Source organism: Pseudoxanthomonas sp. Soil82 (genome assembly GCF_040446535.1).
Taxonomy (GTDB): Bacteria; Pseudomonadota; Gammaproteobacteria; order Xanthomonadales; family Xanthomonadaceae; genus Pseudoxanthomonas; species Pseudoxanthomonas kaohsiungensis.
In genome coordinates, this window is the sequence record NZ_JBEAAK010000002.1 from 558,318 (window position 1) to 673,337 (window position 115,020).

The 115,020-nt window shown below is 70.9% G+C and carries 94 protein-coding genes, 4 pseudogenes and 1 riboswitch (2 of these 99 running past the window's edge); of the genes and pseudogenes, 42 read left to right on the top strand and 56 right to left on the bottom strand.

Translation table 11 applies throughout. From position 1 onward, the window contains the following. The 8 genes from ABKA19_RS08070 to ABKA19_RS08105 form a co-directional block, all read left to right on the top strand. Positions 1–105 carry the final stretch of an SPFH domain-containing protein gene (locus ABKA19_RS08070; RefSeq protein WP_162377801.1) on the top strand. Its footprint begins 771 nt before the window's first position, so only the last 105 of its 876 coding nucleotides appear in the window; its start codon lies beyond the left edge, outside the window; it ends in the stop codon at positions 103–105. Between the two features lie 11 nt (positions 106–116). Beyond that, entirely contained in the window at positions 117–392 is a 276-nt protein-coding gene (locus ABKA19_RS08075) for a hypothetical protein (RefSeq protein ID WP_353688466.1), read from the top strand. Positions 393–395: 3 nt separating this feature from the next. Continuing rightward, positions 396–575, top strand: a complete 180-nt coding sequence (locus ABKA19_RS08080; protein WP_162377803.1) for a type II toxin-antitoxin system antitoxin — start codon at positions 396–398, stop codon at positions 573–575. Positions 576–577: 2 nt separating this feature from the next. After that, the gene (locus ABKA19_RS08085; RefSeq protein ID WP_374319420.1) at positions 578–751 is read left to right on the top strand and encodes a DUF4177 domain-containing protein; all 174 of its coding nucleotides are present in this window, start codon (positions 578–580) and stop codon (positions 749–751) included. A 13-nt stretch (positions 752–764) separates the two neighbouring features. Next, entirely contained in the window at positions 765–887 is a 123-nt protein-coding gene (locus ABKA19_RS08090) for a hypothetical protein (protein ID WP_274381869.1), read from the top strand. Positions 888–1,003: 116 nt separating this feature from the next. Beyond that, positions 1,004–1,564 (top strand): PH domain-containing protein, encoded by a 561-nt coding sequence (locus ABKA19_RS08095; RefSeq protein ID WP_353688467.1) that lies wholly within the window; start codon positions 1,004–1,006, stop codon positions 1,562–1,564. A gap of 12 nt (positions 1,565–1,576) precedes the next feature. Next, positions 1,577–2,392 (top strand): M15 family metallopeptidase, encoded by an 816-nt coding sequence (locus ABKA19_RS08100; RefSeq protein ID WP_353688468.1) that lies wholly within the window; start codon positions 1,577–1,579, stop codon positions 2,390–2,392. A 127-nt stretch (positions 2,393–2,519) separates the two neighbouring features. Next, positions 2,520–3,062 (top strand): cytochrome b, encoded by a 543-nt coding sequence (locus ABKA19_RS08105; protein WP_353688469.1) that lies wholly within the window; start codon positions 2,520–2,522, stop codon positions 3,060–3,062. Positions 3,063–3,064: 2 nt separating this feature from the next. On the opposite strand, the gene ABKA19_RS08110 is transcribed toward ABKA19_RS08105, so the two are convergent. From ABKA19_RS08110 to ABKA19_RS08135, 6 genes and pseudogenes are all read right to left on the bottom strand, one after another. Then, positions 3,065–3,739, bottom strand: a complete 675-nt coding sequence (locus ABKA19_RS08110; protein ID WP_353688470.1) for a DNA-3-methyladenine glycosylase family protein — start codon at positions 3,737–3,739, stop codon at positions 3,065–3,067. 1 nt (position 3,740) lies between these two features. Next, positions 3,741–4,109 carry a DUF423 domain-containing protein gene (locus ABKA19_RS08115; protein WP_353688471.1) on the bottom strand — a complete coding sequence of 123 codons (369 nt, stop codon included), beginning with the start codon at positions 4,107–4,109 and terminating at the stop codon, positions 3,741–3,743. A 116-nt stretch (positions 4,110–4,225) separates the two neighbouring features. Continuing rightward, a complete protein-coding gene (locus ABKA19_RS08120; RefSeq protein WP_353688472.1) occupies positions 4,226–5,386 on the bottom strand; it encodes a polyketide cyclase in 1,161 nt (386 codons plus the stop codon). Between the two features lie 327 nt (positions 5,387–5,713). Then, positions 5,714–5,782 (bottom strand): annotated as a pseudogene (locus ABKA19_RS08125) (DNA-binding response regulator); the annotation flags it as partial. Between the two features lie 83 nt (positions 5,783–5,865). Next, positions 5,866–6,507, bottom strand: coding sequence for a response regulator (locus ABKA19_RS08130; protein ID WP_162377811.1), 642 nt, complete (start codon positions 6,505–6,507; stop codon positions 5,866–5,868). Then, on the bottom strand, positions 6,504–7,700 hold the full coding sequence (locus ABKA19_RS08135; protein ID WP_162377812.1) for a sensor histidine kinase: 1,197 nt from the start codon (positions 7,698–7,700) through the stop codon (positions 6,504–6,506). Before ABKA19_RS08135 ends, ABKA19_RS08130 begins: the two co-directional genes overlap by 4 nt. A 139-nt stretch (positions 7,701–7,839) precedes the next feature. Between ABKA19_RS08135 and ABKA19_RS08140 the strand changes: the two genes are divergently transcribed. From ABKA19_RS08140 to ABKA19_RS08160, 5 genes are all read left to right on the top strand, one after another. Next, positions 7,840–8,436 (top strand): GNAT family N-acetyltransferase, encoded by a 597-nt coding sequence (locus ABKA19_RS08140; RefSeq protein WP_162377813.1) that lies wholly within the window; start codon positions 7,840–7,842, stop codon positions 8,434–8,436. Next, on the top strand, positions 8,420–9,214 hold the full coding sequence (gene minC / locus ABKA19_RS08145; protein WP_502945740.1) for a septum site-determining protein MinC: 795 nt from the start codon (positions 8,420–8,422) through the stop codon (positions 9,212–9,214). Before ABKA19_RS08140 ends, minC begins: the two co-directional genes overlap by 17 nt. Before the next feature lie 69 nt (positions 9,215–9,283). Then, positions 9,284–10,093 carry a septum site-determining protein MinD gene (gene minD / locus ABKA19_RS08150; RefSeq protein WP_353688473.1) on the top strand — a complete coding sequence of 270 codons (810 nt, stop codon included), beginning with the start codon at positions 9,284–9,286 and terminating at the stop codon, positions 10,091–10,093. A gap of 2 nt (positions 10,094–10,095) precedes the next feature. Further along, a complete protein-coding gene (gene minE, locus ABKA19_RS08155) occupies positions 10,096–10,350 on the top strand; it encodes a cell division topological specificity factor MinE (protein WP_162377815.1) in 255 nt (84 codons plus the stop codon). An 85-nt stretch (positions 10,351–10,435) separates the two neighbouring features. Continuing rightward, positions 10,436–10,909 carry a hypothetical protein gene (locus ABKA19_RS08160; protein WP_353688474.1) on the top strand — a complete coding sequence of 158 codons (474 nt, stop codon included), beginning with the start codon at positions 10,436–10,438 and terminating at the stop codon, positions 10,907–10,909. A 203-nt stretch (positions 10,910–11,112) separates the two neighbouring features. Here the strand turns inward: ABKA19_RS08160 and ABKA19_RS08165 are convergent, their stop codons facing one another. Both ABKA19_RS08165 and ABKA19_RS08170 read right to left on the bottom strand, forming a co-directional pair. After that, positions 11,113–12,411 carry a sensor histidine kinase gene (locus ABKA19_RS08165; protein WP_353688475.1) on the bottom strand — a complete coding sequence of 433 codons (1,299 nt, stop codon included), beginning with the start codon at positions 12,409–12,411 and terminating at the stop codon, positions 11,113–11,115. Next, positions 12,404–13,093, bottom strand: coding sequence for a response regulator transcription factor (locus ABKA19_RS08170; protein WP_353688620.1), 690 nt, complete (start codon positions 13,091–13,093; stop codon positions 12,404–12,406). The genes ABKA19_RS08165 and ABKA19_RS08170 overlap by 8 nt, the downstream gene beginning before the upstream one ends. A 208-nt stretch (positions 13,094–13,301) precedes the next feature. Between ABKA19_RS08170 and ABKA19_RS08175 the strand changes: the two genes are divergently transcribed. The 3 genes from ABKA19_RS08175 to ABKA19_RS08185 all read left to right on the top strand — a co-directional run bounded on the left by ABKA19_RS08175 (position 13,302) and on the right by ABKA19_RS08185 (position 17,811). Further along, entirely contained in the window at positions 13,302–14,039 is a 738-nt protein-coding gene (locus tag ABKA19_RS08175; protein WP_353688476.1) for a phosphatase PAP2 family protein, read from the top strand. Then, positions 14,036–15,691, top strand: a complete 1,656-nt coding sequence (locus tag ABKA19_RS08180) for a phosphoethanolamine transferase (protein ID WP_353688477.1) — start codon at positions 14,036–14,038, stop codon at positions 15,689–15,691. Before ABKA19_RS08175 ends, ABKA19_RS08180 begins: the two co-directional genes overlap by 4 nt. A 101-nt stretch (positions 15,692–15,792) precedes the next feature. After that, a complete protein-coding gene (locus ABKA19_RS08185) occupies positions 15,793–17,811 on the top strand; it encodes a M2 family metallopeptidase (protein ID WP_353688478.1) in 2,019 nt (672 codons plus the stop codon). Positions 17,812–17,814: 3 nt separating this feature from the next. Here the strand turns inward: ABKA19_RS08185 and ABKA19_RS08190 are convergent, their stop codons facing one another. From ABKA19_RS08190 to ABKA19_RS08200, 3 genes are all read right to left on the bottom strand, one after another. Next, the gene (locus ABKA19_RS08190) at positions 17,815–17,967 is read right to left on the bottom strand and encodes a hypothetical protein (RefSeq protein WP_353688479.1); all 153 of its coding nucleotides are present in this window, start codon (positions 17,965–17,967) and stop codon (positions 17,815–17,817) included. Positions 17,968–18,108: 141 nt separating this feature from the next. Further along, positions 18,109–18,516 (bottom strand): hypothetical protein, encoded by a 408-nt coding sequence (locus tag ABKA19_RS08195; protein ID WP_353688480.1) that lies wholly within the window; start codon positions 18,514–18,516, stop codon positions 18,109–18,111. A 23-nt stretch (positions 18,517–18,539) separates the two neighbouring features. Then, positions 18,540–19,754 (bottom strand): multidrug effflux MFS transporter, encoded by a 1,215-nt coding sequence (locus ABKA19_RS08200; RefSeq protein WP_353688621.1) that lies wholly within the window; start codon positions 19,752–19,754, stop codon positions 18,540–18,542. Between the two features lie 304 nt (positions 19,755–20,058). Beyond that, positions 20,059–20,144: riboswitch (glycine riboswitch) on the top strand. A 166-nt stretch (positions 20,145–20,310) separates the two neighbouring features. Between ABKA19_RS08200 and gcvP the strand changes: the two genes are divergently transcribed. From gcvP to ABKA19_RS08220, 4 genes are all read left to right on the top strand, one after another. Beyond that, positions 20,311–23,193: an aminomethyl-transferring glycine dehydrogenase gene (gcvP, locus tag ABKA19_RS08205; protein WP_353688481.1), complete on the top strand. Its 2,883-nt coding sequence runs from the start codon at positions 20,311–20,313 to the stop codon at positions 23,191–23,193. A 767-nt stretch (positions 23,194–23,960) separates the two neighbouring features. Beyond that, on the top strand, positions 23,961–24,923 hold the full coding sequence (locus ABKA19_RS08210; protein WP_353688482.1) for an aminotransferase class IV: 963 nt from the start codon (positions 23,961–23,963) through the stop codon (positions 24,921–24,923). Continuing rightward, positions 24,920–25,666, top strand: coding sequence for a sulfotransferase-like domain-containing protein (locus ABKA19_RS08215; RefSeq protein ID WP_353688483.1), 747 nt, complete (start codon positions 24,920–24,922; stop codon positions 25,664–25,666). The genes ABKA19_RS08210 and ABKA19_RS08215 overlap by 4 nt, the downstream gene beginning before the upstream one ends. Positions 25,667–25,813: 147 nt before the next feature. Beyond that, positions 25,814–27,964, top strand: coding sequence for a catalase (locus tag ABKA19_RS08220; protein WP_353688484.1), 2,151 nt, complete (start codon positions 25,814–25,816; stop codon positions 27,962–27,964). A 45-nt stretch (positions 27,965–28,009) separates the two neighbouring features. On the opposite strand, the gene ABKA19_RS08225 is transcribed toward ABKA19_RS08220, so the two are convergent. The 7 genes and pseudogenes from ABKA19_RS08225 to lexA form a co-directional block, all read right to left on the bottom strand. After that, positions 28,010–29,371 (bottom strand): amino acid permease, encoded by a 1,362-nt coding sequence (locus ABKA19_RS08225; RefSeq protein ID WP_353688485.1) that lies wholly within the window; start codon positions 29,369–29,371, stop codon positions 28,010–28,012. A gap of 100 nt (positions 29,372–29,471) precedes the next feature. After that, the gene (locus ABKA19_RS08230) at positions 29,472–30,071 is read right to left on the bottom strand and encodes a GIY-YIG nuclease family protein (RefSeq protein WP_353688486.1); all 600 of its coding nucleotides are present in this window, start codon (positions 30,069–30,071) and stop codon (positions 29,472–29,474) included. 233 nt (positions 30,072–30,304) lie between these two features. Continuing rightward, positions 30,305–30,865 (bottom strand): annotated as a pseudogene (locus ABKA19_RS08235) (alpha-ketoglutarate-dependent dioxygenase AlkB family protein); the annotation flags it as partial. A 130-nt stretch (positions 30,866–30,995) separates the two neighbouring features. Then, entirely contained in the window at positions 30,996–34,427 is a 3,432-nt protein-coding gene (locus ABKA19_RS08240; RefSeq protein ID WP_353688487.1) for an error-prone DNA polymerase, read from the bottom strand. Continuing rightward, positions 34,424–35,884 carry a Y-family DNA polymerase gene (locus tag ABKA19_RS08245; RefSeq protein ID WP_353688488.1) on the bottom strand — a complete coding sequence of 487 codons (1,461 nt, stop codon included), beginning with the start codon at positions 35,882–35,884 and terminating at the stop codon, positions 34,424–34,426. Before ABKA19_RS08245 ends, ABKA19_RS08240 begins: the two co-directional genes overlap by 4 nt. 9 nt (positions 35,885–35,893) lie before the next feature. Then, positions 35,894–36,523 carry a translesion DNA synthesis-associated protein ImuA gene (gene imuA, locus ABKA19_RS08250; RefSeq protein WP_353688489.1) on the bottom strand — a complete coding sequence of 210 codons (630 nt, stop codon included), beginning with the start codon at positions 36,521–36,523 and terminating at the stop codon, positions 35,894–35,896. Between the two features lies 1 nt (position 36,524). Beyond that, a complete protein-coding gene (gene lexA, locus ABKA19_RS08255) occupies positions 36,525–37,181 on the bottom strand; it encodes a transcriptional repressor LexA (RefSeq protein ID WP_353688490.1) in 657 nt (218 codons plus the stop codon). 393 nt (positions 37,182–37,574) lie between these two features. Here lexA and ABKA19_RS08260 point away from each other — a divergent pair, with 393 nt between their 5' ends. From ABKA19_RS08260 to ABKA19_RS08275, 4 genes are all read left to right on the top strand, one after another. After that, positions 37,575–38,795, top strand: a complete 1,221-nt coding sequence (locus ABKA19_RS08260) for a helix-turn-helix domain-containing protein (protein ID WP_162378475.1) — start codon at positions 37,575–37,577, stop codon at positions 38,793–38,795. A 48-nt stretch (positions 38,796–38,843) separates the two neighbouring features. Beyond that, entirely contained in the window at positions 38,844–39,518 is a 675-nt protein-coding gene (locus ABKA19_RS08265) for an NHL repeat-containing protein (protein WP_353688491.1), read from the top strand. A gap of 98 nt (positions 39,519–39,616) precedes the next feature. Next, positions 39,617–40,390, top strand: a complete 774-nt coding sequence (locus ABKA19_RS08270) for a DUF899 domain-containing protein (protein WP_353688492.1) — start codon at positions 39,617–39,619, stop codon at positions 40,388–40,390. Positions 40,391–40,591: 201 nt separating this feature from the next. Beyond that, positions 40,592–41,227 (top strand): hypothetical protein, encoded by a 636-nt coding sequence (locus ABKA19_RS08275; RefSeq protein ID WP_353688493.1) that lies wholly within the window; start codon positions 40,592–40,594, stop codon positions 41,225–41,227. Between the two features lie 469 nt (positions 41,228–41,696). Here the strand turns inward: ABKA19_RS08275 and ABKA19_RS08280 are convergent. From ABKA19_RS08280 to ABKA19_RS08310, 7 genes and pseudogenes are all read right to left on the bottom strand, one after another. Then, a pseudogene (locus ABKA19_RS08280) lies at positions 41,697–42,065 on the bottom strand (transposase); the annotation flags it as partial. A 163-nt stretch (positions 42,066–42,228) separates the two neighbouring features. Beyond that, positions 42,229–43,668, bottom strand: a complete 1,440-nt coding sequence (locus tag ABKA19_RS08285; protein WP_353688622.1) for a glycoside hydrolase family 30 protein — start codon at positions 43,666–43,668, stop codon at positions 42,229–42,231. A gap of 264 nt (positions 43,669–43,932) precedes the next feature. Then, positions 43,933–46,209: a patatin-like phospholipase family protein gene (locus ABKA19_RS08290; protein WP_353688494.1), complete on the bottom strand. Its 2,277-nt coding sequence runs from the start codon at positions 46,207–46,209 to the stop codon at positions 43,933–43,935. Between the two features lie 510 nt (positions 46,210–46,719). Beyond that, positions 46,720–47,247 carry a DUF4199 domain-containing protein gene (locus ABKA19_RS08295; protein ID WP_353688495.1) on the bottom strand — a complete coding sequence of 176 codons (528 nt, stop codon included), beginning with the start codon at positions 47,245–47,247 and terminating at the stop codon, positions 46,720–46,722. A 301-nt stretch (positions 47,248–47,548) separates the two neighbouring features. Next, positions 47,549–47,995 (bottom strand): helix-turn-helix transcriptional regulator, encoded by a 447-nt coding sequence (locus ABKA19_RS08300; protein ID WP_353688496.1) that lies wholly within the window; start codon positions 47,993–47,995, stop codon positions 47,549–47,551. A 92-nt stretch (positions 47,996–48,087) separates the two neighbouring features. Next, the gene (locus ABKA19_RS08305) at positions 48,088–48,363 is read right to left on the bottom strand and encodes a hypothetical protein (protein WP_353688497.1); all 276 of its coding nucleotides are present in this window, start codon (positions 48,361–48,363) and stop codon (positions 48,088–48,090) included. Beyond that, positions 48,342–57,074 (bottom strand): glycoside hydrolase family 94 protein, encoded by an 8,733-nt coding sequence (locus ABKA19_RS08310; RefSeq protein ID WP_502945741.1) that lies wholly within the window; start codon positions 57,072–57,074, stop codon positions 48,342–48,344. The genes ABKA19_RS08305 and ABKA19_RS08310 overlap by 22 nt, the downstream gene beginning before the upstream one ends. A gap of 300 nt (positions 57,075–57,374) precedes the next feature. Between ABKA19_RS08310 and ABKA19_RS08315 the strand changes: the two genes are divergently transcribed. Further along, positions 57,375–57,584 (top strand): cold-shock protein, encoded by a 210-nt coding sequence (locus ABKA19_RS08315; protein ID WP_353688498.1) that lies wholly within the window; start codon positions 57,375–57,377, stop codon positions 57,582–57,584. Between the two features lie 135 nt (positions 57,585–57,719). Here the strand turns inward: ABKA19_RS08315 and ABKA19_RS08320 are convergent, their stop codons facing one another. The 3 genes from ABKA19_RS08320 to ABKA19_RS08330 form a co-directional block, all read right to left on the bottom strand. Continuing rightward, complete coding sequence (locus tag ABKA19_RS08320) at positions 57,720–58,040, bottom strand: YkgJ family cysteine cluster protein (RefSeq protein WP_353688499.1); 321 nt, start codon at positions 58,038–58,040, stop codon at positions 57,720–57,722. A gap of 257 nt (positions 58,041–58,297) precedes the next feature. Beyond that, positions 58,298–59,422, bottom strand: coding sequence for a Na+/H+ antiporter NhaA (nhaA, locus tag ABKA19_RS08325; protein ID WP_353688500.1), 1,125 nt, complete (start codon positions 59,420–59,422; stop codon positions 58,298–58,300). Further along, complete coding sequence (locus ABKA19_RS08330) at positions 59,364–59,708, bottom strand: Na+/H+ antiporter NhaA (protein ID WP_353688501.1); 345 nt, start codon at positions 59,706–59,708, stop codon at positions 59,364–59,366. The genes nhaA and ABKA19_RS08330 overlap by 59 nt, the downstream gene beginning before the upstream one ends. Positions 59,709–59,924: 216 nt before the next feature. Between ABKA19_RS08330 and ABKA19_RS08335 the strand changes: the two genes are divergently transcribed. Next, complete coding sequence (locus ABKA19_RS08335; RefSeq protein ID WP_353688502.1) at positions 59,925–62,738, top strand: PAS domain-containing protein; 2,814 nt, start codon at positions 59,925–59,927, stop codon at positions 62,736–62,738. Between the two features lie 133 nt (positions 62,739–62,871). Here the strand turns inward: ABKA19_RS08335 and ABKA19_RS08340 are convergent, their stop codons facing one another. The 3 genes from ABKA19_RS08340 to ABKA19_RS08350 all read right to left on the bottom strand — a co-directional run bounded on the left by ABKA19_RS08340 (position 62,872) and on the right by ABKA19_RS08350 (position 63,884). After that, entirely contained in the window at positions 62,872–63,126 is a 255-nt protein-coding gene (locus ABKA19_RS08340; protein WP_353688503.1) for a hypothetical protein, read from the bottom strand. 175 nt (positions 63,127–63,301) lie between these two features. Then, positions 63,302–63,628, bottom strand: a complete 327-nt coding sequence (locus ABKA19_RS08345; RefSeq protein WP_353688504.1) for a hypothetical protein — start codon at positions 63,626–63,628, stop codon at positions 63,302–63,304. A gap of 22 nt (positions 63,629–63,650) precedes the next feature. Next, positions 63,651–63,884: a hypothetical protein gene (locus tag ABKA19_RS08350; protein ID WP_353688505.1), complete on the bottom strand. Its 234-nt coding sequence runs from the start codon at positions 63,882–63,884 to the stop codon at positions 63,651–63,653. A 286-nt stretch (positions 63,885–64,170) separates the two neighbouring features. Between ABKA19_RS08350 and ABKA19_RS08355 the strand changes: the two genes are divergently transcribed. The 4 genes from ABKA19_RS08355 to ABKA19_RS08370 all read left to right on the top strand — a co-directional run bounded on the left by ABKA19_RS08355 (position 64,171) and on the right by ABKA19_RS08370 (position 65,762). After that, the gene (locus tag ABKA19_RS08355; protein WP_353688506.1) at positions 64,171–64,773 is read left to right on the top strand and encodes a hypothetical protein; all 603 of its coding nucleotides are present in this window, start codon (positions 64,171–64,173) and stop codon (positions 64,771–64,773) included. Continuing rightward, positions 64,770–64,958: a hypothetical protein gene (locus tag ABKA19_RS08360; RefSeq protein ID WP_353688507.1), complete on the top strand. Its 189-nt coding sequence runs from the start codon at positions 64,770–64,772 to the stop codon at positions 64,956–64,958. Before ABKA19_RS08355 ends, ABKA19_RS08360 begins: the two co-directional genes overlap by 4 nt. A gap of 143 nt (positions 64,959–65,101) precedes the next feature. Next, entirely contained in the window at positions 65,102–65,323 is a 222-nt protein-coding gene (locus ABKA19_RS08365; RefSeq protein WP_162378488.1) for an AbrB/MazE/SpoVT family DNA-binding domain-containing protein, read from the top strand. 10 nt (positions 65,324–65,333) lie between these two features. Then, positions 65,334–65,762, top strand: a complete 429-nt coding sequence (locus tag ABKA19_RS08370; protein WP_353688508.1) for a type II toxin-antitoxin system death-on-curing family toxin — start codon at positions 65,334–65,336, stop codon at positions 65,760–65,762. A gap of 47 nt (positions 65,763–65,809) precedes the next feature. On the opposite strand, the gene ABKA19_RS08375 is transcribed toward ABKA19_RS08370, so the two are convergent. The 4 genes and pseudogenes from ABKA19_RS08375 to ABKA19_RS08390 all read right to left on the bottom strand — a co-directional run bounded on the left by ABKA19_RS08375 (position 65,810) and on the right by ABKA19_RS08390 (position 67,500). Beyond that, a complete protein-coding gene (locus tag ABKA19_RS08375; RefSeq protein WP_353688509.1) occupies positions 65,810–66,139 on the bottom strand; it encodes a thioredoxin family protein in 330 nt (109 codons plus the stop codon). Positions 66,140–66,219: 80 nt separating this feature from the next. Beyond that, positions 66,220–66,471, bottom strand: a pseudogene (locus ABKA19_RS08380) (type II toxin-antitoxin system RelE/ParE family toxin); the annotation flags it as partial. A 42-nt stretch (positions 66,472–66,513) separates the two neighbouring features. Further along, positions 66,514–66,798 (bottom strand): ribbon-helix-helix protein, CopG family, encoded by a 285-nt coding sequence (locus ABKA19_RS08385; RefSeq protein ID WP_353688510.1) that lies wholly within the window; start codon positions 66,796–66,798, stop codon positions 66,514–66,516. Positions 66,799–67,023: 225 nt separating this feature from the next. Further along, positions 67,024–67,500, bottom strand: a complete 477-nt coding sequence (locus tag ABKA19_RS08390; protein WP_353688511.1) for a hypothetical protein — start codon at positions 67,498–67,500, stop codon at positions 67,024–67,026. 824 nt (positions 67,501–68,324) lie between these two features. Here ABKA19_RS08390 and ABKA19_RS08395 point away from each other — a divergent pair. Further along, a complete protein-coding gene (locus ABKA19_RS08395; RefSeq protein ID WP_353688512.1) occupies positions 68,325–68,708 on the top strand; it encodes a nucleotide pyrophosphohydrolase in 384 nt (127 codons plus the stop codon). Between the two features lie 71 nt (positions 68,709–68,779). On the opposite strand, the gene ABKA19_RS08400 is transcribed toward ABKA19_RS08395, so the two are convergent. The 6 genes from ABKA19_RS08400 to ABKA19_RS08425 form a co-directional block, all read right to left on the bottom strand. After that, the gene (locus ABKA19_RS08400; protein ID WP_353688513.1) at positions 68,780–69,517 is read right to left on the bottom strand and encodes a DUF429 domain-containing protein; all 738 of its coding nucleotides are present in this window, start codon (positions 69,515–69,517) and stop codon (positions 68,780–68,782) included. 76 nt (positions 69,518–69,593) lie between these two features. Further along, complete coding sequence (locus ABKA19_RS08405) at positions 69,594–72,965, bottom strand: type ISP restriction/modification enzyme (protein ID WP_353688514.1); 3,372 nt, start codon at positions 72,963–72,965, stop codon at positions 69,594–69,596. A gap of 9 nt (positions 72,966–72,974) precedes the next feature. After that, on the bottom strand, positions 72,975–76,127 hold the full coding sequence (locus ABKA19_RS08410; protein ID WP_353688515.1) for a helicase-related protein: 3,153 nt from the start codon (positions 76,125–76,127) through the stop codon (positions 72,975–72,977). A 227-nt stretch (positions 76,128–76,354) separates the two neighbouring features. After that, the gene (locus ABKA19_RS08415) at positions 76,355–77,647 is read right to left on the bottom strand and encodes an adenylosuccinate synthase (protein WP_353688516.1); all 1,293 of its coding nucleotides are present in this window, start codon (positions 77,645–77,647) and stop codon (positions 76,355–76,357) included. A 656-nt stretch (positions 77,648–78,303) separates the two neighbouring features. Continuing rightward, entirely contained in the window at positions 78,304–80,079 is a 1,776-nt protein-coding gene (locus tag ABKA19_RS08420) for an amidohydrolase (RefSeq protein ID WP_353688517.1), read from the bottom strand. Between the two features lie 629 nt (positions 80,080–80,708). After that, positions 80,709–81,143 (bottom strand): OsmC family protein, encoded by a 435-nt coding sequence (locus tag ABKA19_RS08425; protein ID WP_162376630.1) that lies wholly within the window; start codon positions 81,141–81,143, stop codon positions 80,709–80,711. 446 nt (positions 81,144–81,589) lie between these two features. On the opposite strand from ABKA19_RS08425, the gene fusA reads away from it, so the two are divergent. Continuing rightward, positions 81,590–83,650 carry an elongation factor G gene (gene fusA, locus ABKA19_RS08430; protein ID WP_353688518.1) on the top strand — a complete coding sequence of 687 codons (2,061 nt, stop codon included), beginning with the start codon at positions 81,590–81,592 and terminating at the stop codon, positions 83,648–83,650. Positions 83,651–84,307: 657 nt separating this feature from the next. Here the strand turns inward: fusA and ABKA19_RS08435 are convergent. The 8 genes from ABKA19_RS08435 to ABKA19_RS08470 all read right to left on the bottom strand — a co-directional run bounded on the left by ABKA19_RS08435 (position 84,308) and on the right by ABKA19_RS08470 (position 92,533). Continuing rightward, positions 84,308–85,207: a DMT family transporter gene (locus tag ABKA19_RS08435; protein WP_353688519.1), complete on the bottom strand. Its 900-nt coding sequence runs from the start codon at positions 85,205–85,207 to the stop codon at positions 84,308–84,310. A 236-nt stretch (positions 85,208–85,443) separates the two neighbouring features. After that, complete coding sequence (gene hutG / locus ABKA19_RS08440) at positions 85,444–86,220, bottom strand: N-formylglutamate deformylase (protein WP_353688520.1); 777 nt, start codon at positions 86,218–86,220, stop codon at positions 85,444–85,446. A 108-nt stretch (positions 86,221–86,328) separates the two neighbouring features. Beyond that, positions 86,329–87,741 (bottom strand): glutathione-disulfide reductase, encoded by a 1,413-nt coding sequence (gene gorA, locus ABKA19_RS08445; protein ID WP_353688521.1) that lies wholly within the window; start codon positions 87,739–87,741, stop codon positions 86,329–86,331. Between the two features lie 52 nt (positions 87,742–87,793). Then, complete coding sequence (locus ABKA19_RS08450) at positions 87,794–89,062, bottom strand: NAD(P)/FAD-dependent oxidoreductase (protein WP_353688522.1); 1,269 nt, start codon at positions 89,060–89,062, stop codon at positions 87,794–87,796. A gap of 150 nt (positions 89,063–89,212) precedes the next feature. Then, on the bottom strand, positions 89,213–89,614 hold the full coding sequence (locus tag ABKA19_RS08455; protein WP_353688523.1) for a hypothetical protein: 402 nt from the start codon (positions 89,612–89,614) through the stop codon (positions 89,213–89,215). Between the two features lie 79 nt (positions 89,615–89,693). Then, positions 89,694–90,158 carry a YidH family protein gene (locus ABKA19_RS08460; RefSeq protein ID WP_353688524.1) on the bottom strand — a complete coding sequence of 155 codons (465 nt, stop codon included), beginning with the start codon at positions 90,156–90,158 and terminating at the stop codon, positions 89,694–89,696. 95 nt (positions 90,159–90,253) lie between these two features. Then, positions 90,254–91,009, bottom strand: coding sequence for a transporter (locus tag ABKA19_RS08465; RefSeq protein ID WP_353688525.1), 756 nt, complete (start codon positions 91,007–91,009; stop codon positions 90,254–90,256). Between the two features lie 270 nt (positions 91,010–91,279). Continuing rightward, positions 91,280–92,533, bottom strand: coding sequence for a DUF418 domain-containing protein (locus tag ABKA19_RS08470; protein WP_353688526.1), 1,254 nt, complete (start codon positions 92,531–92,533; stop codon positions 91,280–91,282). 223 nt (positions 92,534–92,756) lie between these two features. On the opposite strand from ABKA19_RS08470, the gene dnaE reads away from it, so the two are divergent. From dnaE to ABKA19_RS08500, 6 genes are all read left to right on the top strand, one after another. Next, a complete protein-coding gene (gene dnaE, locus ABKA19_RS08475) occupies positions 92,757–96,329 on the top strand; it encodes a DNA polymerase III subunit alpha (RefSeq protein WP_353688527.1) in 3,573 nt (1,190 codons plus the stop codon). 766 nt (positions 96,330–97,095) lie between these two features. Next, the gene (locus ABKA19_RS08480) at positions 97,096–98,055 is read left to right on the top strand and encodes an acetyl-CoA carboxylase carboxyltransferase subunit alpha (RefSeq protein ID WP_353688528.1); all 960 of its coding nucleotides are present in this window, start codon (positions 97,096–97,098) and stop codon (positions 98,053–98,055) included. Positions 98,056–98,136: 81 nt separating this feature from the next. Then, positions 98,137–98,316, top strand: a complete 180-nt coding sequence (locus ABKA19_RS08485) for a hypothetical protein (RefSeq protein ID WP_162376620.1) — start codon at positions 98,137–98,139, stop codon at positions 98,314–98,316. 52 nt (positions 98,317–98,368) lie between these two features. Further along, entirely contained in the window at positions 98,369–99,694 is a 1,326-nt protein-coding gene (gene tilS / locus ABKA19_RS08490) for a tRNA lysidine(34) synthetase TilS (protein WP_353688529.1), read from the top strand. A gap of 48 nt (positions 99,695–99,742) precedes the next feature. Continuing rightward, positions 99,743–100,000: an exodeoxyribonuclease VII small subunit gene (locus ABKA19_RS08495; RefSeq protein WP_353688530.1), complete on the top strand. Its 258-nt coding sequence runs from the start codon at positions 99,743–99,745 to the stop codon at positions 99,998–100,000. After that, on the top strand, positions 99,990–100,865 hold the full coding sequence (locus ABKA19_RS08500; protein ID WP_353688531.1) for a polyprenyl synthetase family protein: 876 nt from the start codon (positions 99,990–99,992) through the stop codon (positions 100,863–100,865). Before ABKA19_RS08495 ends, ABKA19_RS08500 begins: the two co-directional genes overlap by 11 nt. A gap of 99 nt (positions 100,866–100,964) precedes the next feature. Here ABKA19_RS08500 and ABKA19_RS08505 read toward each other — a convergent pair whose 3' ends face one another. After that, the gene (locus ABKA19_RS08505) at positions 100,965–101,375 is read right to left on the bottom strand and encodes a DUF4870 domain-containing protein (protein ID WP_353688532.1); all 411 of its coding nucleotides are present in this window, start codon (positions 101,373–101,375) and stop codon (positions 100,965–100,967) included. A gap of 81 nt (positions 101,376–101,456) precedes the next feature. Beyond that, complete coding sequence (pmbA, locus tag ABKA19_RS08510; protein ID WP_353688533.1) at positions 101,457–102,812, bottom strand: metalloprotease PmbA; 1,356 nt, start codon at positions 102,810–102,812, stop codon at positions 101,457–101,459. 531 nt (positions 102,813–103,343) lie between these two features. Between pmbA and yjgA the strand changes: the two genes are divergently transcribed. Continuing rightward, positions 103,344–103,934, top strand: a complete 591-nt coding sequence (gene yjgA / locus ABKA19_RS08515) for a ribosome biogenesis factor YjgA (protein WP_353688534.1) — start codon at positions 103,344–103,346, stop codon at positions 103,932–103,934. Positions 103,935–104,005: 71 nt separating this feature from the next. On the opposite strand, the gene tldD is transcribed toward yjgA, so the two are convergent. Further along, complete coding sequence (tldD, locus tag ABKA19_RS08520; protein ID WP_353688535.1) at positions 104,006–105,451, bottom strand: metalloprotease TldD; 1,446 nt, start codon at positions 105,449–105,451, stop codon at positions 104,006–104,008. 139 nt (positions 105,452–105,590) lie between these two features. Here tldD and ABKA19_RS08525 point away from each other — a divergent pair, with 139 nt between their 5' ends. After that, entirely contained in the window at positions 105,591–106,343 is a 753-nt protein-coding gene (locus ABKA19_RS08525) for a DUF6065 family protein (RefSeq protein WP_353688536.1), read from the top strand. Between the two features lie 142 nt (positions 106,344–106,485). Here the strand turns inward: ABKA19_RS08525 and ABKA19_RS08530 are convergent, their stop codons facing one another. The 3 genes from ABKA19_RS08530 to ABKA19_RS08540 form a co-directional block, all read right to left on the bottom strand. Further along, on the bottom strand, positions 106,486–110,415 hold the full coding sequence (locus ABKA19_RS08530; protein WP_353688537.1) for a YhdP family protein: 3,930 nt from the start codon (positions 110,413–110,415) through the stop codon (positions 106,486–106,488). Between the two features lie 117 nt (positions 110,416–110,532). Then, positions 110,533–112,020 carry a ribonuclease G gene (gene rng, locus ABKA19_RS08535; protein WP_353688538.1) on the bottom strand — a complete coding sequence of 496 codons (1,488 nt, stop codon included), beginning with the start codon at positions 112,018–112,020 and terminating at the stop codon, positions 110,533–110,535. Between the two features lie 8 nt (positions 112,021–112,028). Further along, positions 112,029–112,634: a Maf family protein gene (locus tag ABKA19_RS08540; protein ID WP_353688539.1), complete on the bottom strand. Its 606-nt coding sequence runs from the start codon at positions 112,632–112,634 to the stop codon at positions 112,029–112,031. 155 nt (positions 112,635–112,789) lie between these two features. Here ABKA19_RS08540 and ABKA19_RS08545 point away from each other — a divergent pair, with 155 nt between their 5' ends. Further along, positions 112,790–113,506 (top strand): SIMPL domain-containing protein, encoded by a 717-nt coding sequence (locus ABKA19_RS08545; RefSeq protein WP_502945743.1) that lies wholly within the window; start codon positions 112,790–112,792, stop codon positions 113,504–113,506. Positions 113,507–113,779: 273 nt separating this feature from the next. Next, a complete protein-coding gene (locus ABKA19_RS08550) occupies positions 113,780–114,436 on the top strand; it encodes an energy transducer TonB (RefSeq protein WP_353688540.1) in 657 nt (218 codons plus the stop codon). Between the two features lie 128 nt (positions 114,437–114,564). Here ABKA19_RS08550 and rlmH read toward each other — a convergent pair whose 3' ends face one another. Next, on the bottom strand, positions 114,565–115,020 hold the 3' portion of the coding sequence (gene rlmH / locus ABKA19_RS08555; protein ID WP_162376606.1) for a 23S rRNA (pseudouridine(1915)-N(3))-methyltransferase RlmH. 15 nt of this gene lie beyond the right edge of the window; 456 of the gene's 471 nt are visible here — the last part of the coding sequence; the start codon falls outside the window, past its right edge; it ends in the stop codon at positions 114,565–114,567.

A 115,020-nucleotide genomic window follows, 5' to 3' on the forward strand; every position in this document is an offset into this window, starting at 1 on the left:
CAGCTGGACGAGGAGCGCAAGGCGCAGATGGTCAGCAACCTGCTGGTGGTGCTGTGCGGGGACCGTGGCATGCAGCCGGTCCTGAACGCCGGCTCGCTGTACTGAGGCGGCCTGCCGTGGACGCGCTGGTGCCGCTGATCGTCGCCGTGACCGGGTTGCCCGCGCTGGGCATCGCCGCCTGGCATGCCCGCGCGGACGACGCGCACGGTCGCGGCACCGCCTTGCGCTGGGCGCTGATCGCCCTGTCCATCCTCGCCGGCGCGGTCGGCCTGTACTTCGCCACCGGCCGACAGGCCGCGCAGGTCGCGGTGGTGGTGGCGATGGTGGTGGCGGTCAACGCGCTGGCGGTGTCGATGGTGCTGCACCTGCGCCGCGGCGGCACGAGGCGCTAGGCGATGGCGGAGAAGAAGGCCTATCCGCTGCGAATCAACGCCGAGGTGCTGGCGGCGGCGCAGCGCTGGGCCGACGACGAGCTGCGCAGCCTCAACGCGCAGATCGAGTACGTGTTGCGCGACGCGCTGCGCAAGGCAGGCCGGCTGCCGAAGCCGGGCGGCAACGGTGAAACGGAGGAGTGAGCATGCGCTGGCAGTACCAGGTGATCGAGGTCAAGCCCAGCCTGATGGGCGCGTTCAAGCAGGAAGTACTGCAGGAAGCCCTGGTGCGCCAGGGACAGCTGGGCTGGGAACTGGTCCAGATCGTATCGCCCGGCCCGATGATGGCGCTGCTGGCGGTGTTCAAGCGCGAAGCCTGACGGAGAAACGCACATGCTGCACATCGTCCACCTGATCGAGCGCCGGTTCGGTCCGCGCGCACGGCCCTTGCTCATCGCCCTCGTGGCCGCATCGGCCTGCACCCTGCTCGCCGGCCTCGCGCTGGCGCTGCGCTGACTTTCGCGTGGCGTACCTTCCCCGGCGATGACGGCCCCGCTGCTTCCCTCCATCCGTTCCTCGATTGCGCCGGGAGTCCCGCAATGAGTCCAGTCGCCGAACCTCGGTTCCAACTCGTGCCCCCGGGCCCCCGCGCACGCGCCTGGCTGTTCACGCTCTGCCTGCTGCTGCCGCTGGTGCTCACCGCCGCCACGCTGGCAATTCCAGTACTGACCGGCAGCGCGACCAGCCTGGTCGGCGGCAGCGTGCCCCTGACCGTGGCGCTGGTCCTCGGCGGACTGGTCCTGCTGTGCGGCGCGCTGTGGTGGGTGCTGGCGCGCTCCATGCAGCGGCAAGCCCTGCGTGTCTCCGCCGACGCGCTGGAGGTCCGTTCGTCCTTCTACCGCTGCACCACGCCGCTGGCGGAACTGAAGCTGGACCAGGCGCGGGTGGTGGACCTGGACGAACGCACCGAGCTGAAACCCACGCTCAAGACCAACGGCTTCTCGATCCCCGGTTTCCACAGCGGCTGGTTCCTGCTGCGCAACCGCCGCCGCAGTTTCGTCGCCATCACCGATGGCCGGCGCAAGCTGTGGCTGCCGGGCAGCGGCAGGCACGACCTGCTGATCGAACCGGCCGACCCGGCCGCGCTGCTGGCACGGCTGCGCGAACTGGCGATGCACTCCGGACGCGGCTAACCTGCCGCCACGATGCGCACGCCCCTCGCCCCGCTCCAGGCCCGCCTGCTCAATACCGCCGCGATCGAGCTGTGGCCGGCCGGGCTGCTGCGCGCGCGCGGCAACGCCGACGCGCGCGCGCTGTCCCGCGCCCGCCAGGTGCTGCGACGCAAGCGCGATGGCCGCTACCTGGCCGCGGTGCTGGACGAAGGCCTCTGGCCGCTGGTGCCGCGGCTGGCCCGCGAACCGGGCATCGACGCGGCCCTCGACCTGCTCGACGCCCCGGGCCCGGCCCGCGGCCCGGCGCATCCCCCCCGGGACATGCCGCTGCACGGCCTGGAAGACCGGCTGGCGGCGCTGGGCATCGATGGCGCGTACGCGCGCCGCACCGGACTGGCGCTGGTCGCCGAGCCGGAGTGGCTGCTGCTGGCCGGCTTCGACCGCTACCGCCGCCCGCTGTGGCTGGCCCCGGCCGCGGCGCGCGCCTGGCAGGCGATGCGGCGCGACGCTGCCGCGGGCGGAATCGCGCTGGAGGCCATCTCCGGCTACCGCAGCCACGACTACCAGCTCGGCATCTTCGAGCGGAAACGCGCCCGCGGACTGGAAGTGGCGGAGATCCTGCAGGTCAACGCCGCGCCGGGCTACAGCGAGCACCATGGCGGCGAAGCGCTCGACATCGGCACGCCGGGCGAACCGCCGGCCGAGGAATCGTTCGAGACCACCCCGGCGTTCGCCTGGCTGTCGCAACACGCGGCCAGGCACGGGTTCTCGCTCAGCTACCCGCGCGACAACCCGCACGGCATCGTCTACGAACCCTGGCATTGGCGGTTCCGCGGCCGCGATCGCTGAGTCGGCAAGACGGTCGCCCGTCGCGGCCGCGTCCGCACGGGGATGGCCGCCGGCTCCCTTGACCACGATCAAGGCCCACCGCCGGACCGCGGCCGATACTCGGCAGAGGCGACTCTTGGACACGACCATGCCCCCGATTCCAGCTGCCCGCTTTCCTCGCCGCCTGGTCGTCCTGCACTGGCTCACCGTGCTGCTGCTGGCCGCGGTCTACGCCACGATGGAGCTGCGCGGCCTGTTCCCGCGCGGAAGCGCTTCGCGCGAAGCGATCAAGACGGCGCACTACTTCCTCGGCCTGTCGGTCTTCGCCCTGACGTGGGTGCGCCTGGGCCTGCGCCTGGCCGGCAGGCCCCCGCCGATCACGCCACGCCCGCCTGCGTGGCAGTCGTTCCTGTCCGCGGCCGTCGCGCTCGCGCTGTACGGCCTGCTGCTGGCGATGCCGGTCATCGGCTACCTGCTGCTCAACGCCGAAGGCCACGCGCCGTCGATCGCCGGCCTGCAGCTGCCGCTGCTGGTTGCCGAGAACCATGCCCTGGCCGAACGCCTGGAAGGCTGGCACGAGGGCATCGCAGTCGCCGGCTACTGGCTGGTCGGACTGCACGCCCTGGCGGCGCTCTACCACCACCACGTGCGCCACGACGACACCCTGCTGCGGATGTCGCTTCGCCGCTGAGGTCAGTCCTGCGAGCGGTTGACCGGCGCCTTCGCCTCCGCGGCGAAGTCAGCGATCCGCCACAGATACAGGCTGGCATAGGTCCGGTACGGCCCCCACTTCTCGCCGCGCGCGGCCAGCTCCTTCGGCGTCGGCATCGCCTCCAGCCGGTCGACCCTCTGCGCGCCCTTGCGGACGCCCAGGTCGTCCACCGGCAGCACGTCCGGCCGTCCGAGGCGGAACATCAGCATCATCTCCACCGTCCAGCGGCCGATGCCCCGCACCGGCACCAGCGCGGCGACGATCTCGTCCTGGTGCATGGTGGCCATGCGGCGCAGGTCGGGAATCTCCCCCCTCGATTCGCGCGCGGCCAGGTCGCGCAGCGCGAGGGTCTTGTTGCCCGACACCCCGCAGGCACGCAGTGCGGCATCGTCGATGCGACCGAGCGTATCGTGGTGCAGCCGGCTGCTTCCGATCGCCGCTTCGACCCGGCCGACGATGGTTGACGCCGCCTTGCCGGACAGTTGCTGGAACAGGATCGCGCGGGCCAGGGCATCGACCGGGTCGAAGGGCTTGCGCCAGCGCGGTTCGGCCGGCAACGGGCCGAGCCGCTTCATCCATGCGCCGAGCCGGCGGTCGCGACGGGAGAGGTGGTCGTAGGCGGCCTCCACGTCGAAGCCTCGGGCGTGGCGCGGCATGTCAGCGCCTCGCCACGCCGACCGCGTACAGGAGCCAGCTGGCCATCAACACGGTGCCGCCCAACGGCGCCAACCGGGTCGGCCAGCCCAGCAGCGCGGCGAAGGTGAGACTGCCGGCGAACAGCAACGTACCGGCCAGAAGGCCTGCCAGCGCGAGCAGCGGCACGCGCCGCGCGGCGGCCGGCGCCAGCGCGGCCAGCGCGATGCCATGGCCGAACGCATACAGGCTCGCGAGCTGCAGGTTGCCGCGCGCATGCGCGTCGGCGACGCCATGGGCGGCATAGGCCGACAGGCCGACCGCCAGCGCCGCCAGCACCGCACCGGCGGCGGCCAGCCACGCCCCTGTTCGTCCACCGTCCCGCCACGCCATCGGCTTTCCTCCACGGCGCAACTGCGCCGCTGGCGCGAGCCTAAACGAAAAAGCGCCGCTTGCGCGGCGCTCGTTCGCGGGATCCGGTAGCCGCGCCGGCCAGGGCCGGCGACCGGTTACTTGATCGCCCAGTAGATGTCGTACGTGCCTTCGGCGGTGAACGACTTGTCGACGCCCCCCTTCCAGATTTCGTACGGACGGTCGGTGACCTCGTAGCCGTGGGTCACGGCCCAGGCACGCAGCGAGCTGCGCGCGGCATCCAGCTCGGCCATGTAGCCGGTGTAGGAGGCGAACGCGGCGCGACGCGGCTCGGTGCGGATGTACTCGACCGGGGCACCCGCCGGCACCGTGACCTTCAGCGGCTCGCCTTCGGCGGCCAGCTGCACGGCCACGTCCTCGGCCGGGGTGTCGGTCTCCGGGTCCTTCGGCTCGCCGGCCAGCGGGGCCTGCGGGGCCTCGGCGACCTTGCGGCGGACCGGCACGGCCACGTCGAACGCGTACTTCTCAGCGCCGAAGTCGGTGGTGATGATCCGCACCGGACCGGCGGCCTCCAAGCCCGGGTTCGCTTCCAGGGTGCGCTTGATCCACTCCTGGTTGTTCTTGATCGACTGCTTGATCGCCTCGTTGTTGCGGTCGATGTTGCCGGCGTTGACCACCAGCAGGTCCAGCGCGGGCACGTCGACGATCTTCAGGCCGGTCAGCGGCACGCCCTCGGCGCGGTAGTCGAAGTTCGGCACCGAGGCGAGCATGTTGGACATGCGGCCCAGGCCGAGCTTGATGTCGTCGCCGACGTGGCGGCTGACGTACAGGCCGGCATAGCGGCCCAGCAGGTTCCAGCCGTAGTCGACGTCATAGGTCTGGGTGATCTTGACGTTGCGGTTGTTCTTGCCGGTCGGCTCCAGCAGGAACTGCACGGTCTTGTCGTCGCCGCGCGCCGGGTCCTCGACCTTGATCACGACCTTCTCGTTCGGGACGCTGTCGACGATCTCCCAGCTGCCCTTGCCGATGCGGCCCTCGTTGGACACGTAGTCCAGGCGCGCGCCGACGCCGGCTTCGGGGCCGGTGACGTTCAGCTGCATCTGCGGGTCGCGCAGGACCAGCGGGTTCCAGTCCTTGAAGCGGCGCAGGTTGTTCACCGTGTCGTACACGATGGTCATCTTGCGGTTGGTTTCGACGCTCTCGGAAATATGGCGGTGCGAAGGCAGGACAAGGCCGATCACCAGGGCCAGAACAGCCACGATGCCCAAGGCGATCAGGAACTCGTAAATGCGGGTCATGCAGGAGTCTCCGGGGCCGAATCCACGGCAAATTGACAAGGCGAGCCGCGAATCCTAACAGGCTTCGCCGCCCGCGCGCAGCCGGCCAGGTGACCCGGCCACGACGTGAACGAAATTCTTACACCGGGCGTGGCCCGATGTCCCCATGGGACAGGCTGCGTAGGCACCGGGTTCCCGCGCTTGCCGGCCAGGCGCTGAACGGCCTCGGGCCCCGGGATACGCTCGCGTACGCGCGGCGATCGACGGGACATCCCGGCCGCTGCCCGGGAGCCGCCGCGTGCGCCCGCGATCGCCCGCCGCGCTGCGGTGGGCCGGGCATCCTGCCACTCAGACCAGCTGCAGCTCGAAGGCCTTGAGGACGGCGCGGGTGCGGTCGCGCACGCCGAGCTTGCTCAGGGTGAGCGGGCGCCGTTTGCGAGCCGCCGGCTCGCGCGCCCGCGAACGCCCGCCGCGCTGCGGTGGGCCGGGCATCCTGGCCTTCAGACCAGCTGCAGCTCGAAGGCCTTGAGTACCGCGCGGGTGCGGTCGCGCACGCCCAGCTTGGACAGGATGTTGGACACGTGGTTCTTGATCGTGCCCTCGGCCACGCCCAGCGAGTTGGCGATCTCCTTGTTGGAGAAGCCGCTGGCCATCAGCCTCAGGATCTCGGTCTCGCGGTCGGTCAGCGGGTCCGGGCGGTCTAGGCTGACGAAGTCGTTGCGCATGTGCTCCAGCCCCGACAGCAGGCGCTGGGTCACGGCCGGCTGCACCAGCGATCCGCCCTCGGCCACGGTCCGGATCGCCCCGACCAGCTGCTCCAGCGACACGTCCTTGAGCAGGTAGCCCTTGGCCCCGGCCTTGAGCCCGGCCAGCACCAGCTGGTCGTCGTCGAAGGTGGTGAGGATGATCGTCGGCGGCAGCTGCTCCTGGCGCGACAGCACCTGCAGCGCCTCCAGGCCCGACATCGCCGGCATGCGCATGTCCATCAGGACCACGTCCGGCTTGACCTGGGGGATCATCTCGACCGCCTGGCGGCCGTCGCCGGCCTCGGCGACCACCTCGATGCCGCCATCGAGCGCCAGCAGTGAACGGATGCCCTGGCGGACCAGGGTCTGGTCGTCGACCAGGCAGACTCGGATCATGGAAGCGCTCCTTCGATGGCCGGGTGGGCCGGGGTGGAGACGGGAATGGAAAGGCGCAGGCGGAAACCTTCGCCGCGCCGGGTCTGGATGTCGAGGGTACCGCCGCACTGCTGGACCCGTTCGCGCATGCCGCGCAGGCCGTTGCCCGGAACCAGCCCGTCGGCGCCCTGGCCATCGTCGACGGCCTCCAGCACCACCGCGCCCGACTCGCGCCGCACCCGGATCCGCAGGTGGCGCGCGCCGGCGTGGCGGACGGCATTGGTGATGATCTCCTGGGTACAGCGCAGCATCACGTGGGCGCGCTCGGGGTCGTCGATGGCCAGCGGCGACTCCACTTCCAGGGTGATGTCCAGGGACGGCACGTGGTCGGCCAGCGGCCGCAGGGCGGCGGCCAGGTCGATGCCGCCGCTGGAATCGCGCAGCTGGCTGACCGCCTCGCGCACGTCGGTCAGCAGCAGCCGGGCCAGGGTGTTGGCCTGGCGCACGTGTTCCTGGGCCCGGCCCTGGGTCATGTGGCTGGCCACTTCCAGGTTCAGGCTCAGCGCGGTCAGGTGGTGGCCGAGCAGGTCGTGCAGCTCGCGCGAGATCCGGGTGCGCTCGTTGACCCGCGCGCTTTCGGCCAGCAGCGCGCGGGTGGCGCGCAGTTCGGCATTGAGCCGGCGCTGCTCGTCGCGGGCCTGGGCCTGCTGCCGCGCGACCAGGCTGGTCACGTAGATGAACATCGAGAAGCCGGCGTAGAGCAGCGACTGCATCAACGCCTCGAACAGCGGCATCCGGAACACGGTGTAATAGATCGGCAGCACCGCCAGCTGGCTCAGCAGCAGCAGGACCACGCCCGACCCGGCCGGCAGCAGCCACGGGATCACCCCGGCGGCCACCATCAGCAGGATGCTGCCCAGGCCGGACCCGTTGAAGTAGCTCACCGCCAGCGCGAACACGGTCAGCACCAGCAGCAGCAGCCGGTCCATCCAGCTGCCCGCGGCATGGCCCAGCCCGCGCGTCAGCCACCAGTAGCAGGCGCCGAAGCCCAGGTAGCAGGCGAACAGCCAGATCGCACGCGCGCCCAGGCTGGCCAGTTCCTCGCCCCCGTCGGCGGGCACGTACTGCGAGTACACCAGCGGCACGCCCACCATCGCCCAGGTGAACAGGCCGGCGTAGCGCAGCAGGCGGGTATGGCTGAGGCGTCCGAACATGACCGCATCTTACGGGCCCGCCCGCCCGGCCGCGGCGGACGGAAGTCATGCCTGCTCGCGGGGGCTTCCCCCCCGTGCGATAATCCCGCCCGGCCGCGCCGCCGGCCGGTTTTGTCCTACTGGAGTCGGCTTTACCCCCATGTCCATCGTCATCCGCGACGTGCGCGAACACGAGCTGGATTCGGTCCTGGCGCTCAACAACAATGCCGGCTCGGCGATCCTGCCGCTGGACGCGGCCCGGTTGCGCGCGTTCTACGAGCAGGCCGAGTACTTCCGCGTCGCCGAGCGCGACGGCAACCTGGCCGGCTTCCTGGTCGGCTTCGGCAGCGGCAGCGACCACGACAGCAGCAACTTCGCCTGGTTCAAGGCCCGCTACCCGCACTTCTTCTACATCGACCGGATCGTGGTCGCCAGCCGGCGCCGCGGCGGCGGTGTCGGCCGTGCGTTCTACGCCGACGTGCAGAGCTACGCCGAGCTGCGCTACCCGCAGCTGTGCTGCGAGGTGTTCCTCGACCACGGCGCCGACCCGGCGCTGCTGTTCCATGGCAGCTTCGGCTTCCACGAGGCCGGGCAGAACGTGATGCCCGACGTGGACGTGCGCGCCAGCATGATGACCAAGACCCTGTGCAGCTATCCGTGGGTGCACGAGACCTACGGCGACGCCCTGCCCGACCTGCCCTGGGTCGGCCGTCCCCGCCAGCGCCAGCCGCGCGACAGCCGTGCGACGGGTACCTGACGTGGCGGTGGCGGCGAACGACTACGAACAGGCGGGCGAACTGAAGATCGGCCAGGTCGGCATCGCCAACCTGCGCATCCGCACCCTCGACGTCGACCAGCTCGTGCGCGAGATGCGCGAGCGCGTGCAGCGCGCGCCCAAGCTGTTTGGCCGTGCCGCGGTGATCGTCGACTTCGGCGGCCTGGCCCGCACCCCGGACGAGGCCACCGCCCGTGCCCTGATCGACGGGCTGCGCGAGGCCGGCGTGCTGCCGGTGGCACTGGCCTACGGCACCCGCGACAACGACGCCCTGGCCGAACAGCTCGGGCTGCCGGTGCTGGCCAAGTTCCGCGCCCAGTACGAACATGCCGATGCGGCGCCGGCGCCGGCGCCGGCACCACGCGCCGCGCCGGAACCGGCCGCCGCCCCGCGCGCCGCCGCCCGTACCGCACCGGCGGAAAAGCCGCGCGCCCCCGGCCGCATCCAGAAGACCCCGGTGCGCTCGGGGCAGCAGCTGTACGCCGAAGGCTGCGACCTGACCGTGCTGTCCACCGTCGGCGCCGGCGCCGAAGTCATTTCCGACGGCTCGATCCACATCTACGGCACCCTGCGTGGCCGCGCCCTGGCCGGCGCCCAGGGCAATGCCGAGGCGCGGATCTTCTGCCGAGACTTCCACGCCGAGCTGGTGGCCATTGCCGGCCACTACAAGGTGCTGGACGATATCCCCGAGAAGCTGCGCGGCAAGGCCGTGCAGATCTGGCTGGAAAACGACCAGCTCAAGCTGGCCGCGCTCGAATGACCCCCGGCGCGCCGGCGGCAACGCCGCCTGGCGCGCCCACCCCCCGCACGCAGCACCAGGAGACATCCATTGGCTGAAATCATCGTAGTCACTTCCGGCAAGGGCGGCGTCGGCAAGACCACCTCCAGCGCGAGCATCGCCATCGGCCTGGCCAAGCGCGGCCACAAGACCGCGGTGATCGATTTCGACGTCGGCCTGCGCAACCTGGACCTGATCATGGGCTGCGAGCGCCGCGTGGTGTACGACTTCGTCAACGTCGTCCACGGCGAGGCCACGCTCAAGCAGGCCCTGATCAAGGACAAGCGCTTCGACAACCTCTACGTGCTGGCCGCCTCGCAGACCCGCGACAAGGACGCGCTGACCAAGGAAGGCGTGGAGAAGGTGCTCAAGGACCTGGCGGCCGACGGCTTCGACTACATCGTCTGCGACTCGCCGGCCGGCATCGAGAAGGGCGCGTTCCTGGCCATGTACTTCGCCGACAAGGCGGTGGTGGTGGTCAACCCGGAAGTGTCCTCGGTGCGCGACTCCGACCGCATCATCGGCCTGCTCGACTCCAAGACCCGCCGGGCCGAGGGCGGCGAGACCGTGCCCTCGCACCTGCTGCTCACCCGCTACAGCCCCGCGCGCGTGGCCACCGGCGAGATGCTCAGCATCACCGACGTGGAGGAAGTGCTCGGACTGAAGGCGGTCGGCGTGATCCCCGAATCGTCGGACGTGCTCAATGCCTCCAACAAGGGCGAGCCGGTGATCCTGGAAGGGGAGTCGGAGGCCGGCCAGGCCTACGACGACGCGGTGGCGCGCCTGCTCGGCGAAGACCGGCCGATGCGATTCACCACCCTGGAGAAGAAAGGCTTCTTCAGCAAGCTGTTCGGAGGTTGAGCATGGGACTGTTCGATTTCCTGAAGGCCAAGAAAGACACCGCAGCCACGGCCAAGAACCGGCTGCAGATCATCATCGCCCAGGAGCGCAGCAGCCGCGGCGCCCCGGACTACCTGCCGCTGCTGCGTCGCGAGCTGCTCGAGGTGATCAAGAAGTACGTCAACGTCGACGTCGACGCGGTCAAGGTCGACGTGATCAAGGACGGCGACCACGACGTGCTCGACATCTCGGTGGCCCTGCCGGAAGGCAACGGCTGACGGCCGGCCGGGGCCGCGCGCCCCGGCGACCCACCCTGTAGCGCCGCCAGCCACGCGACCGGCGCGCGCGAGCGCAACCCGGACGATGGACGCCCCCGCCCCCCCGATCCTGTGCCTGCGCGACATCGCCCTGGGCGATGCCGCCTCGCTGCTGTCGCGCCACGGGCTGACCCTCGAACCGGTCGCCGACGGCGACCCGATCCCGGGCAGCTACTGGGGCGAACCGGAGGCCGGGATCATCGGCACCACGGTCTTCGCCCGCGGCGACACGCCGGTGCATTCGATGCTGCACGAGGCCTGCCACCTGATCGTGCTGCCGCCCGAGCGCCGGGCCGCGGTGCATACCGACGCCACCGACTCGGTCGCCGAAGAGGACGCCACCTGCTACCTGCAGATCGTGCTGGCCGATTCGTTGCCGGGCGTGGGCCGGGCGCGGCTGATGGCGGACATGGATGCGTGGGGGTACACCTATCGGCTGGGGTCGACGCAGGCGTGGTTCGAGCAGGATGCCGACGATGCGCGGCAGTGGCTGGTCGAACGCGGCCTGCTTCCGGCCTGAGCGCAGGACAGCGGCAATGCCGCAGCGCGTGGCGACGCGCCGACCCGTGCCAGCGCCCTGGCGGCATGGCGGCGCGGTTCGAGCAGGACGCCGACGATGCGCGGCAGTGGCTGGTCGAACGCGGCCTGCTTCCGGCCTGAGCGCGGCCCGGTCGGCCGCCCCGGCCGCCGACGCGCCGGGCGCTGCGGCGCGCACGTCGTCATTCACGCAAGGCGCGAGCGCCCCAGGTCCAGGCTCACGCGGGTCCCCTGCGGCTGGCGCGCGGTGAACACCAGGCGCCAGCCCAGGTGCTCGCACAGGCGCGCGATCAGTTCCAGGCCGATTCCCTCGGAACGGTCGTCGCCCGTGCCGCGGGCCAGGCGCGCGTGGATCGCGCTGATCTCCTCGGGCGACATGCCGTGGCCGGGATCGTCGATCGTGGCCACCCCCGCAGCCGACAGGCCGACGCGGACGACCCCGCTGTCGCTGCTCTCGATCGCGTTGCGCAGCAGGTTGCCGATCGCCGCGCGGACCACGCCCGGCGGCGCCATCACCGTGCATGGCGCCAGCGGTTCGAACTCCACTGCCAGCTGCTTGTCGCCCAGCAGGTGCGCATGGTCTTCGACCACCTGCCGGATCACCGCGTCCAGTTCGACCGGCTCGGACAACGCCGCCAGCCGCGCCGGTTCGCGCGCGAGCACCAGCAGCAGCTGGATCAGCTGCTCCACGTCCTGCGCGGTACGCAGGACCCGCTGCATCTGCGCGCGTGCCTGCGCGGGTAGCGCGGGGTTGCCCAGCGCCAGCTCGGTGGCCCCGCCGATCACCGCCAGCGGCGTGCGCAGCTCGTGGCTGGCGGTGGTGATGAACACCCGTTCGCGCTCCACGAAGCGGGCATTGCGCTCGAGGTAGTCGTTGAGTGCCTGGGCGATCACGTACAGCTCGGAACTGCCGCCACGCGCGACCTCGATCCGCTGCCCCGGCGCGCCGGGACGCAGGTGGGCGATGTCCTCGGCCAACACCGAGAGCGGCCGCACCAGCCGGCCCACGCCGAGCCAGGCCGCCAGTCCGGTGACCACGATCAGGACGATGCCGCCCAACAGCGCCAGGCGCTCGGCGAACGACTCCATCTCGTGGAAGTCCTCGATGTCCAGCACCAGCGCCAGCCGTCCGTACCGCCCACTCCGTCGCACCATGACCGCGCTCAGGCGGCCGTCCACGTGGACGTTGTCGTGCAGGCCGTCAGCCAGCCCGCGCAGCTCCCCGGGCAGGTCGGTGGTCGAATCCAGGCGATACAGCCGCAAGGTGTCCGAGTCCTGCCAGCGGTAGCCCGGGTCGCGCGCGGCATGCTCCTCGATCGCCGCGAGTTCCGAGCCCAGCAGCGAGCGCCACGCCGCGTGCTCGGCGTGCTCGTGGACCTGGATGCCCACGGCGAACACCAGCACCGAGACCACCGCGGTGAACGCGAGCAGCCACAGGACCATGCGCCGGCGCAGCGATGCCGGCCTGCGCGGGCGCTCAGCCATCGCCCGGCGCCTGCCTGGCGAGCCGGTAGCCGACCCGCGGCAGTGTGTGGATGAGCTTGTGCGGGAACGGCCCGTCGACCACGCGGCGCAGTTCGTAGATATGCGAGCGCAGCAGGTCGCCCTCCGGCGGAGCATCGCCCCAGAGCGCGAACTCCAGCTCGCCCCGGCTGAGCGCGCCGGGACTGGCGCGCATCAGCGCCTCCAGCAGTTTGCGGCAGGCCGGGTACAGGTGCAGCGGGCGGCCGTCGCGCCGTACCTCGAGCGTGGCCAGGTCCAGCACCAGTCCGTCCACTTCCAGGACCTTCTTCTGCTGCCGTCCGCGCACGCGCAGCAGCAGCGATTCCAGCCGGATCTCCAGCTCGGGCAGCGCGAACGGCTTGGTCAGGTAGTCGTCGGCGCCGGCACGGAACCCGGCGATCTTGTCCGGCAACTCGTCGCGGGCGGTGAGCATGATCGCCGGCGTCTCCAGATGGTGCTGCTCGCGCAGGCGGCGCAGCATCTCCGGGCCATCCATCCGCGGCAGCATCCAGTCGACCACCAGCGCGTCATAGGCGTGGCTGGTCGCCAGGTGCAGGCCGGTCAAGCCGTCGGGCGCGGCGTCGAGCACATGGCCGCGCGCCTCGAAGTACTCGAACAGGTTGGCGACCAGTTGACGGTTGTCTTCGATGACCAGCAGCCGCATGGCCGGATCCGGGGGGCGACGGGCCATGGTAGTCCTCCGGCCGTCGGAATTCCGTCGGAGGCCGGCGGAAACTCCGGTCGCCGCGATCCACCCGCGATGAACGCCGCCTGCACCTTAACCCGGTGGCAACACCGCTCCGACCGCAGTCCGACACCGGCGCCACCAGCATGGCCGCGCCTTCCCTGCCTCGCGTGCCGCCTTGTCGTCCATGCCCGATCCGTTTCCTGCGCCGCGGCCGACGCTGCCCACCTGTTTCCTGGCCCGGCACCTGGCGTGGCCGTTGGCGGCGGCCGTGGTGGCGAGCGTGCTGCTGATGCGCGCCGGCGGCGACCGCTGGCTGGCCGACGCGCTGTTCGGGCTGGAGGGCGGCCACTGGGTTCTGCGCGAGCACTGGTTGACCAGCACGGTGATCCATCGCGGGGGCAAGTGGCTCAGCCTGCTCGCCGGGCTGGTGGTGCTCGCCCTGAATCTGGCCGCGCTGCGCCGCCCGCGATGGGCGCCCCTGCGCCGGCCCCTGCTCTACCTGCTGCTCGCCAGCGCGCTGGGCAGCGCCAGCGTCTCGCTGCTCAAGGCCGCGACCGACGTCGCCTGTCCCTGGGATCTGGCACGCTATGGCGGTGCGCGCGACGACGCCGGCGCGTCCGCGCTGGCCGCCGCCCGCGTGCCGCGCCTGGCGTGCTATCCGGCCGGCCACGCCAGCGCAGGCTACGCATGGGTCTCCCTGTACTTCGCCGCGCTGCTCTGGCGGCCGCGCTGGCGTTGGCGCGGGCTGGCCATCGGCCTGGCCGCCGGCGCGCTGTTCGGCGCCGGACAGCAACTGCGCGGCGCGCACTTCCTCTCCCATGACGTCGCCGCGCTCGCCATCTGCTGGGTGGTGTCGCTCGGCCTGTACTGCCTGTTCGTCCGCGTCCGGCCCGGCCGCCTGCCGCCGCAGGTGCAGGCATGAGCACCTGGCCGCTGCGACGCCCGGCCTGGCCGGCGCTGGCCAACCGCCTGCGGGCGCGTCCAACCCTGAGCACCGAGGCGCTCATCGGCTGGGCCGCGCTGTTCTTCACCCTCGCCTGCAACGGCCTCTTCTGGCGCAGCGCGCTGGCGGTGCACCCGGGCAGCCTGCGGCTGGCGTCGGCGCTGTTCCTGCTGCTGGCCGGCGTCCATGGCCTGCTGCTGGGCCTGCTGGTATGGCGCTGGAACGCGCGCATCGTGCTGGGCACGCTGCTGCTGGCCGCGCTTGCCGCCGCGCACTACATGGACCGCTACCACATCTATTTCGACGTGGACATGCTGCGCAACGTGCTGGCCACCGACCCGAAGGAAGCCGGCGAACTGCTGACGCTTTCACTGCTGTGGCCGCTGGCCCTGGCAGTGGTGCCGGGCTGGCTCCTGTGGCGGGTACGGCTGTTGCGACGGCGCCTGCCGCAGGCGTTGCGGCGGCGGGCACTGCTGCTGGCCACCGCCGTGGGCATGGTCGCCAGTGGCGTCCTGCTCGCCTCGCAGGACCTGACCCCGCTGCTGCGCGCGCACCGCGAGATCCGCTACCTGGCGACTCCAGCCAACCTCCTGGTCGGCCTGCCGCGCGCGTTGCGTCAGGCCGACCCGGGCCATCGTGCGCCCAGGTTGCCGCTGGGCACCGACGCCCGCGCCATCGTGCGCGGTCCTGGCAGCCGGCCGCGCTTGCTGGTGATCGTCGTGGGTGAAACGGTGCGAGCGGCGAACTGGGGCCTGGACGGTTACGCGCGTCAGACCACCCCGGAACTGGCCCGGATCGGCGTGGTCAACTTCCCCGACATGCGCTCGTGCGGCACCGCGACCGAAGTCTCGCTGCCCTGCATGTTCTCGCCCTGGGGCAGGCGCGACTACGACCAGGCACGCATCCGCGCCCACCAGTCGCTGCTGCACGTGCTCGAGCATGCCGGCATCGCCACCCTGTGGCGGGACAACCAGTCCGGTTGCAAGGGCGTGTGCGAGGCGCTGGAGATCGACCACCTGGACGATGCTGCCGATCCGGCGCTGTGCGCCAACGGCCGCTGCATGGACGAGATCCTGCTGGAGCGGCTGGCCGAGCGCGCGCGGGCCCGGCCCGGTGACCGGGTGCTGGTGCTGCATCCGCTCGGCAACCACGGCCCCAGCTACTTCCAGCGGTATCCGCCGGCGTTCCGCCGCTACCAGCCGACCTGCGACACCCCGGACCTGGGCGGCTGCAGCCGCCAGCAGATCGTGAACAGCTACGACAACGCGGTGCTCTACACCGACCATTTCCTCGCCCGCACCATCCAGGCGCTGGGCCGCATGGACGATTACGACACCGCCATGATCTACCTCTCCGACCACGGGGAATCGCTCGGCGAAAAAGGCCTTTACCTGCACGGCATGCCGTGGGCGATCGCGCCCGAACAGCAGGTCCGGGTGCCGATGGCCATGTGGTTTTCGGCCGGCTTCAGCGCCGCGCGCAAGCTCGACCTGGCCTGCCTGCGCGAACGGGCCGCCCAGCCGGCCGACCACGACAACCTGTTCTCCTCGGTCCTGGGCCTGATGCAGGTCCGCACCTCGCTCTACGAGCGGGACCTGGACCTGTTCGCCGGCTGCACCCCGCCGGCGTGAGCGGCGGCGGCCGGCCAGGAGCGCGCGGACGCGACCTACCCTTGCGACCGGGCCGTGCAGCCACTAGCCTGCCCGCACCGCAAGCCCACCGGGGACCCTACGTGAAACACCGCCACCTGCTGCTCCCGCTCGCCATCGCCGCGGGCGTGCTCTCGCTGTCCGCCTGCAAGAAGGAAGCCACCCCCGGGGATGCCGCCGCCCCCGCCGCCACCGCGCCGTCCGGCGAGACCGCCGACGAGTTCGTCGCCCGGGTCAACGCCGAGTACAAGGCGGCGTTCCCGGAGATGACCTCGGCGCAGTGGCTGTCGTCGACCTACATCAACGACGACAGCCAGCGCGTGGCGGCCAAGGCCAACGAGCGTGCACTGGCCCAGCTCAATGCCTGGATCGAGGAGGCCAAGAAGTTCGAAGGCCAGCCGATGAGCGAGGACAGCAAGCGCGCCCTGGCGCTGCTCAAGCTGATGACCGCGATGCCCGCGCCCAAGGACCCGGCCAAGCTGTCCGAGCTGGCGAGCATCGCCGCCAAGATGGAAGGCGACTACGGCGCCGGTACCTACTGCACCGGCGAAGGCGAGGCGAAGCAGTGCCGCCAGCTGGGCGAGCTCGAAGACGTGCTGCGCTCCAGCCGCGACTACGACGCCCAGCTCGATGCGTGGCAGGGCTGGCACAGCATCGCCAAGCCGATGCGCCAGGACTACGCGCGCTTCGTCGAGCTGGTCAACGAGGGCGCCAGGGAGATGGGCTATGCCAACACCGGGGCGATGTGGCGCAGCGGCTACGACATGCCGCCGGACCAGTTCGCGGCCGAGACCGACCGCCTCTGGGAGCAGGTGCGCCCGCTGTACGAGCAGCTGCACTGCTTCGCGCGCGACCGCCTGCAGCAGACCTACGGCGTGGAGAAGGGCCAGGTCGGCGGCGGCCTGATCCCGGCGCACCTGACCGGCAACATGTGGCAGCAGGACTGGGGCAACCTGTGGGACATGCTGCAGCCCTACCCCGGCGCCGGCAGCCTGGACATCACCGGCGCGCTGGAGAAGCAGTACCAGCAGGACCTGGGCGCGGCGCTGTACAAGCGCGGCCCGGGCGCCGACGCCAAGGCGCGCTTCGAGGCCGAACGCGAGGCGCAGCTGCAGGTCGCCAAGCAGATGACCGAGCGCGCGCAGGACTTCTACGTCTCGCTGGGCATGCCCAAGCTGCCGGAGAGCTACTGGCAGAAGACGCAGTTCATCAAGCCGCTGGACCGCGACGTGGTCTGCCACGCCAGCGCGTGGGACATGAACATGGAAGGCGACGTGCGCACCAAGATGTGCATCAAGCCCAACGAGGAAGACTTCACCACCATCTACCACGAGCTGGGCCACATCTATTACGACCTGGCCTACAACGTGCAGCCGCCGCTGTTCCAGAACGGCGCCAACGACGGCTTCCACGAGGCCATCGGCGATACCATCGTGCTGGCGATGACGCCGAAGTACCTGGAGTCGATCGGCCTGGTCGGTGCGCAGAGCCAGAGCCAGGAGGCGCTGATCAACGCGCAGATGCGCATGGCCCTGGCCAAGGTCTCGTTCCTGCCGTTCGGCCTGATGATCGACCGCTGGCGCTGGGGGGTATTCGACGGCTCGATCGCCCCGGAGCGCTACAACCAGGCCTGGTGGGAGCTGAAGGCCAAGTACCAGGGCGTGGCCCCGGCCAGCGCGCGCGGCGAGGAGTTCTTCGACCCGGGCGCCAAGTACCACGTGCCGGGCAATACCCCGTACACGCGCTACTTCCTCTCGCACGTGCTGCAGTTCCAGTTCTACAAGTCGCTGTGCGAAGCGTCCGGCCACACCGGCCCGCTGTACGAATGCAGCTTCTACGGCAACCCGGAGGCGGGCCGGAAATTCCAGGCGATGCTGGCGCGCGGCGCCAGCCAGCCGTGGCAGGCCACGCTGAAGGAGCTGACCGGCAGCGAGCAGATCGACGGCGGCGCGGTGCTGGAGTACTTCGCCCCGCTGCAGGAGTGGCTCAAGCAGCAGAACCAGGGCAAGCAGTGCGGCTGGCAGGCGACGGCGGCCGCACCGGCCGCGCCGCAGGCTCCCGCGGTCCCGCAAGCGCCGGAGGCGCCTGCCGGACAGGGCTGAGCGTCACTCCACCGATGCAACACGGGCGCCCTCGCGGCGCCCGTTCTTTTTTTGGCCGCGGGCCGCCTGTTCCACCGCAGCGCCCATCCACCGGCAATCCCGCATCGTCGGCAGGGCGGTGGCGTCGTGGCTCTCCAGCGGCGTCGGGTCGCCCATGAGGATGGGCTCCTACACGAGCTGGCCAGCCGCTCCTCATGCAGGAGCCGATTCATCGGCGACCCGACGCGGTCGACCTGGACAGCGATCCCATGGATCCAGCGGCGTCCGCCGACCAGGGGGGCGCCTACGCGAGCGCGGTCACTGCACTGTGCCCTGCGTCGCCGGCTGCGCCGCGGCCATCTCGTCCTCGAGCTGCTTCTCGTAGTCGGCCAGCGACTTGCCGTGGGCGGCCGCTTCCAGCTCGGCCTCGTCACGCAGGGCATCGGAATAGACCAGCTTGACCGGAACGCCCTTCTCGTCGTGCAGGCGCTGGGCGCGGCGGATCAGCATGAGCACCTGCGCGGCGCTGTCGCTGCTGCCGACGATGCGGCCGTCCATGCCCAGCACCCACACGCCGGACTGGCGGACGATCCCGGCCAGGAGGTTGTCGTCGCGGTCGCGCAACTCGGCGTGCGGCTCGATCGCCGGCGCATCGCCGCGGCGGTTGCGCTCGCGCTCGGCCTTGCGCCTGCGGGCGTCGCGACGGGCCTTGGACTGGATCGACATGCGGTACTCCGGAGGAAAAAAGATCAGAGCTGGTCGCCCGGCTCCAGTGTCGGCGATGAGGGCGGTGGCGGGAAGCGGCGCGACACGCGCGCCTCCCAGCGCCAGAACGCCCAGCCCAGGACGACGAAGGCGGCCATGCCCAGCGCCAGGTGCAGGCCGTGCTGGCTCAGCAGCGGCGACAGCGCGCCGGCCACGGCCGCATTGAGCACCAGCTGGGTGAACGCCTGCAGCGACGAGGCCGAGCCGCGCTGGCGCGGGTACATGTCCAGGATCGCCAGGGTCAGCACCGGGAACACCAGGGCCACGCCGAACGCGGCCAGGCTCATCGGCAGCACCGCCCAGGGCACCGACAGCGCCGGCGCCAGCGCGCTGTAGAGCACGTTCGCCAGCGCCGCCACGCCCATGCAGGCATAGCCAACCCCGACCTGGTACGGCGGCTGCCAGCGCCCGGCCACGCGTCCGGACAGGAACGCGCCCAGGGTCATGCCGCCGATGGTCGGGATGAACAGCCAGGCGAACTGCTGCTCGCCCAGGCCCAGCAGGTCCATCACGAACGCCGGTGCCGAGGCGATGTACAGGAACAGGCCGGCGAAGCCGAACGCGCCGGCCGCGGCCAGGCGCTGGAAGCGCGGGTTCAGGGCGATGGCCAGGTAATCGCGCGCCAGGCGGCCCGCCCGCAGCGGCATGCGCGAGGCCGGCGGATGGGTCTCCGGCAGCCACAGCGCGGTGCTGGCCAGCAGCAGCACCGAGAACGCGGCCAGGAACCAGAAGATCAGCGGCCAGCGCCCGGCGCCGAGCATCCAGCCACCGATGATCGGCGCGATCGCCGGGGCGATGCCGAAGATCATCGACACGTGGCTCATCAGCCGCTGCGCATCGCTGCCGTGCAGCACGTCGCGGATCACCGCCCGGCCCACGATCAGGCCCACGCCGGCCGACAGGCCCTGCAGCGCGCGGAACGCGAGCAGGATCCGCAGGTCGGGCGCCAGCGCGCAGCCGACCGAGGCGACGATGAACACCGACAGCCCGCCCAGGATCACCCGGCGCCGGCCGATCGCATCGGACAGCGGCCCATGGACGATGCTCATCAGCGCATAGGCGGCCAGGTAGACGCTGATGGTCTGCTGCATCGCCAGCTTGTCGGCGCCGAACTGCGCGGCCATCTGCGGGAAGGCCGGGAAGATGGTGTCGATCGAGAACGGGCCGAACATGGCCAGCCCGCCCAGCAGCAGGGCCAGGCGGCGGGTCGACGGGGCGCGGGGACCGTTCACCGGCGCGCTCCCGGCGCCCGGGCGGCCCGGTTCGCCTGACCCCGCGCCCGCGCCACCCCGGCCGGAACCCCGCCGTGCCCGGGTCGGGAGGCGGGTGCCTGATGGGGTGGAACGGCGGGTATGCGCATGGCGGCTCCTGGACCGGGCTGGCCCGCCGGCATGCCAGCCCCCCGCCGATCGCGAGGGTGCCGGAGACGGCGCTGAATGCGGGCCATGGTAAGCCATCGCCCGCGGCCGGCGTGGCACCGGCCGGCGTATAATCCCGCCCACACCGCGTGCGGTGGGAGAAGCGGGGCAACCCGCTGCCGAAGGCGCAAACGCCCGTAATCGCTCAGGCTCCCATACCACCGCGCCGAACACACACTCTGGAGAGACCGGCCGCCCGCCAGGGCCGCGCCGGCGCCGAAGGGGCACGAAGCCGCGACCTCGTCCGCGCAGCTTCCAAACTCTCAGGCAAAAGGACAGAGGGGCACCCCGTCGCGCGACCGCGCGGCGCCTTCCTGCCCCTGTCCGGACCGACTCCATGTCCCAGCACACCTCCTCCCTGCGCGGGCACAGCCTTCGCCAGCTCGAGCAGCACGACGCCTTCGTCGGCCGCCACATCGGCCCCAACGATGCCGAGATCGAAACCATGCTCGCCACCGTCGGCCACGCTTCGCTGGAGGCGCTGACCGATGCGATCGTGCCGGCCAGCATCAAGTCGCCCGCCCCGCTCGCGCTGCCCGACAGCCTCACCGAGGAGGAGGCGCTGGCCAAGATCCGCGCGCTGGCGCTGAAGAACCAGGTGTTCCGCAACTTCATCGGCCAGGGCTACCACGGCACCCACACGCCGAAGGTGATCCTGCGCAACATCCTCGAGAACCCGGCCTGGTACACCGCCTACACGCCGTACCAGGCGGAGATCTCGCAGGGCCGGATGGAAGCGCTGATCAACTTCCAGACCATGTGCGCCGACCTGACCGGCATGGAGATCGCCAACGCCTCGCTGCTGGACGAAGCCACCGCCGCGGCCGAGGCCATGACCCTGGCCAAGCGCTCGGCCAGGTCGAAGTCCGACACCTTCTTCGTCCACGACGCCGTGCACCCGCAGACCCTGGAAGTGCTGCGCACGCGCGCCGAGCCGCTGGGGATTGTCTTGCGCGTGGGCACGCCGCAGGAGGCGATGGAGGCCGAGTCCTTCGGCGTGCTGCTGCAGTACCCGGACACCTTCGGCCACGTCGGCGACCACAAGGCGCTGGCCGAGGCCGTGCATGCGCGCGGCGGCCTGGTCGCCGTGGCCACCGACCTGCTCGCGCTGACCCTGATCGCCGCACCCGGCGAATGGGGCGCGGACATCGTGGTCGGCAACAGCCAGCGCTTCGGCGTGCCGTTCGGCTTCGGCGGCCCGCACGCGGCGTTCATGGCCTGCCGCGACGCCTACAAGCGCTCCATGCCCGGGCGCCTGATCGGCGTATCGGTGGACGCGGCCGGCAATCCGGCCTACCGCCTGACCCTGCAGACCCGCGAGCAGCACATCCGCCGCGAGAAGGCCACCTCCAACATCTGCACCGCGCAGGTGCTGCTGGCGGTGATGGCCTCGATGTACGCGGTCTACCACGGCCCGGAGGGCCTGGTCCGCATCGCCCGCCGTACCCATCGCCTCGCCGCGATCCTGGCCGCGGCGCTGCGCGCGGCCGGCGTGAACGTGGGCGAGCGCTTCTTTGACACCCTGCACGTCAAGGACGTGGACGCCGGCGCGATCCTGGCCAGGGCGCGCCAGGCCGGCATCAACCTGCGCGAGATCGACAGCGAAGCGCTGGGCATCAGCCTGGACGAGACCACCACCCGCGCCGACATCGTCGCCCTGGGCGCGCTGTTCGGCGCGCAGGTCGACGTCGACGCGCTCGACGCCGCCACCGCAGACGCGTTGCCGGCGGACCTGGTCCGCACCAGCCCGTTCCTGACCCACCCGGTCTTCAACACCCACCACAGCGAGCACGAACTGCTGCGCTACATGCGCGCCCTGGCCGACAAGGACCTGGCGATGGACCGCACGATGATCCCGCTGGGCTCGTGCACGATGAAGCTCAACGCCACCGCCGAGATGATCCCGGTGACCTGGCCCGAATTCGGCGCGATCCACCCGCTGTCCCCGGCCGAGCAGGTCCAGGGCTACCGCCAGCTGATCGAGGAGCTCGAGGCGATGCTGGCCGAGTGCACCGGCTACGACGCGGTCAGCCTGCAGCCGAACTCCGGCGCGCAGGGCGAGTACGCCGGCCTGCTGGCGATCCGCGCCTACCACGCCTCGCGCGGCGAGGCGCACCGCGACATCTGCCTGATCCCCGAATCGGCGCACGGGACCAACCCGGCGTCGGCGCAGATGTGCGGCATGAAGGTCGTGGTCACCAAGTGCGATGCCAACGGCAACGTCGACGTGGAGGACATCCGCCGCGCCGCCGAGAAGCACTCGGCGAACCTGGCCGCGATCATGATGACCTACCCCTCCACCCACGGCGTGTTCGAGGAGGACGTGGTCGAGATCTGCCGGATCGTCCACGAACACGGCGGGCAGGTGTACACCGACGGCGCCAACATGAACGCCCTGGTCGGCGTGGCCAAGCCGGGCAAGTGGGGGTCGGACGTCTCCCACCTGAACCTGCACAAGACCTTCTGCATCCCGCACGGCGGCGGCGGCCCGGGCGTGGGCCCGTGCGCGGTGAAGGCGCACCTGGCGCCATTCCTGCCCAAGACGCTCGGCGGCCACGGTGAGGTCGGCATGGTCAGCGCCGCCAGCTTCGGCAGCGCCTCGATCCTGCCGATCAGCTGGATGTACGTGGCCATGATGGGCGCGGCCGGCCTGCGCAAGGCGACCCAGGTCGCGCTGCTCAACGCCAACTACATCTCCCGGAAGCTCGCGCCGCACTACAAGACCCTCTACACCGGCCGCAACGGCCTGGTCGCGCACGAGTGCATCCTCGACGTGCGTCCGCTGGAGAAGGCCACCGGCGTCACTGCCGAGGACGTGGCCAAGCGCCTGATCGACTTCGGCTTCCACGCGCCCACGCTGAGCTTCCCGGTGCCGGGCACGCTGATGGTCGAACCGACCGAGAGCGAGTCGCTGCACGAGCTCGACCGCTTCATCGACGCGATGATCCAGATCCGCGAGGAGATCCGCGCGATCGAGGACGGCCGCCTGGACCGCGAGGACAATCCGCTCAAGCATGCCCCGCACACCGCCGCGCAGGTGTCGGGCAGCGAGTGGACCCATTCCTACCCGCGCGAGCTGGCGGCGTTCCCGCTGACCACGCTGAAGCAGCAGAAGTACTGGCCGCCGGTGGCCCGCGTGGACAACGTCCACGGCGACAAGAACGTGTTCTGCGCCTGCATCCCGGTGGACGCGTACAAGGACGAAGCCGCCGAGGCCTGAGCCTGGCGGTTGTGTGGCAGGAGGAAAGCCCCGCAATGCGGGGCTTTCTTTTTGGGCGGCACACGCACGAACCGCGTCGCGTGTCCTTCGCGGGCGACTCCGTCGTTGCGATGGCTCGGCGATCGGAAGCGCAAGGTCGAATGCAACAGCGTGGCGGCGCCAGCTCCGGGCTGAGCCGCGGCAATGCGCATGTGTTGCGGTCGGCGCGGCGGCACATCCGTGTGCCGACGCGCCGACGCGGACATCCTTGTCCGCTGCCGCAACACATGCGCATTGCCACGTCTTCGGGCGGGTCGGGGTCGTGGCTCCGTTACGGCGTGCAGGAAACAGCCTCCGGCCCGTTTCCTCCACCGAAGCCGGCTCGCGACCTTCAAGCTGGCGGCTAGCTTTCCAAGCCCGGCCGTCGAAGCCAGCGCTTTCGCCCAAGCACCGCTGCGGCTTTCCGAAGAAGAAGATCGCGACGCCTCCGCTTCCTGGCTCAGCCGAAGCCGCGCCCGCAATCGCCCCCGAGGACGCCGTCCTGCCGGGGCATGGCGCAAGTGGCACAAGGATGTGCCACGGCCCCTCGTACGGACAGGACGTCCGCCCGAGGGGTAAGCCATGCCCCGGTAGGACGGCGGCCCCCGGACGAAGCCAGCGCTGTAGCTGTAGCTGTAGCTGTAGCTGTAGCTTTGACTCAAACGCCAGCAGCACGCTTACGCATGCCAGCGGAATGAAGGCACTGGTTTACCATCGGTCCGAGTCCCCCTCGACCGCAGGAACCGCGCATGACCCAGGGTACCCAGCATTCTGCCGACGACCCGCGCAACGCCGACATCCTGATCTCGATCAACGGCACGATGAAGCATCGCAGGGAAGCGATGGTGTCCGTGTTCGACAGCGGCTTCGTGCTGGGCGACGGCGTGTGGGAGGGATTCCGCGTGGTCGGCGGGCACCCGGTCTTCCTCGACGCGCACCTGGACCGCCTGTACGAAGGCGCCAAGGCGATCATGCTCGACATCGGCCTGGACCGGACCGCCCTGACCCGCGCCATCTACGACACGCTGGATGCCAACGGCATGCGCGGGGACGGCGTGCACGTGCGGCTGATGGTCACCCGTGGGGTGAAGAGCACGCCCTACCAGGACCCGCGCGTCACCGTCGGCCCGGCCACCATCGTCATCATCCCCGAGTACAAGGTCGCCTCCGTGGCCGGCAGCCGGCGCGGATTGTCGTTGTATACGGTGCACGTGCGCCGCGGCTTTCCCGACGTGCAGGATCCCAAGCTCAACTCGCACAGCAAGCTCAACTGCATCACCGCCTGCATCCAGGCCTACGGCGCCGGCGCCGACGAGGCGCTGATGCTGGACCCGCACGGCTTCGTCGCCACCTGCAATTCCACCCACTTCTTCATCGTCCGCAAGGGCGAGGTGTGGACCTCGACCGGCCAGTACTGCCTGGGCGGCATCACCCGCGCCAACGTGATCGCCCTGTGCCGGGACAACGGCATCCCGGTATTCGAGAAGTCCTTCAGCCTGACCGACGTCTACGGGGCCGACGAGGCGTTCGTCACCGGCACCTTCGCCGGCGTGGTACCGGTGCGCACGGTCGACCATCGCCGCATCGGCTGGGAAGCCGAGTCCGACGCCGGCGCCGGGCCGGACGCGCGCGGCCCCATGGTCAGGCGCCTGCAGGCGCTGTACCAGGAGCGGGTCGCTGCGGACGTGGCCGCACGCGGGCCGCGTGCATGAACACGACCGCGGCCCCGCTGCGGGTGGCCATGTGGTCCGGCCCGCGCAACATCTCCACCGCGATGATGCGCGCCTGGGAAAACCGCGGCGACTGCGCGGTCAGCGACGAACCGCTGTATGCGCACTACCTGGCCCACACCGGTCTGGACCACCCGGCGCGCGATGAAGTCATCGCCGACGGCGAAACCGACTGGCGCAAGGTGGTGGACGCCCTGCTCGGCCCGGCGCCCGGCGGCGCGCCGGTCTGGTACCAGAAGCACATGACCCACCACCTGCTGCCGCACATCGGGCGCGACTGGATCGGCGGCCTGCGCAACGTGCTCCTGATCCGGGACCCGCGCCAGGTCGTGGCGTCCTACGTGAAATCCCGCGCCACCGTCACCGCGACCGACATCGGCCTGCCGCAACAGGTGGCGTTGTACGAGGAGCTGGCCGCGCGCGGCCAGCCGCCCCCGGTGATCGATGCCGGCGATTTCCTGCGCGCGCCCGAGGCGCACCTGCGGGCGCTGTGCGACTGGCTGGGAATCGGGTTCACGCCGCGTATGCTGGCCTGGCCAGCGGGACCGCGCGACAGCGACGGGATCTGGGCACCGCACTGGTATGCGCAGGTGTGGCAGTCGACCGGCTTCGAGCTTCCTGCGGACCGGGCACTGGAACTTTCCGGAGCCGCCGCCGAGGTGGCCGCCCGATGCCGCGACGACTACGAGCGCCTGCACGCCCTGCGCCTGCGCGTGGACGCGTGACCTGGTGCGCCGCCGGCGCTCGCAGCTGCACCCGGGTTCGAGCCGGCGCCTGACGCGGGCTTCACTCCACCTTCGCACCGCCTGCGCGCGCAACAAACGAACCGGCGTCCACCATGGCCTGTCCTACGCCGAGAACCAGGACCGACCATGGCCAGCCCGAAGAAGCCCGCCCGCGCTCCCGCCGCCGCCAAGTCAGCCGCTAAGCCGCCGGGTACCCGGCCACACCCTGGTTCCGGCGTCGATGCCGCCGACGCGCCCCGCGGCAACGGCGACGAGCTGCACCAGCAGGCCGGCGGGTCGCGCCCGCAGCTGACCACCAACCAGGGGGTGGTGGTCGCCGACAACCAGAACTCGCTGACCGCCACGCCGCGCGGCCCCACCCTGCTGGAGGACTTCATCCTCCGCGAGAAGATCACCCACTTCGACCACGAGCGCATCCCGGAGCGGATAGTGCACGCCCGCGGCAGCGCCGCGCACGGCTACTTCGAGCTCGACAAATCGCTGGCCAGGTACACCCGCGCGAAGCTGTTCACCGAAGTGGGCAAGCGCACGCCCGTGTTCACCCGCTTCTCCACCGTGGCCGGCGGGGCCGGCTCGGTCGACACCCCGCGCGACGTGCGCGGCTTCGCGGTGAAGTTCTATACCGAGGAAGGCAACTTCGACCTGGTCGGCAACAACATCCCGGTGTTCTTCATCCAGGACGCGATGAAGTTCCCGGACGTGGTGCACGCGGTGAAGATGGAGCCCGATCGCGCCTTCCCGCAGGCCGCCAGCGCGCATGACACGTTCTGGGACTTCATCTCGCTGACCCCCGAATCGATGCACATGATCATGTGGGCGATGAGCGACCGCACGATCCCGCGGTCGCTGCGCACGATCGAGGGCTTCGGCATCCACAGCTTCCGGTTCCTCGACGAGAAGGGCCAGAGCACCTTCGTCAAGTTCCACTGGCGGCCCAGGCTGGGCCTGCAGTCGACGGTATGGGACGAAGCCATGAAACTGCAGGCGGCCGACAACGACTTCCACCGGCGCGACCTGTTCGAAAGCATCCAGGCCGGCGATTTCCCCGAATGGGAACTGGGCGTGCAGCTGTTCACCGAGGAGGAGGCCGACGCGTTTCCGTTCGACCACCTCGACCCGACCAAGATCGTGCCCGAGGCGCTGGTCCCGGTACAGATCATCGGCCGCATGGTGCTGGACCGCTGGCCGGACAACTTCTTCGCCGAGACCGAGCAGGTGGCCTACTGCCCGGCCAACATCGTGCCGGGCATCGATTTCAGCAACGATCCCTTGCTGCAGGGCCGGCTGTTCTCCTATCTGGACACCCAGCTGTCGCGCCTGGGCGGTCCGAACTTCCACCAGCTCCCGATCAACCAGCCCAGGTGCCCGTTCGCCAACCACCAGCGCGACGGCCACATGCAGATGCAGGTGCCCAAGGGCCGGGTCAACTACGAACCCAGCTCGCTGCAGGAAGACAGCCCCCGCGCCGACCTGCGCGCCGGCTTCCGCAGCCATGCGACCCGGCCCGACGACGGCGCCAAGGGCCGGGTGCGCCCGGAAAGCTTCGCCGACCACTACAGCCAGGCGCGCATGTTCTTCACCAGCCTGGAGGCGCCCGAGCAGGCGCACCTGGCCTCGGCGCTGGTGTTCGAGCTGTCCAAGGTGGAGACGGCCAAGGTGCGTGAGCGCATGGTCGGCCACCTGATCCACATCGATGCCGCGCTCGCGCAGCGGGTGGCCGATGGCCTGGGCATGGACGGCGTGCCGCCCGCGCCGCCGGCGGCGGTGCCGCCCGCGCAGATGCCGCCCGCACCCGAGGTACGCATCATCGGCCGCATGCGCGAGACCCTGGAAGGCCGCTGCGTCGGGATCCTGATCGACGATGGCAGCGATGCCGCCGCGCTGGCGGCATTGCGCAAGGCCGCCGAATCGGCCGGCGCCACGGTGAAGATCGTCGCGCCCAAGCTGGGCGGTGCCGTGCTCTCGAACGGCAAGAAGCAACCGGCCGATGGCCAGCTGGCCGGCACGCCGTCGGTGGTGTTCGACGCGGTGGCGGTGCTGCTCGGCGAGGCGGCCGGGAAGAAGCTGGCGAAGGAATCGGCCGCGGTCGATTTCGTCGCCTTCGCCTGGGCGCACCTGAAGGCGATCGCGCACGACGCCGGCGCCGCGCCCCTGCTCAAGGCGGGCAACGTGGGCAAGGATGCCGGCATCGTCGATGCCGCCGACACCAAGGGCTTCATCGCCGCGGCCAGGACCCGGCAATGGGCGCGCGAACCGAAGGTCCGCACGCTGGCGTGACGGCAGGACCCGCCGCTCGCGCCGCGGGCGCGGGCGGCCGCGCCGTTACCGGTGCCGGGCGACCGCGCTGGCCGTGGCGATGGCCAAAGTCAACGCCACCATCGACAGGAACTGCACCCGCGTCTGCGGCCCGGCCAGCAGCAACGCGAAAATCAGCGCCACGATCGCCAGCGCCAGCATAGTCAGCACCGGGAAACCCGACATGCGGAACGGCAGGCGGGTACCGGCACGGTCCGCGCGGCGGCGCAGCACCCATTGCGACAGCAGGGCGATGGTCCACACCAGCAGGCAGGTGGAGCCGACGATGTTGAGCAGGGTCGGCAACACCCGCTCCGGAAACAGCAGTTCCAGGCCGGCGGCGACGAAACCGAACAGCACGCTGGCCAGCACCGCCGTCACCGGCACCAGGCGCGCATCGCTGCGGCCGAACACCGCCGGCGCTTCGCCGCGCTGGCCCAGTGACTGGATCATGCGCGAGGCGCCGTAGAGGTTGGCGTTGAGCGCCGACAGCAGCGCGACCACCGCCACCAGGGTGATCGCGGCGGCCGCGCCGGGGATGTTGGCCGCCTGCAGGACCGCCGCGAACGGCGACTTCAGCGCCGGGCTGGTCCACGGCACCACCGCGACGATCACGCTCAGCGAGCCCAGGTAGAAGACGACGATCCGCCAGGCCACGGTGCGGATCGCACGGGCCACGCTGCGCTCCGGATCCTCGGTCTCGGCCGCGGCCACCGCCACGATCTCGGTACCTCCGAATGCGAACACGACCACCAGCAGGGCCGCGCCGATCCCGGCCAGGCCGGCGGGCGCGAAGCCGCCATGCGCGGTGAAGTTGGACAGGCCGGGCGAAGCCACGTCCGGCAACCAGCCCAGCAGCAGGGCGACGCCGACCAGGATGAAGGCGACGATCGCCGCGACCTTGATGATCGCGAACCAGAATTCGAACTCGCCGAAGTTGCGCACGCCCAGCAGGTTGACCACGGTGAACGCGGCCATGAACAGCAGCGCCAGCGCCGGCACCGACAACGAAGGCCAGAGGGTGGCGAGCAGGCCGGCCGCGCCCACCGCCTCGGCCGCGATCACGATCACCAGCTGCACCCACCACAGCCAGCCCACGGTCGCGCCGGCGGTCGGACCCAGCGCATCGGCCGCGTAGACCGAGAACGCGCCCCGGTTCGGCCGCGCCGCGGCCATCTCGCCCAGCGCGTGCATCACGATGATCACCAGCGCGCCGGCCACCAGGTAGGACAGCAGCACCGCAGGACCGGCCAGTTGCACGCCCACGCCCGAGCCGAGGAACAGGCCGGCGCCGATCGCGCTGCCCAGGCCCATCATGATCAGCTGGCGCGGCTTGAGTGTGTGCGCGTTGCGCGCGGCGACGGGGGCGGCGGAACGGTCGACGGACATCGCGGGGACTCGCGGAAGGACGGCACACGATACAGGCAGCGGCTCCGGTACGGCAGGCCCGGCGGGCGACCCGGCGCGGCCGGGACGCACGCCGCCGCCGTCACCCCCGGCAGGCGCGCTGGTGCCAGGCGAGCACCGCCGGCGGCAGGCGCGCCTCGAGCGGGATCTGCAGCGCCACGCAGGCATCGAGCACGTCGCGCACCCGCCGCTGTGCGCCCGTCTGGCCGGCCAGGCCGTCCAGCTCTTCCACCGGCAGCTGGGCCAGGGTCCATTCGTGCAGGCGGTCGGCACGCTCGACCAGCGCGGCGCGCAGCCAGCCCCGCAGTGAGTGCACCCGGTAACCGCGCTGGCCCAGCGCCGCCACGCGCGCGGCGAGCTCGGCTTCCGCGCCGCGGAACCATTCGGTGTGGCCGCCAGCGGCCGCTGCGATGGCCAGGGGCGCCGGCGCGTTGTGCTCGCCCAGGCCACCGCGCAGCTCCAGCTCCAGGTCGCGGGCGTCGCGCGTGGACTCGGCCTCGACCAGCCGGCCGCGCTCCAGGTCGAAGAACTCGAACCAGCGCCGGTGCAGCGCGCCGATGCGCGAGAGCGGATCGTTCGAGAAGCCGATCTTGCAGTGGTCTTCCCAGCGGCAGGGGAACACGTAGGCGAAGCAGCGCCCGTCGGTCGGCACCCGTCCGGCCGGCTCGCCTGCCCCTGCCATGCAGTCGCTGGCGCGACCCGCGGCGACAAGGCGCGACGCCCTCATCGCGCACCGGCCTTGCGCGGGAGCCGGCCCACGTGCCGTCCGGCATCCATGCCACCACGCGATGCGTCGGCGACATGCCGCGCGTTCTCCTCCGGCGCCGACACCCCGCCGCGCAGTCCCTGCGCCGGGGTGAAGGTGCGGCGCAGCCCGCCGCTGGCCGGCGGCGACGACGGACGCGGCGGCACGTCCGGGCGCGCCCGGAACACCACGCTCATCCGCGGCGGCACCGGCCGGGTGGTCTTGGGGATGCCGTGCTCGTGGGTGACCTGGCTGGCATGGCTCATCACCAGCAGGCTGCCCGGCTCCAGGTCGATTCCGAGCGCGCGGCCCCCGGCCTTGGCGCGGATGTTCATGCGGCGCGCGGCGCCCAGCGAGAGCAACGCGATCGGCTGCCCGGGCACCAGCATGTGCAGCTTGTCGTTGTGCATGGCGACGCTGTCGCGGCCGTCGCGGTACAGGTTCAGCCCGGCCGAGTTGTAGGCGCCGGGGACCACCGCCTGCACGCGCGCCAGCATCGCCGCCAGTGGCAGCCCGGGCGGCATCGCATCCAGCGGGTACCAGGCCTGCAGCCGCGGCACGTCGACCACGCGGTCGTACATCGGCCGCCGCTGGTGCTGCCAGTCGCAGCCCTCGCTCAACGCGTGGAACCACGCCGTGGCCTCGCCGTCGCCGAGGAACGCGGGCCAGTAGCGGATCCCGCCTTCGGCGTCCTCGACCAGCTGCAGCGGAGTGGCGGCGAACAGGTCCATGCTCATGCTCCCGGCACGCGTGTCGCCACGGCGGGGCCGCGCGGAGGCGCGGGCACGCGGCACCCGCGGATCGCGCATGCAGGGCGTGCCGCGCGCCAGTGCTGTCGCGTGGTGGTGACGGCGGCGGTGTTCAATGGAAGTCCCGCGAATCGACCGGCAGGCCGCCGAGCAGGCCGCTGAGGTCTTCCATGCGCCCGGCGACCAGGTGCTCGACGCCATCCACCCGCTCCCAGCGCCCGCGCACGGCCAGCAGCCGCGAGTGCAGCAGCGGCTTGCGCTGGCGGATGGCCAGGTGCGGCCAGACGATCACGTTGACCATGCCGTGCTCGTCCTCCAGCGTGACGAAGATCGTGCCCTTGGCCGTGGCCGGGCGCTGGCGCTGGGTCACCAGCCCGGCCACGTGCACGCCGCTGCCGTGCGGCCGCCCGCGCAGTTCGCGCGAACCGAGGATCCGCCGCTGCACCATCTGCTCGCGCAGCAGGGCCATCGGATGGGTGCGCAGGCTCAGTCCGGTGCTGCGGTAGTCGGCGGCCAGTTCCTCGCCCAGGCGCGGCGCCGGCAGTTCGATCCGCGCCTCGTCGGGACTGCCAGGCAGCAGCGGCCGCCGCTGCTCGATGCCGGCCACTTCCCAGCGCGCGGCGTTGCGGTGGCCGGCCAGCGCATCCAGCGCGCCCGCCTCGGCCAGCGCATCGCGTGCCTTCGCATCCAGGCCGGCGCGCAGGCACAGGTCGCGCACGTCGGCGAACGGCCGCTGCGCGCGCGCGGCCACGATCGCACCGGCCACCGCCTGCGACATCCCGGCGACCTGGCGCAGGCCCAGCCGCAGCGCCGGCTGGCCGCCATCGTCGTCCAGCCCGGCACGCATGCGTCCGCCCTCCAGCGTGTTGTCCCAGTGGCTGTGGACCACGTCCACCGGCCGCACCTCGATGGACGCACGCGCGCCGCGGCCGCGGCGCGCGTCCTGCACGATCTGGCTGGCCGAGTAGAAACCCATCGGCTGCGCGTTGAGCAGGGCGCAGGCGAACGCCGCCGGTTCGTGCCGCTTCAGCCAGCAGCTGACGTAGACCAGCTTGGCGAACGAGGCGGCGTGGCTCTGCGGGAATCCGTAGGAACCGAAGCCCTTGATCTGCTCGAAGATCTGGTCGATGAATTCGGTCGAGTAACCCTTGTCCTCCATCAGTTCGCGGATGCGGATCCGGTGCGGCTCCATGTCGCCACCGCGCTTCCAGGCCGCCATCGAGCGGCGCAGGCCGTCGGCCTGGTCGGCGTCGTAGCCGGCATGCATCACCAGCTCCATCACCTGCTCCTGGAACAGCGGGATGCCCAGGGTGTCGCCGAGGATCGCCTTCACGCCCTCGGAGGGATAGGTCACCGGCTCCTTGCCCATGCGCCTGCGCAGGTAGGGATGGACCATGCCGCCCTGGATCGGGCCGGGGCGCACGATCGCCACCTGCACCACGATGTCGTAGAACTTCGCCGGCCTCAGCCGCGGCAGCATGCTCATCTGCGCGCGCGACTCGATCTGGAACACGCCGACCGTGTCGGCGGCCTGCATCATCGCGTACGTCGGCACGTCGCCGCCCGGCACGGTGGCCATCTCCAGCTTCAGGCCGCGATGCCGCTCCACCAGGTCGAAGGCCTTGCGGATGCAGGTCAGCATGCCCAGCGCCAGGCAGTCGACCTTGAGCAGGCCCAGCGTTTCCAGGTCGTCCTTGTCCCACTGGATGATGCTGCGGTCGACCATCGCCGCGTTCTCCACCGGCACCAGCGCCGACAGCGGCGCATCGGAGATCACGAAGCCGCCGACGTGCTGCGACAGGTGCCGCGGCCGGCCTTCGACCATCCCCGCCAGCCCCAGCACCTTGCGCACCAGCGGGTTGCCGGGGTCGAAGCCGGATTCGCGCAGGCGCTGCTCCATCGGCGTCTCGCCGTTGCCCCAGCCGAAGCATTCGGCGAGCAGTCCGATCTGGTCCTGGGGCAGGCCGAAGGCCTTGGCCACGTCGCGCACCGCGCTCTTGCCGCGGTAGCTGATCACCGTGGCGGCCAGCGCCGCGCGCTGGCGCCCGTACTTGCCGTAGACGTACTGCATCACCTCTTCGCGGCGCTCGTGCTCGAAGTCCACGTCGATGTCGGGCGGCTCCTTGCGCGCGCGCGACAGGAAGCGGGCGATCAGCAGCCGGGTTTCGGCCGGGTTCACCGCGGTGATGCCCAGCGCGTAGCACACCGCCGAGTTGGCGGAGGAACCGCGGCCCTGGCAGAGGATTCCCTTCTCCCTGGCGAAGCGGACGATGTCGTGCACGGTGAGGAAGAACGCCTCGTACTCCAGCTCGGCGATCAGGGCCAGCTCTTCCTCGATCTGCGCGCGGACCTTGTCCGGCGCGCCACCGGGCCAGCGTTCGCGCATCCCCGCCTCGGTCAGCGCGCGCAGGTGACTGGCCGGCGTGTGGCCTTCGGGCACCAGTTCCTTCGGATACCGGTACTTCACCTCGCGCATGCTGAAGGTGCAGCGCTTCGCCAGCGCCGCGGCCGCTTCCAGCAGGTGGGCGGGATGGATGTTCGCCAGCGCGCGGCGCGTGCGCAGGTGGCGCTCGCCATTGCGGAACAGCAGCGCACCGGCTTCGGCCAGGGTGGTGTTGTGGCGGATCGCGGTCAGCGTGTCCTGCAGCACGCGCTCGCGGCGGTGGGCCATGTGCACGTCGCCGCTGGCCAGCGCCGGCATGTCCAGCTGCGCGGCCAGCGCCAGCAACTGCCGCAGGCGCGCGGCATCGTCCTGCTCGCGGTGCAGTTCCACCGCCAGGTGCGCGCGGCCACCGAACACCGACTGCAGCCAGCGGCCCTGCGCCGGGTCGGGCTGCGCCCCGGGGATCCACAGCGCGAACAGGCCGCACGGAGGCCGGCCGACGGTGCAGCCGGGCAAGCCCGGCTCTACGCCGGGTGCCTCCGCTCTCGTAGAGCGGGGCTTGCCCCGCTGTCCCGCGCCGCGTTCCTGCGACCCGTGCGGGCAGCCGGGCGAGCCCGGCTCTACGGCGCCATCCGCTTCCCGTAGAGCGGGGCTTGCCCCGCTGCCTTGCCTCCCCGCAGCGACCACCCGCTCCACGTCCGCGCGCGCCAGGCGGTAGCCCTTGCCGTCGACGTTGCGCCGGGCCACGGTGATCAGCTCGCACAGCCGGGTGTACCCGGCATGGTCCTCGACCAGCAGCACGCACTTCAGGCCATCGTCCAGGACGAACTCGCTGCCGACCACCAGCGGCACGCCGGTGGCCTCGGAGGCCTCCAGCGCGCGCACGATCCCGGCCAGCGAGCATTCGTCGGTGATCGCCAGCGCGCCGTAGCCACAGCGCCTGGCCCGCTCGAACAGCGAGGCCGCATCGCTGGCCCCGCGCAGGAACGAGAAGTCCGACAGGCAATGCAGTTCCGCATACGCCGGCAGGCCGTCGTCAGCGGCGGCCACGTCGTCGTTGGCCGCGCGCAGCCCGAGCCGCTGCGCCACTTCCCACGCGCGCGGCGGACGCCCGCCGGGGGTGTCGCGGTCCACGCCGTCGACGGCCTCGTCCCAGCTCATCCGAACCACCCGTGCAGCATCCAGCCGCCTTGCTCGCCCGGCGGCGCGAACGCCCAGGCGCGCTGGCCCTGCGCAGTCTCCAGCACGTAGTAGTCGCGGCGCGCGTCGGCATCGTCCCACCAGCCGCTTTCCAGCCGCTCCGGGCCGGACACGATGTGCACCGCGCCGCGCAGCGGCACCGGCTGCGGCAGCAGCCAGGCGGGCCGCGCCGGTCGCGCCGGCGCGGACGCGATCTTCGCCTCGTCGCCCTGCATCCGCCGCCAGGCGCGCTCCGGGCGCGGATCGCCGTCCGGCGCGACCCGGTACACCGCCTCGTCGCCCAGCCGCGCGCGCAGGCGCTCGCGCAGCTGCGGCCAGGGCAGCTGCTGCTGGTGGCGGGTGTCGAACAGGTCGCGGCTGGCCGGCACGAACGGCGGCAGCTGCCGCGCCAGCAGGCGCATGGCCACCACCGGCGCCGGGATCCGCACGCGCTCGAGCCGGCTGCGCGCCAGCTCGAACAGCATCGCCGGTTCGCGCTCGGCGGCGAGCAGGCCGACGTCGACGTCGGTATGCGCGTTGCCGCGGCTTGCCGTGCCCTGCCCCGTTGCCATCGACGGCGTCCGCTCATGCTCCAGCCGCAGCACGAAGCGCTGCACGCCGCCGTCGCGGATCGACAGGAAGGTGCACAGGTCGCCGATGAGGCGGCGCAGCGGGAACAGCAGCGCGGTGTGGCTCTCGACCTCGTAGCCCAGTTCGACCCGCGCCTCGAAGTGGTCGGGGGGCTGGTAGAGCTCGAGCGGGTCGTCGGCCTGGCCGTACAGCCGGTCTAGGTGCTCCAGCAGCGGCAGGCCGAAGCGGCGGCGCAGCGCATCGCGCGGCATGCCGCGCAGCATGCGCAGGTCGGCGATGCCCATGCGCTGCAGGCGCGTGCCCAGCCCGTCGGGCAGGCAGGCGCGGCGCACCGGCACCCGGTCCAGCTGGGTGGCCATGGTCGCCGCGTGCGGGATCGCCAACCCGTCGCGCAGCCCGGCGAACACCCGTGCCGCGCGCGGCGTCGGCGCCAGCGCGATGCGGTGGCGGAAGCCCAGCGCCTCGAGTTCCCCGCGCAGGCGCGCCTCGATCCGTGGCCACGGCCCGAGCAGGCCGAAGCTGCCGCGCACCTCCAGCAGCAGGCAACCGGGCCACTGCGCGCTGACCAGCGAGCTGTGCCGGTAGGCCCAGGCGGCCAGGAACCGCTGCACGCGTGCTTCGGCCGCTTCCTCGTGCTCGACCATGGCGAAGTCGCGCAGCAGCGCGTGCGCGGCGACCAGGCGCATGCCCGGCGCCAGGCCCGCGGCCGCGGCGGCGGCATTGACCGCGTGCAGGGTGCGCAGCTGCGCCGGCCCTTCGACCAGCGCCAGCGGCGCCTGCGGATCAGGCCTTCGGCGGAGGACGGCGTCGAGCGCCAGCTGCGGCAGCAGTACACAGGCCCAGAGCATGGCCCCGCCTCACGCCGCGCCCGGAAGGACGAAAGCCTGCGCAGGCGCAGGACCGCCGCGGCACTTGCGTACCTGCCACGCGCTCGCGCCCTGCGCATCGCGCGTACGCTCCAGGCGCAGCGCCGCCGGCGAGGCGTTGACCGCATGCCTGCGGTCGCGCAGGGCGAAGCCCAGGCAGGCGCCGCTGTCGGCGGCCACCTGCAGCCGCCGCAGCGCGGCCGCGTCGGCCTGCTGCGGCCAGCCCAGCACCGCGGCGCAGGCGCCGCTGCGCAGGCACTGTTCGAATGCCCACAGCGCATCGCGCGCACTGGCCTCGACGATCTCCAGCCAGGCCAGGTCCACGCCCGCGTCCTGCCAGGCTGGCGCATAGGGGATGTACGGCGGCGCGACCAGGGCGACGGTGCCGCCGGCGCGGGTCATCCGCGCCAGCGTCGGCAGCAGCAGCGACAGCTCGCCCACGCCATCGGCCGGCAGCAGCAGCTCGGTCAGCGCGCGCCGCGGCCAGCCGCCCTGCGGCAGCAGCGCGTCCAGCGCGGCGTGGCCGGTGGGCTCGCCATCGGCGGCGATCGCCGTACTGCGCCCGGCGTGCCACAGCGTGCGCGCGGCGAGCATCGACTCCAGGGCGACCGGCTGTCCCATCTCAACCCTTCCGTACCAGGCCGCAGTACACGCCCTCGATCGCGAAGTCCTGCCCGGGCCCGACCTCGATCGGCGCATGCGCCGGATTGCGCGGCAGCAGCCGGATCGTCCGCCGCGCGCGCTGCAGGCGCTTGATGGTCAGTTCGCCGTCGACCCGCGCGACCACGGTCTGCCCGTCGCGCGCTTCCGGCGTGCGGTGCACGCCGACCAGGTCGCCGTCGAGGATGCCGTCGTCGATCATCGAATCGCCCTGGACCCTGAGCAGGTAGTCGGGACGCGGCGAGAACAGGCGCCGGTCCAGCCACAGCTGGCTGTCCGGATCGACCAGGCCCGCCCCGGCCTGCATCCCGGACCCGGACACGCCCTCGGCGCTGATGGGATGGCCGGCCGCGACCCGGCCCAGCACCGGCAGCGGCAGCAGGTCGGCTGCCCCGCCCGGCAGGCGCAGGCCGCGCTTGCGCCCGGCCGCCTGCTCGATCAGGCCGTCGGCGACCAGCGCCTGCACGTGCTTCTGCGCCGCGTTGCGCGAGGCGAAGCCGAAGGCGCCGGCGATCTCGGCCAGGCTCGGCGCACGCCCGGCGGCCAGTTCGGCACGCAGGAAGGCCAGCACGGCGGCGCGCTGGGGCGGGAGGTTCGGCGGCGTGTCGGCGGGATCCATGGTGTACATTTGTACACCTTCCGGTCGCAGGAGGCGAGAGTCCACCGTCACGCCCGCCCATGGACAGACCGGTGCTTTCGTAGAGCGGGGCTTGCCCCGCTGCTTTGGCCCTGGATACGCCATCGGACAGGCGCAGCCGGGCAAGCCCGGCTCTACGGCGGCGCGTCCGGAGAACCTGCAATCCGGACCGGCACGACCTCACATAGAGCGGGGCTTGCCCCGCTGCTGCGCCATTGGATGCACCATCGGACAGGCGCAGCCGGGCGAGCGCGGCTCTACGGCGGCGGTGCAAAGGCGTGCAATCCGGCGCGGGCCGCGCACGCCGGCCGCTTCGATGCCGCATCCGCCGCGCCCGATCGCGCGGTAGGCTCCGCCCATGGATAGCCTGCGCCCATGGATTCGCTGATCGCCGCCTCCGCGCGCGCGCTCGCCGGCGGTGATGCGCTGGGCGTGCTCAAGCGCATCGCCTTGCGCGAGGACCCGCCGGCGCTGGCGCTGCGCGGGATCGCGATGGCCCAGCTCGGCGACCTGGCGCGCGCGCGCGAACTGCTGCAGCAGGCCAGTCGCGGCTTCGGCCCGCGCGAACCGCTGGCGCGCGCCCGCTGCAGCGTCGCCGAAGCCGAAGTCGCCCTGGCCCTGCGCGACCTCGACCAGCCACCGCGCACGCTGGCCGCCGCCATCGACACCCTCCAGGCCCACGGCGATTCCGCCAATGCCGCGCATGGACGGGTAATCGCGCTGCGCCGGTTGCTGCTGCTGGGCCGGCTGGGCGAAGCCCGCGCCGCGCTGGCCCAGCTGGACGGACAGGCCCTGCCCGCGCCGCTGGCCGCGATCGCCTGCCTGGCGGCGGCCGAACTGGCGCTGCGCGCGGTACGCACCGCACCGGCACGCGAAGCGCTGGCCCAGGCGCAGGCGGCGGCCACCCGTGCCGGCATTCCCGCCCTGCTTGCCGAGATCGAAACCACCCGGGCCACGCTGCAGCAGGTGGCCGCGCGGCAACCCACCGCCGGCGGCGAGCGCGCGCTGCGGCTGGCCGACGTCGAAGCGCTGTTCGCTTCCGGTGCGCTGGTCGTCGACGGCTGCCGGCTGCGCGTGCGCAGTGCCGATGCGTGGTTGCCGCTGGTCCGGCGCCCGGTACTGTTCGCGCTGGTGCGCGGCCTGGCCATGGCCTGGCCGCAGGCCGCACCGCGCGACGCGCTGGTCGCCGAGGCGTTCCGGTTGCGCCGCATCGACGAGACCCACCGCGCGCGCCTGCGCGTGGAGATCGGCCGGCTGCGCGCACTGCTGGCGCCGTGGGCGGCGATCGAGGCCAGCGGCGAGGGTTTCGTGCTGCTGCCGCACGACGGGCGCGCGGTGGCGATGCTGCTGCCGCCGGTGGACGACGAACATTCGCCGCTGCTGGCCCTGCTCGGCGATGGCGAGGCCTGGTCGACCACGGCGCTGGCCCTGGCGCTGGGCAGCAGCCAGCGCACCGTGCAGCGCGCGCTGTCCGCGCTGGAGTCCGCCGGGCGCGTGCGCGCGGTCGGCCGCACCCGCAACCGGCGCTGGGTGGCCGCGTCCGCGGGCGGTTTCGCGACGACATTGTTACTCCCCGCTTCGCTGCCCGCGGCGTAAGGTCCATCGCAACGCACCGCTACGGTGCCCCATGCGGAAGATGCCCCGATGAACGACTCCCACGACCCGCGCGACGTCGCCGCAGTGCCGGCCCAACCGGCCGAACTCGTGCGCGAGTACGGCCCGTTCGATGGCGACGTCGGCGGCGTCAGCTTCGACGGCCGGCGCGTGTGGGCCGCGATCGGCCCGCGCATGCTCGCCTTCGATCCGGCCAGCGGCGAGACCGAACGCGTGCTCGAACACGCGGCCGACGCCGGCACCGCCTTCGACGGCACCCATCTCTACCAGCTCGCCGAAGCGCGCATCGACAAGATCGATCCGGCCACCGGCGCGGTGGTGCATTCGATCCCCGCGCCCAGCCAGGGCCGCGACTCGGGCATGGCCTGGGCCGACGGCAGCCTGTGGGTCGGCGAGTACCGCGAGCGGCGCATCCACCAGGTCGATCCGCAAAGCGGCCGCATCCTGCGCAGCCTGGACTCCAACCGCTTCGTCACTGGCGTGACCTGGGTCGACCACCAGCTCTGGCATGGCGTCTGGGAAGGCGAGGAAAGCGAGCTGCGCCGGATCGACCCCGACGACGGCACCGTGCTCGAACGGCTGAGCCTGCCGGAAGGCATCTTCGTCAGCGGCCTGGAGTCCGATGGCGCCGACCTGTTCTATTGCGGCGGCGGTGGCAGCCGCAAGGTCCGCGCGCTACGCCGTCCGGCACGCGGCGGCGGCTGACCGCCCACCCGCCTTCCGCCCTTTCCGATGTTCCGCCTGCCGGCCCTGCGCCGGCACGGGCAGGCCATGCCCACTCCCTCCCCCACGAAGGACACGCCATGAACGCGATCGCCACCCCAACCCTCCCCGACGCTCCGCGCATCGCCAGCCGCGAGGCCTGGACCCGCCAGCGCCTGGAACTGCTCGAACGCGAGAAGGCGCTGTCGCGCCTGCAGGACCAGGTCGCGCGCGAACGCCGCGCTCTGCCGTGGGTGCGCGTGGATACCCGCTACGTGTTCGACACCCTCGACGGCTCGCGCACGCTGGCCGAGCTGTTCGGCGGACGCAGCCAGCTGCTGGTGCAGCACTTCATGCTCGGCCCCGGCTGGGAGGAAGGCTGCCGCAGCTGCTCGTTCATGGCCGACCACATCGACGGCATCGCCGTGCACCTGGCCCATCGCGACATCGCCCACGTGGCCGTCTCGCGCGCGCCGCTGGCGCAGATCGAGCGCTTCCGCCAGCGGATGGGCTGGCGCTTCCGCTGGGTGTCCTCGCACGGCACCGCCTTCAACCGCGATTTCGGCGTGGGCTTCGACCCGGACCAGCGCGTCGACGGCGAGGTCGTCTACAACTACGCCCGCCGGGCCATCGCGCGCGACGAGGCACCGGGCATCAGCCTGTTCGCGCGCGACGCCGCCGGCACCGTGTTCCACACCTACTCGACCTACGGCCGCGGCGTGGAAGCGATGATCGGCGCCTACCGTCTGATCGACCTGGCGCCGAAGGGCCGCGACGAGGACGGCCTGCCGTACAGCATGGCCTGGGTGCGCCACCACGACCGCTACGAGGACGCGACGGTGGCGCCCGCGTCCTGCTGCGGCGGCAACCGCTGACCGACGCCGCAGGCGCGTACCGCCTTGGCCGCTGCCACGACGACCGTCGCGCGCCATGGACATCGTTTGGGCTGTACTGTCGACGACGGGGCGATGCGATCGCCACGAACGCGCTCCGTCGCGGACTTTCCTGCGGGGAGCGAGGATGAGGATGGACATCCCGTTGCGCTTGTTGCATGAAGCCGGCACTGGAGGCCCGCCATGAGCACCTGGTGGCCCTGGCTGCTGGTCGCCGGCGCCGGTGCCCTGCATGGCCTGCATCCGGCTTCGGGCTGGCCGCTGGCCAGCGCCTGCGCCTGGCGGGGGCGCGATTGGCGCGTGGCGGCGCGGGCGATGGTCCCGCTCGCCGCCGGCCACGTCGCCGCGGTGGCGCTGTTCGCGGCGGCGGTGATGTTCGGCACCCGGTTTTCGCCGGCGCTGGTGACGGGCGGGATCGCAGCCGTGCTGCTGGCCATGGTGGCGCACTGGTTTTTCCGCCGTTCCATGCACCACTCAGTGCACCGCTCGATGCACCGTTCCGTGCCGCCACTCGCGCACTCTTTGTTGCGCCACGTCATGGAGTGGAATGTGCTGCCGCCCTGCGGCCGCATGCCGACGCTGGGCCTGGGCCTGGCCGCGTTCCTGCTCGCCCACCTGCACGGCGCGGGATGGCTGCTGCTGCCGGCGCTGCTGCCGCTGTGCGCCGCTGCTCCCGGCTCGCACCCCGCCCTGGGCATGGATCCCCGGGTAACCACCACGCTGGCGGTGGTGGCCGTGCATGCCACCGCCATGGTCGCCACCGCCGCGCCGCTGGCGATCGGCGCCGCCTTGCTCGCCCGGCGTCGCAGCAACGCGTAGAGCCGGGCTCGCCCGGCTGCGCCGTCACCGAGGACGCCCGAAGCCAAGGCAGCGGGGCGAGCCCCGCTCTACGAGGAGCATGTCGCCGCGGGCCGCGCGCACGCCAAGGTGGCCGGGCGCGCGTAGAGCCGGGCTCGCCCGGCTGCGCCGTCGCCGAGGACGCCCGAAGCCAAGGCAGCGGGGCGAGCCCCGCTCTACGAAGAGCGTGTCGCCGCGGGCCGCGCGCACGCCAAAGGTGGCCGGCGCACGTAGAGCCGGGCTCGCCCGGCTGCCGTGCCGAAGACGCCCGAAGCCAAGGCAGCGGGGCGAACCCCGTTCTACGTCGGGTAGCGGCACCAGGCGTATGGATAGGCGCCGGCCTGGGAAACGAGGCCACGCCGGATCGGGTTGCCGAGGATGTAATGCGCTGCGCCAGCAGGTCCTCGTGGTCGCGCATCCGGTGGTCGTAATAGCCGGCTTGCCAGACCGCACCATCCGTGCCGCGGAGCAGGTTGATCCGACGCGCGCTGCACGACTTCACCCGCCCCACCACCTGCGCCAGCGAAAATCCCTGCAGCTCGAACATCCAGTGGAGGTGGTCCGGCATCACCACCCAGGCCAATGACATGGCCATGCCCAGGCGCCCGGCCAGCCGGAGCTCATCGACGACCGCTTCGGCAGCGTCGGCATCGGCGAACGTCGCGCGCCGGCCCGCCGCGACCGCGGTGATCGCATACGTTGCGCCGTGGATGGCCTCGCGGCCGTGCTGCAGGCGGGGACTGGACATGCCGCCAGCATCACCCGTCCGCAGAAGTCCGCGAATCGGCCTACCTCCCGCCCACACGCCGGAAATTGCCATCCACCGAGCCGGGCTTGCCCGGCTGCCCTTGCAGGAAAAGCTCCCGGGGGCAGCGGGGCGAGCCCCGCTCTACGGCCCCATCGTCGCGGCACGCTCGTAGAGCCGGGCTTGCCCGGCTGCCCTTGCACCAAAGGCAGCGGCGCGACAGGCCGCCCGCGCGCGCTCAGTGCACCAGCGTCTGGATCGCGTGCGCCGGGATGGTGACCCGGGTCGAGGCGGTGCCGACGTAGTAGTTGTAGGCGATCTCCTTGCCGGTCGGATTCATCACCACCGTGGCCAGGGTGCCGTCCGGGTTGAGGAAGGCGGTCGCCAGCAGGTTGCTGCGGCTGCTGGCCGCGCTCACCCGCCGCGCCTGCGGGCGCAGGAACTTGGAGAAGTGGCCGATGTACCAGTAGCTGGGCGTGTAGACCAGTTCGCCGGTGCGGGTGTCGGCGTGGATCGGCGAGAAGCAGTAGTTGCCGACGTGGTTCGGGCCGCCGGTCTCGTCGAGCAGCATGTTCCAGTCGATCCAGCCCGACGCGCCGTTGTTGAGGTCGTTGATGATCGAGGTGCCGTAGCGCTCGCCGTTGGCCCAACGCTGCACCTGCGACCAGTCGAACTTCTCCACCGTGGCCTCGGTCAGCAGCAGCACCTTGTCCGGGTAGGACTCGTGCACGCGGCGCACGTTCTCGAACATGGGGTCGAAGCCGGCCCAGGTCTCGTACCAGTGGAAGCCCATGCCCCACGCGTACTTCGATGCTTCCGGATCGCCGAAGATCACGTTGGCACGATGGACCATCATGTCGCGGTTGTGGTCCCACACCACGATCTTCGTGTCCGGATGCGCGCTGGCCTTGATGGTGGGACCGAGGTGGTTCTTGAGGAAGTCGCGCTCCTCTTCGGCCGTGTACAGCATCGACTCCCAGGTCTGCTTGGCCATCGGCTCGTTCTGCAGGCTGATCGACCAGATCGGAATGCCCTCGGCGGTGTAGGCGTCGATGAACTTCGTGTAGTAGTTCGCCCAGGCGGCGGCGTATTCGGGAAGCAGCTTGCCGCCCTGGAGCATGCGCTTGCTGTCCTTCATGAAGGCCGGCGCGCTCCACGGACTGGCCATCATCGGCAGCGTGCCGCCGGCGGCGGCGATCGCGCGCTTGATCATCGGGATCCGGTACTGGCGGTCGTGCTCGATCGAGAAGGTCTCCAGGTCCTTGTCGCCTTCCTCGACGTAGGTGTAGCTGCCGCTGGCGAAGTCCGAGCTGTGGATGGTGGTGCGCGCCAGGGTGTAGCCGATGCCCTGCTCGGTGTCGTAGTAGGCGCGCAGCAGTTCTTCCTGGCGCGCGGGCTCGAGCTTGGCGAAAGTCTCGGCGGTGGCGTCGGTGATCGCCCCGCCGATGCCCAGCAGCGACTGGAAGCGCATGCCGGGGTCGACGAAGACCGAGTTCTCGCCTTCATTGAGCGGATGGCCGGCCTTGAGCGGCGCGGCCTGGCTGCGCGCCATCTGCTGCCTGGCGCCCTGCGCGCTGGTGTAGATCGTGACCACCTCGCCTCCCTTGCCGCCTGCGGCAGTCCCGGCCTTGGGCGTGGCGGCCTGCGCCGGCAGCGCCAGCATGACCAGCGCTGTCATCAAAATGGACTTCACGGCTCCCTCCTCGTTGTCGTGACGGCGCAGGGTAACCCGGCCGGCGCATCGACGTCCTCGTGGGGCCGGGTTTGGCCGCCTGTGTCGCCCCGCGTAGAGCCGGGCTTGCCCGGCTGCCTCACCGCCGAGGCGTCCCTCGAAAGCAGCGGGGCAAGCCCCGCTCTACGAACGCACCGCCCCGCGCGGAACCGGGCAGGCCCGCCTGCGCCACCCCGAGTAGAGCCGGGCTTGCCCGGCTGCGCGCGCACTTCAGAACGGCCGGCCGATCTCCAGGAACAGCACGCCGTCGCCGCCCTCGCGCAGTCCGTAGCCGAACTGCATCGGCCCGATCCACGAGTCGAAGCCCACGTACACGCTGCCGTTGAACACGCCGTCGCTCCAGTCCATCTGCCACCGCCGCTCCCAGGCGTTGCCGTACTCGAGCGTGGTCCCCACGACCGCCGAGCGGCTGAATATCGAGGCCAGCTGGTAGCTGTAGCCGAGCATCACCAGCGCGTAGTTCTGCCCGGTCAGTTCGTTGTAGTGGTAGCCCACCAGGCGCCCGCGCCCGCCCATGCGGTGGCGCTCGGACAACGGCAGCACGCCGTCGATGGTGGCGTGGTACGCCAGCGCGGCCTGCACCGCGTGGCGCCCGAACGGAATCGCGCCGAGCACGTCCAGCCCCACCTCCTCGAAGTCGGCATCGCCGCCCAGCCAGCCGGTGGTGGCGCGATACATCACGCGCGTCGAATAGCCCTCGCGCGGGAAATACAGGCTGTCCAGCCGGTCCACCTGGGCCCAGGTGAACCAGGTCCCGGCGCCCAGGTCGAGGTCGGGCAGGTCCGGATCGCCGACCAGCACTTCGGCCGTGCCATCGGTCCGTTCCAGTCCCAGTTCGGCCGCGCCATAGCGGCCGAAGGTCCGGCCCAGGCTCAGCGCCATGCCGGCCACCGAGCCTTCGTAGGTGGCGACGCGGTCGCCGCGCAGGTTGAACAGCGGCATGTCGCTGCCCTGGATCCCGGCGCGGCCATAGAAGTACCAGCGCCACATCGGGTCGAACGGGTGGTAGTACTCGCCCTGCAGGCCGGGCTCGCTGCCGAGGCCGAGCAGGATCCGCGCCTCGGCGCCGTACGGCGTCACCGGGGCGCGCAGCAGTGCCAGCTGCAGGCTTGATTCGTAGTTGCCGTTGAAGTCGGTCTGCAGGCGCAGGCCGGCCTGCAGGTAGTTGGGCCCCTGCGGCTTCTCGCGCGCATGCACGACCACGCCGGTGCGGCCGTCCTCCTCCACCACCTGGTAGCTGACGCTGGCGAAGGTGTCCTCGCTGTACACCCGCAGTATCGACGCCTCCATCCGCTGCGGATCCAGCGGCTGGCCCAGCGGGACCTCGAGCATCCCGGCGATGACCTCGTCGGCGTAGGGGCTCTCGTTCTCCAGCCGCACGAACTCGATGACCGGCTTGTCGACCGGCGCCGGCCTGGCTGGCGCGCCGGCGCGCCAGCGCGGCATCGCCGCAAGCTTGCCGTTGGCGGCCTGCGCGGCTTCGTCGCCGATGCGCAGGGCATCGACCGCCTTGTCGAAATCGCCGGTGGCCACCTCGTCGCCCAGCGGCGGCACGATCAGCACGTCGTTGGGGCCCAAGGTGTCGGTGGAACGGCGGGTATTGCCGACGGTCAGCATGCCGGTGAGCTGGGACACCACCTGCAGCACGCTGGCGTTGCTGCCCAGCGCCATCAGTGGCGTGCCCACGTCCACCGCGATCACCACGTCGGCGCCCATCCGCCGGACCGTGTCGATCGGCACCTGGTCGGCGATGCCGCCGTCGATCAGCACCCGGCCGTCGATCTCCACCGGCTGGAAGATGCCCGGCAGCGACATCGACGCGCGCATCGCCTCGGGCAGGCTGCCGCTGCCCAGCTCCACCGCCTCGCCGGTGTTGAGGTCGGTGGCGATGGCGCGGAACGGGATCGGCAGCTCGTCGAAGTCGCGCACCGTGGCCACCGCCATGGTTTCCTGCTGGAACATCGACAGCACCCGCTCGCCCTGCATCACCCCGGGCGACACCTCCAGCTTGCCGCGGCCCAGGCCGATGCCGATCGTGGCCACGCCGTCGCGGTCGTCCTGCTTGCGCCGGAACGAGCGGTCGCGCCGCTCGATCGAATCGTCGAACAGGCGCTTCCAGTCGGTCTCGGTGACGATCCTCTCGAGCTGGTCGATCGAGCCGCCGGCCGCGTACATGCCGCCGACCAGCGAGCCCATGCTGGTGCCGGCGATGCAGTCCACCGGGATACCCAGTTCTTCCAGCTTGCGCAGCACGCCGATGTGGGCCACGCCGCGCGCACCGCCACCGCCCAGGGCCAGGCCGATGCGCGGGCGCGAGGTGTCGCCGTCGCGCTGCGGGCACGAGTGGCCGTTGCTGGAGATGGCCGGCGCGGTCGGCACCGGCGCCGGCGACTGCTGCGCCTGTTCGATCCGCTCCAGCGCCGCCTCGGCGCGCGAGGCTGGCGCCTGCGCCAGGGCCGACGGCGCCAGCAGTGCCAGGAGCAGCATGGCCAACGCGCGGGCGGGCCGGTGCCGGGTCGCGCCGTCCAGTACGGGGGAGATGCAGGAATGCGCGGGAACGATGGGGTGCGCGTGGCCGGTGGTGGCCCGTCTCCTGCTCCGGTCCTGCCGATCCTGCATGTGGGCGCTCCATGGCGTTGGCGTGGGTCGAACGCAGCGTGCGCCGGCATTATGCCGACGCTGGCCGCGCCAGGACCCCAAGCCTGCGGGATGCCAGGCATCCCCGCCCATCGGACCTAGGACCCACATCGATCCTTCGGCGGCCGCGTCGCGCCGGATCGCCCCGCCGCACTCGCGTAGAGCCGGGCTCGCCCGGCTGCGCCCGCCCTTGCGCTCCACCCCGGCACCCGGCGGCGCTTGACCGACGAGGCATCCGCTGCGTCCTGCCGACCACGCACCGACGCACGGGCAGCGGGGCAAGCCCCGCTCTACGCGATGCGGCGCCCATAGAGCCGGGCTCGCCCGGCTGCGCCCTACCCACGCCACACCCGCTGCGCCCTATCGGGCCGCGCGTGGCCGGCGCAGCGCCAGGGCCGACACCAGCGACACCAGCACTCCGACCGGGAAGATCTCGACGAAGGTCATCGGCATGCGCACCAGCGGGTTGCGGTACATCGCCTCGAACGCCTGCGCCTCGGCGATGACCCGCTCGAGCTGGGCGCCGTCCACGCCCTTGCTGCGCGCGCCCTCGACCATCGAGTTGGCGAAGAACGCGGCGAAGTCCCGGTCGGCCAGCACCAGGCACAGCTCCCAGGCGGCCACGTAGACCAGCCCGGCGACCGCGCTGATGCCCAGCCCCAGCCCGAACGCCGGCCAGAACCGGATCACCCCGCCGCCGGCAACGTCGCGGTGGTGGCGGATGCCGACGTACACCGCGCTGAGCGCGATGAGCATCGAGGCGAACCCGAGCGCCATGCCGACCCCGCCGGCCGGCGGCTGGCCCTGGAACACCAGCATGGTCGCCAGCAGTGCGCCGCCGGCGACCACCCCGGCGATCAGTCCGTACTTCAGGAGAGTGCGCCACATGGCCATGACCTCGTCGTGTTGAAGGACGCCCATTGGGCACCGCGGCCACGCCGCCGGCAATCGTAGGAAAGGGTGATTCGGCATCCGCCGCCCTTTCGAGCGGGCCGCAGCCATTCGTAGAGCGGGGCTCGCCCCGCTGCTTCTTTCGCCGGCGCCGCGACAGCGCAGCCGGGCAAGCCCGGCTCTACGGGAGCATCGCCGAAGGCAGCCCGCGAACCCGTCGCGCCATTCGTAGAGCGGGGCTTGCCCCGCTGCTCTTCCAGGGGGGGCACCGCGACAGCGCAGCCGGGCAAGCCCGGCTCTACGGGACCAGGCCCAGCTCGCGCGCGCGACGCAGGGCGTCGGTGCGGCGGCGCGCGCCGAGCTTCTCGAACAGCCGCGCCACGTGCGTCTTCACCGTATTCGGCGAGACGTGCAGGCGCGCGGCGATCTCCTTGTTCGAATGCCCCGCGGCCAGCTCGGCCAGCACCGCCATCTCGCGTGGGCTGATGCCCAGCGCCGCCTGCGCGCGCGGATTGCCGTCGAACGCCGGCGCCGGCCCGCCACGCCGGCCCCACAGCCGCGCCCCCAGCCACAGGCCCAGCGCCAGGAAACCCCCGGCCAGCAGCAGGTCGTAGACCTCGGCCGCATGGCTGCGGACCAGGCGCTGGTAGTCCAGCCAGGCGAGCGCGCCGGAGCCGGCGGCGAGCAGCGCGCCGTACAGGACGGCGGCCTTCCACCAGGACGGCAGATGCGGACGCGAGGGCATCATGGCGCCATGCTAACCGCCACGGTTGCACTACCCCACAGGATGCCCGGCCTGTCGCCCTACAGCGCGGCGGCGTGCGTCCCTCCCCCGGTTCATGGACGCCGACGGCCAGCGCTGGCGCGCCGGGTCGGGAGGCCGCGCCGCAGTTCCGGATGCCCGGCCAGCATCCGCAGCAGGCGGGCATCCACGTGGCCACGGTCCTCGGCCCGCGCCTGCCCGCGGATACGCCCCGCGAGCGCGTCGAACTGGGGCCAGAACTGGGCCGGGTGGCGCAGGTGCGCCAGCCACGGCGACAGCATCGCGGACAGCCGGTCCAGCTCCCGGTCCAGCGCCGCCCGGTCGCGGGTCACGCCGGGCCCCTGGGCCACTGGACGTGCACCTCGTGGATGCCGCCGTCGTCGACCAGCGCCAGATCGAAACCCGGCTGAACCTGGCCGTCGACGCTGAGCCGGCCCGCCGAGCCGTCGACCTGCTCCACCGTGATCCGGTAGGCGCTGCCGCCGAAGCGGTACTGCATGCCGTAGCCGGGCCAGTCCGCCGGCAGGCACGGCTTCAGCGCCAGGCGCTCGCCGGTGCGGCGCAATCCCAGCAACGATTCCACCAGCAGCCGGTACATCCACCCGGCCGAACCGGTGTACCAGGTCCAGCCGCCACGGCCGACGTGCGGCGCCACGGCGTAGACATCGGCCGCCAGCACATACGGTTCGACCTTGTAGATCGCTGCCGCCGATGCATCCAGCGCATGGTTGACCGGGTTGATCATCTTCGCCAGTTCCCAGGCCCGGGCCGCATCGCCCTGGTGGGCGAACGCCATCGCCGCCCACACCGCCGCATGGGTGTACTGGCCACCGTTCTCGCGCACGCCGGGCACGTAGCCACGGATGTAGCCCGGATCCTTGGGCGTCTTGTCGAACGGCGGATCCAGCAGCTGTACCAGCCCTGCCTCCGGTCGCACCAGGTGGCGGTAGAGCGAGTCGAGCGCCTGCCGCGCGCGCTCCGGGCCGGCCGCGCCGGACAGCACCGACCAGCTCTGGGAGATCGAATCGATCCGGCATTCGTCGCCCTGCGCCGAACCCAGCGGCGTGCCATCGTCGAACCAGGCCCGCCGGTACCACTCCCCGTCCCAGGCGTGGGCTTCCAGGTTGTCGCGGAGTTGCACGGACTGCCCGGCGCACCAGTTGGCGAACTCCGCATCGCCGCGTTGCGCCGCCACCACGCCGAAGCGTTGCAGTGCCTCGTACAGGAAGAACCCCAGCCACACGCTCTCGCCGCGGTTGGCCTCGCCGACCCGGTTCATGCCGTCGTTCCAATCGCCGGTCGCGATCAACGGCAGGCCGCGACCGCCGACCAGGCCGCAGCCGCGCCGCAGCGCCAGCACGCAGTGCTGGTAGAGCGACTGCCGCAGCCGCGACGGCACCGGCAGGTCGTAATAGCCCTCTTCGTCGGGATTGACCGCACGCCCCTCGACGAAACCGACCTGCTCGTCGAGGACGCCGGCGTCGCCGCTCACCTCCAGGTAGAGGCAGGTGGCCAGCGGCAGCCACAGGTAGTCGTCCGAGCAGCGCGTGCGCACGCCGCGTCCCTGCGGCGGATGCCACCAGTGCATCACGTCGCCCTGCGGGAACTGATGCGCCGCGCTCAGCAGCAGGTGCTCGCGGGACAGCGCCGGGATCGCATGCACGGTGGCCATGCTGTCCTGCAGCTGGTCGCGGAACCCGAACGCCCCACCGGACTGGTAGTAGCCGCTGCGGGCGACATAGCGGCAGCCCAGGGTCTGGTACAGCAGCCAGCCGTTGGCCAGCGCATCGACCGCCGGATCGGGCGTGCTCACCTGCACGGTGGTCAACAGCCCGCGCCAGTGGATGCGCACCGCATCGAGCGCGTCGTGCGCCTGGCCGGCACCGGCCACCCGGCGCGCCAACTCCTGCGCCTCCGGGTAGTCGCGGCCGGCGCCCAGGCGGAACACCGTCTCCCGCGATTGCCCGTCGGCCAGGTCGATAGGCACCTGGATCGCCGCGCACGGATCCAGCCCCACGCCGAGGCGCCCGGAGAGGCGCTCGCGCTTCAACGCCGCCGGCCCGGACAGGCTGCCGTTGCGGCCGAGGAACTCGACCCTGTCGGTGGTCCAGCTGCAGTCCGCCGCATCGGTGTCGAAGAACGCCACCCGGCCGCCGAACTCGGTGTTGTAGGGGTTGCGCGCGAACAGCGCACCGCTGGCGGCGTCGCGCTCGCACACCACGTGCATCTGCGACTTCGAACGCAGGTCCCCCAGCACCCACTCGACGTACCCGGTGGCCGTCAGGCGCCGCGCGCGACCGGACAGGTTGCGCAGGCGCAGCACCGAGAACTTCACCGCGTCCTCGACCGCCACGTAGATCCACAGCTCGCTGGCGATGCCGTCCTCCTCGTGCTCGTGGACGGTGTAGCCGAAGCCGTGCCGGGTGCGGTAGGCGCCCCGCCCGCGGCACGGCAGCGGCATCGGCGACCACACCCGCCCGGTCTCCTCGTCACGCAGGTAGAACGCCTCGCCGCCGGTATCGGATACCGGATCGTTGTGCCAGGGCGTGAGCCGGAACTCGTGCGCGTTCTCGAACCAGGTGTAGCCCGGCGAACTTTCGCTGACCACCGTGCCCAGCCGGGGATTGGCCATCACGTTGGACCACGGCGCCGGGGTCGGCAGGCCCTCGCGGGAGACGACGATGTATTCGCGGCCGTCGGCGGCGAACGCGCCGAAGCCATTGTCGAACAGCATGCCGGCCGACAGCGGCAGGAACGGCCACGGATCATGCGCGCCATCGGGCGGCTCGCCGCCAGCGGCCGCGGGCGGCGGCAGGCCTGCGTCGGCCGAGGCGGGCGGTTCGACCGTGGCGGCGACCGGGCTTTCCGGCAGCTTCGCCGGCAGCGCGCGTTCGGGCGGCGCATAGCGGCCCATCTGCGCGGCCAGGGTGCCCAGCTCGTCGCTGACGATCACCCGCGCCACCGCCTGCAGCAATACCCGGTCCTCCTGCGACATCAGCTGCGCCGGCCGCACGAAGATGCCGCCGGGCAGGTCGAGCACGCTGGATTCCGGATCGGCCGAGACCATGCCCAGGATCTGGTCCTGCAGCTGCTGGCGGTAGCCGCTCTTGCTCTCGTTCCAGATCACCAGGTCCGCACGCAGGCCCTTGAGCCGCCAGTACGCATGCGCCTGCACCATCTGCCGGACCAGCTCGATGTTCTCGGCGTCGGTGATCTTCAGCAGCACGATCGGCAGGTCGCCGGAGATCGCATGCCCCCACAGGCCGGACTGGCCGCGCTGGTTCTGCAGCAGCACCTCCGGGTCGGCGCGCAGCAACGGGTTGGCGTACAGCACCAGGCCGGCCAGGCGTTCGTACAGCTGCGCCTCGGCCTGGCTGGCGTTGATCTGCCGGCGCACCACCTGGCTGTGGGTCCAGGCCAGGTCGAACACGCGGTCGGCCAGGCGCCGGTCGCGGTACTTGTCGACGAGGCCGGCGCAGGCCTCGCGATCGCCACCCACGCCGTAGACCATGTCGACCATCGCCGTCTGCCCAGGCTCCAGCGCGATCCGGCAGCGGATCGCCGCCACCGGATCGAGCACCGAGCCGTCGGTGTCGGACAGGCTGGCTTGCCCGGTCAGCGCATCCGGCGCGCGCGGGGTGTTGCCGCGGCCGAGGAAGCGCGCGCGGTCGGTCTCGTAGGAGATCTCGGTGATGTCGGCGTCGTGCACGGCGATCAGGTGGAACATCCACGGCGGCACCTCGTCGTGCGCGCGCGGCCGGCGGGTGCACAGCACGGCCTGCTTGGCGCGGACGATCTGCGTCTGCACGAACAGGTTGCTGAAGGCCGGATGCACCTCGTCGGAGATCGCCGGCGCCAGCACCACCTCGGCGTAGGTGGTGATCTCGATGGTGCGCGTGCGCCGGCTGCGGTTGCTCAGGCGCAGCCGGCGCAGCTCGATGTCGTCCTCGGCCGAGATCGCGATCTCCAGGTGGCTTTCATAGCCGTTCCTGGCGCCGCGGAACTCGACCTTGGCATCGGAGAAGATCGCCTCGTAGTGCTCCATCGCCACGCCGGTGGGCTGCGCCGCGGTGGACCAGAACTCGCCGCTCTCCACGTCGCGCAGGTAGCAGAACGTGCCCCACGGATCGCAGGTGCCGTCCTCGCGCCAGCGCGTGGTGGCCATGTCGCGGTGCCGGCTGTAGCCGCCGCCGGCGTGGGTGAGCATGGCGTGGTAGCGGCCGTTGGACAGCAGCTGCACCTCCGGCCGGGCGCTTGCCGGGTTGCGCAGGACCCGCAGCTGGGTCTCGGTCTCGCCCGACATGGCGCGCGCGCCCTGCACCTCGGCCTCGTGCGGATGGAACAGGCCGGTCTGCGGGATCCGCTCCTGCAACAGCAGCACGGTGGCCTGGAACTCGGCATCGGCCAGGAAGCGCCGCTGCATCGGCTGCCGCCGCAGCAGGTAGTCCAGCGCCAGCAAGCCCATGCCCTGGTGGTGGGCCATGAACGAACGGATCAGCACGCAGTCCTGGCCCGGCGGCACCCGCGCGGCCGTGTAGTCGATCGCCTCGTACATGCCGAACGCGCCGGAGAAACCAAGCGACTCCAGCCGCTGCAGGTTCTGGCAGGCCGCCTCCGGCGCCACCATCAGCGCCATCATGCTGGCGTATGGCGCGATCACCCGGTCCTGGGCCAGGCCGCGCTTGAGCCCCAGGCCCGGCACGCCGAACGCACGGTACTGGTAGTTCATCCGCGCATCGACCGCGTTGTAGCCGGACTCGGAGATGCCCCATGGCACCTCCAGGGTGCGGCCGTGCCTGATCTGCGCCTCCACCGCGTGCCGCGAGGTCTGGTCCAGCAGCGTGTCCGGATAGCTGGGCATCACCAATTGCGGCATCAGGTACTCGAACATCGAGCCGCTCCACGACAGCAGCGTCGCGTAGCCGTCGACCTCGGTCAGCAGCCGGCCCAGCGCGAACCAGCTTTCCTGCGGCAGCTGGCCCTGGGCGATGCCGACGAAGGTGCACAACCGCGCCTCTGAGGCGAGCAGGTCGTAGTAGCCGCTGTCCAGGCGGTGCTCGTCGAGGTTGTAGCCGATCGCCAGCAGGTGGCGGCCGCGGTCGTACAGGAACCCGTACTCCATCAGCGAGAACTGGCCGGCCAGGTGCGCCAGCCGCTCCAGCTGGTGGATGCGTTCGCGCGCGCGCATCCCGGCCGGCGATTGCGGCGACTGCGCGTGCAACGCGCGCAGCGTGGGGATGGGCTCGCTGGCGTCACCGGCGGCGAGGCGATCGCCGGCCAGCAGGCCGGGCATGAAGAACAGCAGTTCGGCATGCGCGTCCTGGCAGGCCTCCAGCAGCGCGGCCGGCCAGTGCCGCCGGCCGTCGACCGGAGCCAGGGCCGGCGGCCATGCGGCGAGGATCGCCTCGGCGTGCGCCATCAGTTGCGCCAGACGGCGCTCGGCCTGGCCGGCGGCCTGCGCGCGCAGCTCCACGGCCGGAGCGAGCGCCTCGCGGAAGCCGGACAGCGCGGCGGCGAGCGCATCGGCCTCCGCGCCCGTGGCCAGCGGCTGCCGGGCCAGCTCGTCTTCCAGCACGCCGAGCGTGTCGGCCAGGCCGTCGAAGGTATGCGGCGCCAGCACCGGTGCATCGGCCAGGGCCAGCAGGCCCTGGCGCAGGGTCAGCAGGTGGCCGGCCAGGTTGCCGCTGTCCACGGTGGAGATGTAGCGCGGCGGCAGCGGCTGCAGGGTCGCGGTGTCGTACCAGTTGCAGAAGTGTCCGCGGTGGCGCGGCAGTTCGTCCAGCGTGCCGAACACCCGCCGGGTGCGCTCCATCACCGCGCCCACCTGCGCGTAGCCGAAGTCGTACGCCGACAGGTTGGCCAGCAGCGACAGGCCGATGTTGGTCGGCGAGGTACGCCGCGCCACCACCAGCGACGGATGCTCCTGGATGTTGTCCGGTGGCAGCCAGTGGTCCTCGGCGCGCACGTAGGTCTCGAAGAAGGCCCAGGTGCGGCGCGCCAGGCGTCCGAGGAACGCCCGCTGCGTTCCGGTCAGTTGCGCGCCCTGCGTGCGCGGCGGCCAGCCCAGCCACGCCATCAGCCCAGGCGACAGCAGCCACAGCACCAGCACCGGCGCGGCCAGAGGCAGCACGCCCGGACGCGCGACCGCCAGCCAGGCCGCCACGCCAAGCGCCAACAGCGGCGCCAGCGCCATGCTGCGCCACTCGGCGCCGCGGTCGCGGCCCACGCTGCGCTCGACCTCGCTCGACGGGTTCCACTGCAGCAGGTGGCGGCGGCTGAGCAGCAGCCGCCACAGCGTGCGTGCGATCGCCAGCAGGTTCACCGAGGCCTCGTACGGCAGGCAGGCCAGCGTCACCACCGCGCGCAGCAGCTGGCGCAGGCTGTCCTTGCCCACCTGCGCCAGGTGCGCCTCCCAAGGCATGTCCAGCGGCAAGGCGGCGGCGTTGCGCAGCGCCTGCAGCAGCACCGGCAGCAGCCACAGGCCGAGCACCCACGCCATCCACGCCAGCGGCTGCGGCGACCACGCCCAGCCGAGCAGCAACAGCGCCACGGCCGCCGGCGCCACCAGGCTGCGGCGCAGGTTGTCCAGCAGCTTGCCGCGCGAGAGCCAGCTCAGCGGATTGCGCTCGAACCCGCCGCCACGGCGCGGCACCCAGGGCAGCAGCCACGGCAGCAGCTGCCAGTCGCCGCGGATCCAGCGCGCGCGGCGCTTGATGTCGGCGGCGTAGCGCTCGGGGTACTCCTCGTACAGGCGCACGTCGCTGACCAGGCCGGCACGCGCGTAGCAGCCTTCGAGCAGGTCGTGGCTGAGGATGCTGTTGTCCGGGAAGCGCTCGCCCAGCGCGTACTCGAACGCATCCACGTCGTAGATCCCCTTGCCGACGAACGACCCTTCGCCGAACAGGTCCTGGTACACGTCCGAGACGGTGCGCGTGTACGGGTCGATGCCCGGTTCGCTGCCGAACAGACGCGCATAGCGCGAACTGCGCCGGCCGCCGAGGCTGGTGCCCACGCTGGGCTGGAGGATGCCGTAGCCCTCCACCACCCGGCGCCGGGCCACGTCGAAGCGCGGCCGGTTGAGCGGATGGGCCAGGGTGGCGACGAACTCGCGCGCCGCGTCGCGCGGCAGGCGGGTGTCGGTATCCAGGGTGATGACGTAGCGCACCTGCGCCAGCGGCGCGGTCCGGCCGACCACGCGCACGAACGCGCCGCCGTCGCCCCCGCGCAGCAGCCGGTTGAGCGCGGCCAGCTTGCCGCGCTTGCGCTCGTGGCCCATCCAGCGGCGCTCGCGCGGGTTCCACTCGCGCGCCCGGTGCAGCAGGAAGAAGCGGTCGCCCTGCTCCGGCGCATAGCGCTCGTTGAGCCGCTCCACCTGGCGGCTGGCGTGCGCCAGCAGTTCGTCGTCGCCCGGCAGCGCCTGCCGGTCGGCGTCGAGGAAGTCGGTGAGCAGGGCGAAGTGCAACTGCGCGTCGCGGTTGGCGAGGAAGCGCACCTCCAGCCCTTCGACCAGCGCATCGATCGAAGCGGTGGTGGACAGCATGCTCGGCACCACCACCAGGGTCCGGAACTGCGCCGGGATGCCGTGCGAGAAGTCCATCCGCGGCAGTGGTCGTGGCGGCACGCGCAGGGTGGCCGTCCAGTTCACCAGGACGATGCCCAGCTCGCTGAACACCACCACCGCCAGCACCGCCGCCCACCACGGCGACAGCGGCCCGCTGCCGGCCGACAGCAGGCCCCAGGTGCTGATCGCGGTGATCACCGCGATCGGCAGCAGGTAGGCCGCCAGGCGCACCCGGCGCGGCGGCAGGCGCGCGTGCCGGTAACGCGGCGCCGCCGCGGCGACTTCGGCCTGGATCTGCACCACGCCGTCGTCGACCAGGTAGTAGCCCACGTGCGCGCGGCGGTCCTGCGGATCGACCTCGGCCACCGCCCCGGCCAGGCGCAGGGCGATGGCGGCCACCTCCGGCTCGGGCGCTCGGCTGCGCCGGGCGATCTCCTCCACCACGTGGCGGTAGGCGTCGCGGGTGCTGAAATCCATCCGCGCGTAGGTGCCGGCCGGATCCCCGCCCAGCGCCTGCTCGACCACGCTCATCTCTTCGACGAACAGGCGCCAGTCCATGGTGGCCAGGAAGCGCAGGCTGCCGATGCTGTTGCTGATCGAGACCTGGTCGGCGGCCTGCTGCTGGCTCTCGCCGTGGACCAGTTCCTCGATGCGGTGGCCGCCGTCGGCGGCCCACTGGTCCAGCCACGCCAGCGGCATCGCCAGCACCGAGCCCTGCCCCTGCAGCGCGCGGGTCAGTTCGGAGACGAACGCCCCGGTCAAAGGCGGCCGGGAGCGCGCCATGTCGGCGACCACCAGGACCACGTCCACCGGGTTCTCCGCGGCGGTGCGGTTGAGCGCCTCCACCCACAGGCTGGCCCGCTGCCGGTCGGCGCCATCGCGCATCACGCCGACGGCCATGCGCCGCAGGTTGTCGATCAGCGCCAGCCTGAGCATGATCGGCACCGCCCACAGCTCGCCCAGCTGCAGCGGCGTCACCTCCTGGTAGGCGGCGACGAAGCGGCCGATGGTGTCGGCGTCGATCCGGCCATCGCCATGGGCGATCGCCTGCAGCGAGAGGTCGTAGACCCGCGGCAGGCCGGCCGAGGGGCCCTGCGCCAGCGTCGGCAGCTGCTGGCTGTAGGCCTTGGGCAGGTGCCGGCGCGCGGTCTGGATCTGCTCCTGGACCAGGTAGAAGTTGTCCAGCAGCCATTCGCCGGCGGGCGTGATCCGCACGTCGTCCTGCACCAGCCGCGTGAGCAGGGTGCTGGCGTCGTCCAGCACGCGTTCGTTCTCCTGCAACCTCTCCAGCAGCCGCACCGGCCCGGGCCGCGGCTGCAGGCGATGGGCCTGCGCCAGCACGCGCCCGTGCAGCTCCATCTGCTCGACGTTGTACAGCGCCGCGCGCAACGGCTGCTCGATCGCAGGTGCCTGCGCGGCGGCGCGACGGATGCGCCAAACGCGCCGCAGGCGACGGCGCAAGCGCAGCCAGCGACCGAACATCCGCTGCGACGGTGACATGGTGCGTCCGTGGGGAACGAGGCACCGGCCTCGGCACCCATCCTTGCACCGGCGCGGGGACACCGGCGTGAACGCGGCAGAGGGTGGCGCGCCGGCGCCGGACATGAACGGCGACGTGGCGCCGGTTTGCTATTCGGCCGCGATCGGCCTACCGTGGCCGTGCTGAGTTACAAGGGTCACTCGAATCCGTGACCCGATGCCGTCGATCAAGATCCACTGCACCGTTGCACCCATTCCCTCCTTGCAGCCAGCTCCCCGCCGCCCAAGCGGCTCTTTTCCATGCTCCAAGGAGATATACACATGTCCCAGACCCAGACCGGCACCGTGAAGTGGTTCAACGACGCCAAGGGCTTCGGCTTCATCACCCCGGAAAGCGGCCCGGACCTTTTCGTCCACCACAATTCCATCCAGTCCTCGGGCTTCCGCAGCCTGCAGGAAGGCCAGCGCGTGCAGTTCGTCGCCGTGCAGGGCCAGAAGGGCATGCAGGCCGACCAGGTCCAGGCGCTCTGATCCAGGCCCTCACCGGCTGATGGACGTGCAAGGCCCGCGAAAGCCGGCCTTGCGCAAGAAGAGCCCGGCGCATGCCGGGCTTTTTTTGTTGCCCGATGCCCCGCGCCGGCCACCCGGCCGGCCAGCCCACCGTCCTCATTCCAGCTGCGCCGGGATACCCCGCGCGCGATCGCGGCTGTAGTCGATGCGCAGCGCCCGACAGTAAGGCCCGTTCATGACGAAGCGCCGGCATACGTCCGGACGCTGCGCGTAGATGCTGCAGTTCATGTGCTCGTGGTCCAGCGCCACGCACCAGCCGGAGGCATCATGGTCCATGGCTTTGCCTCCGTTCGGCAGTGGCACGGTCAGGTGCTCGGGGATGTCGTCTTCCGGCTGCAGCACCACAGTCAACCGGCAGCACACCGCCACGCAGCGCTCGCACTGGGTGGTCGGCGCCGGCAGCGGCAGGCGGCTCATGCGGCCACCGCGCCGGCGCGGCGCGCGTGCAGCGGCCGCCAGCCCGGGTCGCCGGCGGAGACAGGATCGTCGTGGATCGGGCAAGCGGCCATGGGCTCTCCCGTCAGCGCCATCCCGCCGGGGCGGGACGGGTCACGCATGGAAGGGAGCGAAGCGGAGGGCCGGGTAACAGCGGGCCTGGCCTGCGGGACGCGCGCGGCAGCAACGGAGCCTGCGGGGCCATGCTACTCCACGCGCGTGACGCCGCGGTCGCCGCCTCACCGGCGTGCACCGGCGGACCGCGCATCGGCGCCGGGCAGCGCCGCGCGGGCGTTGCGGTGGCCGGTCCCGGCCGTGGCCCATGCCAGCGCGCCCAGCCCGAGGGTGGCGCAGGCCACCGACGCGACCAGGATGCCGAGCTTGGCCGAAGCCAGGCTGCCGGCGTCGAACGCCAGGTCGGCGATGAACAGCGCCATCGTGAACCCGATCCCGGTGAGCACGCTGCCGGGCAGCAACAACCGCCAGGGCAGGCTGGGCGGGCGGATCGCGATCCCCGTGCGCACCGCGGCGACCGCGAACAGCGCCACGCCTGCCGGCTTGCCGAGCACGAACGCCGCCGCCACCGCCAGCGCCAGGCCGCCATCGACCGCGAGGCCGCGCAGCGGCACGCCCGCGTTGGCGAGGGCGAACAGCGGCAGCACCGCGAACGCGACCCAGGGATGCAGCGCCAGCTCGAGCCGTTCGATCGGCGACAGCGCCTCGCGCGTGGCGATGCCGGCGCGGCTGAGGTCGTGGCGCGCCATCGCGTTGCCACCCCAGCGCTCGTCGAGCGGACGCGCGGTGACCCGGTCGAGGATGGCGCGCAGGCGCGTGTCGCTGACCCAGCGGCGCGACGGCGCCAGCAGGCCGAGGATGACGCCGGCCACGGTGGCATGGAGGCCGGACCGGTCCAGCGCCACCCACAGGCCCACGCCGAGCGCGACGTAGATCGACATGCCACGCACGCCCATCCGGCCCAGGGCCACGATCGCCCCGACGGTGCCCGCCGCCAGCGCCAGCGCGATCGCGTCCAGCGGCCCGCCGTAGCCCACCGCCACCACCAGCACCGCGCCGACGTCGTCGAAGATGGCCAGCGAGAGCAGGAACAGCCGCAGGCTGCCGGGAATGCGCGAGCCGAGCACCGCCAGGCAGCCGATCACGAAGGCCGTGTCGGTGGACATCACCGTGCCCCACCCGCGCGCCTGCGGTCCCGGCTCCACCAGCATCAGGAACACGCCCACCGGGACCAGCATGCCGCCCAGCGCCGCGGCCATCGGCAGAGCCGCCACGCGCGGGTTGCGCAGCTCACCCAGCACCAGCTCCCGTTTCAGCTCGAGCGAGATGACGAAGAAGAACAACGTCATCAGCCCGTCGTTGATCCAGTGCTGGAGCGAGCGGCTCGTCTCCAGCGCCCCCGACGCTCACGCCGACCGGCAGCTGCCACAGGCCGATGAAGGCCTGCGACCACGGGCTGTTGGCCAGGGCCAGGGCGGCGGCGGTGCTCGCCAGAAGCACCACCCCGGCCATCGCCTCGACGCGCACGAAATAGAGGAACGGCCTCGCGAGCCGGTCGACCGAGGCGTACGGCAGGCGCGAGAGGTCCTCGCCGCGGGTGGCGCGCGTGCCGGAACCGCGAAGGCGCGCCCGCATGTGCTGCTCCCTGGCGACGGAATCGCCGCTGGCGCCAGCATGGCGCGGCGTGGATGACGCGCACGTGATCCGGCGCCGGCCACGCCGCCCACGCGCACGCCCCCGCGCGCCAGCGCCCTCGCGCGCGCTGGTCTAGACTGCATTCCTTTCCACGTCCCCACCCGCTGCCGTCAGGCCGCGCACGACGCGTGGGCCTTCCTGTTTCGAGGACACCGCGTGCCGCCCTTCAAGGAAACCGAGACGACGCACACCCCCGACAGCGAGCGCGTGCGCCGGGCGATGGCCGCCGGCGTGATCGTCGGCACCTGGTCGTGGGACGTGGCCCGGGACCGCCTGCACATCGACGAATCCCTCGCCCATGCCCTGGGCCTGGACCCGGCGCTGGCGCGTGGCCCGGTGTCCCTGGACCACGTGGTGGGCGCGATCCACCCCGACGACCAGGCCGGGCTGGAAGCGGCGATCGCCGCGGCGATCCGGCGCGGCGGCCGCTACGTGCACCAGTACCGCGCGCGCGGCGCCGACGGCGCCTACCGCTGGCTCGAGGCGATCGGCCGGGTCGAGCTGGATCCGGACGGCCGCGCGGTCGCCTTCCCCGGCGTGCTGATCGACATCGGCGAACGGCGCCGGCTCGAGGCCGAGCGCGACCAGGCCCAGACCCTGCTGCGCTCCTTCGTCGAGGCGATGCCCGGCGTGGTCTACGCCAAGGACCGCCAGGGCCGGCTGCTGATCGGCAACCGCGGCACCACCGAGCTGATCGGCCGGCCGCCGGAGGCCTATGTCGGCCGCACCGACGCCGAACTGCTCGCCGACCCGGCGCAGGCCGCCGCGGTGATGGCCGCCGACGCGCGGGTGATGGCCAGCGGCCAGGCCGAGCAGCTGGAGGAGGAAGTGAGCTTCCCCGACGGCCGGCGCGCCACCTGGCTGTCGACCAAGGCGCCGCTGCGCGATGCCGACGGCACCGTGGTCGGCCTGGTCGGCACCTCGCTGGACATCACCGAGCGCAAGGCCGCCGAACAGCGCCAGCGCGAGACCGAGGAGCGCTACCGGCTGGTCGCGCACGCGACCAACGACGCCATCTGGGACTGGCGCATGGCCGATGGCCACGTGATCTGGAACGAGGCCCTGACCACCCTGTTCGGGCACGCCCGCGCCGAGACCAGCGCGCAGTGGTGGCTGGAGCACATCCATCCCGACGACCGCGCCCGCATCGATGCCGACATCCACGCGGTGATCGACGGCACCGGCAGCACCTGGACCGGCGAATACCGCTTCCGCCGCGCCGACGGCAGCTATGCCGCCGTGCTCGACCGCGGCACCGTGCTGCGCGACGACGCCGGCGCGCCGCTGCGCATGATCGGGGCGATGTTCGACCTGACCGAACGCAAGCAGGCCGAAGCCGCCCTGGCCGAGCGCGAGGAGCGCCTGCGCCTGGCCACCGACGCCGGCGACATGGGCTTCTGGGACGTGGACCTGGTCAACGACCTGCTGGTCTGGCCGCCGCGGACCAAGGCCATGTTCGGCATCTCCGCGCACGTGCCGGTGTCGATGCGCGACTTCTACGAAGGCCTGCACCCGGAGGACCGCGAACGCACCAGCGCCGCGTTCGACGCGGCGATCGACCCGGGCCGGCGCGCGCTCTACGACGTGGAGTACCGCACCGTCGGCAAGGAAGACGGCGTCGTGCGCTGGGTCGCGGCCAAGGGCCGCGGCCTGTTCGAGGGCGATGCCTGCGTGCGCGTGGTGGGAGTGGTGATCGACGTCACCGCGCGCAAGTGCGCTGAGGCGCAGCTGCAGGAACTCAACGAGCGCCTGGAGCACCGCGTGGCCGAGGAGGTGGCCGGCCGCCTGCAGGTGGAGGAAGCGCTGCGGCAGAGCCAGAAGATGGAAGCGGTGGGCCAGCTCACCGGCGGCATCGCCCACGACTTCAACAACATGCTCGCCGCGGTGATCGGCCCGCTCGACCTGCTGGCCGCGCGCATGGGCGACGACGACCCGCGCGCGCGCCGCTACGTGGACCTGGCCATCGACGGCGCGCGCCGCGCCGCCCTGCTCACCCAGCGGCTGCTGGCGTTCTCGCGCCAGCAGCCGCTGCAGCCGGTGGCGCTTGACGCCAACCGCCTGGTCGCCGGCATGTCCGACCTGCTGGTGCACTCGCTGGGCAGCAGCGTGCGCCTGGAGACCGTGCTCGGCGCCGGCCTGTGGTGGACCCACGCCGACGCCAACCAGCTGGAGAACGTGATCCTCAACCTGGTGGTCAACGCGCGCGACGCGATGCCCGACGGCGGCCGCCTCACCGTGGAGACCGCCAACTGCCACCTCGACCACCGCTACGCCGCCGAACAGGTCGGCGTGCCGGAAGGCCAGTACGTGATGATCGCGGTGACCGACACCGGCACCGGCATGCCGCCGGAGGTGATCGCCAAGGCGTTCGATCCGTTCTTCACCACCAAGCAGGTCGGCCGCGGCACCGGCCTGGGGCTGTCGCAGGTGTACGGCTTCGTCAAGCAGTCCGCCGGCCACGTCAAGATCTACTCAGAGCTCGGCCAGGGCACCACGGTGAAGGTGTACCTGCCGCGACTGCTGCGGCATTCGCCGGCGCAGTCGGCCGGCGAGGCCACGGGCACCGCCTCGCCGCTGCCGCTGGGCGATTCCGGCGAAGTGGTGCTGGTGGTGGATGACGAGCCGGCGGTGCGCGAGTTCTCCGTGCATGCACTCACCGAGCTGGGCTACCGCGTGCTGGAGGCCGAGGGTGCCGACGCGGCCCTGCGCCTGCTCGAGGCCCATGCCGAAATCACCCTGCTGTTCACCGACGTGGTGATGCCCGGCCTCAACGGCCGCCAGCTCGCCGACCGCGCCCGCGAACGCCGCCCGGACCTGAAGGTGCTGTTCACCACCGGCTACACCCGTAATGCAGTCGTCCACAACGGCGTGCTCGATCCGGGCGTGCACCTGGTGGGCAAGCCGTTCACGGTGGAGGAACTGGCGCAGCGGGTGCGCGCGGTGCTCGACGAGGCCGCGCCGGCGCGCTAGCGGAGCCACACGGACTGTCTCCGGAGAGCGCGCCCGGCGCGCGCGCGCAGGACCGCGACCGGCGCCCGCCGCGTTCGACCGGCGCGGGACGATGCGCGCCACGACGGCGCCGCGCACCCCGCTCAACCGCGCGCTAGCGGCTGCTGTCGGCGTCCGGCTTCGGCCGCGGATGCGGACGGTGGTCTCCACCGACCGGCCGGTCGTGGCCGCCCTGCTCGCGGCGCACCGTCTCCTCGCCCGGCGAGGGCTGGCTGCGCTGCCGTTCCATCGCCTGGTCCTGCTGCTGCTCGGCCGTCTCCTGCCGCCGCGCGGCCTCGCCGTCGTTCGTACCGTCCCTGGCGGATGACCCGTCGCCATCGCCGCCGCGCCTGCCCCGTGGCATCGCCATGTCCGCACTCCTTCGAAAGGGCGGCGCGCACCGCCCGGATGCATCGAGCCTAGGCCGCGCTGCGTGAAGGCAGCGGGTGCGGCGTGGGCGGCGGCGCCCGGCAACACCGGCGCCATCCACGACTGGCGTGCTACGCGATCCACGCGCCCTGCCCGGCGCCATGCCTGGCCCGCGCTCAGTCGCCTTCCTCCAGCCCGGCATGCCAGTCCGCGTACGGCGTGTTGGCGACCATGCGCCGGTTGAAATCCGGTGCGCCGTCGTCCCACCACACCGGACCGCGCTCGCCGAGCGCGACCTTGGCCGATTGCACCGCCGCGCGCGCCAGGGCCAGTGCATCGGCATCATCGCTGCGCAGCGCACTGCGTACGGCGCGGCGCGCGACCATCAGCCGGTCGACCTCGCGCTGGCGTGTTCCTGGATCGAGGCCCGGATCGCTGGCGCGCCACAGGCGGCCGCGCACGACCAGGTAACGCCTGTCCGGCGTGAGCAGCGGCGCGGCCATTCAGCCAGCGCTGCGTCGCGCCTCACGGCCGCGGTGTGTCATCGGCTTCCTCGACGCCGTCGCCATCGTCATTGGGCGCGTCGGCGTTCTCGGCCTCCTCCGGCGAACGCGTCTCCTGCGCGCCGGTGCCGTACTCCGAATCATTGGCGGGCTGGTGCGCATCGGCGGTGGGCGCGGGATTCTCGCCGCTGCAGGCGGCCAGCAGGGCCAACCCCAGCAGCAGCATCGGCATTCGCAACACGGACCACGCAATCATCGGCACATCCTCCAGTCCTGGCATCGGCGCCCGCGCACAGGGGCCCGATGCGGTGGCGCAGCGATCGTGCGCGCGTGCCTCTCAACGCCGCGTGAGCGTGCGCACGCGACGAAGTGTGAGCGCACGACAACCGCCTGCGTTTTTTTCACGCTCCCTTCGGCCCGCAGGGGGAAGAATCACGTTCCCGCACACGCACCGGCCATCCGCCGACGCGATCCGCCGCGGCATCCCTGCCGCGCCTGGCGCGGCCCACCGATCCCCGAAACGATCCCCGAGGAGAACACCCATGGCCCGGAAAACCGATCCCGCGCAGGTCACCGAACTGCTGCTGCAGGCACTGGAGACCGAACGCGGCGGCATCCAGATCTACACCGCCGCGATAGCCGCCGCGCAGAACGAAGACCTGAAGAAGGAATGGGGCGAGTACCTGGAAGAGACCCGCACCCACGAGCAGGTGCTCACCCGCGTATTCCAGGAACTGGGCATGGACACCGAGGCGCAGAGCCCCGGCCGCGCCGTGGTCGCGCACATGGGTGAATCGCTGGTGGCGGCGATCAAGATGGCGATGGCCAAGGCCGACCCGGCCGCGGCCGAGCTGGTGGCCGCCGAATGCGTGGTCCTGGCCGAGACCAAGGACCACCAGAACTGGGAACTGATCGGCCGCGTCGCCGAACAGGGCGGGCCGCACGCCAAGGCGCTCAAGGCCGCGCACGAGGCGGTGGAACAGGACGAGGACCACCACCTCTACCACACCAAGGGCTGGTGCCGGGAACTGTGGATCCAGAGCCTGGGCATGCCCGCGGTGCTGCCGCCGCCGGAGGAGGAGAAGAACGTCGAGACCGCCATCGGCGCGGCGCGCGCCGAGAACGCGCGCGGCGACTACCTGTGACCGGCACGCCCGGCGCATCGTCGGCACCGGCGCAGGGAACGCGCCGGGACGACGACGCCGGCCGCCGCGGCGAACAGACCGGCAAGCACGACGCCGAGGAGCGCAACGACCCGGCGGTGCAGCCGGGCGCGCGCGAGGGCAAGCCGGATCCGGAAGGCGAGGCGCCGCCCACGTCCGGGCGTTGACGCACCCGGCGGCGAGGAGCCACCGGTCGCCGGCGCCACCCGGATCCGACAAGCTCCCGAAGACCGGGGGGCGGCAGCACCCGCCGTGCCGCCGCCGGCACCTCCATGGTATAACGTCCGTTATTACATCCGCGGACCCCGCCATGAAGCTCAAGATCACCGCCATCGGCAACTCGGCCGGCGTCATCCTGCCCAAGGAACTGCTCGCCCGCCTGCGCGTGGACAAGGGCGACGAACTGCACGCGCTGGAAACCCCCGACGGCATCCGCCTGACCACCTACGACCCCGTGCTGGCCGCGCAGATGGAAGTGGCCGAACAGGTGATGCGCGAACACCGCGACCTCCTGCGCAAGCTGGCGCAGTAGGGCCGGCGCCATGATCGTCTGGATCGAACGGTCGCTGGCCCTGGCCATCCACGAGCGCCAACTCGCCCAGCACGGCGGCGGCGTCGGCGTGCGCGACGAAGCCCTGCTCGACTCCGCCCTTGCCCGGCCACGGCAGCTGCTGGCCTCCGGTGATCCGCCGCCCGACCTGGCCTCGCTCGCCGCCGCCCTGGCCTACGGCCTGGCACGCAACCACCCGTTCGTGGACGGCAACGAACGCACCGCGCACGTCTGCTACTTCGTGTTCCTGCTGCTCAATGACGCCCGGCTCGAGGCCAGCCTCGAAGAGATGTACGTACAGATGATCGCGCTGGCCGAAGGCAGCCTGGACGAAGCCACGTTCGCCGACTGGCTGCGCGCGCGCATCGTCGTGACCCATGGCGGCCAGGTGCAGGAGAAGCGGGCCGGCTACCGGCGCTGATCCACCCCCGCCGCCGCGGCCTCCACGCCGCCCGCGCGGCGCACCGCTCAGCCCCCGACCAGCGCCACGCGCAGCGGCGCCAGGTCCTCGCCCGACACCGGCCGCACCACGCGCGCCAGCTCCTGTCCGTCATGCAGCACGACCAGGGTCGGCCACCGCTTGACCTTGAACGAGCGGCCCAGCGGCTGGCCGCGGCCGTCCTCGATCTTCAGGTGCCCGAGCAGCGGATGTTCGGACGCCAGCACCTCGATCGCCGCCTGCGCACGCTGGCAGTGCGGGCACCACGGCGCACCGAACTCCAGCAGCAGCACGCCTTCGCGCGCGTCCACCTCCGCGCGGGACGGCTCGGTTTCCAGGTAGCGGTCGGTGTAGGGCATCGCGGGCTCGGCGGCGGCTGTCGCGGCCACGCTCGCACAGGCGGTGTGGCTGCTTCGTGACGCAGCGGGCGTCCTCGCCGTCAGGGCCGCGCGTAACCACCTTCGCGCTGCGCACGGATCGCCAGCACCAGCGCCGTTTCGATCACCTGCAGGTAGCGATACAGCGCCACGTAGCCGTGCGCGTCGCGGCCGATCAGCAGTTCACGCCGATCGTCGCCGGCCGGGCGGCCGATCAGCGGATTGCCGTCCAGCACATCGAGCGCGCCGATGATCTGCGCCACCCGGGCGTCGGCATCGGCGACCTCGTGCTGGCGCAGGTGCGCGACGATCCGGTCGAGGTCGTCACGGCCGGCACCAGCGCGATCCGCGCCACGTCAGCGGGCCTGCTTCCTGGCCGCTGGCCGCTTGGCGGGCTTGCCGGCGAGGCGCTGCCTGAGCCAGGCGCGCGCGTCCTCCCACGGGATGCTCTCGCCGGTTTCCAGGAACCCGGCATAGCGCTGGTCGGCCAGCGCATGGAAATCCGCGCATTGCTCGGCCAGGTCCACCTTCTCGGCGATCGCCTCGAGGATGAAGTTGTGCGAGGTGGTGCCGGCCGCCTCGGCCGCCTTGGCGATACGCGCCTTGAGCGCTTCGGGCAGGCGGATGGTGGTGGTGCTCATGCGGAACTCCCGGCGGTGGAGGTTGGGGGCAATGTCGCACATGTATGAGACAAGCGGCCGCAGGCGAGTGCCGCGGCGGGCGATGGGAGGGCGGTCACCCGTGGCACCCGCTCATGCACCCATCCTTGCTTGCAGGCGACCAAGACGATGCGTGCGGATTACGCATGGTGCAAACAAAGAAGGCCGCCCGGAGGCGGCCTTCCCGATGACACCTGCGTGCCGCTCTCAGGCCGGCACGCCCTCCACCACCACCGTCTCGCGGCGGCCGCGGTTGAAGCGCGCCGACAGCATCTGCCGCAGGCCGTCCAGGCCGGTGCCCTTGCCGGCGACCTTGAGTACCGCGTAGCCCTCCAGCGACGCGGTCATCAGGTCGCTGCCCACCGCCATCTCGGTGTCCTCGAGCAGCTCCTGCAACCGGTCCAGGCGCTGGCGGCGCGGACGCAGCGCGTCGAGCGTGGCCAGGTCGCGGCGGTAGGACTCCAGGTCGAAGTTGCGCGGCAGCACCTCGGCGTTCTGGCTGAAGGCCACCACCGCCTGGCGGCAGAACGCTTCGGACTTGTGGCCCATCTTGGTCAGGCCGCGGCGCGACTCCGGGTCCAGCCCGAGCAGCGGAGTGAGATGGGTCTCCAGCGTGGCCAGCGCCGCGTCGATCGCGGCCAGGGACTCGGCGGACAGCTCCAGGTCGATCAGGTTCTGGGTCATGGTTACGGCTTCCTTGTCAGTGGGGCCGGGCTGATTGCCGGCGCGCACACGGTCCTCCGGAGGCCCTGCCCCCACCATCGGGCCGATGCCCGGGGCCGTGTAGGAAAACTCCCACGCGTGGGGTAGGAAAAGCCGCGGGCGGGGTAGGAAAACCGGCCAGCCGGCGTAGGAAAAATACCCATACGGGATCGGAAAACCGGCCGATCCGCATCGGAACGCCGGCCGGACGGGCGTCGGATGCTGCCGCGGCAAGCCTGGGATACCCGCATCCCCGGCACCGGACGCCGGCGCGGCGCCGCGGGTGCCCTGCCCGCCCCGCACGACCGGCACCCGGGTTTCCGGCCCCTCAACTGGTTTCATCCGCGCCGTTCGCAAGGCTCGGAGCCTTGCGCGCAAGGCCTGGAACGTTGCGCGCAAGGCGTCGAGGCTTGCGTGCAACGGCTAGAGGCTTGCGGGCAAGGCAGCGAGCCCTGCGCGCAAGCCGAAAAGCCCCGACCGCCACCCGTTTTGCCTTGCGCGCAAGGCTGCATGCTTGCGCGCAAGGCCTGGAGCATTGCGGCCGCAAGGGAAAAAGCCTCGCGCGCAAGGCTTGGAGGCTTGCGTGCAAAGCAGAAAGCCTTGCGATCGGGGCTGGAGCGTTGCGCGCAAGGCGGAAAGCCTCGCGATCGCAAGGCTCCCGGGCTTGCGCGCAAGGCCCCGAGCCTTGCGCACGAGGCTCCGAGGCTTGCGGCCGGTCCGGCGGACCCCGGCGGCCGGGCTCGTTCAGGTTCGTGTGCCCCTCCCCTATACTCGACCGGCATCACATTCCCGGGGAGGGAACGCGAGTGAGCCGCGAGATCGAGGAACTGCAGGCCGACCTGCGCCGCTTCGCCGAGGAGCGCGACTGGGGCCAGTTCCACACGCCGAAGAACCTGGCCGCGTCGCTGTCGATCGAGGCCGCCGAGGTGCTGGAGCACTTCCAGTGGCTGACCGACGAGCAGAGCCGGCAGCTCAGCGACGAACAACGGCTCAAGGTCGGCCACGAGATCGCCGATGTGCTGCTGTACCTGCTGCAGCTGTCCGACAAGCTGGGCATCGACCCGCTGCAGGCGGCCCGCGAGAAGCTGGCGATCAACGCGGCGAAGTACCCGGCCGACAAGGCCCGCGGCAGCAGCCGGAAATACACCGAACTCTTATTCCGGCAAGCCGAAGGGGAAAGGCTGGCGTGAACCGCGGCGGCCGGGCGGTCGAAGGCATCCATCCCAGCTACAAGGCCGGTCGGGTTCACCTCCGTTACTCGTCAGTCCCTAGTCCGCACCCAGATCCAGCTCTCTTTCATCGCCAGGTCCATTTCACCTGGCGCAGGCGGCTGGCAACGGCCGAGCAAAAAGTCCGCCGCGGCCACAAGACACAGAGCGGCATCGAACGCGTCGGAACTCCCGCCGCAGATTCGTCCCAGCCCGTCGATCTGGGCCATCAGACTGTTCGCCAGACCAAGGCGAACTTCGGCAGCATCCTTGTCCTTGTACTTCTTGGGTGAGACTCCGCACGCACGTAGCGTCGCGGCGGGATACACCTCGATCAGCCCGTTTCCGACGAATGTCGGCTCCCACACCATCGGCAAATCCAGACCACTGCCTGCGCGCAGTTCGTCGATGACCGTCAACGCCTCGTGCGCAGCGCGCGCAATCTTGTCAGCACCGATCTCCAACGGCTGGTGCTTTCCACCTGCCTCTGTGCGCAACCTCCGGTCCGTGAGGCGCCGGAACATCTCATCCTTCGTGGAAGCGATGCGCTCCCCTGCGCGATGCGTGACGACCGACGACATGGCATTCGGCCAGCCGAGCGGCGCGTCGACGGCGACAAGAACTCGCGTGGACTTGGCCGCCGCTCCAATTTCCCGAGCCAGTTCAGCGGTCCTGGATGGTCCGCCCAGCAATCCGGCATCAACCAGCTCGATCTTTGACCCGTTGAGCGTGCCGACGGCGTAACCGAACTTATTTCTATCCGATGCGGCGTCCAGTCCAAGAATCAACATGAGCCCTTCTCCAGCCGGATCCAACCAGAACCCAACCACCGCGACCTATGCCAGAACATGTCGTCAATAGCCGGAATCAGCTGACCTCGTCAGGAGCAGCGAAGGCTCTTGGCCAACCGCCATGCTGGTCGATGATGCGATCAATCTCGGCCATCAAGCGGATCGTTTCGGAGAGGGCGACGACGATCTTGTGGTACTGGCCGATGTCATCCTTCGACAGCGTGCGGCCTTTTCGGTCCTTGAGCCACTTCTGGCAGACTTGGTAGCCACCGATGTGGAAGTTCCAAACCTCCTCGCGCACGCCGTGGAAGCCGGCGGTCTGCGCCTTGTCGATCCACACGGTGTCGCGCGACCATGAGACCTTCTCGACCTCGGGGTTTTGGCCACCAACGAACTCGGTGATGGCCTGGGCGAGCCGGGGAGATTCGAGCAGGTGCAGGGAGGTGAGTTCGCCGCCGAGCCGGGCCAGCACGCGGAACAGCTCCAAATTCCCAGTCAAAGGCAGGCGCGGGAAATCAATCTTCAGAAACTCCGCGTAGCGACTCCGGTAGCCGGGACTGTGAAGCACAGCGTAGGCGTAATGGAAGATGCTTTCAGGCGCCTCCCCACGGTACTCCTTAGGCAGGGCGGCACTATTCAGATTTGAAGATGATCCGCGCTCGAAAAGAGACAGCTCGGCGCCGCTCTCATGTGGGGATTGCAGCGGAAAAACACTCTCTCTCCCCTTTGGGTCAATTGCAAAGATTCCCTCATTGATGGGCGAGTTAACTACGAAGACACTGGAGAACGGCATTTCTTTGGATTGGCGCTTAGCAATAATTGCGAGATTCCCGCCCAGCATGCGCTCCGTAGCCTCTCTTCTTGGTCGAGCGAGAAAGCCATTAGAGTTTCCGGTGAAATAGGTCCATTTCGATTCAAATGGCTTAACAGCCACTCTAATTGCAGAGCCTTGGCTTCCAGACACATCGCGCTTAGCCCAATGAAGCGACCAACTGGCCGTGGACTCAGGAAGATCGTACCTCCCCATTAGCTCCTGTACTGAGAGCGCACGAACATCTTCCACCACCCGAACCAGGCCATCCTCAGTCGGTTGCAGAGCAAAATCATCCTGCTTGGTCTGTATACCCTGACCAACAAATTTAAAAAGGAAAGACAACGAAGGACTACTGAGATACTCATCTACGTCATCGAGTGATTTCGGCACAAAGAAAAACTGCGGAGATACAACCTGATTCAAAGGCTTTGGCTGCACGGCGTTATCACGCTGGCAAAGTGCTTCATACTTCGCCTCACGCAAGCCCCAAAGTTCTGCATGCTCAACCCCATGAGATGCATTGATCGCGCGCCGGGCCATTACGGAAATTCCGACACCCTGCTGAATATCGAATACGTTCTCGTCCTTCGACCCATCTGGTGACTTCTCCAGCTTCTTTATATTTCCATGAAGGTCAATTACACGAATGAAAGAGAAGCTTGATTGTAGGTGCGCCCGCATCTGTCGATGCGTGATTCCATCAAGAAAAACGTTATTTGTAATCATCCCAAGCACTCCAGCATCTGCCTTGCTGACAAGATGCTCTGAGAAGCGCATAAATTTTATGAAGTCATCATCTAGATTCAGCTTCTTCTCATCGAGCCCGCGCTTGTAATCATCGAGCAATCCAAGAATGAACGGGTTCTTGTTGAGCATTCCGAAGTTTGAATACGGCGGGTTTCCGATAACGACCGTGAAGCGCTTGTGGCGTTTGATTTCGTTTACGGCGGCGGCTTCGTGGGCGAGGGCGTCGAAGCCGACAAGCGGGAGCTGTTTTAACCACGGCTCGAGGGCGTTGGTGAGGTAGATGCGGGCACGCTCCTCGGTGCCGAAGCGGTAGCCGGTCTCGGCGAGCTTGAGGCCGATCTTCATGTGGGCGATGGCATAGGGCGCCATCATCAGCTCAAAGGCGTGGAGGCGCGGGAGGAGGTGCTTGGGCACATATTCGTTCCACGCCTCCGTGCGTTTATCCTCCGACAGGCCTTGTTTCTTCCACTTCTCTCCCATCGCTTTGTGGATGACGTCGACCACTTCGACCAGGAAGGTCGCGGTGCCGGTAGCGGGATCAAGGATCTGGACGAAGGGTTCATCCGGGGAGATGGCCTGCGTCTCGCCAGGTGAATCGCTGAGCAGCGGCAGCTTCAGGCCGGGGTTCTTTTTCAGCATCTCGCCCCAGGTTGTGGTGTCGGCGAGACCATCGGCTAGGCCGAACTCGGTTTGCAGAAGCTCGTGGACGCTGCGAACGATGTAGGAGACCACCGGCTGCGGGGTATAGAAGACGCCGCGCTGCACCTTAAGCGCCTTGTTGTAGGCCTTGAGGAAGTGCTCGTAGAAATGGATGACCGGGTCTTCGCCTTGGGTCTTGTTGCCGAAATCGCGCAAAATGGCCGGCAGATCGGTGTCTTCGCCGCGCAACAGCTCGACCACATCCTGTACGCCCAGCTCGTCGAAGTCGATGCCGCTCTTGCGACCGCCGGCTTCGAGGAAGGTCTGCAGCATCTCCTTCAGGAAGGGGTTGGTGACAGGCACCATGTCGGCCAGATCGGACGCCAGCAGTGCGGTGCCGTGGCGGCCTTCCGACATCTCGGTGCGAGAGATTGCCGCGGTCAACAGGCCGTAGGTGATGGTCTGGGCGTAAGTGTCGGCGAAACCGTCCGGCGTTAGATCGTGGATCAAGGACTTCTTGAAGGCATCGTAGAGCCGTGTCAGCGGTCCCTTGGCGCTTTCGGCCTTCATCACCGCCTGGGCACGGTCGCGAATGGTGCGCGCGAGCTTGGCCAGTTCGTGTGCGAGTTCGTCGGACTTGCGGATGACATGACCAGGCCTGTGCCGGAACGGGCTGCGCCATAGCGCTCGCCAGGCATCCGTGTCGGCGGGATCGGCGGGCCAGCGCAGCTTGTTGGCGAGCACACCCTGCAGGTACTCCAGCTTCAACGGCGTGTCATTTCCGTCCCAGCCGATCACCCGCAGAGTGGGCAGATCGCCACCATGCCGGTGGAAGTGGGCAAAGGCGATCTCGCGGTTCCTGCCCGCCTCCTCACCGAATGCGGAGACGAACAGCAGATCATCGGTCCGCCAGGCGGCTCGCTCGGCTCTGTTGGCCGACTCCCGCTTCTTCAGCGCGAGCTGGCTGAGGATGCGGCGCAGCACGCCGACCGGCAGCTTCTTCTTCCTGAAGCGGACGAAGAAGATGCCCCAGGGCTGGCCGTCCACGACAGGCCTCAGCTGGTGGATGCTTTCGATGGCATCGGCGTACTGGTCCTGCAGGCCCAGCTCCTCCGGCTCGTACTGGAAGGTCAGCGCATCGAAGTCGTACTCGCCCTCCCCCAGCGGCCAGCCCAGCGTGTCCTCCAGATAACGACACAGCGCCTCGAAATCGCCGACGTGGCGCAGATCCTCTCCCCTTGCAGCCATCACCTTCCCTCAGTCCACTTGTTCCAGCCAGCACATCAGCGAGGGTGACACACCAACTGGCGCCTGCAGAGGGCGCAGATGATGTTTCACCAGTTCCTTCTCCACCTGCTCACGCAGGGCTATCAGCCTGCTCTTGGCCAGCTTGGTTGCCCGTTTTTCCTCAGCCTCGCACCGGATGTGGGGCGCTATGGCACCCACATCGTTGGTGGACGACTCCGGCGCCACTGCGACCTCGGTCCATACGGTATAACCCGCCGCCAGCGACCAGCGCGGCTGGCCCGGCTCCGCCTCGACCAGTGACGGGTCCGGCCGAGGGATCCGGTGACAGAAGAACACGCGGGCCTGGCCGTCGACCGACTTGCGACCGCTGAAGGCCTTGGAAGGAAGCGCAGTGGCGGCCTCGATCAGTTCGGGATGCTCATCCCGCAGCTGGTCGTACTCCAGCCGCAGCTTCTCGACTTCGGACATCACCCCGTCGAAGCGTTCGTTCATCTCCTTGACGGGATCGAAGTCGTCATCGGGACTCAGCAGCTGCTTGCCCTCGATGCCGAAGCTCCGGGAAATCATCACCGTTTTCTGGGTGACGCGGCTGAACAGGCTGAGCAGTTCGTTCAACTCCTCGGGCGGCAGGAAGTTCCAGAACTGGGTGGTGCCTCGCACGGCCTTCTGGTCCGGGTCGTCGCGAATAATCGCCTTTTCGACCTTCGGATCCAGACGCCGATCGGTACGGCCGATACGCTGCATCAGGCGTACGGGGTTCCAGTGCAGGTCGTAGTTGATCAGGCGGGTCGCGTCCTGCAGGTTCAGACCTTCGGAAAGCACATCGGTGGCGATGAGTACCCGGATTTCCTCCAAGCCATCGCTCTTGAGCACTGCCCTGCTGGTGTCGTTGTAGTACGGCGAGAAGCGTCGGATCACCTGGCTACGACGCTTCTGCGTACTGCTGCCGTCAATGCGCTCGATGCCTTCGATTCCCGCAGCCTTCAGTTCCCTCTCGAGATAACGCGCGGTGTCGGCAAACTCCGTGAACAGAATCAGCTTCTGGCTTTTGAGGACCTTGTCGGTCCTCAAAAGCTTGATGAGCGCCTGCAGCTTGTCATCCTTCTTTGGCGTCACATCCCTGACCATGCCAAGGAACACGGCCAACTGCTCCATGTCGTCGATGCAGTCGTCAATCAGGTCACCGACCTCGTACTCCTCCGGGTCCAGCTTCTCGACGTCGGCCAGCATCTCCTCGGTCAGGAACGGTTCGACCTCATCCTCGTCCGCCTCGTCGGAGAACAGATCGTGCTGATGAGTTTCGACGTATGCGAGAAGCTCCGCATGCTTGCTCTTGAACCGGTCCAGGCGCTTCCGGTCATGCGCCCCCTCCGCATGCACTTCAGCCCACGCAAACAGCTTCTTCAACAGCCGGAGACTCGACATCTCGAAAGCAGCCGCAGAGCTCTCGAAGCGCTTCAGAAACTGGGTTCGGATGAGCGTGACCACCTGCTTCTGCCGACCTTCTGCCAGGTGGTCGGCATCGGTCTCGCCCTTCTCACCCTTGTAATAGGCCAACGGGTTGTAGACACCGAGGACGAACAGGGGGGACTTCTTATTGAATGCCTTCTCCAGCTCCTCCAGCAACTTCCCGTAGGTCTTCTTGAGCCCGTATTCGGCCACGACCGGTGGCAAACGATCCGGGAACAGCGCCTTGTCGCCGGCCACCTGGATCTGGCTCTCCCGCACGTAGGCACGACTCCGCTGAACCACCAGCGCATGGAAGATGCGATCCATGGCCAACGCCAGTTCGGCCTTGTCCTCGTCCTCCGCCGTCTCGATGTCGAACAGATCGCCTTCCTTCCCCTTGCCCAGCAGCTTCTTCTCCAGGTCGATGAAATGCCTGCGCAAGCTGGAAATACCGAGCGTAGGCTGGAAGTACTTCGCGTCCTCGCCGCTGGCGATCTCGATCATGTGTCGGAAATCGTGAATCGAGTTATTCACTGGCGTCGCCGTAAGCATAAACACCTGCTTCCGGTTCGAACCGCTGGAGACGTATCGCTGGAGACGGCGATAGCGTGACTCCTGCGTGCGACCAGTCCCGCGACCACCAGGGTTACGGAAGTTGTGCGCCTCATCGATGATGACAATGTCAGCGTCCCGCAAGGTGAGCTCGATCTCCTTCTGGATCTTGCCGCCGCGCTGCAGATCTGTGTGATTGAATGACTTGAAGTTGACGAAGCCACTGTTCAGGTCGTCAAGGTACTTGGCTACCTTTACCTCCCAGACGTCCTCACGCGCCGCCTTGGGTGCGAACAGGACAACGCGCTTGCCTTCGTGAACGACGAAGCGCTCGATGAGCATAAGCCCGGCAAAGGTCTTGCCCAGGCCAACACCGTCGCAAAGAAATGCAAGCCCGTATGTCCTGGCAATGCTGAGCAGGTTGCGATAGGCATCCTGCTGGTAGCGATCAAGCTCGGGAAACAGCTTGGATTGAGTGCGATCCCAGACGTCCGGGGTAAGCGCTTCTCCATGAAACAGTTCATGCAACGCCTTTACCCAGATCTCGTAGGGCGATCGCTGGGCGGCGTGCTTCTCGATAATCTTCAAAATGTCGGCGCTGATGTCCTGAGCGTCTTCCCAATGGCGCTCGTACCACTCCTGGAGCAGGCCGACATCGGCGCCCCTGATCTGGACGTTGAGCTCAATATTGTCGGTCAGACCCGGGACGGTGAAGTTGGATGAGCCCACCAACGCGAAAGAGCCGACCACAGCCGACCGCCCGTGGGTTATGTAGGTTTTGGCGTGGAACTTGTCTTTGCGGTAGACGCGGCATTCCAGCTTTCCGCTGCGGATCGCTTCGACGATGGCGGGAACACCCTCAAGGAAATCGTTCTTCGCCTTCTCTGCGTCGAGCGACCCATCGAGACGCGCCGCAACTCGCTTCAACCCCTTGTCGAACGCCTGGGCCGTACGCATCGAAACCTCATTGCCCATCAGCAGGCGGATCTTGTCCACCTTCTGCCATCCTTCCTTCAATACAAGGAGCGCCCCGATCTCGAAGTATCCGGTCGCGATATCGATCCTTTCGGAGAGCTCGCACCATTCGGACAGGTACGACCGCACCTTCCAGTCGGTGTCTGAGTTGTCAACGATGAATAGTTGTGATGCGAGATTCGACATGTATATGCGCCCCTGATAGCGGATAGCTTCCGTGCAACTCTCACCGCGCCGACGACAGCCCCGAGATTGCGATATGGCCTTTATCAGGCTCCCCTTCTGACTTATAGACCATCTCGGAATGTCGCGGAAGCACCGACTTGGGCCTAAGAAAAAAGGACGCCATAGCTCGTATGACGCCCTTTGATCACATCAACATTTCGCGGCGGAAGATTCTCTTCCGAGTTTCCTCACGCAAACGGATCCTGCAACACCATCGTGTGATCCCGGTCCGGGCCGGTCGACACGATGCTGATCGGGCACCCCGCCAGCTCCTCCAGCGCGCGCAGGTAGGCGCGGGCGGCCGGGGGCAGCTTGTCCCACTCGGTGATGCCGTGGGTGTTCTCGCTCCAGCCGGGGAACTCCAGGTAGACGGGGGTGATCTCGTCCCAGCCCTGGGCGTCCAGCGGGGCGTACTCGGTGCGCTTGCCGCGGTACTCGTAAGCAATACAGATCTTGAGCTTCTCCATGCCGTCGAGCACGTCGAGCTTGGTGATGCACAGGCCGGAGATGCCGTTGATGGCCACGCCGCGCTTGAGGGCGACGATGTCCATCCAGCCGCAGCGGCGCGGGCGGCCGGTCGAAGCACCGTACTCGGCGCCGCGGTCGCGGATGCCCTGGCCGATCTCGTCGTCCAGCTCGGTCGGGAACGGGCCGCCGCCGACGCGGGTGGCGTAGGCCTTGGCGATGCCGAGCACGTAGTCGATCGCGTCCGCGCCTACGCCGGTACCGGCCAGCGCGCCGCCGACGGTGGTGTTGGAGCTGGTGACATACGGGTAGGTGCCGTGGTCGATGTCCAGCAGGGCGCCCTGCGCGCCTTCGAACAGGATGCGCTTGCCCTGCTTGCGCAGGTCGTGGCAGATGCCGGCGACGTCGGACTTCATCGGCTGCACGTACTCGCCGAAGGCCAGCGCCTCGTCGTAGGTCTGCTGGTAGTCCACCGCGTCCACGCCCAGGTACTTGGTCAGGACGAAGTTGTGGTAATCCAGCGCGGCCTTGAGCTTCTCGGCCAGCTGGTCGGGGTAATGCAGGTCGGCGATGCGGATGCCGCGGCGGGCGACCTTGTCCTCGTACGCCGGGCCGATGCCGCGGCCGGTGGTGCCGATGGCCTTGCCGCCGGCGGCCTTCTCGCGGGCCTGATCCAGGGCGATGTGGTACGGCATGATCAGCGGGGCGGCCGGGGAGATCTTCAGGCGGCTGCGCACTTCCACGCCGGCCGCTTCCAGCTCGCCGATCTCCTTGATCAGGGCCGCGGGCGAGATCACCACGCCGTTGCCGATCAGGCACAGCGCGTCCTCGCGCAGGATGCCGGAGGGGATCAGGTGCAGGACGGTCTTCTTGCCGTTGATGACCAGGGTGTGGCCGGCGTTGTGGCCGCCCTGGAAGCGCACGACGGCGCCGATCTCCTCGGTGAGCAGGTCGACGATCTTGCCCTTGCCCTCATCGCCCCACTGGGCACCGATGACGACGACTGACTGGCCCATGGCCGTGACTCCTATATCGGGCGGCCATCGGGGCCGCGGGATGGGACCGTGGCGGGGCCCTGCCCTGCCCGTTCCGTGGTGGATCGGGCAAGCCGATCCGGGAACACGCGCCGCCATCGGGGCGGCGCGAAGCAATGCGGGGTACCCGACACGGAAAAAGCCGGGCGGGTGGCTTCAAGGCGAAGCGGCTCCGACCGGCTTTTGCGGATTATCCGGGTTTTGGTTGGCGGGGGCCACCCGGGCGGGGACGACGGTTGGGCGGGCGTTGGGTTGAGGTCAGATCCGGCCTGCCGGCGATTGTAGGAGCCGATTCATCGGCGACCCGGGGGCGGGGGAAGGGCGATGGCGCCGGGTAATCCGCCCGCCTCGGGTCGCCCATGAGGATGGGCTCCTACAAAGGGCGGCGGCGCGGGGCTCTTTTTGTAGGAGCCGATTCATCGGCGACCCAGGGGCGTGGGACGGGCGATGGCGTCGGTGATCCGGCCGCCTCGGGTCGCCCATGAGGATGGGCTCCTACAAAGGGCGGCGGCGCGGGTGCCCCTCTATCGGCGCGGCTCGCCCTTGTAGGAGCCGATTTATCGGCGACCCGAGGGCGTGGGATGGGCGATGGCACCGGTGATCCCGGGCCGCCTCGGGTCGCCCATGAGGATGGGCTCCTACGGGCCGGCCTCGTACACCGGCTGGCCGTCGACCCAGGTGGCCTGGATCTTCAGGTCGTCCAGCTCGGCGGCGGGGATCGCCAGCGGGTCCCGGTCGAGGACCACGAAGTCCGCGCGCAGCCCGGGGGCCAGGCGGCCGACTTCGCCTTCGTCGTGGCCGGCCCAGGCGGCGGTGGCGGTGAAGCCGCGCAGGGCCTCGGCCGCGGTCAGCTTCTGCCCGGGCAGCCAGCCGCCGGGCGGGTGGCCGTCGCGGTCGGTGCGGTTGACCGCGGCGAACAGGCCCAGGCGCGGGTCGACCTGCTCGACCGGGAAGTCCGAGCCCAGCGCCAGCGGCACGCCCAGGTCCAGGAACCGGCGCCAGGCGTAGGCGCCTTCCAGGCGGTCGGGGCCGAGGCGGTCGCCGGCCCAGGGCATGTCCGAGGTGGCGTGGGTGGGCTGCATCGAGGCGACGAGCTTGAGCTGGGCGAAGCGCGGGATGTCCTCGGCCGCGACCACCTGGGCGTGCTCCACCCGCCAGCGGCTGTCGGGCTGGGCGGTGCTGCCGGACAGCGCCTGCGCGTAGGTGTCCAGCACCAGGCGGTTGCCGCGGTCGCCGATGGCGTGGCTGGCCACCTGCACGCCGCAGTCGCGCGCCTTGTACACGGCGATGGCGTAGGCGGCCGGGTCGGTGACCAGCAGGCCGCGGTTGCCGGGGTCGTCGCTGTAGTCGGCCAGCAGCGCGGCACCGCGGCTGCCGAGCGCGCCGTCGATGTACAGCTTCACGCCCTCCATCTGCAGGCGGCCGCCGGGGTGGCGGTAGCGGCCGTGCGCGCACAGGTCGGCCAGGGCGTCGCGGTTGCCGTCGGCGTAGGCGTCGATGCGCAGCGGCAGGCGGCCGGCGTCGGCGAAGCGGCGCATCAGCGCCAGGTCCTCGCGCGAGACGCCCATGTCGTGCACGCCGGTGAGGCCGTTGCGCACGGCCGCCTCCAGCGCGCGTTGCAGGGCCAGTTCGCGGTAGGCCTCGCTCGGCGCGGGGATCGCTTTCTCGACCAGGCGCATGGCCGCGTCGATGAACACGCCGGTGGCCTGGCCGCCCTCGCGGACGATGCGGCCGCCGTCGGGCTGCCAGTCGCCGGCCAGCGCGCGCGCATCGGCGGCCGCTTCGGCGGCGCGCAGCGCGGCGCTGTTGCCCCAGCCGGCGTGGCCGTCGATCCGCACCAGCCAGACCGGGCGGTTGGGGAAGGCGGCATCGAGGTCGGCGGCGGTCGGGAACTGCTGGCCGGGCCAGCGGTTCTGGTCCCAGCCCCAGCCCTGGATCCAGGTGTCGGCCGGGGCGGTGGCGGCGAACGCGCGCAGGCGCTCGATGACCTCCTCCTTGCTCGCCGCGCCGGAAAGGTCGGCGCGCAGCAGGGCGTAGCCGAGCTCCATCACGTGGGCGTGGGCGTCGATCAGGCCGGGGACGACGGTGGCCTTGCCGGCGTCGATGCGCCTGGCCTTCGGATAGCGCTTGCGCAGTTCACTGGCGGTGCCGGTGGCGACGATGCGGCCCTGCCCGTCCCAGGCGATCGCGGTGACCTGCGGCCGGGCGCGGTCCTCGGTGTGGATGCGCGCGGCGGTGAGGACGGTGACCTGGTCGGCGCCGGGGGGCGGCGCGGGCGGGGTGTCGTCGGTGTCGGCCGGCGTGGCGACGGGCGCGGATGCAGGCGCGGTGTCCTGGGCGGCGTGGGCGCCGGCATCGGCACAGGTGCCGGCCAGCAGCAGCGCGAACGGGAGGACGTGGGCACGCAGGCGCATCGGTTTCTCCGGAAAGGACAGGCGCCGACTATGCCGGCGCCAGGCATCCGGGGGCAAACGGGAGGCGCACCTTCGTGGGGCCCTCCCGTTCTTGTAGGAGCCGATTCATCGGCGACCCGAGGGCGTGGGACAGGCGATGGCATCGGCGACGCACGGGCGCGGGAAGGGCGATGGCGTCGCGGACCCGGCTGCCTCGGGTCGCCCATGAGGATGGGCTCCTACAGAAGGCGGCGGCGCGGGTGCCCCTTCATCGGCGCAGCTCCGCTCTTGTAGGAGCCGATTCATCGGCGACCCGAGGGCGTGGGACAGGCGATGGCATCGGCGACGCACGGGCGCGGGAAGGGCGATCGCGCCGGTGATCCGGCTGCCTCGGGTCGCCCATGAGGATGGGCTCCTACAGAAGGCGGCGGCGCGGGTGCCCCCTATCGGCGCGGCTCCGCTCTTGTAGGAGCCGATTCATCGGCGACCCGAGGGCGTGGGACGGGCGATGGCGTCGGCGACGCACTGGCGTGGGAAGGGCGATCGCGCCGGTGATCCGGCCGCCTCGGGTCGCCCATGAGGATGGGCTCCTACATATGGGAAGGCGCCGATGTGGCGTGGGCGCCTTCCCGCCTGCAGGGAGCGGCCGCTCAGCCGGCCAGTTCGGCTTCCAGGCTGATCGGCACCGCCGACAGGGCCTTGGACACCGGGCAGTTCTGCTTGGCGTCGTCGGCGATGGCGCGGAACTTCGATTCGTCGATCCCCGGGATCACCGCCTTCATCTTCAGGCGGATGTGCGACAGGGTCGGGCCGCCTTCCATCGACAGGTCCACTTCGGCGCGGGTGTCGATCGAGGTCGGGGTGAAGCCGGCCTCGCCGAGCTTGGCCGAGAACGCCATGGTGAAGCAGCCGGCATGCGCGGCGGCGATCAGTTCTTCCGGGTTGGTGCCCTTCTCGTCGCCGAAGCGGCTGTTGAAGCCGTAGCGGGTGTCGGCCAGCAGCCCGCTCTGCGGGGTGTTGAGCTTGCCCTTGCCGGTCTTCAGGTCGCCTTCCCAGTGCGCGGTGGCGTTGCGGGAGATGCCCATGGTTCGTTCCTTGGTGGGGGTGGAGGGGACGGCCAGCCTAGCGGCGCGGATGTTAGCGGCCTGTTGCCGGGCGCCGTCCCAGGGCCTCGGGTCGCCGATGAATCGGCTCCTGCATGGGGACCTCGCGCCGCGTCCTGTGTGTAGGAGCCCATCCTCATGGGCGACCCGAGGCGGCGGGATGACCGGCGCCATCGCCCCTCACGCGTCCGCGGGTCGCCGATGAATCGGCTCCTGCATGGGGGACCTCGCGCCGCGTCCAACAACGCACCGCCGCCGTTGTGCGCCGCAACGCCATGCGAACCGGCGACGCGCTAAGGTACCCGTCCGCCATGACCGCCCGCCGGGTCCGCACCCCGGGCTGCAAGCAATCGGCACCTCCTGGCACGCGCTCCCGGCCCGGACAGCCATGACGGCCCTTCAGACCCATCCACGGGAGGAACGGCCTCATGTCGTACGCAACCCATGACATCCGCAACGTGGCCCTCGCAGGCCACCCCGGCGCCGGCAAAACAACGCTGTTCGAAGCCCTGCTGCATGCCGGCGGCGCCCTGACATCGGCAGGCACGATCGAACGCGGCACCACGGTGTCGGACTTCGATCCGATGGAAAAAGCGCGCGGGCATTCGATGGACATCGCCATCGCCAGCATCGACCACGCGCCCACCAGCGACCGCGCTTTCCACCTCAACCTGATCGACACCCCCGGGTATCCGGAATTCCGCGGCCCTGCCCTGTCGGCGCTGGCCGCGGTGGAAACGGCGGTGATCGTGGTCGACGCCGACACCGGCGTGGAGCACGGCACGGTGCGGCTGATGGAACGCGCCAAGGAGCGCGGCCTGTGCCGGGCGATCGTGGTCAACAAGATCGACCACGAGCAGGCCGACTGCGCGCGCGTGCTGGCGCAGCTGCGCGAGATCTTCGGCCCGGAGGTGCTGCCGCTGAACCTGCCGGCCGACGGCGGCCGCCGCGTGGTCGACTGCTTCGGCAGCGGCACCGGCGAGTCCGACCTGGGGCCGGTGGCCGACTGGCACCAGCGCATCCTCGACCAGGTGGTGGAAGTCGACGAGGCGGCGATGGAGCACTACCTCGAGAGCGGCGAGGCCGGCATCCCGCCGCAGGAGCTGCACGACGCGTTCGAGCAGTGCCTGCGCGAGGGCCACCTGGTGCCGGTGTGTTTCGTCTCGGCGCGCAGCGGCGTCGGCGTGCAGGAGCTGCTGGAGATCACCGAACGGCTGTTCCCCGATCCGACCGAGGCCAACCCGCCGCCGTTGCTCAAGCGCAACGGCCATGGCGACGAACCGCTGGCCACCCGCGCCGATGCCGGCGGCCACGTCATCGCCGACGTGTTCAAGATCGTCAACGATCCCTTCGTCGGCAAGCTCGGCGTGTTCCGCGTCTACCAGGGCACGGTGCGGCGCGACTCGCAGCTGTTCGTCGACGACGGGCGCAAGTCGTTCAAGGTCGGCCACCTGTTCAAGCTGCGCGGCAAGGAGCATGCGGAGATCGAGGAGGCCATCCCCGGCGACATCGCCGCGGTGGCCAAGATCGAGGACCTGCACTTCGACGCGGTGCTGCACGACAGCCACGACGAGGACGGCGTGCACCTGGCGCCCACCGAGTTCCCGCGGCCGATGTTCGGGCTGGCGGTGCAGGCGGCCAGCCGCGGCCAGGAGCAGAAACTGTCGCAGGCGCTGCAGAAGCTCACCGAGGAAGACCCGGCGTTCCTGGTCGACCACAACGTCGAGCTCAACGAGACGGTGATCCGCGGCCTGTCCGACCTGCACCTGCGGGTGATGCTGGACCGGCTCAAGGACCGCTTCGGCGTGGACGTGGCCACCCGGCCGCCGCGGATCGCCTATCGCGAAACCGTCTCGACCCGGGCCGAGGGCCACCACCGGCACAAGAAGCAGACCGGCGGCGCCGGGCAGTTCGGCGAGGTGTTCCTGCGGGTCGAGCCGCTGCCGCGCGGGGCCGGGTTCGAGTTCGTCGACGAGGTCAAGGGCGGGACCATTCCCGGGCAGTTCCTGCCGGCGGTGGAGAAAGGCGTGCGCCAGGTGCTGCAGGGCGGCGCGATCTCCGGCCACCCGCTGCAGGACGTGCGCGTGGTCGTGTACGACGGCAAGCACCATCCGGTGGACAGCAAGGAGATCGCGTTCGTCACCGCCGGGCGCAAGGCGTTCCTGGATGCGATCGCCAAAGCGCGGCCGCAGGTGCTCGAGCCGATCGTGGACCTGGAGGTGGGCGCGCCGGAAGCGCAGCTGGGCGATGTCACCGGCAGCCTGGCCTCGCGGCGGGCGCGGATCACCGGCACCGATTCGGCGCGCGGGGAAATCGTGGTCAAGGCGCAGGTGCCGATGTCGGAGCTGGACGGCTTCGCCGCCGAGCTCAAGTCGCTCACCGCCGGCAAGGGCCGCTACGCGCTGGACTTCAGCCACTACGAACCGGTGCCGCCGCCGGTGCAGCAGAAGCTGGTGGAGGCGTACAAGCCGAAGCACGAGGAGGAGTGAGGCGCTGCGCCGCGCGGATGCATGTGCAGGAAGGCGCCACGGCCTCCCCTTGTAGGAGCCGATTCATCGGCGATCCGAGGACGTGGGACGGGCGATGGTGTCGGCGATCCGGCCGCCTCGGGTCGCCCATGAGGATGGGCTCCTACAGAGGAGGGCCGCGCCGATCTGGAGAACGGGACCTTCCCTTGTAGGAGCCGATTCATCGGCGACCCGAGGACGTGGGAAAGGCGATGGTGTCGGCGATCCGGCCGCCTCGGGTCGCCCATGAGGATGGGCTCCTACAGAGGAGGGCCGCGCCGATCTGGAGACCAGGGCCTTCCCCTTGTAGGCCGATTCATCGGCGACCCGAGGACGTGGGAAGGGCGATGGTGTCGGCAATCCGGCCGCCTCGGGTCGCCCATGAGGATGGGCTCCTACAAGAAGCGACGCGGATTCTCTTTGTAGGAGCCGATTCATCGGCGACCCGGGGGCGTGGGACGGCCGATGGTGTCGGCGATCCGGCCGCCTCGGGTCGCCCATGAGGATGGGCTCCTACAGACGAGGGCCGCGCCGATCTGGAGATCGGGGACCTTCCCCTTGTAGGAGCCGATTCATCGGCGACCCGAGGACGTGGGACGGGCGACGGTGTCTGCGACCCGACACCCCCGGCCCGCCCCGTCAACGCCCCGCCGATGGCGCGCGGCTCACCAGCAGCACCCCGCCCAGCACCAGCAGCGTGCCGGCGACCTGCCACGGGCCCATCGGTTCGCCCAGCACCAGCATGCTCAGCACGATGGTCGATACCGGGCCGAGCATGCCGATCTGCGCGGCCAGCCCGGACCCGATCCGGGCGATGCCGAGCATCACCATCAGCACCGGCGCCACCGTGCACAAGGTGCCGTTGAGCAGCGACAGCCAGTACACCTCGCGCGGCAGCAACGCCAGCGTCGACACCGGCCGCAGCAGCAGGAACTGGCCGATGCACAGCACGCTGGCCACGCTGCTGGCGTAGGCGGTGAGCCGCACCGCGCCCACCTTCGCCACCATCTCGCCGCTGCCGACCAGGTACAGCGCGTAGGCCAGCGCGCTGCCGAACACCAGCGCGCCACCCAGCACGATGCCCTTGTCGCCGCCCTGCAGGTCGTGGCCGAAGGCCAGCGCCACGCCTAAGTAGCTGACCAGCAGCGCGAGCCACTGCGTGCGACTGGGCCGGCGACCGAACGCGAGCCAGCCGATCAGCAGCACCAGGGTCGGAGTGAGGTACAGGATCAGCCGTTCCAGCGTGGCGCTGATGTAGGCCAGCCCGGCGAAGTCCAGGAAGCTGGCCAGGTAGTAGCCGAAGAAGCCCAGGCCGACGATGCGCCAGCGCTCGCCCTTCGCCAGCGGCCGCGGCGCACGCCGCGCCGCCCACCACCCCATCAGCAGGAACAGCGGGAATGCGACCAGCATGCGCAACGCCAGCAGGGTGACCGCATCGGCGCCGAAGCGGAAGCCGAGCTTGACGATGATCGCCTTGCCGGAGAACAGGATCGCGCCGCCGGCGGCCAGCGCGATGCCGGCGAGCCGGACGCGATGCATCGCCGCCACCGGCGCCGCGGCGTGAGTCGGCGCATGCGCGATTCCGGCCGGGGCTGCGGACGGCCTGGCCGCCGGGGGAGACGCCGCCGCGCCCGCGAGGTCCGCGGTCGCCGCGCCGGGCGATGTCGCGTCGGCCTCCCCGACCGTCGCTTCCGGATCCAGGGCGGCACTGGCCATCTCCGTGGCCGGATCGCCCGACGGCGCGGCCGTGCCGCCGCCGTGGCCAGGGCCACCGCTCACGCCAGCGCCGCTTCCAGCAGCCGGCGGATCACCCGCTGCAGCTTTTCCGCCTTCTCCGGCAGGTACTCGAAACTGTCCTCGTCCATGTAGGCGTGCTGGGCGATCTCCAGCTGCACCGCTTCCACGCCGATCTCCGGATCGCCGTAGTGGCGGGTGATGTAGCCGCCCTTGAAGCGGCCGTTGACCACGTGGGTGTACTCGCCCTGCACGGCCAGCACGTCGGCCAGGCGCTGCTGCAGCGCCGGCGTGCAGCTGGCGCCGGCGGCGGTACCCAGGTTGAGCTCGGGCAGCGCGCCGTCGAACAGGAACGGCAGCGTGCCGCGGATCGAATGGCCTTCCCACAGCACCACGCGGCCGCGCTCGCCGCGGATGCGCTGCAGCTCGGCGTCGAGGTTGTCGTGGTACGGGCGCCAGTAGGTCTCGACGCGCGCGGCGATCTCGGCCGCGTCCGGCTGCATGCCATCCCGATAGACCGGTTCGCCGCTGAACTGCACCACCGGGCACAGGCCGGTGGTGTTCTGGCCCGGATACAGCGAGGTGTCGTCCGGCGGCCGGTTGAGGTCGACGACATAACGCGAATGGCGCGGCACCAGGATCGATGCGCCGAGCTCGCGGGCGAAGGCGTAGAGGCGGCTGACGTGCCAGTCGGTGTCGGGCACGCGGCGGGCGCTGTCAGTCAGGCGCGCGGCGATGGCCTCGGGCACCGCGGTGCCGTCGTGCGGCAGGCTGACCAGCAGCGGCGCGGTGCCCTGGTGGAGTTCGTAGATGTCCATGCCGCGATTGTACGCCGCCCCATTGGTGTGGCCCGGCAGGCGCAACGTCGCCCGGTCGACTGCCTCGGGTCGCCGATGAATCGGCTCCTACAGAAAGGCGCGCGACGCTTACCGCATCAGCACCACTTCCTCGGCGCTGGTCGGGTGGATGGCGACGGTGTCGTCGAGCTGGCGCTTGGTCACGCCCAGCTTCAGCGCCACGGCGAAGCCCTGCAGGACCTCGTCGGCGGACTCGCCGAGCAGGTGGATGCCAACCACGCGCTCCTCCTCGCCCACGCACACCAGCTTGAACAGGCTGCGTTGCGGCGAATCGACCAGGGCGGTGAGCATCGGCCGGAAGCGGCTGGTGTAGACCTTGACCGCCTCGCCATGGCGCTCGCGCGCCTGCTCCTCGGTCAGACCGACCGTGCCCAGCGGCGGGTGCGAGAACACCACGGTCGGCACGTTCTCGTAGTCGAGCTTCGCCCCGGTGCGGCCACCGAACAGGCGGTCCATCAGCCGGCGCGCGGCGGCGATGGCGACCGGGGTCAGCTCCAGCTTGCCGGTGACGTCGCCGACGGCATGGATGCCGGGCACCGCGGTGTCCTCGAATTCGTCGACCACGATCGCGCCGTCGTCGTCGAACTGCACGCCCAGCGCCTCCAGGCCGATGCCCGCGCTGTTCGGGCGGCGCCCGGTGGCCAGCAGCACGCAGTCGAACGCCTCCGGCGCGGGCGCCTCGCCCTTGTGCAGCACGCGCACGCGGTCGCCGCCGTCGTGGTGCCGCCCGGCGCGCTCCAGCGCCTGCACCGGCGTGTCCAGGTGCAGGCGCACGCCGTGCTGGGCCATGTCGTCCTGCAGCTGGGTCGCCACCTCGGCGTCCATGTGCGCCAGCAGGCGCGGCCCGCGGACGAACAGCTCCACGCGGCTGCCCAGCGCCTGCAGCACGCCGGCCAGCTCCACCGCGACGTAGCCGCCGCCGATGATCGCCACCCGCGCCGGGGCGCTGCAGAGCTTGAAGAAGTCGTCGGACACGCCGGCCAGCTCGGCGCCGGGCATGTCCGGGCGCACTGGCGAGCCGCCGGTGGCCACCAGCACGTGCCCGGCGTGCAGGTGCACGCCGGTGTCGGTCTCCACCGTGCGCGCATCGCGCAGGCGGCCGCGGCAGGGCATCCAGACGATGCCGGCCTCGTCTAGCATGCGCTGGTAGATGGCGTGGATGCTGCCGATGTAACGCTGGCGCTGGGCCACCAGTTCCTTCCAGTCCAGGAAACTCCCGTCCGCGGCCTGCGCCGGTACCGCGAAACCCAGGTCGGCGGCCAGGGCGATCTTCGAAGCCAGGTCGGCCGCCAGCCACATCGCCTTCTTCGGCACGCAGCCGTGGTTGACGCAGGTGCCGCCGAACTCGGCCGGTTCCAGCAGGGCCACGCGCGCGCCATGGGCGGCAGCGCGGAAGGCCCCGGCCAGGCCGGCCGAGCCGCCGCCGAGCACCACCAGGTCGAAGTCCATCCGCGACGGATCGGGATCACGCGACGGTTTCATGCACTGCTCCTTTGCGTCGTGCCGCGGCGCGGGCACGCGCGGCGCGGATGGCTTACTGGAACCGCTCGACCCGGTACGGTGCCGGGTCGATCGCCGGGGCGCGGCCGGTCATCAGGTCGGCCATCAGCTGGCCGCTGGCGGTGCTCATGCTGATGCCCAGCATGCCGTGGCCGGCCGCCAACCAGACGTGAGGATGGCACGGCGAACGGCCCAGGGCCGGCAGGTCGTCCCAGGTCATCGGCCGCCAGCCGTACCACTTCTCCTGGATCGTGGCCGGATCGGGCGGCTCGCGCAGGTATTCGCGTGCGGCACGCTCCAGCGCCGACAGGCGCAGCGCGTTGAGCGTGGTGTCGCGGCCGGAGAATTCCATCGTGCTGCCGAGGCGGAATCCGCTGCTCCAGGCGGTGACGCAGACCGAGCGGTCCTTGAGCACGATCGGCCGCTTCGGCGCCAGCGCCGGCCGCGCGTAGGTGATCGAATAACCCTTGCCCGGCTGGATCGGCAGGCGCAGGCCGAGTGGGCGGATCAGCTCGGGCGTCCATGCCGCCATCGCCACCACCGCGTCGCGGCCGCGCCGCTCGCCTCGTTCCCCGTCCTGCCCGGCGATGCGCACGCGCACGTCGCCGGCGTCCGCTTCGATCGCCTCGACCCGGCAGCCCTCCTCGACCACCCCGCCGCGTTCGCGCACTACCCGCGCCAGTTCGGCCACGTAGCGGTCCGGGCGCAGGTGCGCGTCGTCGGGGAAGCGCACCGCGCCGACGATGCCGTCGTGCAGCGAAGGCTCCTGGCGCAGGTAGTCCGCGCCGTCGATCACCTCGGTGCGGATGCCCATCGCGTTGAGCGGCGCGCACTCGGCGACGTAGTGCGCGAAGTTGCGCGGGTCGCGGAACACGTAGTCCAGCCCGGTCTCGCCGAACTCGCAGTCCAGGCCGTAGTGGCCGATCCACTCGACCAGGCGCGCGCGCGAGTCGTCCAGCAGCGCGGCACGGCCGCGGGCGCTGGCCATCCAGGCGCTGGCGTTGCAGCGGGCGGTGAAGCGGGCCAGCCAGTACCACAGCGCCGGATCGATCCGCGGCTTGAGGTACAGCGGCGCGTCGGGCGTGAACATCCAGCGCAGCGCGCGCAGCGGCACGCCCGGCGCGGCCAGCGGCGGCGCGTGGCTGGGCGTGATCGTGCCGCAGTTGCCGTGCGAGGTGGCGCCGCCGACCGTGGCGGCTTCGAGGATGCGCACGCCGCGCCCGGATTCGAGCAGGGCCAGCGCGGTGGCCAGCCCGATGGCGCCGCCACCGAGGATGAGGACATCGTCTTGGGGGGGATTCACCGGTCCAAGTCTACCCGCCGGTCCCGGCGCGCCGCATCCGTTGCCGGCGTATCCAACGCGGCCGCGCCCGCGCGCATCGCCGCGCGTCCGCACGCCGGCGGCGTCGAGGCAGGCCGCCCCTGGCCCGTGCCAGGGGCGGCCGCCGCAGGCTCACTCCCGGTCCAGGCTCAGGCGCAGCCCGTCGGCGGTGTTGCGCACCACCACCAGCTCGAAGTCCGGCGTGCTGCCGCGCTTCTTGACCAGCACGTCCTCGCCGTCGTCGGTCTCCACGTTGTAGACCTCCTTGCCGAAGGTCTTCTTGACCGTGTCGCGCGTCAGCCGCGCCGCGGCGTTCTCGCCGGTGCCCTTGGGCACGGCGACCACCACGCTGGTGGCGGTCCCGCCCTTGGGCGTGAACGACAACTCGATCTCGCCATCGACCTTGGCATGGCCGCTGAACTGCATGCGCCACTTGTTCGACGGGCTGGCCCCCGCCGCGAACGCCAGCGCCAGCAGCGCCAGCACGGCCGGTCGCAGGCCGGCGAACCGGCGCCCTTGCTCGGACTTGCTCATCCCCTTGCCTCCTTCAGGTCCCGGCGGAAGCCCCATGCCCCGCCGTCAGATGACACGCGCGCCGTGCGGCCGGCGCCGCCTATTCGAACGGCCCCATGTGCAGCGTCATGCTCAGGATCGCCACCACGCCCAGTATCAGCAGCAGGATCGCGGTGATCAGGGTCATCGACGGCGGGAACGGGCTTTCCCCGTAGACCAGGCCGTCGGCCGCCATGGTGCGCCGCTGCCGCCGCAGCGCGAGCATGAACCAGGCGTGGTAGCCGATGCCGATGACCAGCATGACCACGCCCAGCAGCACGAGTGCCACGCCGAAGTTGCGCCCGGACGCGGCGTGCGCGATGGCGCCGCTTTCCTTCAGGCCTTCGAATACCTTGTGGATGGTGAAGCCGAAGCTGATCAGCGACAGCGAGGTGCGGATCACCGCCATCAACGTGCGGTCGGCTGCCAGCCGCGTGCGCTGGAACGCCATGCCGGTTCGGCGCGCGGCCAGCTCGGAGGATTCGTCCTTGAACAGGGGTTCGTCGTGGAGTTGTGGCGTGGTCATCGGGGGCTCCGCTTCTGCGACGGTGCGGCCGGCAGCGCCGGATGGCCCGGCCGGCCTTCTCCTCTTGCGCCGCCGGCGTGGCGCGGCGACGCAGTTCAGCGCTCGGGGAACAACAAGGTGAACGTGAAGCGCAGGCCCCAGTCCGGCCCGCCATCGGGGGACTCCAGGTAGTAGCGCACGCCACCCTGGTAACTGGCCATCTGCGTGCCGATCCTGGACACCTTGCTGTAGCCGATGTTGAGCGGCACCGACCACTGCTCGGCCTTCCAGTTGTACGAAGACTCGAAGTTCAGCGAGAACGTGCGCCCCTGCCCCATCCCCTTGGTGAGGAAGGGCTGCAGGAAGGTCGAACTGACATCGGCGCGGTCGCTTTCGCCGGCGAAGGACCACAGGTGGTTGACCAGGACGCCATAGGTCCAGCCGGCCGGCGTCTGCTTGAGCGCCACCGCGGTCGGGCCGGCGCCCCACTTGCCGGTGCCGAGCAGGTCGTCGCTGGCGGTGGGCAGCAGCAGCGCCGGGCCGACGCCGACGATCCAGCCGCTGGCGGTGGGCTGCTTGGGCGAGAAGAACAGGCTCTGGGTGATGTCGCCGGTGCCGAACTGGCTGCCCGCCCCCGGGAACAGGCCTTCCTGGTAGGTGATGGGCAGGATCGTGCGCGAGATCATGTTCCAGTTCTCGCCGATCGACACCGGCACCACCGGCTGCACGTTGACCCAGGTGCGGCTGCCACCGTTGTCCAGGTCGTCGTAGTTGAACTGGAACGGCACGCTGACCAGGTTGGCGACCGGATTGGACAGTTGCCGGGCCAGTTCGTCGGCGTCTTCGGCGTTGCCGGCAGCGCATGCGAGCAACGGCGCCCCGGCAATGGCCGGCAGCCAGCACCACCAGGCCCATGCAGACGGGAAGGTGCGATTGCGGCGAGTGCCAGCGACCGCGTCCCGGGGACCTGTCGATGCATTCCTGAACAGCGAAGCGAGGACTTCCATGCTCACCTCCTGCCTGACCGGCTGGGCAAACATAGCTCGCGCCTCCGGCACTTGCCAGCATCGCGCACGCCCCTCGCCCAGCGTGCACCCCCGGCCGTGGCGGACCCGGAAGGGCCGGCACGGCGGCCCCTGGTTCTACGGCAGGGCGGGTGCCACCGGCAGCCGCAGTGGCTGCAGCTTCCAGTAGGTCAGCGACCGCCACAGCCATTCGGCCGGGCCGAAGCGGAAGCGCGCCATCCACCACTGGCTGTACATCACCTGGATCGCGAACAGGCCCAGCGCGAACGGGACCTGCCAGAAGCGCGGCAGGTGCTCGAAGAAGCCCAGGCCGTAGCCGTAGAACACCAGCGTGCACACGATCGACTGCACCAGGTAGTTGCTCAGGGCCATGCGCCCGGCCGGCGCCAGCAGCTCCAGCCAGCGCGCGACCGCGGGTACCTCGAGCCCGCGCATCACCCAGGCCAGGTAGCCCAGGCACATCATCGCCGCGGCCACCGCGCCCAGCGCCTGGGCCAGGCCGGTGCGCAGGTCGAACACGGTCAGCGAGAAGCTCGAAGCGATCCGGAACGAGACCGCCATCAGCACCAGGCCCAGCGGCAGCACCGCCCAGCGCAGCCACGGATAGAGGCGTGGGTACAGCTCCGGCCGCTGGATCGCGCGGCTGCGGGTGAACGCGGCGCCGAGCAGGAACATGCCGAAGATCATCACCCCGAACACCATCAGGTTGGACAGCATCAGCCCGAAATCGCGCACGCGCTGGGCCACCGCCATCGCATAGCCGCCGGAGGCGTAGGCCTGCCGCTGCGCCTCGGCCACCTCGGTCATCTCCTTGCCGGCCTGGGCCATGAACGCGTCCCAGCCGGGCACCCACAGCGACAGCAGGCCCAGTCCGAGCAGCATCGCCGGCGCGGCCAGGTAGCAGGCCACGCCCAGCCACGCCAGCCAGCGCGCCGGCACGTCGCGGAACGCCAGCAGCGGGATCGCCAGCAGCGCATACGGGACCAGGATGTCGCCGGACCAGATGAGCAGCGAATGGGCCAGGCCGATGCCGAGCAGGGCCAGGCTGCGCCGCCAGTAGAGGCCGGCGAACGGGCGCCCGGCCGCTTCGGCGCGCTGGACCATCATCGCGAAGCCCATGCCGAACAGCAGCGAGAACAGGGTGAAGAACTTGCCCTGCACCAGGAAGTAGACCAGGCCGTCGGCGATCCGGTCGGCGCCGGTGAGCGCCGGGTCCAGCCCGGTGTTGGCCTGGAACACGGGCCCGACGAAGGACTCCATGTTCATCAGCAGGATGCCGCCGAGCGCGAAGCCGCGCAGCACGTCCAGGGTGGCGATGCGTTCGCCGGGGGCGATGGGATCAAGCTGGGTCGGGTTCACCGCGAATTCCATTCCGGGGATGCCCGGCGATGATGGACGAAAACCCCAGCCGGCGGGGGTCCGGTTGTTTGTAGGAGCCGATTTATCGGCGACCCGAGGCAGGTACAGGCGCCGGCCCTGCGATGCAGGTGCGTCGGGTCGCCGATAAATCGGCTCCTACAGAAAAGGCGTGGCGCCGGCATGGCTGACGTCAAGCCTTGTCCACCCTCCCCCCCGCCGGTACCCTCCCCGGGGCATGTCCGGCTTCGCCCACCTCCACCTCCATACCGAGTTTTCGCTTGCGGACTCGACCATCCGCGTGCCCGAAAAACCCGAGCAGGCCGACCCGGCCAAGGCCAAGCAGCCCAACCTGCTCAGCCGCGCGGTGGAACTGGGGCTGCCGGCGTTGGCGGTCACCGACCTCAACAACCTGTTCGCCCTGATCAAGTTCTACAAGGCGGCCGAGGCGGTGGGCATCAAGCCCATCGCCGGCGCCGACCTGGCCGTGGCGGCGGGACCGGGCGAGGCGCCCTGGCGCCTGACCGCGCTGTGCCGCGACCATCGCGGCTACCTCAACCTGTCACGACTGCTGACCCGGGCCTGGATGGAAGGCCATCGCGCCGAAGGCGGGGTGGTGGTGACGCCGGCCTGGATCAAGGACTGCGGCGAGGGCCTGGTCCTGCTGGCTGGCCGCGAGAGCCTGGCCGGCCGGCTGGCCGCCGAGCACCGCCACGACCTGGCCGAACAGCAGCTGGCCGACTGGCAGCGCGCGTTCGGCGGCAACCTGTGCCTGGAACTGGTGCGCACCGGCCGCGACGGCGAGGAGGCGTTCAACACGTTCGCCCTGCATGCCTCGGCCGCGCGCGGCATCCCCGTGGTGGCGTCCAACGACGTGCGCTTCCTGGACAAGGCCGGCTTCGACGCGCACGAAGCGCGCGTATGCATCGCCTCCGGCCGCGTGCTGGACGACCCCAAGCGCCCGCGCGACTACAGCGACGAGCAGTACCTCAAGTCGCCCGGCGAGATGGCCGCGCTGTTCGCCGACGTGCCCGACGCGATCGCCAACACGGTCGAGCTGGCGCGGCGCTGCAACCTGGAACTGACCCTGGGCAAGTACGCGCTGCCGGCCTACCCGGTGCCGTCGGACGAGACCCTGGACAGCTGGATCCGCAAGCAGGCCCACGACGGCCTGGAGGCGCGACTGGCGAAGAACCCGCTGGCCGAGGGCAAGACCCGCCAGGACTACGTCGAGCGCCTGGACTTCGAGCTGGACACCATCTGCAAGATGGGCTTCCCCGGCTACTTCCTGATCGTGGCCGACTTCATCCAGTGGGGGAAGAACCACGGCATCCCGATCGGCCCGGGCCGCGGCTCGGGCGCCGGCTCGCTGGTGGCCTGGGCGCTGCAGATCACCGACCTGGACCCGATCCCGTACAACCTGCTGTTCGAGCGCTTCCTCAACCCGGAACGCGTGTCGATGCCCGACTTCGACATCGACTTCTGCATGGACCGGCGCGACGAGGTGATCGACTACGTCGCGCGCAAGTACGGGCGCGAGCGGGTCAGCCAGATCATCACCTACGGCACCATGGCGGCCAAGGCGGTGGTGCGCGACACCGGCCGCGTGCTCGGCTTCCCGTACGGCTTCGTCGACGGCGTGGCCAAGCTGATCCCCAACATCCTGGGCATCACGCTCAAGGATGCGATGGGCGAAGGCAAGGACAGCGAGATGGCCTCGGCCGAGCTGATCCAGCGCTACGGGGCCGAGGAGGACGTGCGCGACCTGATCGACCTGGCGCGCGAGCTCGAGGACCTGACCCGCAACGCCGGCAAGCACGCCGGCGGCGTGGTGATCGCGCCCGAGCCGCTGCACACCTTCTGCCCGCTGTTCGCCGAACACGACCAGGACGGCCTGGGCCGCAACCCGGTCACCCAGTTCGACAAGGACGACGTCGAGGCGATCGGCCTGGTCAAGTTCGACTTCCTCGGCCTGCGCACGCTGACGATCATCGACTGGGCGGTGAAGGCGATCAACGAACGCCATGCCCGCGCCGGCATCCCGCCGCTGGACATCGCCACGCTGCCGCTGGACGACGCCAGCGTGTACCGCGACATCTTCGCCAACGGCAACACCGGCTCGGTGTTCCAGTTCGAATCCTCCGGCATGCGCCGCGCGCTGAAGGACGCCAGGCCCGACCGCTTCGAGGACCTGATCGCGCTGAACGCGCTCTACCGCCCCGGACCGATGGAGATGATTCCCTCGTTCGTCGCGCGCAAGCACGGGCAGGAGGAGTTCTCCTATCCGGACCCGCGCACGCAGCCGATGCTCGAAGAGACCTACGGGATCATGGTCTACCAGGAGCAGGTCATGCAGATGGCGCAGATCGTCGGCGGCTACTCGCTGGGCGGCGCCGACCTGCTGCGCCGGGCGATGGGCAAGAAGGTGCCGGCGGAAATGGCCAAGCACCGCGAGATCTTCCGCGAGGGCGCGGCCAAGGGCGGCGTGGGCGAGAAGAAGGCCGACGAGATCTTCGACCTGATGGAGAAGTTCGCCGGCTACGGCTTCAACAAGTCGCACGCCGCCGCCTACTCGCTGGTCGCCTACCAGACCGCGTGGCTGAAGAAGCACTATCCGGCCGAATTCATGGCCGCCACGCTGTCCTCGGACATGGACAACACCGACAAGGTGGTCGGCTTCCTCAACGAAGCCCGCGGGCTGGGCCTGACCATCCTGCCGCCGACGGTCAACGATTCGCCTTTCATGTTCGAGGCGGTGGCCGCCGACACCATCCGTTATGGGCTGGGTGCGATCAAGGGCGTGGGCCGCGGCCTGTGCGAGGCGATCGTGGCCGAGCGCGAGAACGGCGGCGACTACGCCGACCTGCTCGACTTCTGCCGGCGCGTGGACTCGACCAAGCTCAACCGGCGCGCGCTGGAGGCGATGGTCAATGCCGGTGCGCTCGATGCCCTCGGCCGCAACCGCGCCACGCTGATGCTGCAGCTGCCGGAAGTGATCAAGGCCACCGACCAGATGGCCAAGGAAGCGGCTGCCGGCCAGGTCTCTCTTTTCGGCATGCCGACCGGCGACAGCGGCGGCCCGGCGCTGAAACTGGACCTGCCGGAAGCCGACGAATGGCCGCTGCGGCAGTTGCTCGACGGCGAGCGCGACACGCTCGGGCACTACCTCAGCGGCCACCCGTTCGACCCCTACCGCGAGGAAGTGCGGCAACTGGTCGGTTCGGACCTGGGCGAGCTGGACCGCCTGTGGGGCGCCGCGCCGCAGGGCGAAAAGCGCGGCTGGCGCCCGGAAGTGCAGGTGGTGGTGGCCGGACTGGTGGTCGGCATCCGCCGCAAGGGCGACAGCCAGGTGTTCGTGCAGCTGGAGGACGGCCGCGGCCGGCTGGAATGCGGCGTGTTCGCCGAGGCGGCGGCCGACCTGTCCAGCCTGCTGGTGCGCGACCGCGTGCTGGTGGTGCAGGGCGGCCTGCGCGAGGACGAGTTCAACGGCGGCTGGAGCCTGCGCCTGAAGGCGGCCTGGGACTACGAACAGTTGTGCGCGCAGCACGCGCAGCGGCTGTCGTTGCGCCTGGACCTGCGCGACCCGGGCGCGTGGCAGCGCGTGGACGCGGTCCTGGCCCGCCATCGCCCTGGACCCACCCCGCTGCGCCTGCACCTGCAGGTCGGTCGCAACGGCCAGGGCGCCACCGGCGTCCTCGACCTCAACGGCAGCAACTCGGTGCGCATCGCCCCGCCGCTGCTCGACGCCCTGCGCGCCCAGCCCGGCGTCCGCGCGGTGAAGGTCGCCATCAGCCGGCCCTGGGCGAACTGAGCCGGTCCGCCGGCGCGTAAATCGCCTGTCCGCGCCGGCGGCGATGAAGGTGGTGCAGCGGCGCGGCAGCGGCACCCCTGCCAGAGCCACAACAACAACAACAGCAACAGCAACGGCGTCACGCGCCTCGCTCCGGCGGGAGCCGCGGCAGGCACGGGGTGTCGCGGTCCCCGCGACCGGACGTCCTGTCCGGACGCGGTGACGTGGGCCCTCCATGGCCCACTGCCGCGACACCCCATGCCTGCCACGTCTTCGGCGATCTTCAGGGTCGATGCTTCGTTCTTCCGCGCTTCCCGTGCCCGGCCCGATCACGACGGCTGTCCCGTAGAGCGGGGCTTGCCCCGCTGCTTTCCCTCCCTGTCCGGTCCCGGCCCATTGGAGAGCAGCGGGGCAAGCCCCGCTCTACAAGAGCGCTGCGCATTCACCGCACGCGCTACCCGAGCTCTTGCGTTTCGATCGAAGCCACCACCCAGACGACACCCGCAGGACGTCGTCCCATGGGGGCATGGCGCAAGTGGCACATGGATGTGCCACGGCCCCTCGTACGGACAGGACGTCCGCCCGAGGGGTAAGCCATGCCCCCGTGGGACGGCGGCCCTTCCGGAGCCTGCGCGTTTGGCCTGGCCTGGCACGGTCCAGCCCGAGGCGCGCCGTTTGGGAATGCGCCCGCGCGCGCCACCTCCTCCATACCGTACGGTCCGGTCCCGCCGGGGGCGTTCGGCTACACTTCCGGGCCACTGCACTCCCCGGCATCGCCGGCCAACGGATGAACCCGAACTACCTCGATTTCGAGCAGCCCATCGCCGACCTGGAAGCCAAGATCCAGGAACTGCGCAACGCCAGCACCGGCCCGGCCGTCAACGTGGACGCCGAAGTGCACGCGCTGCAGGACAAGCTGCGCAAGCGCACCGCCCAGATCTTCCGCGACCTGTCCTCCTGGCAGGTCTCCCAGCTCGCCCGCCACCCGGCCCGTCCGTACACCCTGGATTACGTCCGGGTGATCTGCGACGAGTTCCAGGAACTGGCCGGCGACCGCGCCTTCGCCGACGACAAGGCGATCGTCGGGGGCCTGGCCCGCATCGACGGCCGCCCGGTCGTGGTGATCGGCCACCAGAAGGGCCGCGACACCAAGGAGAAGATCCGCCGCAACTTCGGCATGCCCAAGCCGGAGGGCTACCGCAAGGCGCTGCGCCTGATGAAGTTGGCCGAACGCTTCGGCCTGCCGATCCTGACCTTCATCGACACCCCCGGCGCCTGGCCGGGCATCGATGCCGAGGAACGCGGCCAGTCCGAGGCCATCGCCCGCAACCTGCTGGAGATGGCCGAGCTGAAGGTGCCGATCATCTGCACCGTGATCGGCGAGGGCGGCTCCGGCGGCGCCCTGGCCATTGGCGTGGGCGACTGCACGCTGATGCTCGAGTACAGCACCTATTCGGTGATCTCGCCGGAAGGCTGCGCCTCGATCCTGTGGAAGGACGCCGGCAAGGCCAAGGACGCGGCCGAGCAGTTGGGCCTGACCGCCAAGCGCCTGCACGGGCTGGGCCTGGTCGACAAGGTCGTGCGCGAGCCGACCGGCGGCGCGCACCGCAACCCGCGGCAGATGGCGCGCCGGCTCAAGGCCGTGCTGCTCAACGAACTCGACGCGCTGGCGCAGATCCCGGCCGCCGAGCTCGTCCAGCGCCGCTATGCACGCCTGCACGGCTATGGTGCCTACGAGGCGGCCTAGTACGTCGTTCGTGGTGGCGTGGCCCGGCAAGGGCCGCGCCCGCGCGGCGTCCCGCCCCGCCCGCGATCCGGAGGACCGCTCATGAGCGCACTGCCTGGCTGGGCCCTGCCGCTGGCGCTGTTCCTGGTGCCGTTGCTGGTGGCGGTGATCGTGAACCGCCTGTTCCGGCACCGTCCGACCAATCCCAACTACGTACTGGCCTGGTTCGTCGCCGTGTGCTGGATCTCGGCGCTGGTGGTGATCTGGCGCCAGGTGCGCTGAACGCGCCGGCGGCGGCCGCATGGCCGATCCCTGCGCACCTGGCTCCATGGTGATGAACACCGCAGATGCCCGCACCCTCGCCCTGCCCGCGCTTCCGGTGGAAACGGCCGGCGCGCTGGTGGTCGGCTACAGCGGCGGCCTCGACTCGACCGTGTTGCTGCACCGGTTAGCCGCCGAGCCGGCGATCCGCGCGCGCGGCCTGCGCGCGGTGCACGTCCACCACGGCTTGCAGGCCGACGCGGACGCCTGGGCGAACCACTGCGAACAACAGGCCGGTGCGCTGGGCGTGCCGCTGCAGGTGCTGCGCGTGGCGGTACCACGCGACGGCGGCAGCGGGCCGGAGGCGGCCGCGCGCGAGGCCCGATATGCCGCCCTGTCCTCGACCATGGCCCCCGGCGAGGTGCTGGCGACCGCGCATCACCGGGACGACCAGGCCGAGACATTCCTGCTGCGCGCCCTGCGCGCCTCCGGGCCCGAGGGCCTGGGCGCGATGCGCCCGTTGCGGCGGCGCGGCCCCGGCTGGCACTGGCGGCCGCTGCTGGCGCTGCCGCGCGGCGCCCTGCAGGCCTACGCCCAGGACCACGGCCTGGCCTGGATCGACGACCCCAGCAACGCGGTTGCCGACGCCGACCGCAACTTCCTGCGCCTGCAGGTGCTGCCGCTGCTGCAGGAGCGCTGGCCGCACGCGGCCGCGTCGCTGGCGCGCAGCGCGGCGCTGTGCGCCCAGGCCGGCGCGCTGCTGGCCGACGAGGACGCGACTCTGCTGCGCATGCATGCCGGCGACGACCGGCGCACGCTGCGCGTGCCGGCCTTGCTCGCGCTGCCGGCGGCGCGGCGCGCGCGCGTGCTGCGCCACTGGATCCGCGCGCTCGGGCTGCCGCCGCTGCCGGCCGAAGGCGTGGAAAGGATCGAAGGCGAGCTGCTGCACGCGCGTGCTGACGCCGAGGCCGGCTTCGCCTGGACCGGCGCACGGGTGCTGCGCTGGCGCGAGTTCCTGCACGCCGACATCCTGCGCGCACCGCTGCCGGCGGACTGGGAAAGCGCATGGGATGGCCGCGCGCCGCTGGCCTTGCCCGACGGGGGACGTCTGCTCTTGCGCGACGACCACGGCACGGCGACCGGCGGCTTCGACGCGCCGCTGCGCGTCCATGCCCGGCGCGGCGGCGAGCGCATCGTCCTGCCCGGACGCAGCCACTCGCACCTGCTCAAGCACGTGCTGCAGGAGCGCGGCGTGGCCCCGTGGCGGCGCGCGCACCTGCCGCTGCTGTCCGCGGCCGACGGCCGCCTGCTGGCGGCCGGCGACGTCGCCTGGGCCGACGACATGGCCCGCTGGCTGCATGCCCGCGGCTGGCACCTGGCCTGGCAACCGCCGGCGTGAACCGCGCCGCGCGTTGACCCTCCCGGTCGCACCGCGCACACTTCGCGCATGCCGAAGAAAGCCCCCCAAGACGCCTCGCCGGTCGCCCAGTTCGAGCACTCGCTGGACGAGCTGGAACAGCTGGTCGAGAAGATGGAACAGGGCGAGATGAGCCTGGAGGATTCGCTGGCCGCCTACGAGCGCGGCGTCGGCCTCTACCGCCGCTGCCAGTCCGCGCTGGAACAGGCCGAACTGCGCGTGCGCCTGCTCACCGACCCCGAACAGCCCGACAGCGCCCAGCCCTTCGCCGGTACCGATGGGCAGTGAGGCCTTCGCGCGCTGGGCTGCGCGCACCGAAGCCACGCTGGACCGCTTGCTGCCCGATCCCTCGCTGGAGCCGCGCCGCCTGCACGCGGCGATGCGCCATGCCACGCTGGGCGGCGGCAAGCGCATGCGCCCGCTGCTGGTCTATGCAACGGGCACCGCGTTGGGTGCCGGCGAAGCGCTGCTCGACGCGCCGGCGGCGGCAGTGGAACTGGTCCACGCCTATTCGCTGGTCCACGACGACCTCCCGGCGATGGACGACGACGACCTGCGTCGCGGCCAGCCCACCGTGCACGTGGCCTTCGACGAGGCCACCGCGATCCTGGCCGGCGACGCCCTGCAGACTTTGGCGTTCTCGGCGCTGGCGCAGGCCGACGCGCCGGCGCAGCTGCGGATCGAGTGGGTCGGCGCGCTGGCCGCGGCATCCGGCGCCGCCGGCATGTGCGGCGGCCAGGCGCTGGACATCGACGCGACCGGCCGCACCCAGGCGCTCGAGCAACTGCAGCGCATGCACTCGCTGAAGACCGGGGCGCTGATCCGCGCCGCGGTACGGATGGGCGCGCTGGCGGCATCAGCCGACGCCGCCACCCTCGCCCGCCTGGACACGTTCGCCGCCGCGCTCGGCCTCGCCTTCCAGGTCCGCGACGACCTGCTCGACATCGAAGCCAGCTCCGAGCAGCTGGGCAAGACCGCCGGCAAGGACATGGCCCAGGCCAAGTCCACCTATCCCGCATTGCTGGGCATGGACGGCGCGCGCGCCCGGCTCGTCGAGCTGCACGCGGAGATGGACCAGGCGCTGGCACCGCTGGGCGGGCGCGCCGCCGCGCTGGCCGCGCTGGGCGAACTGGCGGTACGCCGCTCGCACTGACGCCCGCGGACCGCGCCGGGCCTTGATTCCCCAAAACGCATGCGGGGCCCGGATCACTCCGGGCCCCGCATGTGCGGCACGTGTCGCCGGCAGGACGGGCTACTTCACCAGCCTCAGCGCGAACGGATACCGGTAGGCGATGCCGTCGTTGGCCTTGACCGCCCCGATGATCGTCAGCACCAACCAGGCGATGAACACCAGCAGGCCCAGCGGCGCGGTCACGATCACGCCAATGCCGAAGGTCACCAGGGTGATGAGGAACAGGATCACGCCCACGATCAGCAGGGTGATGTTGAAATTCAGCGCTTCCTTGGCCTGGTCGCTGGCGAAAGGCATGGAGTCCTTCTTGACCAGCCAGATGACCAGCGGGCCGACGATGTTGCCGACGCCGCCGGTGAACAACCCGGTCAAGGCCGACAGGTGGCCGAACAGCGCCCATTGCCGTTCCTCGCGGCTGGATTCTTCCTGCGGCGCCGGCGGTGGCGCGGTGTACGTCTCGAATTCGCTCATTGCCTGATCCCCTTTGCGGTGGCGTTCTCTTGGTGACGGAATCGGCGCCGACTCCCTCGACGCCTCACGCCCGAGCATACGTCATTCGCCGCCGGCAACGGTCATGCGCCCCACCAGGATGGGCCCGGTGCGGATGTGCGAGCGCGGGTCGACCTCGCTGCCGACCGCTTCGATCCGGGCGAACATGTCGCGCAGGTTGCCGGCGATGGTCAGTTCGTCGACCGGATACGCCAGCGCGCCGTCCTCGACCCAGAAGCCGGCCGCGCCGCGCGAGTAGTCGCCGGTCACGCCGTTGACGCCCTGCCCCATCAGCTCGGTCACCAGCAGGCCGCGACCCATGCCGCGCAGCAGCTCGTCCTGGGTGCCGGCGTTGGCCCCCACCTGCAGGTTGTGCACGCCGCCGGCATTGCCGGTGGTCTGCAGGCCCAGCTTGCGCGCCGAGTAGGCGCCGAGCACGTAACGCTGGAGCACGCCCCCGGCCACCAGTGCACTGTCGCGGGTGGCGACGCCGTCGGCGTCGAACGCGGTCGAGCGCAGTCCGCGGCGCAGCAGCGGCCGCTCGTCGATGTCGAACCAGTCCGGGAACAGCCGGGTGCCGACGCTGTCGAGCAGGAAGCTGGCACGACGGTACAGGGCTCCGCCCGATACCGCGTTGAGCAGGTGGCCGACCAGCGAGCGCGCGATTTCGGCCGAGAACAGCACCGGGAACTCGCCGGTCGGCGCGCTGCGCGGCTGCAGCCGCGCCACCGCGCGCTCGGCCGCCCGGCGACCGATGGCCGCCGGCGCCTCCAGGTCCTCGCGTGCCAGGCCGATGCTGTACCAGCCATCACGCTGCATGCCGTCGCCGCGGCCGGCGATCAGGGCCACCCCGAGCGAATGCTGGGTTTCGCGCTCGCGGCCGAGGAAGCCGTGGCTGTTCGCGTACACCGACAGGCTGCCGCCGCTGCCGAAGGAGGCGCCATCGGAGTTCTCCACGCGCGCGTCGGCCTCGCGGCCGGCCGCCTCGCAGGCCAGCGCCAGGTCGATCGCCTCGTCCGCGTCCAGCCGCCACGGATGCCAGGTCTCCAGGTCGGGGAACTCGCGCGCCATCAGCGCCGCGTCGGCCAGGCCGGCGGCCGGATCGTCCTCGGTGTGGCGCGCGATCGCGCAGGCCTGCTCGACGGTGGCTTCCAGGCTGGCCTCGTGCAGGTCGGCGGTGCTGGCGCTGCCCTTGCGCTGGCCGAAGTACACGGTCACCGCCACGCCGCGGTCGCGCGTGGATTCCACCGTTTCCACCTCGCCCATGCGCACCGACACGTTGAGCCCGTGTTCCTCGCTGCAGCTCACCTCGGCCTGGCTCGCGCCCAGCGCGCGGGCGCGCGCCAGCAGCCGCTGCGAGATCTCCGCCAGCCGGTCCAGCCGGGCGTGGCTGTCGTCGTCATGCACGATGTCGTTCACGTGTTACACCTCGGAAAATTCGGTCTTTGATCAGAAAACAACAAGCGCCGCGCCGGATCGATGCGATGTGGGCGGACAGCTTGCCCATTGCGCGGAACACGCCGTGAATCCATCCATGGAGGCTCGACGGCGCCATCCATGGCGCCGACGGTTCCGCGCAACGGGCAAGCCGTCCGCCACCCTTGGCAGCAGGCTGTTCCCAAGCGGCAAAACGAAACCACGCCCGGCACGATCGCGAAGGACGCGCCATGCCAGGGGTGCCGCGACAAGCGGGACATGGATGTCCCGCGCCCGCGTCGGGACAGGACGTCCCGCCGCGGGAAAAGCGGCACCCCTGGCGTGGCGCGGCCCCCTCCGGAGTCGCTGCCGTGCAACGCCGTTGATTTTGCTGTTGCCGTGGCCGTTGCCCGACACGCCTGCCGGACGTGACAGATCGCGGTCGCCAGCAAGCTGGGCTCCTGCCAGGGCCGCCAACCCGGAATTCAGGCCGGCCCGGGTAGAATCCCCGGCAACCGAAAGAGCCCCAGCCCCATGCGCGGACGCGACGAAGACACCGGCGAATTCCTTTCCCCCAGCCGCAGCCAGCAGCGCCGCGACGCGCTGGAAGTGCTGGAGCTGGCGGAGAAGCTGGCCTCGCTCACGCCCACCCAGCTGGCCAAGCTGCCGATCCCCGAAGACCTGCTGCCGCACCTGGAGCACACCCGCAAGATCACCGCGCACATCGCCCGCAAGCGCCAGCTGGCCTTCCTCGCCAAGCAGATGCGGCGCGAGGACGACGAGGCGCTCGAAGCGATCCGCGATGCGCTGGACGAAGATGGCGTGGCCGCCCGCCGCGAAGTGGCCGCGATGCACCGGGTCGAAGCCTGGCGCGAACGCCTGCTGGCCGACGGCGACGCCGCGCTGGCCGAACTGCTGGAAGAACATCCGGCCGCCGACCGCCAGCACCTGCGCCAGCTGGTCCGCAACGCCAACGAGGAAAAGCTGCGCAACAAGCCGCCGCGGGCCTTCCGCGAGCTGTTCCGCGAACTGCGTACGTTGCTGCTCGGCGGCAACAGCGCCCAGCAGGACGACGGTCCGGTCGATCCGGACGACGACGGCGACAGCGACGACCGCCAGGACTGAACCGGCGGACGCCGCTCCGCCTGCAAGCGGTTCGTCCGGCACTGCCGCCCGGCCCGCAGCCCGCGCGCGACTCACGCGCGCGTGCCGCCCACGGTCAGCCCGTCGATCAGCAGCGAGGGCTGGCCCACGCCCACCGGCACGCTCTGCCCGTCCTTGCCGCATACGCCCACGCCCTCGTCCAGGGCCAGGTCGTGGCCGACCATGCGCACCTTCTGCATCGTCTCCGGGCCGTTGCCGATCAGGGTCGCGCCCTTCACCGGCGCGGTGACCTTGCCGTCCTCGATCAGGTAGGCCTCGGTCGCCGAGAACACGTACTTGCCGCTGGTGATGTCGACCTGGCCGCCGCCGAAGTTGACCGCGTACAGGCCCTTCTTCACCGAGCGGATCATCTCCTGTGGATCGTGCGAGCCGGCGAGCATGTAGGTGTTGGTCATGCGCGGCATCACCAGGTGCGCGAACGATTCGCGGCGGCCGTTGCCGGTCGGCGCCATGCCCATCAGCCGCGCATTGAGCGAATCCTGCATGTAGCCGACCAGCACGCCGTCCTCGATCAGGGTGGTGCAGCGCGTCGGCTCGCCCTCGTCGTCGATGTTGAGCGAGCCGCGGCGGCCTTCCAGGGTGCCGTCGTCGACGATGGTCACGCCGGGCGCGGCCACGCGCTGGCCCATGCGCCCGGCGTAGGTCGAGGTGCCCTTGCGGTTGAAGTCCCCTTCCAGGCCGTGGCCGACCGCCTCGTGCAGCAGCACGCCCGGCCAGCCGGCACCGAGCACCACCGGCATCGTCCCGGCCGGCGCATCGATCGCCTCGAGGTTGACCAGCGCCTGGCGCAGCGCTTCGCGCGCCAGCTTCTCCGGGCGCCCGCCGGAGAACAGTTCTTCGTAGGAGCAGCGGCCGCCACCGCCGGCGTAGCCCGATTCGCGGCGTCCGGCCTGCTCGACGATCACCTGCACGTTCAGCCGCACCAGCGGGCGCACGTCGGCGGCCAGCACGCCGTCGCTGCGCGCCACCAGCACCGTGTCCACGCCGCCGGACAGGCTCACCGACACCTGCACCACGCGCGGGTCGGCCGCGCGCAGCAACCGGTCGAGCGCGCGCAGCTGTTCGACCTTGTCCTCGTTGCCCATGCCGTCGATCGGATCGACCGCCGCGTACAGCGCGTGGCCACCGGCGCGCACCAGCGAGCGCGGCGCATGCGCGGCGCCCTCGCGCGCGATCGCGCGCGCCGAGCCGGCGGCCAGCCGCAGCGCGTCGGCGTTGATGTCGTCGGAATAGGCGAAGCCGGTCTTCTCGCCGCTGATCGCACGCACGCCCACGCCCTGTTCGATCGAGTGCGCACCGTCCTTGACGATGCCATCTTCCACCGTCCAGCTCTCGCGGCGCGAATGCTGGAAATACAGGTCGCCGAAGTCGATGCCGGGGCCGAGCAGGGTGCCGAAGGCCCGGTCCAGGCCGGCGGGATCGAGGCCGCCGGGCAGCAGCAGGCGGGTTTGCGCGAGGGTCAGGGCGGAGTCGGTCATCGTCTTGGGATGGGGGCGCCGGTCAGGGAAGGCAACCACGGTCGCCTGGGCGACGCGGCCGCCTATGATGACAGCCCGGCCGCCCCGGACCTTCACCCGTCCGCCGCTGCCCGCCCGCACCCGCCCCGGAAAGCGCTGCATGAAAGTCACCGCCCACGTCCTCGACGGCCACACCCTGGACATCCGCCCCGCCCCGCGCGAACGCGAGTGGATGGACCGCACCGACCAGCGCTACGCCTACCGCTGCCTGCCGCTGGACATGGCCAACGCCCATGGCTGGGAACTACTGTGCCAGAGCGGGTTCTGGGTTGAATGGAACGGCACCGACGCGCTCGAGGCGATCCGCGTGATCCCCGATCCGGGCACGCACGCGCCGGCGATGAGCCACTTCGGCTACGGCGTGCTCACTTTCCACGTGCCCTGCCTGTTCCGCACCGAGGCCGGGATCGAGTTGATGGCGATGGCACCGATCAACCGGCCCAAGGACGGCATCGCTGCGCTGACCGGCCTGGTGGAGACCGACTGGAGCCCGTACACCTTCACCATGAACTGGAAGTTCACCCGACCCGGGCGCGTGCGCTTCGAGGCCGGCGAGCCGTTCTGCCACCTGCTGCCACTGCAGCGTGCGCTGCTGGAACAGGTGCAGGCGCGGTGGCGGCCCATTTCCGAGACGCCCGACCTGGCCGACCAGCACCAGCGCTGGACCGCCAGCCGCGGCCACTTCCTCCAGGAGCTGCCGGACCCGGAATCGGCGGCCGCGCGCGAGCAGTGGCAGCGCGGCTACTTCCGCGGCGTGGACCTGCATGGCTGCCCGGCGAAGGAGCACCGGGTGAAACTGCGCCTGCCCGCCTTCACCCGCGCATCGGCCACCGACGACGCCTCATCTCCGTAGAGCCGGGCTTGCCCGGCTGCGCATCACCGTATGCCGGGCCGCCCGGTCACGGCGAGCGACGCAACGGCAGCGGGGCAGGTCCCGCTCTACGAAGGACGGCGAGGGTTCCAGGCCCGCTGGCGCTCGCAAACGATGCCGGAACTCAATGCATCCCGGCGTCGTGACCCGCTGCGGCGGCGTCCTCTTCGCGGCGCGACTGCTCGCGGCTGATCACCTCGACCTTCGGCTCCTTCCACGGTCCGCTGACCCGGTAGGTCCTGGCGCCGATCTCGCCCAGCGGCTTGGCCAGCACCGCGTTGGCCGCCGCGCCGACCGCCGCACCGACCGGGCCGCCGGCCACCGCGCCAACCACGGTGAGCAGGTTGCCGGACTTGGGCAGCACGTCGATGGTCTGGTCGAAGCGCTGGGCGCGCAGGTCGGTATCGCCGCGGATGCGGATGTCGGCGGCCGGGCCGTCGATCACGATCCCGTCGGTGTGCGCCTGGCCGTCGGCGAAGCGCAGCTCGCCTTCCAGCTGGTCGAAGGCGAAGCCCTTGGAGAAGAAGTCGCGGAAATCGAGCATCAGCCGGCGCGGCAGCTGGGCCAGGCTGAACAGGCCGAGCACGCGGCCGGCGCCCGGCTCCACTTCCAGCAATTGGCCGTCCCTGGCGGCGATGCGCAGGCTGCCCTGCAGGCCGGCCAGGCGGAAGCCGGCGGGCGGGCCCGGCCAGCTGGCATCGAAGTGGACCTGGCCTTCGCCGCGGGCCAGCCAGTTGCGGTAGCCCAGGCCGTCCATCAGGCCGCCCATGTCCTGGCTGTCCACCTGCACGGCCAGGTGGGTGCGCGCGGCATCGCCGCGACCGAGCCATTCGCCGGTGGCCTCGACGGTCTGTTCCCCGGCGCGGATCTGCAGCCGGTCCAGGCGCAGGCCGCCGGGGACCGGCCGGGTGCGCAGCGAGGCCTTGCCCAGCTGGGCCTGGCGGAAGCGCAGGTCGTCCACGTCCAGGGCCAGCGGCGGAATGCCGGCCGGGTCGAATCCGTCGTCGGCCGGCGCCGCGCCACCGGCGGTGGCATCGCCGACCGGCGTCGCGGCATCGGCCCGCGGGGCTGCGGCGGGCGTTGCCTCCGCCGGCGGCGCGACGCCGGCGGCAAGCGCATCGGCCAGCCGCTCCTCGCCGCTCGCGGTCGTATCGACCGGCTTGGCGACCGGCTGCCAGTGCAGGCGCGCGAAATGCCCCTGCACCGGCGCATCGGCGGTGTCGGGCACGGTCACCGTCCCGGCCAGCGCGGGGCCGTCCACCTGCACCGCCAGCGCCTGCGCGCCGGGCTGCAACCTCAGGCGCGTGGCCGGGAAGGCGCCCCCCAGCAGGCGCAGCTCGTCGGCCAGCACGTCGATCTGGCGCAGCGGCACGCCGTCCTTGCCGCCGCCCTTGGCCAGGGCGATCCACTCCAGCGCGTCCAGCGAGGGCGTACGTCCGCCAACAACTATCCCCGATGCCGGCGGCTCGGCTTCGACCGTCGCGCTGCCCAGGCTGACCCGCACGCCGGTCTGCCCGTTCTGCTGCCGCGCGCGCAGCGCCATGCGCTCGCCGAAGGCCACGTCGATCGCGCCGCTGCCCAGCGGCAGCCCGACCTGCACCCGGGTAGGCAGCTTTTCACCCGCCGGCTTCGCCAGCGGCGATGGCAGGTCTAGCACCGTGCCGAGCAGCGACGAATCCAGCCGCAGCGTCCCGGCGCTGCCGGCGACCGGCTGCTTCGGCAGCGCCACCGCCAGCGTCCATGGGGAGCGGCCGCGCACGCGCGGCGCCAGCCAGTCCAGTTCCGGCGCACGCGCGAACAGGTCGGCCGCGTCCAGCGGTGCGTCGAGGCTGGCCTCGAACACGTTCGCCGCGTCCTGCACGTGGCCGCCGGAGCGCAGCCCGAGCGTGCCGTCCTGGCCGGCATAGCGCACCGACAACTGCTCCGCTTCGAAGCCGTCGCGGTCGTAGCGGGCGCGCCCGCGCACCTGGTCGAACACCAGGTTCCAGCGTTTTTCCGCCAGCCGTGCCCCCTGCAGGTCGACCGAGCCATCGACGACCGCCGGGCCGCGCCCGCTGCCCAGCGGCAGGTCCAGGGCGAAGGTGGTGGCGGCCGGCCCGGAAGCCTGCAGGTGGTCGAGGGTTTCGGCGTTCTCGGCATGCAGGGGACTGTGCCGCAGCAGTTCGAGCAGCGCGGCGGCATCGCCGCGGCTGTCGGCGCGCACTTTCAGCGGCGCCCGCCTGAAGTCGGCGATGCCGGCCTGCAGCCGTTGCACGGGCACGCCATCGAGGTTGCCCTGGCCCTGCACGGTGAAACCGTTGCCGACGAAGGCGACCTCGCCCAGCATCGCCTCCATGGCCGGCCAGCTTTCCTGGAAGCGGATGCGCCCGTCGCGGATCGTGGCGGTGGCTTCGAAGCGACCGTTGCCTTCCACGAACGGCCAATCGTCCAGGTCGCCGGCCACCAGGCCGCGGCCGCCGGCGACGGTGCCGCCTTCCAGCGCCATGTCCAGCCAGTCCACCGCGGCCTTGGACATCTTGTGGTGGATCCAGAACTTCTTCGCCACCGGCACCTCGGTATCGGCGATGTCGGCGGCGATCCCGATCCAGGGCCGGGTGCCGTCGCCCTGGAACCACAGGCTGCCGCGCGCATCGACGGCATAGTCGCCGCCGTCCACCCGCAGCGCCGAGGTGCCTACCTCCCAGCCCTCTCCCGCGCGCCAGGCCTGCAGGTCGCCGTCGAGCCGCAGCTCGTGGACCACGCCGAAGCCGCTGGGCCAGTCGAAGCGCAGCGCGCTGCGCGCGTCCAGCGCCAGCTTCATGCCGTCGGCGTCGCCTTCGAAGCGGCCGGCCAGGCCATCGATGCCCGGCGCCTTGCCGACCGGTGCGAACGCGATCCGCTCGATCCGCCCCTGCATGCGCAACGGCCCTCCGCGCAGCGCGGCCACTTCGACCTGCGACAGCGTGGCCTGCGGCGCGGCGTCCAACATCCACGCACGCAACGAGGGCGACAGCCGGTCGCTCAGGGCGGCAACGGCCAGCAGGGGCGTCGCGTCGACCCGGTCGGCCTGCAAGGCCAGGCGGCGTCCACCGGCGAGGAGAAGCCCGTCCAGCGACTGCGCCCCGCGCGCGTCGGCCACGCGCAGCAGCGGTGCGTCCAGGCGCCAGCCACCCGCGGTGACCCGCCAGCGCGCCAACCCGCGAAGCTCGTCCAGGCGCACCTGCGGCAGCAACCCGTCGGCCAGCGGCGCGCCGGACAGCAACAGGTGCCGCAGCTGGAACTGCGTGGTCACCAGCACCACGCGATGGTTCCGCACCTCGGCCCAGGCCTGGACCTGTCCGCGTCCGTCGACCGGCGCGATCCCGGCGTGGTGCAGCAAGGGCGCCCAGCCGCCCAGCGCCCCGGTCTCCAGGTCGAAGGAGCCGCGGCCATGGCCGCTGTGGCGGTCGAACTCGAATGCCAGCGCCGCCGGCGCCGCGTCCGGGCGGATCCAGGCGCGCGCGCCGGCGCTGACCTGGCGCCCGTCCACGCGCAGGCGCAGGTCGATCTTCGGGATGCGCGTGCGCAGTCTCAGCGCCGGTGCGCGCACGTCGAGCTGGCCGCCGATCACCTGCAACTCACCCAGGCCCTCGAGGTAGTCGAGCGGATCGGCGGTACCGGTCATCGGCAGGCCGCGCACCGACCAGCGCCCGTCGTCGGCGCGCTCCAGGGTGAGCGCGGGCCCGCGCAGCCTCAGCTCGGTGAACGAACGCCCCGGCAGCAGGCCGGCGTACATCGACACCAGCACCTCGGCCTGGCCGATGCGCACGCCTCCATCGGGCTCGCCGATGTGCAGCCCTTCAAGCTGCAACAACGGTCCGCGGCGGGTCCATTGCGTGTCGACGCGATCGAAGCTGACCGGCCGCCCGGCCTTCTCGCTGAGCCAGGCGGCGATGCGCTCGGGATGGCGCTCGGCCAGTGGCAGCACCTGGCTGGCCGCGCCCAGCACCAGCGCCATCAGCACCAGCACCACGGCCAGCAGGTAGGCGGCCCAGCGGCGGGCCAGGCGCAGGCGGCGGCGGACGGGGGTGGGCATCAGCGTGCCGCCCTGGCGCGCGGCCACGCACGCGCCGGGCACGCCGCATCGCACCGTGCGTGCGGCGGCGCGATCGTTTCCCTGCGTGTGTCCGATCCCTGGTGGCGGTGGCCGGGCCTAGAGCAGGACCACATCGAACTGCTCCTGCAGGTACTGCTCGTCCGCCTGGAAGCGGATGGTCTTGCCGAGGAACTCCTCCAGCTCGGCCACCGCGGCCGACTCCTCCTCGGTGATCCGCGCCACCACCTTGGGCGAGGCGATCACCAGCAGGCGCGCGGCATCGAACTGGCGCACCGCGCGGGTGATCTCGCGGAACACCTCGTAGGTCACCGTCTCGGCGGTCTTCACCGAGCCGCGCCCGCTGCACTGCGGGCAGGTCTCCGACAGCTGCCGCTCCAGGCTCTCCACCGTGCGCTTGCGGGTCATCTCGACCAGGCCCAGCGGCGAGAAGTCGTAGACGGTGGTCTTGGCATGGTCGCGCGACAGCGACTTCTCCAGCGTGCGCAGCACCTGGCGGCGATGCTCCGGATCGGTCATGTCGATGAAGTCGATGATGATGATCCCGCCCAGGTTGCGCAGGCGCAGCTGGCGGGCCACCGCCTGGGCGGCCTCGAGGTTGGTGCGGTACACCGTCTCCTCGAGGTTGCGCTGGCCCAGGAACGAACCGGTGTTGACGTCGATGGTGGTCATCGCCTCGGTCTGGTCGATGACCAGGTAGCCGCCGGACTTCAGCGGCACCTGCTTGTCCAGCGCGCGGCCGATCTCGTCCTCCACCCCGTAGAGGTCGAAGATCGGGCGGTCGCCGGCGTACAGCTCGATCTTCTCGGCCAGCACCGGCATGTACTTGGCGACGAACGCCTGCAGCCGGTCGTAGGTGTCGCGCGAATCCACCCGCACCTTCTCCACGTCGCGGCGGATCAGGTCGCGCACCGCGCGCAGCGGCAGGCTCAGGTCTTCGTAGATGATCGTGCCGGCGGCGACCTCGCGGCCGCGGCGCTCGACCACGTTCCACACCCGCGACAGGTAGGCGATGTCTTCGGCCAGCGCCTCGGCCGGCTGGCCTTCGGCGTTGGTGCGCACGATGTAGCCGTGGCCGCCGTGGCTGGCCGACAGGTCGGAGACCAGCGTCTTCAGGCGCAGGCGCTCGGCCTCGTCCTCGATCCGCGCCGACACCCCGACCGTGCGCGACTGCGGCAGCAGCACCAGGTAGCGCGAAGGGATGGAGATCTGCGTGGTCAGGCGCGCGCCCTTGGTCCCGATCGGATCCTTGACCACCTGGACCACGACCTCCTGCCCGTCGCGCAGCAGCTCGACGATGGACGGGGTGGAGATCGGCTGCGGCGGCGCGTCCTCGGTCTGGCCGGCATCCACCGGCGCCGGCCGCACCACGTCGTTGGCGTGCAGGAACGCGGCCCGCTCCAGCCCCAGTTCGACGAAGGCCGCCTGCATGCCGGGCATCACCCGCTGCACGCGCCCCTTGTAGATGTTGCCGACCACCCCGCGCCGCCAGCCGCGCTCGATGTGCAGCTCCTGCAGCATGCCGTTCTCAACCACCGCCACGCGGGTCTCGCGCGGGGTGACGTTGACCAGGATCTCCTCGGACACGGCGCCCCTCACCCGGCCATGGCGGCGCGGGCGCCGGTATCGTGCTGCGCGGCGGCGGTCGTGGCGTCGAGCAGGCGCGCGGTCTCGTGCAACGGCAGGCCCATGACCCCGGAGTAGCTGCCGGACAGGTGTTCTACGAAGGCTTCGGCACGGCCCTGGATGGCGTAGGCGCCGGCCTTGCCCATCGCCTCGCCGGTCGCGACATAGGCGGCGATGGCGGCTTCGTCCAGGGGCGCGAAGCGGACCGCGGTGCGGGACAGGGTTTCGCGCTCGCCGGCCGCGTCGACCACCACCACCGCCGAAAGCACCGTGTGGGTGCGCCCGGACAGCCGGCGCAGCATGGCCGCCGCATCGGCGGCGTCGGCCGGCTTGCCGAACACCTCCTCGTCCAGGACTACCTCGGTGTCCGCGCCGAGCACGCGCGCGCCGGGCTCGCCGGCGACCAGCGACCAGCCGGCGCGGGCCTTGTCGCGGGCCACGCGGCGCACGTAGTCGGCCGCACCCTCGCCCGGCGCCCGGACTTCCGTGACGTCGACATCGAGGAGGCGGTGGGACAGGCCGAGCCGTTGCAGCAATTCGGCCCGGCGGGGGGATTTCGAGGCCAGATACAGCATGGTGCAAGGATAACCCGCGGCGGCGGGCTGAACCGTGGGCCCATGCCCGTTCCCGGGGTTCCAACCCCATCCGGGCTCACGGCGCGTTCATCCCCCCGACCCGACCCTGCCGCGCAGTCCCGTGCGGACCCCGAAAACCCGACAAGGAGAATCCGATGCGCCACCCGTTCGTCGCCCTGCTCGCCGCCATGGCCCTGTCCGCCCCGGCGGTCGCCGGCGCACAGGCCACCCCGACCGTGCCCGCCGACGCCACCCTGCTCTCGGTCTCGTCCCAGGCCGAGGCCCGGCGCGCCCCCGACATCGCCACCGTCTCGGCCGGCGTCGTCACCCAGGCCGCCGACGGCAACACCGCCATGCGCCAGAACGCCGAACAGATGAGCCGCGTGCTGGCCGCGGTCAAGGCCGCCGGGGTGGCCGCCAAGGACGTGCAGACCAGCGGCATCAACCTCAATCCGCAGTACCGCTACGAGGAAAACCAGCCGCCGCGGATCACCGGCTACCAGGCCAGCAACACCGTGACGGTGAAGTTGCGCGACGTGGCGAAGATGGGCCAGGTGCTCGATGCGCTGGTGGCCAGCGGCGCCAACCAGATCAACGGCCCGAGCTTCGGCATCGACGATCCGGAGCCGCTGTTCGACCAGGCGCGCGCGGACGCGCTCAAGCAGGCACAGGCGCGCGCGGCCACCTACGCGGAAACCCTGGGCCTGCGCGTGCGTCGCATCGTCAGCATCAGCGAGGGCGGCGCGGGCATGCCGGTGCCGATGCCGCGCATGGCGATGAAGGCCGAAGCCTTCGACGGCAGCACCCCGGTCGCGGCCGGCGAAAGCAGCGTCTCGGTGCAGCTGGACGTGGTGTTCGAACTGGGTCGCTGAGGCCACCGGCACGCGGCAGGCGAAGCCCGGCTCCGGCCGGGCTTCGCTTTTTTTGCGAAACGGTCCGGGTCGGATGCCGCTGCCTTCGCCAATCCTGCGCCGGCATGCCGGCGCGGCCGGCTGGCCAACCTGTACGACTTCCGTCCAGGCCGCCTTGCAGGGGATTGCCCTCACTGCGGGGGCGGGCGCAGTCTGGAACCGGCCATCGCGGCCAACCCCGGCCGCCCTGTCCGTGCGTTGTTCCTCCCGTCATTCCCGCAATGGAGGTGGATCATGGTTCGCACGCTGCCGTCCGATGTCTCCCCCCGCCTGGACCCCTCGCGCATCCTCGCCATCAGTTTCGCGATGGCCGTGCATGTCCTGGCCCTGCTGGTCCTGCTGCTGCCGTTGACCCAGGCACCTGCGGTCGTGACGAAGCCCGAGCAGATGCCTCCGCGCTGGAAAGTCCCGGAGATCGTTCCCGTTCCCCCGATACCGCCGGAACTGGTTGTGCGGGAGCCCATCATCACTCCGCCGCGCGCGCCCACGACGGTGCAGCACACCACGCACGTGCAGACACCCAGCGTCGTCGACCAGGGCACATTGCAGGCCGATCCGCCCGCCGACGTGACCGGCCCACCGGACGTCGTCGTGCCGGACATCGGCGGCCCGCTGCAGGGCGCGCAGCTGCGCTATGCGGTAGCTCCGCCACCGCGCTATCCGCGCGATGCGATCGCCAACGGCGCCGAAGGCACGGTGCTGCTGCGCGTGCTGGTCGACGTCGACGGCCGGCCGCTGGAGGTAGTGGTCGACCGCAGCAGCGGACACCGCTCGCTGGACCGCGAGGCGGTGCGGCACGTGCAGCAGCGCTGGCGCTTCGAGCCGGCGATGCACGACGGCCGGCCGGTACAGGCCTGGGGGCTGGTGCCGATCGACTTCAGCCTGCAATGAAGCCTGGGGGCACGCCGGCGCGCTGCCGCCGGCGTGCCCCGCCGGCTGGACTCCGCTTCGCCGTCGCGATGCATCGCTGCCCCCTGCGCCGCGTAGGGGCGCGGTGCCCTGGCATCGAGCCAGCGCCGTCAGGCGCGGTGGTAGGGATGGTTGGCCAGCAGCGCGGCGGCCCGATACAGCTGCTCGGCCACCAGCAGGCGCACCAGCATGTGCGGCAGCGTCAGCGGGCCGAGCGACCAGGATTCGGAAGCGGCGGCGAGCACATCCGGCGCGTGGCCTTCGGGGCCGCCGACCAGGAACGCCAGGTCGCGGCCCTGCTGGCGCCAGTGTTCCATGCGCTGGGCCAGCTGCTCCGAGGACCAGGCGCGTCCGGGCACGTCGAGCGCGACCACGTGCGCGTTCTTCGGCAAGGCGGCGAGCACGCGCCTGCCCTCGTCCTCGATCGCGCGCTGGGGGTCGCGTCCCTTGCCGCGCAGGCCCGGCTCGACCTCGACCAGTTCCAGCGGCAGCCAGTGCGAGAGCCGCTTGCGGTATTCGCCGAAGCCTTCGGCCACCCAGGACGGAGCGCGTTCGCCGGTGGCGAT

Coding starts and splice junctions, on each gene's coding strand:
- ABKA19_RS08485 (WP_162376620.1), top strand. CDS start 98,137: ATGAGCGCACTGCCTGGCTGGGCCCTGCCGCTGGCGCTGTTCCTGGTG.
- ABKA19_RS08140 (WP_162377813.1), top strand. CDS start 7,840: ATGTCCATCGTCATCCGCGACGTGCGCGAACACGAGCTGGATTCGGTC.
- ABKA19_RS08170 (WP_353688620.1), bottom strand. CDS start 13,093: ATGCGGCTGCTGGTCATCGAAGACAACCGTCAACTGGTCGCCAACCTG.
- ABKA19_RS08525 (WP_353688536.1), top strand. CDS start 105,591: ATGAAAGTCACCGCCCACGTCCTCGACGGCCACACCCTGGACATCCGC.
- fusA (WP_353688518.1), top strand. CDS start 81,590: ATGTCGTACGCAACCCATGACATCCGCAACGTGGCCCTCGCAGGCCAC.
- ABKA19_RS08365 (WP_162378488.1), top strand. CDS start 65,102: ATGAAGCTCAAGATCACCGCCATCGGCAACTCGGCCGGCGTCATCCTG.
- ABKA19_RS08435 (WP_353688519.1), bottom strand. CDS start 85,207: ATGCATCGCGTCCGGCTCGCCGGCATCGCGCTGGCCGCCGGCGGCGCG.
- ABKA19_RS08130 (WP_162377811.1), bottom strand. CDS start 6,507: ATGATCCGAGTCTGCCTGGTCGACGACCAGACCCTGGTCCGCCAGGGC.
- ABKA19_RS08415 (WP_353688516.1), bottom strand. CDS start 77,647: ATGGGCCAGTCAGTCGTCGTCATCGGTGCCCAGTGGGGCGATGAGGGC.
- ABKA19_RS08165 (WP_353688475.1), bottom strand. CDS start 12,411: ATGGCTGAGCGCCCGCGCAGGCCGGCATCGCTGCGCCGGCGCATGGTC.
- ABKA19_RS08505 (WP_353688532.1), bottom strand. CDS start 101,375: ATGAGCGAATTCGAGACGTACACCGCGCCACCGCCGGCGCCGCAGGAA.
- ABKA19_RS08425 (WP_162376630.1), bottom strand. CDS start 81,143: ATGGGCATCTCCCGCAACGCCACCGCGCACTGGGAAGGCGACCTGAAG.
- ABKA19_RS08265 (WP_353688491.1), top strand. CDS start 38,844: ATGAACGACTCCCACGACCCGCGCGACGTCGCCGCAGTGCCGGCCCAA.
- ABKA19_RS08270 (WP_353688492.1), top strand. CDS start 39,617: ATGAACGCGATCGCCACCCCAACCCTCCCCGACGCTCCGCGCATCGCC.
- ABKA19_RS08210 (WP_353688482.1), top strand. CDS start 23,961: ATGACCCAGGGTACCCAGCATTCTGCCGACGACCCGCGCAACGCCGAC.
- ABKA19_RS08345 (WP_353688504.1), bottom strand. CDS start 63,628: ATGGCCGCGCCGCTGCTCACGCCGGACAGGCGTTACCTGGTCGTGCGC.
- ABKA19_RS08105 (WP_353688469.1), top strand. CDS start 2,520: ATGCCCCCGATTCCAGCTGCCCGCTTTCCTCGCCGCCTGGTCGTCCTG.
- ABKA19_RS08480 (WP_353688528.1), top strand. CDS start 97,096: ATGAACCCGAACTACCTCGATTTCGAGCAGCCCATCGCCGACCTGGAA.
- ABKA19_RS08350 (WP_353688505.1), bottom strand. CDS start 63,884: ATGATTGCGTGGTCCGTGTTGCGAATGCCGATGCTGCTGCTGGGGTTG.
- ABKA19_RS08180 (WP_353688477.1), top strand. CDS start 14,036: ATGAGCACCTGGCCGCTGCGACGCCCGGCCTGGCCGGCGCTGGCCAAC.
- lexA (WP_353688490.1), bottom strand. CDS start 37,181: ATGGATCCCGCCGACACGCCGCCGAACCTCCCGCCCCAGCGCGCCGCC.
- ABKA19_RS08540 (WP_353688539.1), bottom strand. CDS start 112,634: ATGCTGTATCTGGCCTCGAAATCCCCCCGCCGGGCCGAATTGCTGCAA.
- ABKA19_RS08550 (WP_353688540.1), top strand. CDS start 113,780: ATGGTTCGCACGCTGCCGTCCGATGTCTCCCCCCGCCTGGACCCCTCG.
- ABKA19_RS08285 (WP_353688622.1), bottom strand. CDS start 43,668: ATGACAGCGCTGGTCATGCTGGCGCTGCCGGCGCAGGCCGCCACGCCC.
- tilS (WP_353688529.1), top strand. CDS start 98,369: ATGAACACCGCAGATGCCCGCACCCTCGCCCTGCCCGCGCTTCCGGTG.
- yjgA (WP_353688534.1), top strand. CDS start 103,344: ATGCGCGGACGCGACGAAGACACCGGCGAATTCCTTTCCCCCAGCCGC.
- ABKA19_RS08320 (WP_353688499.1), bottom strand. CDS start 58,040: ATGAGCCGCCTGCCGCTGCCGGCGCCGACCACCCAGTGCGAGCGCTGC.
- minE (WP_162377815.1), top strand. CDS start 10,096: ATGGGACTGTTCGATTTCCTGAAGGCCAAGAAAGACACCGCAGCCACG.
- ABKA19_RS08275 (WP_353688493.1), top strand. CDS start 40,592: ATGAGCACCTGGTGGCCCTGGCTGCTGGTCGCCGGCGCCGGTGCCCTG.
- ABKA19_RS08220 (WP_353688484.1), top strand. CDS start 25,814: ATGGCCAGCCCGAAGAAGCCCGCCCGCGCTCCCGCCGCCGCCAAGTCA.
- ABKA19_RS08375 (WP_353688509.1), bottom strand. CDS start 66,139: ATGCCCTACACCGACCGCTACCTGGAAACCGAGCCGTCCCGCGCGGAG.
- ABKA19_RS08290 (WP_353688494.1), bottom strand. CDS start 46,209: ATGCTGCTCCTGGCACTGCTGGCGCCGTCGGCCCTGGCGCAGGCGCCA.
- ABKA19_RS08340 (WP_353688503.1), bottom strand. CDS start 63,126: ATGGCGATGCCACGGGGCAGGCGCGGCGGCGATGGCGACGGGTCATCC.
- ABKA19_RS08260 (WP_162378475.1), top strand. CDS start 37,575: ATGGATTCGCTGATCGCCGCCTCCGCGCGCGCGCTCGCCGGCGGTGAT.
- ABKA19_RS08160 (WP_353688474.1), top strand. CDS start 10,436: ATGGACGCCCCCGCCCCCCCGATCCTGTGCCTGCGCGACATCGCCCTG.
- ABKA19_RS08400 (WP_353688513.1), bottom strand. CDS start 69,517: ATGTTGATTCTTGGACTGGACGCCGCATCGGATAGAAATAAGTTCGGT.
- ABKA19_RS08405 (WP_353688514.1), bottom strand. CDS start 72,965: ATGGCTGCAAGGGGAGAGGATCTGCGCCACGTCGGCGATTTCGAGGCG.
- gorA (WP_353688521.1), bottom strand. CDS start 87,741: ATGAAACCGTCGCGTGATCCCGATCCGTCGCGGATGGACTTCGACCTG.
- ABKA19_RS08240 (WP_353688487.1), bottom strand. CDS start 34,427: ATGAGCTGGGACGAGGCCGTCGACGGCGTGGACCGCGACACCCCCGGC.
- ABKA19_RS08080 (WP_162377803.1), top strand. CDS start 396: ATGGCGGAGAAGAAGGCCTATCCGCTGCGAATCAACGCCGAGGTGCTG.
- ABKA19_RS08545 (WP_502945743.1), top strand. CDS start 112,790: ATGCGCCACCCGTTCGTCGCCCTGCTCGCCGCCATGGCCCTGTCCGCC.
- ABKA19_RS08300 (WP_353688496.1), bottom strand. CDS start 47,995: ATGCCCTCGCGTCCGCATCTGCCGTCCTGGTGGAAGGCCGCCGTCCTG.
- ABKA19_RS08500 (WP_353688531.1), top strand. CDS start 99,990: ATGGGCAGTGAGGCCTTCGCGCGCTGGGCTGCGCGCACCGAAGCCACG.
- imuA (WP_353688489.1), bottom strand. CDS start 36,523: ATGGGACAGCCGGTCGCCCTGGAGTCGATGCTCGCCGCGCGCACGCTG.
- ABKA19_RS08370 (WP_353688508.1), top strand. CDS start 65,334: ATGATCGTCTGGATCGAACGGTCGCTGGCCCTGGCCATCCACGAGCGC.
- hutG (WP_353688520.1), bottom strand. CDS start 86,220: ATGGACATCTACGAACTCCACCAGGGCACCGCGCCGCTGCTGGTCAGC.
- nhaA (WP_353688500.1), bottom strand. CDS start 59,422: ATGACGTTGTTCTTCTTCGTCATCTCGCTCGAGCTGAAACGGGAGCTG.
- ABKA19_RS08355 (WP_353688506.1), top strand. CDS start 64,171: ATGGCCCGGAAAACCGATCCCGCGCAGGTCACCGAACTGCTGCTGCAG.
- ABKA19_RS08455 (WP_353688523.1), bottom strand. CDS start 89,614: ATGAGCAAGTCCGAGCAAGGGCGCCGGTTCGCCGGCCTGCGACCGGCC.
- ABKA19_RS08135 (WP_162377812.1), bottom strand. CDS start 7,700: ATGTTCGGACGCCTCAGCCATACCCGCCTGCTGCGCTACGCCGGCCTG.
- tldD (WP_353688535.1), bottom strand. CDS start 105,451: ATGACCGACTCCGCCCTGACCCTCGCGCAAACCCGCCTGCTGCTGCCC.
- ABKA19_RS08330 (WP_353688501.1), bottom strand. CDS start 59,708: ATGCGGGCGCGCCTTCGCGGTTCCGGCACGCGCGCCACCCGCGGCGAG.
- ABKA19_RS08310 (WP_502945741.1), bottom strand. CDS start 57,074: ATGTCACCGTCGCAGCGGATGTTCGGTCGCTGGCTGCGCTTGCGCCGT.
- ABKA19_RS08410 (WP_353688515.1), bottom strand. CDS start 76,127: ATGTCGAATCTCGCATCACAACTATTCATCGTTGACAACTCAGACACC.
- ABKA19_RS08175 (WP_353688476.1), top strand. CDS start 13,302: ATGCCCGATCCGTTTCCTGCGCCGCGGCCGACGCTGCCCACCTGTTTC.
- ABKA19_RS08110 (WP_353688470.1), bottom strand. CDS start 3,739: ATGCCGCGCCACGCCCGAGGCTTCGACGTGGAGGCCGCCTACGACCAC.
- ABKA19_RS08195 (WP_353688480.1), bottom strand. CDS start 18,516: ATGTCGATCCAGTCCAAGGCCCGTCGCGACGCCCGCAGGCGCAAGGCC.
- ABKA19_RS08225 (WP_353688485.1), bottom strand. CDS start 29,371: ATGTCCGTCGACCGTTCCGCCGCCCCCGTCGCCGCGCGCAACGCGCAC.
- gcvP (WP_353688481.1), top strand. CDS start 20,311: ATGTCCCAGCACACCTCCTCCCTGCGCGGGCACAGCCTTCGCCAGCTC.
- ABKA19_RS08385 (WP_353688510.1), bottom strand. CDS start 66,798: ATGAGCACCACCACCATCCGCCTGCCCGAAGCGCTCAAGGCGCGTATC.
- ABKA19_RS08215 (WP_353688483.1), top strand. CDS start 24,920: ATGAACACGACCGCGGCCCCGCTGCGGGTGGCCATGTGGTCCGGCCCG.
- ABKA19_RS08390 (WP_353688511.1), bottom strand. CDS start 67,500: ATGACCCAGAACCTGATCGACCTGGAGCTGTCCGCCGAGTCCCTGGCC.
- ABKA19_RS08495 (WP_353688530.1), top strand. CDS start 99,743: ATGCCGAAGAAAGCCCCCCAAGACGCCTCGCCGGTCGCCCAGTTCGAG.
- ABKA19_RS08420 (WP_353688517.1), bottom strand. CDS start 80,079: ATGCGCCTGCGTGCCCACGTCCTCCCGTTCGCGCTGCTGCTGGCCGGC.
- ABKA19_RS08470 (WP_353688526.1), bottom strand. CDS start 92,533: ATGGAATTCGCGGTGAACCCGACCCAGCTTGATCCCATCGCCCCCGGC.
- ABKA19_RS08530 (WP_353688537.1), bottom strand. CDS start 110,415: ATGCCCACCCCCGTCCGCCGCCGCCTGCGCCTGGCCCGCCGCTGGGCC.
- ABKA19_RS08115 (WP_353688471.1), bottom strand. CDS start 4,109: ATGGCGTGGCGGGACGGTGGACGAACAGGGGCGTGGCTGGCCGCCGCC.
- ABKA19_RS08120 (WP_353688472.1), bottom strand. CDS start 5,386: ATGACCCGCATTTACGAGTTCCTGATCGCCTTGGGCATCGTGGCTGTT.
- ABKA19_RS08245 (WP_353688488.1), bottom strand. CDS start 35,884: ATGCTCTGGGCCTGTGTACTGCTGCCGCAGCTGGCGCTCGACGCCGTC.
- ABKA19_RS08230 (WP_353688486.1), bottom strand. CDS start 30,071: ATGGCAGGGGCAGGCGAGCCGGCCGGACGGGTGCCGACCGACGGGCGC.
- ABKA19_RS08460 (WP_353688524.1), bottom strand. CDS start 90,158: ATGACCACGCCACAACTCCACGACGAACCCCTGTTCAAGGACGAATCC.
- ABKA19_RS08100 (WP_353688468.1), top strand. CDS start 1,577: ATGCGCACGCCCCTCGCCCCGCTCCAGGCCCGCCTGCTCAATACCGCC.
- dnaE (WP_353688527.1), top strand. CDS start 92,757: ATGTCCGGCTTCGCCCACCTCCACCTCCATACCGAGTTTTCGCTTGCG.
- ABKA19_RS08190 (WP_353688479.1), bottom strand. CDS start 17,967: ATGGGCGACCCGACGCCGCTGGAGAGCCACGACGCCACCGCCCTGCCG.
- ABKA19_RS08315 (WP_353688498.1), top strand. CDS start 57,375: ATGTCCCAGACCCAGACCGGCACCGTGAAGTGGTTCAACGACGCCAAG.
- ABKA19_RS08090 (WP_274381869.1), top strand. CDS start 765: ATGCTGCACATCGTCCACCTGATCGAGCGCCGGTTCGGTCCGCGCGCA.
- ABKA19_RS08085 (WP_374319420.1), top strand. CDS start 578: ATGCGCTGGCAGTACCAGGTGATCGAGGTCAAGCCCAGCCTGATGGGC.
- ABKA19_RS08295 (WP_353688495.1), bottom strand. CDS start 47,247: ATGTGGCGCACTCTCCTGAAGTACGGACTGATCGCCGGGGTGGTCGCC.